The sequence below is a fragment of the Paenisporosarcina sp. TG-14 genome (genome assembly GCF_000297555.1).
In the GTDB taxonomy this organism is placed as follows: domain Bacteria; phylum Bacillota; class Bacilli; order Bacillales_A; family Planococcaceae; genus Paenisporosarcina; species Paenisporosarcina antarctica.
The window spans coordinates 1-115,343 of the sequence record NZ_AMGD01000020.1; the positions used below are offsets into that span (position 1 = coordinate 1).

General features: G+C 36.6%; 109 protein-coding genes, 2 pseudogenes, 1 riboswitch and 3 other annotated features (1 of these 115 running past the window's edge). Of the genes and pseudogenes, 15 read left to right on the top strand and 96 right to left on the bottom strand.

Annotated elements, in window-relative coordinates; genetic code table 11:
* Nucleotides 1-289: 289 nt before the first annotated feature.
* From yihA to C406_RS21330, 7 genes and pseudogenes are all read right to left on the bottom strand, one after another.
* A complete protein-coding gene (yihA, locus tag C406_RS0106715) occupies nucleotides 290-892 on the bottom strand; it encodes a ribosome biogenesis GTP-binding protein YihA/YsxC (RefSeq protein WP_017379838.1) in 603 nt (200 codons plus the stop codon).
* The gene (lon, locus tag C406_RS0106720; protein ID WP_017379839.1) at nucleotides 889-3,219 is read right to left on the bottom strand and encodes an endopeptidase La; all 2,331 of its coding nucleotides are present in this window, start codon (nucleotides 3,217-3,219) and stop codon (nucleotides 889-891) included. Before lon ends, yihA begins: the two co-directional genes overlap by 4 nt.
* 125 nt (nucleotides 3,220-3,344) lie before the next feature.
* The gene (clpX, locus tag C406_RS0106725; RefSeq protein WP_017379840.1) at nucleotides 3,345-4,613 is read right to left on the bottom strand and encodes an ATP-dependent protease ATP-binding subunit ClpX; all 1,269 of its coding nucleotides are present in this window, start codon (nucleotides 4,611-4,613) and stop codon (nucleotides 3,345-3,347) included.
* Nucleotides 4,614-4,805: 192 nt separating this feature from the next.
* Nucleotides 4,806-6,089 carry a trigger factor gene (gene tig, locus C406_RS0106730; protein WP_017379841.1) on the bottom strand — a complete coding sequence of 428 codons (1,284 nt, stop codon included), beginning with the start codon at nucleotides 6,087-6,089 and terminating at the stop codon, nucleotides 4,806-4,808.
* A gap of 102 nt (nucleotides 6,090-6,191) precedes the next feature.
* Nucleotides 6,192-7,193, bottom strand: coding sequence for a hypothetical protein (locus tag C406_RS0106735; RefSeq protein WP_017379842.1), 1,002 nt, complete (start codon nucleotides 7,191-7,193; stop codon nucleotides 6,192-6,194).
* Between the two features lie 83 nt (nucleotides 7,194-7,276).
* A complete protein-coding gene (locus tag C406_RS0106740; RefSeq protein WP_017379843.1) occupies nucleotides 7,277-8,512 on the bottom strand; it encodes an ATP-binding protein in 1,236 nt (411 codons plus the stop codon).
* Nucleotides 8,513-9,035: 523 nt separating this feature from the next.
* Nucleotides 9,036-9,502, bottom strand: a pseudogene (locus tag C406_RS21330) (group I intron-associated PD-(D/E)XK endonuclease).
* A 226-nt stretch (nucleotides 9,503-9,728) separates the two neighbouring features.
* On the opposite strand from C406_RS21330, the gene C406_RS0106750 reads away from it, so the two are divergent.
* On the top strand, nucleotides 9,729-9,950 hold the full coding sequence (locus tag C406_RS0106750; RefSeq protein ID WP_017379845.1) for a hypothetical protein: 222 nt from the start codon (nucleotides 9,729-9,731) through the stop codon (nucleotides 9,948-9,950).
* Nucleotides 9,951-10,323: 373 nt separating this feature from the next.
* On the opposite strand, the gene C406_RS19860 is transcribed toward C406_RS0106750, so the two are convergent.
* The 13 genes from C406_RS19860 to C406_RS0106815 form a co-directional block, all read right to left on the bottom strand.
* Nucleotides 10,324-10,884: a DUF3967 domain-containing protein gene (locus C406_RS19860; protein WP_017379846.1), complete on the bottom strand. Its 561-nt coding sequence runs from the start codon at nucleotides 10,882-10,884 to the stop codon at nucleotides 10,324-10,326.
* Between the two features lie 305 nt (nucleotides 10,885-11,189).
* Nucleotides 11,190-11,492: a hypothetical protein gene (locus C406_RS19380; protein ID WP_017379847.1), complete on the bottom strand. Its 303-nt coding sequence runs from the start codon at nucleotides 11,490-11,492 to the stop codon at nucleotides 11,190-11,192.
* A 554-nt stretch (nucleotides 11,493-12,046) separates the two neighbouring features.
* On the bottom strand, nucleotides 12,047-12,550 hold the full coding sequence (locus tag C406_RS0106765; RefSeq protein WP_017379848.1) for a metallophosphoesterase: 504 nt from the start codon (nucleotides 12,548-12,550) through the stop codon (nucleotides 12,047-12,049).
* 12 nt (nucleotides 12,551-12,562) lie between these two features.
* Nucleotides 12,563-13,159 carry an XTP/dITP diphosphatase gene (locus C406_RS0106770; protein WP_017379849.1) on the bottom strand — a complete coding sequence of 199 codons (597 nt, stop codon included), beginning with the start codon at nucleotides 13,157-13,159 and terminating at the stop codon, nucleotides 12,563-12,565.
* Nucleotides 13,159-13,914 carry a ribonuclease PH gene (rph, locus tag C406_RS0106775; protein ID WP_017379850.1) on the bottom strand — a complete coding sequence of 252 codons (756 nt, stop codon included), beginning with the start codon at nucleotides 13,912-13,914 and terminating at the stop codon, nucleotides 13,159-13,161. Before rph ends, C406_RS0106770 begins: the two co-directional genes overlap by 1 nt.
* Before the next feature lie 103 nt (nucleotides 13,915-14,017).
* The gene (gene racE / locus C406_RS0106780; protein ID WP_017379851.1) at nucleotides 14,018-14,815 is read right to left on the bottom strand and encodes a glutamate racemase; all 798 of its coding nucleotides are present in this window, start codon (nucleotides 14,813-14,815) and stop codon (nucleotides 14,018-14,020) included.
* Between the two features lie 10 nt (nucleotides 14,816-14,825).
* A complete protein-coding gene (locus tag C406_RS0106785; protein WP_017379852.1) occupies nucleotides 14,826-15,284 on the bottom strand; it encodes a MarR family winged helix-turn-helix transcriptional regulator in 459 nt (152 codons plus the stop codon).
* A gap of 75 nt (nucleotides 15,285-15,359) precedes the next feature.
* Nucleotides 15,360-15,587, bottom strand: a complete 228-nt coding sequence (locus C406_RS0106790; RefSeq protein ID WP_017379853.1) for a helix-turn-helix domain-containing protein — start codon at nucleotides 15,585-15,587, stop codon at nucleotides 15,360-15,362.
* Between the two features lie 59 nt (nucleotides 15,588-15,646).
* The gene (locus C406_RS0106795) at nucleotides 15,647-16,093 is read right to left on the bottom strand and encodes an acyl-CoA thioesterase (protein ID WP_017379854.1); all 447 of its coding nucleotides are present in this window, start codon (nucleotides 16,091-16,093) and stop codon (nucleotides 15,647-15,649) included.
* Nucleotides 16,094-16,228: 135 nt separating this feature from the next.
* Entirely contained in the window at nucleotides 16,229-16,426 is a 198-nt protein-coding gene (locus tag C406_RS0106800; RefSeq protein ID WP_017379855.1) for a hypothetical protein, read from the bottom strand.
* 32 nt (nucleotides 16,427-16,458) lie between these two features.
* Nucleotides 16,459-17,235, bottom strand: coding sequence for a succinate dehydrogenase iron-sulfur subunit (sdhB, locus tag C406_RS0106805; protein WP_017379856.1), 777 nt, complete (start codon nucleotides 17,233-17,235; stop codon nucleotides 16,459-16,461).
* Nucleotides 17,236-17,241: 6 nt separating this feature from the next.
* Entirely contained in the window at nucleotides 17,242-18,999 is a 1,758-nt protein-coding gene (gene sdhA, locus C406_RS0106810) for a succinate dehydrogenase flavoprotein subunit (RefSeq protein ID WP_017379857.1), read from the bottom strand.
* Nucleotides 19,000-19,055: 56 nt separating this feature from the next.
* The gene (locus C406_RS0106815) at nucleotides 19,056-19,667 is read right to left on the bottom strand and encodes a succinate dehydrogenase cytochrome b558 subunit (RefSeq protein WP_017379858.1); all 612 of its coding nucleotides are present in this window, start codon (nucleotides 19,665-19,667) and stop codon (nucleotides 19,056-19,058) included.
* A 274-nt stretch (nucleotides 19,668-19,941) separates the two neighbouring features.
* Between C406_RS0106815 and C406_RS0106820 the strand changes: the two genes are divergently transcribed.
* Nucleotides 19,942-20,355, top strand: a complete 414-nt coding sequence (locus C406_RS0106820) for a YslB family protein (RefSeq protein WP_017379859.1) — start codon at nucleotides 19,942-19,944, stop codon at nucleotides 20,353-20,355.
* Nucleotides 20,356-20,496: 141 nt separating this feature from the next.
* Here the strand turns inward: C406_RS0106820 and C406_RS0106825 are convergent, their stop codons facing one another.
* The 14 genes from C406_RS0106825 to zapA all read right to left on the bottom strand — a co-directional run bounded on the left by C406_RS0106825 (nucleotide 20,497) and on the right by zapA (nucleotide 35,993).
* Entirely contained in the window at nucleotides 20,497-20,868 is a 372-nt protein-coding gene (locus tag C406_RS0106825) for a J-domain-containing protein (protein WP_017379860.1), read from the bottom strand.
* A gap of 57 nt (nucleotides 20,869-20,925) precedes the next feature.
* Nucleotides 20,926-22,149: an aspartate kinase gene (locus C406_RS0106830; protein WP_017379861.1), complete on the bottom strand. Its 1,224-nt coding sequence runs from the start codon at nucleotides 22,147-22,149 to the stop codon at nucleotides 20,926-20,928.
* 188 nt (nucleotides 22,150-22,337) lie between these two features.
* Nucleotides 22,338-22,519: riboswitch (Lysine riboswitch) on the bottom strand.
* A 42-nt stretch (nucleotides 22,520-22,561) separates the two neighbouring features.
* Nucleotides 22,562-24,352, bottom strand: a complete 1,791-nt coding sequence (uvrC, locus tag C406_RS0106835; protein WP_017379862.1) for an excinuclease ABC subunit UvrC — start codon at nucleotides 24,350-24,352, stop codon at nucleotides 22,562-22,564.
* A 93-nt stretch (nucleotides 24,353-24,445) separates the two neighbouring features.
* Nucleotides 24,446-24,760: a thioredoxin gene (gene trxA / locus C406_RS0106840; RefSeq protein WP_017379863.1), complete on the bottom strand. Its 315-nt coding sequence runs from the start codon at nucleotides 24,758-24,760 to the stop codon at nucleotides 24,446-24,448.
* Between the two features lie 190 nt (nucleotides 24,761-24,950).
* Nucleotides 24,951-25,925 (bottom strand): electron transfer flavoprotein subunit alpha/FixB family protein, encoded by a 975-nt coding sequence (locus tag C406_RS0106845; RefSeq protein ID WP_017379864.1) that lies wholly within the window; start codon nucleotides 25,923-25,925, stop codon nucleotides 24,951-24,953.
* A 37-nt stretch (nucleotides 25,926-25,962) separates the two neighbouring features.
* On the bottom strand, nucleotides 25,963-26,736 hold the full coding sequence (locus C406_RS0106850; RefSeq protein ID WP_017379865.1) for an electron transfer flavoprotein subunit beta/FixA family protein: 774 nt from the start codon (nucleotides 26,734-26,736) through the stop codon (nucleotides 25,963-25,965).
* Between the two features lie 25 nt (nucleotides 26,737-26,761).
* Nucleotides 26,762-27,535, bottom strand: a complete 774-nt coding sequence (locus C406_RS0106855) for an enoyl-CoA hydratase (RefSeq protein WP_017379866.1) — start codon at nucleotides 27,533-27,535, stop codon at nucleotides 26,762-26,764.
* 18 nt (nucleotides 27,536-27,553) lie between these two features.
* Complete coding sequence (locus C406_RS0106860) at nucleotides 27,554-28,135, bottom strand: TetR/AcrR family transcriptional regulator (RefSeq protein ID WP_017379867.1); 582 nt, start codon at nucleotides 28,133-28,135, stop codon at nucleotides 27,554-27,556.
* Nucleotides 28,136-28,222: 87 nt separating this feature from the next.
* Nucleotides 28,223-29,926 (bottom strand): long-chain-fatty-acid--CoA ligase, encoded by a 1,704-nt coding sequence (locus C406_RS0106865; RefSeq protein WP_017379868.1) that lies wholly within the window; start codon nucleotides 29,924-29,926, stop codon nucleotides 28,223-28,225.
* Nucleotides 29,927-30,386: 460 nt separating this feature from the next.
* Nucleotides 30,387-30,800, bottom strand: coding sequence for a DUF350 domain-containing protein (locus tag C406_RS0106870; protein ID WP_017379869.1), 414 nt, complete (start codon nucleotides 30,798-30,800; stop codon nucleotides 30,387-30,389).
* Between the two features lie 99 nt (nucleotides 30,801-30,899).
* On the bottom strand, nucleotides 30,900-33,263 hold the full coding sequence (locus tag C406_RS0106875) for an endonuclease MutS2 (protein ID WP_017379870.1): 2,364 nt from the start codon (nucleotides 33,261-33,263) through the stop codon (nucleotides 30,900-30,902).
* Nucleotides 33,264-33,276: 13 nt separating this feature from the next.
* A complete protein-coding gene (gene polX, locus C406_RS0106880; RefSeq protein ID WP_017379871.1) occupies nucleotides 33,277-34,977 on the bottom strand; it encodes a DNA polymerase/3'-5' exonuclease PolX in 1,701 nt (566 codons plus the stop codon).
* Nucleotides 34,978-35,188: 211 nt separating this feature from the next.
* Nucleotides 35,189-35,728, bottom strand: a complete 540-nt coding sequence (locus C406_RS0106885) for a CvpA family protein (RefSeq protein WP_017379872.1) — start codon at nucleotides 35,726-35,728, stop codon at nucleotides 35,189-35,191.
* Nucleotides 35,729-35,732: 4 nt separating this feature from the next.
* Nucleotides 35,733-35,993: a cell division protein ZapA gene (zapA, locus tag C406_RS0106890; protein ID WP_017379873.1), complete on the bottom strand. Its 261-nt coding sequence runs from the start codon at nucleotides 35,991-35,993 to the stop codon at nucleotides 35,733-35,735.
* 89 nt (nucleotides 35,994-36,082) lie between these two features.
* On the opposite strand from zapA, the gene rnhC reads away from it, so the two are divergent.
* Nucleotides 36,083-37,018: a ribonuclease HIII gene (gene rnhC, locus C406_RS0106895; protein WP_017379874.1), complete on the top strand. Its 936-nt coding sequence runs from the start codon at nucleotides 36,083-36,085 to the stop codon at nucleotides 37,016-37,018.
* Between the two features lie 717 nt (nucleotides 37,019-37,735).
* On the opposite strand, the gene pheT is transcribed toward rnhC, so the two are convergent.
* The 3 genes from pheT to C406_RS0106910 form a co-directional block, all read right to left on the bottom strand.
* Nucleotides 37,736-40,147, bottom strand: a complete 2,412-nt coding sequence (gene pheT, locus C406_RS0106900) for a phenylalanine--tRNA ligase subunit beta (protein ID WP_017379875.1) — start codon at nucleotides 40,145-40,147, stop codon at nucleotides 37,736-37,738.
* 12 nt (nucleotides 40,148-40,159) lie between these two features.
* Nucleotides 40,160-41,197, bottom strand: coding sequence for a phenylalanine--tRNA ligase subunit alpha (gene pheS, locus C406_RS0106905; protein ID WP_017379876.1), 1,038 nt, complete (start codon nucleotides 41,195-41,197; stop codon nucleotides 40,160-40,162).
* 43 nt (nucleotides 41,198-41,240) lie between these two features.
* Nucleotides 41,241-41,476 (bottom strand) — a binding site (T-box leader).
* A gap of 43 nt (nucleotides 41,477-41,519) precedes the next feature.
* Nucleotides 41,520-42,296 carry a TrmH family RNA methyltransferase gene (locus tag C406_RS0106910; protein ID WP_017379877.1) on the bottom strand — a complete coding sequence of 259 codons (777 nt, stop codon included), beginning with the start codon at nucleotides 42,294-42,296 and terminating at the stop codon, nucleotides 41,520-41,522.
* A gap of 94 nt (nucleotides 42,297-42,390) precedes the next feature.
* Here C406_RS0106910 and sspI point away from each other — a divergent pair, with 94 nt between their 5' ends.
* Nucleotides 42,391-42,600, top strand: a complete 210-nt coding sequence (sspI, locus tag C406_RS0106915; protein ID WP_017379878.1) for a small acid-soluble spore protein SspI — start codon at nucleotides 42,391-42,393, stop codon at nucleotides 42,598-42,600.
* Nucleotides 42,601-42,636: 36 nt separating this feature from the next.
* On the opposite strand, the gene C406_RS0106920 is transcribed toward sspI, so the two are convergent.
* The 8 genes from C406_RS0106920 to C406_RS0106950 all read right to left on the bottom strand — a co-directional run bounded on the left by C406_RS0106920 (nucleotide 42,637) and on the right by C406_RS0106950 (nucleotide 47,847).
* A complete protein-coding gene (locus tag C406_RS0106920) occupies nucleotides 42,637-43,083 on the bottom strand; it encodes a small multi-drug export protein (protein WP_017379879.1) in 447 nt (148 codons plus the stop codon).
* Nucleotides 43,083-43,583 (bottom strand): hypothetical protein, encoded by a 501-nt coding sequence (locus C406_RS0106925; protein WP_017379880.1) that lies wholly within the window; start codon nucleotides 43,581-43,583, stop codon nucleotides 43,083-43,085. Before C406_RS0106925 ends, C406_RS0106920 begins: the two co-directional genes overlap by 1 nt.
* A complete protein-coding gene (locus C406_RS0106930) occupies nucleotides 43,580-43,789 on the bottom strand; it encodes a helix-turn-helix transcriptional regulator (protein ID WP_017379881.1) in 210 nt (69 codons plus the stop codon). The genes C406_RS0106925 and C406_RS0106930 overlap by 4 nt, the downstream gene beginning before the upstream one ends.
* A gap of 177 nt (nucleotides 43,790-43,966) precedes the next feature.
* Nucleotides 43,967-44,932, bottom strand: coding sequence for an ornithine carbamoyltransferase (gene argF, locus C406_RS0106935; protein ID WP_017379882.1), 966 nt, complete (start codon nucleotides 44,930-44,932; stop codon nucleotides 43,967-43,969).
* Nucleotides 44,933-45,129: 197 nt separating this feature from the next.
* On the bottom strand, nucleotides 45,130-45,303 hold the full coding sequence (locus tag C406_RS20685) for a hypothetical protein (RefSeq protein WP_192812583.1): 174 nt from the start codon (nucleotides 45,301-45,303) through the stop codon (nucleotides 45,130-45,132).
* A gap of 13 nt (nucleotides 45,304-45,316) precedes the next feature.
* Entirely contained in the window at nucleotides 45,317-45,841 is a 525-nt protein-coding gene (locus C406_RS0106940) for a hypothetical protein (protein WP_017379883.1), read from the bottom strand.
* Nucleotides 45,842-46,196: 355 nt separating this feature from the next.
* Nucleotides 46,197-47,285: a M42 family metallopeptidase gene (locus C406_RS0106945; protein WP_017379884.1), complete on the bottom strand. Its 1,089-nt coding sequence runs from the start codon at nucleotides 47,283-47,285 to the stop codon at nucleotides 46,197-46,199.
* Nucleotides 47,286-47,355: 70 nt separating this feature from the next.
* On the bottom strand, nucleotides 47,356-47,847 hold the full coding sequence (locus C406_RS0106950; protein ID WP_017379885.1) for a dUTP diphosphatase: 492 nt from the start codon (nucleotides 47,845-47,847) through the stop codon (nucleotides 47,356-47,358).
* Between the two features lie 97 nt (nucleotides 47,848-47,944).
* Between C406_RS0106950 and C406_RS0106955 the strand changes: the two genes are divergently transcribed.
* Nucleotides 47,945-48,331 (top strand): hypothetical protein, encoded by a 387-nt coding sequence (locus C406_RS0106955; protein WP_017379886.1) that lies wholly within the window; start codon nucleotides 47,945-47,947, stop codon nucleotides 48,329-48,331.
* Nucleotides 48,332-48,419: 88 nt separating this feature from the next.
* On the opposite strand, the gene C406_RS0106960 is transcribed toward C406_RS0106955, so the two are convergent.
* The 25 genes from C406_RS0106960 to citZ form a co-directional block, all read right to left on the bottom strand.
* On the bottom strand, nucleotides 48,420-48,701 hold the full coding sequence (locus C406_RS0106960) for a DUF1294 domain-containing protein (protein WP_017379887.1): 282 nt from the start codon (nucleotides 48,699-48,701) through the stop codon (nucleotides 48,420-48,422).
* Nucleotides 48,702-48,868: 167 nt separating this feature from the next.
* Nucleotides 48,869-49,228: a 50S ribosomal protein L20 gene (gene rplT, locus C406_RS0106965; RefSeq protein ID WP_017379888.1), complete on the bottom strand. Its 360-nt coding sequence runs from the start codon at nucleotides 49,226-49,228 to the stop codon at nucleotides 48,869-48,871.
* 32 nt (nucleotides 49,229-49,260) lie between these two features.
* Nucleotides 49,261-49,461 carry a 50S ribosomal protein L35 gene (gene rpmI, locus C406_RS0106970; protein WP_017379889.1) on the bottom strand — a complete coding sequence of 67 codons (201 nt, stop codon included), beginning with the start codon at nucleotides 49,459-49,461 and terminating at the stop codon, nucleotides 49,261-49,263.
* Nucleotides 49,462-49,491: 30 nt separating this feature from the next.
* Entirely contained in the window at nucleotides 49,492-49,998 is a 507-nt protein-coding gene (gene infC / locus C406_RS0106975; protein WP_017379890.1) for a translation initiation factor IF-3, read from the bottom strand.
* Nucleotides 49,999-50,101: 103 nt separating this feature from the next.
* Nucleotides 50,102-50,246, bottom strand: a sequence feature (ribosomal protein L20 leader region).
* Between the two features lie 60 nt (nucleotides 50,247-50,306).
* Entirely contained in the window at nucleotides 50,307-52,232 is a 1,926-nt protein-coding gene (gene thrS, locus C406_RS0106980; RefSeq protein ID WP_017379891.1) for a threonine--tRNA ligase, read from the bottom strand.
* Between the two features lie 122 nt (nucleotides 52,233-52,354).
* Nucleotides 52,355-52,589, bottom strand: a binding site (T-box leader).
* A gap of 58 nt (nucleotides 52,590-52,647) precedes the next feature.
* The gene (locus C406_RS0106985) at nucleotides 52,648-53,391 is read right to left on the bottom strand and encodes an ABC transporter ATP-binding protein (RefSeq protein WP_017379892.1); all 744 of its coding nucleotides are present in this window, start codon (nucleotides 53,389-53,391) and stop codon (nucleotides 52,648-52,650) included.
* A gap of 1 nt (nucleotide 53,392) precedes the next feature.
* Nucleotides 53,393-55,024 carry an ABC transporter permease gene (locus C406_RS0106990; protein ID WP_017379893.1) on the bottom strand — a complete coding sequence of 544 codons (1,632 nt, stop codon included), beginning with the start codon at nucleotides 55,022-55,024 and terminating at the stop codon, nucleotides 53,393-53,395.
* Nucleotides 55,025-55,096: 72 nt separating this feature from the next.
* Nucleotides 55,097-56,170, bottom strand: coding sequence for a Fe(3+) ABC transporter substrate-binding protein (locus tag C406_RS0106995; protein ID WP_017379894.1), 1,074 nt, complete (start codon nucleotides 56,168-56,170; stop codon nucleotides 55,097-55,099).
* A gap of 161 nt (nucleotides 56,171-56,331) precedes the next feature.
* On the bottom strand, nucleotides 56,332-57,273 hold the full coding sequence (gene dnaI, locus C406_RS0107000) for a primosomal protein DnaI (protein ID WP_017379895.1): 942 nt from the start codon (nucleotides 57,271-57,273) through the stop codon (nucleotides 56,332-56,334).
* Nucleotides 57,257-58,663 (bottom strand): replication initiation and membrane attachment family protein, encoded by a 1,407-nt coding sequence (locus C406_RS0107005; RefSeq protein ID WP_017379896.1) that lies wholly within the window; start codon nucleotides 58,661-58,663, stop codon nucleotides 57,257-57,259. Before C406_RS0107005 ends, dnaI begins: the two co-directional genes overlap by 17 nt.
* A gap of 21 nt (nucleotides 58,664-58,684) precedes the next feature.
* Nucleotides 58,685-59,155 carry a transcriptional regulator NrdR gene (gene nrdR / locus C406_RS0107010; RefSeq protein ID WP_017379897.1) on the bottom strand — a complete coding sequence of 157 codons (471 nt, stop codon included), beginning with the start codon at nucleotides 59,153-59,155 and terminating at the stop codon, nucleotides 58,685-58,687.
* 119 nt (nucleotides 59,156-59,274) lie between these two features.
* Nucleotides 59,275-59,658: an adenosylmethionine decarboxylase gene (gene speD, locus C406_RS0107015; RefSeq protein WP_026045632.1), complete on the bottom strand. Its 384-nt coding sequence runs from the start codon at nucleotides 59,656-59,658 to the stop codon at nucleotides 59,275-59,277.
* A 226-nt stretch (nucleotides 59,659-59,884) separates the two neighbouring features.
* A complete protein-coding gene (locus C406_RS0107020) occupies nucleotides 59,885-60,904 on the bottom strand; it encodes a glyceraldehyde-3-phosphate dehydrogenase (protein WP_017379899.1) in 1,020 nt (339 codons plus the stop codon).
* Nucleotides 60,905-61,029: 125 nt separating this feature from the next.
* Nucleotides 61,030-61,620, bottom strand: coding sequence for a dephospho-CoA kinase (coaE, locus tag C406_RS0107025; protein WP_017379900.1), 591 nt, complete (start codon nucleotides 61,618-61,620; stop codon nucleotides 61,030-61,032).
* A gap of 15 nt (nucleotides 61,621-61,635) precedes the next feature.
* On the bottom strand, nucleotides 61,636-62,508 hold the full coding sequence (gene mutM / locus C406_RS0107030) for a bifunctional DNA-formamidopyrimidine glycosylase/DNA-(apurinic or apyrimidinic site) lyase (RefSeq protein WP_017379901.1): 873 nt from the start codon (nucleotides 62,506-62,508) through the stop codon (nucleotides 61,636-61,638).
* A 12-nt stretch (nucleotides 62,509-62,520) separates the two neighbouring features.
* Nucleotides 62,521-65,148: a DNA polymerase I gene (gene polA / locus C406_RS0107035; RefSeq protein ID WP_017379902.1), complete on the bottom strand. Its 2,628-nt coding sequence runs from the start codon at nucleotides 65,146-65,148 to the stop codon at nucleotides 62,521-62,523.
* Nucleotides 65,149-65,261: 113 nt separating this feature from the next.
* On the bottom strand, nucleotides 65,262-65,786 hold the full coding sequence (locus tag C406_RS0107040) for a hypothetical protein (protein WP_017379903.1): 525 nt from the start codon (nucleotides 65,784-65,786) through the stop codon (nucleotides 65,262-65,264).
* Between the two features lie 149 nt (nucleotides 65,787-65,935).
* A complete protein-coding gene (gene hflC / locus C406_RS0107045) occupies nucleotides 65,936-66,919 on the bottom strand; it encodes a protease modulator HflC (protein ID WP_017379904.1) in 984 nt (327 codons plus the stop codon).
* Complete coding sequence (gene hflK, locus C406_RS0107050) at nucleotides 66,919-67,884, bottom strand: FtsH protease activity modulator HflK (protein WP_017379905.1); 966 nt, start codon at nucleotides 67,882-67,884, stop codon at nucleotides 66,919-66,921. Before hflK ends, hflC begins: the two co-directional genes overlap by 1 nt.
* A gap of 363 nt (nucleotides 67,885-68,247) precedes the next feature.
* Nucleotides 68,248-69,792 carry a two-component system histidine kinase PnpS gene (pnpS, locus tag C406_RS0107055; RefSeq protein ID WP_017379906.1) on the bottom strand — a complete coding sequence of 515 codons (1,545 nt, stop codon included), beginning with the start codon at nucleotides 69,790-69,792 and terminating at the stop codon, nucleotides 68,248-68,250.
* Complete coding sequence (locus C406_RS0107060) at nucleotides 69,789-70,502, bottom strand: response regulator transcription factor (protein WP_017379907.1); 714 nt, start codon at nucleotides 70,500-70,502, stop codon at nucleotides 69,789-69,791. The genes pnpS and C406_RS0107060 overlap by 4 nt, the downstream gene beginning before the upstream one ends.
* Before the next feature lie 53 nt (nucleotides 70,503-70,555).
* Nucleotides 70,556-71,032: a MaoC/PaaZ C-terminal domain-containing protein gene (locus C406_RS0107065; RefSeq protein WP_017379908.1), complete on the bottom strand. Its 477-nt coding sequence runs from the start codon at nucleotides 71,030-71,032 to the stop codon at nucleotides 70,556-70,558.
* 124 nt (nucleotides 71,033-71,156) lie between these two features.
* On the bottom strand, nucleotides 71,157-72,095 hold the full coding sequence (gene mdh / locus C406_RS0107070; RefSeq protein WP_026045633.1) for a malate dehydrogenase: 939 nt from the start codon (nucleotides 72,093-72,095) through the stop codon (nucleotides 71,157-71,159).
* Nucleotides 72,096-72,162: 67 nt separating this feature from the next.
* Entirely contained in the window at nucleotides 72,163-73,431 is a 1,269-nt protein-coding gene (gene icd / locus C406_RS0107075) for an NADP-dependent isocitrate dehydrogenase (RefSeq protein ID WP_017379910.1), read from the bottom strand.
* 80 nt (nucleotides 73,432-73,511) lie between these two features.
* Nucleotides 73,512-74,627 carry a citrate synthase gene (gene citZ, locus C406_RS0107080; RefSeq protein ID WP_017379911.1) on the bottom strand — a complete coding sequence of 372 codons (1,116 nt, stop codon included), beginning with the start codon at nucleotides 74,625-74,627 and terminating at the stop codon, nucleotides 73,512-73,514.
* A gap of 259 nt (nucleotides 74,628-74,886) precedes the next feature.
* On the opposite strand from citZ, the gene C406_RS0107085 reads away from it, so the two are divergent.
* Nucleotides 74,887-75,834: an AI-2E family transporter gene (locus tag C406_RS0107085; protein WP_017379912.1), complete on the top strand. Its 948-nt coding sequence runs from the start codon at nucleotides 74,887-74,889 to the stop codon at nucleotides 75,832-75,834.
* On the opposite strand, the gene C406_RS0107090 is transcribed toward C406_RS0107085, so the two are convergent.
* The 8 genes from C406_RS0107090 to C406_RS0107125 all read right to left on the bottom strand — a co-directional run bounded on the left by C406_RS0107090 (nucleotide 75,827) and on the right by C406_RS0107125 (nucleotide 85,835).
* Nucleotides 75,827-76,210: an FxsA family protein gene (locus C406_RS0107090; RefSeq protein WP_017379913.1), complete on the bottom strand. Its 384-nt coding sequence runs from the start codon at nucleotides 76,208-76,210 to the stop codon at nucleotides 75,827-75,829. The two genes, C406_RS0107085 and C406_RS0107090, sit on opposite strands and share 8 nt — an antisense overlap.
* Nucleotides 76,211-76,275: 65 nt before the next feature.
* Complete coding sequence (gene pyk / locus C406_RS0107095; RefSeq protein WP_017379914.1) at nucleotides 76,276-78,036, bottom strand: pyruvate kinase; 1,761 nt, start codon at nucleotides 78,034-78,036, stop codon at nucleotides 76,276-76,278.
* A 20-nt stretch (nucleotides 78,037-78,056) separates the two neighbouring features.
* On the bottom strand, nucleotides 78,057-79,016 hold the full coding sequence (gene pfkA / locus C406_RS0107100) for a 6-phosphofructokinase (protein ID WP_017379915.1): 960 nt from the start codon (nucleotides 79,014-79,016) through the stop codon (nucleotides 78,057-78,059).
* Between the two features lie 100 nt (nucleotides 79,017-79,116).
* Nucleotides 79,117-80,070 carry an acetyl-CoA carboxylase carboxyl transferase subunit alpha gene (accA, locus tag C406_RS0107105; protein WP_017379916.1) on the bottom strand — a complete coding sequence of 318 codons (954 nt, stop codon included), beginning with the start codon at nucleotides 80,068-80,070 and terminating at the stop codon, nucleotides 79,117-79,119.
* 1 nt (nucleotide 80,071) lies between these two features.
* Entirely contained in the window at nucleotides 80,072-80,932 is an 861-nt protein-coding gene (gene accD, locus C406_RS0107110) for an acetyl-CoA carboxylase, carboxyltransferase subunit beta (protein ID WP_017379917.1), read from the bottom strand.
* Nucleotides 80,929-81,576, bottom strand: a complete 648-nt coding sequence (locus tag C406_RS0107115) for a FadR/GntR family transcriptional regulator (RefSeq protein ID WP_017379918.1) — start codon at nucleotides 81,574-81,576, stop codon at nucleotides 80,929-80,931. Before C406_RS0107115 ends, accD begins: the two co-directional genes overlap by 4 nt.
* 212 nt (nucleotides 81,577-81,788) lie before the next feature.
* Nucleotides 81,789-84,878: a DNA polymerase III subunit alpha gene (gene dnaE / locus C406_RS0107120; protein ID WP_017379919.1), complete on the bottom strand. Its 3,090-nt coding sequence runs from the start codon at nucleotides 84,876-84,878 to the stop codon at nucleotides 81,789-81,791.
* Between the two features lie 21 nt (nucleotides 84,879-84,899).
* On the bottom strand, nucleotides 84,900-85,835 hold the full coding sequence (locus C406_RS0107125) for a DHH family phosphoesterase (RefSeq protein WP_017379920.1): 936 nt from the start codon (nucleotides 85,833-85,835) through the stop codon (nucleotides 84,900-84,902).
* Between the two features lie 94 nt (nucleotides 85,836-85,929).
* On the opposite strand from C406_RS0107125, the gene C406_RS0107130 reads away from it, so the two are divergent.
* Nucleotides 85,930-86,238: a YtpI family protein gene (locus C406_RS0107130; RefSeq protein WP_017379921.1), complete on the top strand. Its 309-nt coding sequence runs from the start codon at nucleotides 85,930-85,932 to the stop codon at nucleotides 86,236-86,238.
* 44 nt (nucleotides 86,239-86,282) lie between these two features.
* Here C406_RS0107130 and C406_RS0107135 read toward each other — a convergent pair whose 3' ends face one another.
* Both C406_RS0107135 and C406_RS0107140 read right to left on the bottom strand, forming a co-directional pair.
* Nucleotides 86,283-87,590 carry a DRTGG domain-containing protein gene (locus C406_RS0107135; protein ID WP_017379922.1) on the bottom strand — a complete coding sequence of 436 codons (1,308 nt, stop codon included), beginning with the start codon at nucleotides 87,588-87,590 and terminating at the stop codon, nucleotides 86,283-86,285.
* Nucleotides 87,591-87,697: 107 nt separating this feature from the next.
* A complete protein-coding gene (locus C406_RS0107140; RefSeq protein WP_017379923.1) occupies nucleotides 87,698-88,378 on the bottom strand; it encodes a metal-dependent hydrolase in 681 nt (226 codons plus the stop codon).
* A 106-nt stretch (nucleotides 88,379-88,484) separates the two neighbouring features.
* Between C406_RS0107140 and C406_RS0107145 the strand changes: the two genes are divergently transcribed.
* Nucleotides 88,485-89,588 (top strand): M24 family metallopeptidase, encoded by a 1,104-nt coding sequence (locus C406_RS0107145; protein WP_017379924.1) that lies wholly within the window; start codon nucleotides 88,485-88,487, stop codon nucleotides 89,586-89,588.
* Between the two features lie 230 nt (nucleotides 89,589-89,818).
* Here the strand turns inward: C406_RS0107145 and ald are convergent, their stop codons facing one another.
* Nucleotides 89,819-90,937, bottom strand: a complete 1,119-nt coding sequence (gene ald / locus C406_RS0107150) for an alanine dehydrogenase (RefSeq protein ID WP_017379925.1) — start codon at nucleotides 90,935-90,937, stop codon at nucleotides 89,819-89,821.
* 173 nt (nucleotides 90,938-91,110) lie between these two features.
* On the opposite strand from ald, the gene C406_RS0107155 reads away from it, so the two are divergent.
* Together C406_RS0107155 and C406_RS0107160 are read left to right on the top strand one after the other, a co-directional pair.
* A complete protein-coding gene (locus C406_RS0107155) occupies nucleotides 91,111-92,415 on the top strand; it encodes a purine-cytosine permease family protein (protein WP_017379926.1) in 1,305 nt (434 codons plus the stop codon).
* A gap of 92 nt (nucleotides 92,416-92,507) precedes the next feature.
* Nucleotides 92,508-92,957: a universal stress protein gene (locus C406_RS0107160; protein ID WP_017379927.1), complete on the top strand. Its 450-nt coding sequence runs from the start codon at nucleotides 92,508-92,510 to the stop codon at nucleotides 92,955-92,957.
* A 15-nt stretch (nucleotides 92,958-92,972) separates the two neighbouring features.
* Here the strand turns inward: C406_RS0107160 and C406_RS0107165 are convergent, their stop codons facing one another.
* From C406_RS0107165 to sppA, 5 genes are all read right to left on the bottom strand, one after another.
* Complete coding sequence (locus C406_RS0107165; RefSeq protein WP_017379928.1) at nucleotides 92,973-94,187, bottom strand: acetate kinase; 1,215 nt, start codon at nucleotides 94,185-94,187, stop codon at nucleotides 92,973-92,975.
* A gap of 63 nt (nucleotides 94,188-94,250) precedes the next feature.
* Entirely contained in the window at nucleotides 94,251-95,180 is a 930-nt protein-coding gene (locus C406_RS0107170; RefSeq protein ID WP_017379929.1) for a class I SAM-dependent methyltransferase, read from the bottom strand.
* 115 nt (nucleotides 95,181-95,295) lie between these two features.
* Nucleotides 95,296-95,802, bottom strand: a complete 507-nt coding sequence (gene tpx / locus C406_RS0107175) for a thiol peroxidase (protein ID WP_017379930.1) — start codon at nucleotides 95,800-95,802, stop codon at nucleotides 95,296-95,298.
* Between the two features lie 27 nt (nucleotides 95,803-95,829).
* Nucleotides 95,830-96,423: an RDD family protein gene (locus C406_RS0107180; protein ID WP_017379931.1), complete on the bottom strand. Its 594-nt coding sequence runs from the start codon at nucleotides 96,421-96,423 to the stop codon at nucleotides 95,830-95,832.
* Between the two features lie 13 nt (nucleotides 96,424-96,436).
* On the bottom strand, nucleotides 96,437-97,450 hold the full coding sequence (gene sppA / locus C406_RS0107185) for a signal peptide peptidase SppA (protein ID WP_017379932.1): 1,014 nt from the start codon (nucleotides 97,448-97,450) through the stop codon (nucleotides 96,437-96,439).
* 109 nt (nucleotides 97,451-97,559) lie between these two features.
* On the opposite strand from sppA, the gene C406_RS0107190 reads away from it, so the two are divergent.
* On the top strand, nucleotides 97,560-98,360 hold the full coding sequence (locus C406_RS0107190) for an NAD kinase (RefSeq protein WP_017379933.1): 801 nt from the start codon (nucleotides 97,560-97,562) through the stop codon (nucleotides 98,358-98,360).
* Between the two features lie 68 nt (nucleotides 98,361-98,428).
* Here the strand turns inward: C406_RS0107190 and rarD are convergent, their stop codons facing one another.
* The 5 genes from rarD to ezrA form a co-directional block, all read right to left on the bottom strand.
* Entirely contained in the window at nucleotides 98,429-99,343 is a 915-nt protein-coding gene (rarD, locus tag C406_RS0107195) for an EamA family transporter RarD (protein WP_017379934.1), read from the bottom strand.
* 249 nt (nucleotides 99,344-99,592) lie between these two features.
* Entirely contained in the window at nucleotides 99,593-99,796 is a 204-nt protein-coding gene (locus tag C406_RS0107200; RefSeq protein WP_017379935.1) for an alpha/beta-type small acid-soluble spore protein, read from the bottom strand.
* A 90-nt stretch (nucleotides 99,797-99,886) separates the two neighbouring features.
* Entirely contained in the window at nucleotides 99,887-101,089 is a 1,203-nt protein-coding gene (gene thiI / locus C406_RS0107205; RefSeq protein WP_017379936.1) for a tRNA uracil 4-sulfurtransferase ThiI, read from the bottom strand.
* Between the two features lie 7 nt (nucleotides 101,090-101,096).
* A complete protein-coding gene (locus tag C406_RS0107210; RefSeq protein WP_017379937.1) occupies nucleotides 101,097-102,230 on the bottom strand; it encodes a cysteine desulfurase family protein in 1,134 nt (377 codons plus the stop codon).
* 65 nt (nucleotides 102,231-102,295) lie between these two features.
* A complete protein-coding gene (ezrA, locus tag C406_RS0107215; RefSeq protein WP_017379938.1) occupies nucleotides 102,296-103,999 on the bottom strand; it encodes a septation ring formation regulator EzrA in 1,704 nt (567 codons plus the stop codon).
* Nucleotides 104,000-104,142: 143 nt separating this feature from the next.
* On the opposite strand from ezrA, the gene hisJ reads away from it, so the two are divergent.
* Both hisJ and C406_RS0107225 read left to right on the top strand, forming a co-directional pair.
* Entirely contained in the window at nucleotides 104,143-104,940 is a 798-nt protein-coding gene (gene hisJ / locus C406_RS0107220; protein ID WP_017379939.1) for a histidinol-phosphatase HisJ, read from the top strand.
* Nucleotides 104,941-104,967: 27 nt separating this feature from the next.
* A complete protein-coding gene (locus C406_RS0107225; RefSeq protein WP_017379940.1) occupies nucleotides 104,968-105,447 on the top strand; it encodes a GAF domain-containing protein in 480 nt (159 codons plus the stop codon).
* 42 nt (nucleotides 105,448-105,489) lie between these two features.
* On the opposite strand, the gene megL is transcribed toward C406_RS0107225, so the two are convergent.
* Nucleotides 105,490-106,704 carry a methionine gamma-lyase gene (gene megL / locus C406_RS0107230; RefSeq protein ID WP_017379941.1) on the bottom strand — a complete coding sequence of 405 codons (1,215 nt, stop codon included), beginning with the start codon at nucleotides 106,702-106,704 and terminating at the stop codon, nucleotides 105,490-105,492.
* A gap of 346 nt (nucleotides 106,705-107,050) precedes the next feature.
* Between megL and rpsD the strand changes: the two genes are divergently transcribed.
* Entirely contained in the window at nucleotides 107,051-107,653 is a 603-nt protein-coding gene (rpsD, locus tag C406_RS0107235) for a 30S ribosomal protein S4 (protein WP_017379942.1), read from the top strand.
* Between the two features lie 869 nt (nucleotides 107,654-108,522).
* Here rpsD and C406_RS19865 read toward each other — a convergent pair.
* From C406_RS19865 to C406_RS0107255, 3 genes and pseudogenes are all read right to left on the bottom strand, one after another.
* Nucleotides 108,523-110,925, bottom strand: a complete 2,403-nt coding sequence (locus C406_RS19865) for a YheC/YheD family protein (protein WP_017379943.1) — start codon at nucleotides 110,923-110,925, stop codon at nucleotides 108,523-108,525.
* A gap of 420 nt (nucleotides 110,926-111,345) precedes the next feature.
* Nucleotides 111,346-112,522, bottom strand: a pseudogene (locus C406_RS19390) (acyl-CoA dehydrogenase family protein).
* 167 nt (nucleotides 112,523-112,689) lie between these two features.
* Nucleotides 112,690-113,460, bottom strand: a complete 771-nt coding sequence (locus tag C406_RS0107255) for a sugar phosphate isomerase/epimerase family protein (RefSeq protein WP_017379944.1) — start codon at nucleotides 113,458-113,460, stop codon at nucleotides 112,690-112,692.
* A 619-nt stretch (nucleotides 113,461-114,079) separates the two neighbouring features.
* Between C406_RS0107255 and C406_RS0107260 the strand changes: the two genes are divergently transcribed.
* A complete protein-coding gene (locus tag C406_RS0107260; RefSeq protein ID WP_017379945.1) occupies nucleotides 114,080-114,895 on the top strand; it encodes a cobalamin-binding protein in 816 nt (271 codons plus the stop codon).
* A gap of 55 nt (nucleotides 114,896-114,950) precedes the next feature.
* On the opposite strand, the gene tyrS is transcribed toward C406_RS0107260, so the two are convergent.
* A protein-coding gene (tyrS, locus tag C406_RS0107265) for a tyrosine--tRNA ligase (protein ID WP_017379946.1) crosses the window boundary here: on the bottom strand, nucleotides 114,951-115,343 show its final stretch. The gene runs 873 nt beyond the window's last position; the window shows 393 of its 1,266 coding nt (coding positions 874-1,266); its start codon lies off the right edge, out of view; its stop codon occupies nucleotides 114,951-114,953.

The following is a 115,343-nucleotide window of genomic DNA, read 5'->3' on the forward strand; positions in this document are numbered from 1 at the left end:
GTCCGCCTGAAACGGAAATCACCAATATTAATGAATAAATTTTTTGTCCAAAACACCTGAAACACTTAATTTATGGAACTAAAATTATATAATTTATTGTCTTTTAAAGAACCACTTAAAAGAAAAAAACGCATTGCTTCTTCGAGAGTGTAACCGTTCTATAGAAATATCATACAGCTTTTGTATTTATTCCTTTTCACATTGTCGCGATCTCTGGATATTCCGCTAAAATTACTCAAATAAAAAAACTCACAAAAAAGCGCAATGCTTGTTCGTGAGTTTTTCCGTTCTATTCTACTTCTAATTCTAGTGTCATACGGCGTTCGATTTCTGCCCATGCAGCATCAAAACCAAGTCCTGTTTCAGAAGAAAAAACAATCAATGTATCATGTGCTTCCATGTCTAGCTCGTCGCGTACCATTTTCTTGTGCTTATCCCATTTACCTTTAGGGATTTTATCCGCTTTTGTTGCGATTACGATACACGGAATGTTGTGGAACTTTAAGAAGTCATACATCATGCAATCTTCGTTTGAAGGTGCGTGACGTAAATCAACAATTTGAATCACGGCTTTTAATAACTCGCGACTCGTAATGTATTCTTCTATCATCCTACTCCACTCTTCACGAGAGGATTTCGACACTTTTGCATAACCATAGCCAGGGACGTCAACGAAAAACAGTTGCTCTTCTATTTTATAGAAATTCAATGTTTGCGTTTTCCCAGGTTTTGAAGAGATTCGCGCCATACTCTTTCTACCTATCAACTTATTAATAAATGAAGATTTTCCAACATTAGAACGACCAGCTAAAGCAAACTCCGGAAAACCATCTTCCGGATATTGCGCTGGTCGTACTGCACTTATTACTAATTCTACGTTGTGCACTTTCATTGCACATCGCCTCCCTCTAGTGCTATTTCAAGCACTTCGTCAGCATGCGAAACCAATTTAAACGTTAAATCTTCGCGCACACTTTCTGGAATATCTTCTATATCACGTTCATTATCTTTCGGCAAAATAATCGTAGTTAATCCTGCACGGTGAGCACTTAATGTTTTTTCTTTGAGACCACCTATAGGCAATACGCGACCACGTAATGTGATTTCACCCGTCATACCCACTTCTCGACGAATTGGACGTTTTGACAAAGCGGAAACAAGAGCAGTTGCAATTGTAATACCCGCAGAAGGTCCATCTTTTGGAACAGCGCCTTCAGGCACATGGATATGAATGTCATGTGTCTCATGGAAATTTGCATCTAGACCTAATATTTCGGTTTTCGATCGAACGAAAGAAAGGGCAGTTTGTGCAGATTCTTTCATCACATCACCTAATTTACCAGTCAATATTAACTTTCCTTTACCTGGTGATAGTGATACTTCAATTTGAAGTGTGTCCCCACCAACAGTTGTATAAGCTAATCCTGTAGCGACACCAATTTGATTCTCTGTCTCGGCTTGTCCATAACGGAATTTATGTTTGCCAATAAGATCTTCTAAAGATGACGTTTTTATTACAATACGTTTTTTATCACTTGATACAATTTGTTTCGCAACTTTACGGCAAATTGAAGCAATTTGACGTTCTAAACTACGAACACCTGCTTCACGTGTGTAATAGCGAATTAAATCGAGCATCGCATCATCACGCATTTGCAATTGTGATTTTGTTAAGCCATGCTCTTTTATTTGCTTCGGCAATAAATGGTTTTTCGCAATTGCTTGCTTTTCAATTTCCGTATAACCTGGAATTGAAATGATCTCCATACGATCACGAAGAGGCCCAGGAATCGCACCTAAATCGTTAGCTGTTGCAATAAATAGCACATTTGATAAGTCATACGTTTCTTCAAGGTAATGATCTCCAAATGAATGGTTTTGTTCAGAATCCAGTACTTCAAGCATCGCTGAAGACGGATCGCCACGGAAGTCATTGGACATTTTATCAATTTCATCTAATAAGAAAACTGGATTGATTTTCCCGGCTTTTTTCATTCCTTGAATGATACGTCCAGGTAAAGCACCTACATAAGTTCTACGATGCCCACGAATTTCAGATTCATCACGCACTCCACCTAATGAAATACGAACGAACTCACGTCCAAGTGAAGTCGCAATTGAACGAGCAAGCGAGGTTTTCCCAACGCCAGGAGGTCCTGATAAACATAGAATCGGTCCACGCAATGAGTTTGTTAATTGGCGCACAGCCAAATATTCCAGCACGCGCTCTTTCACTGTTTCAAGTCCCTCGTGATCGCGGTTTAATATTGTTTCCGCGTGACTAATATCTAAACGATCTGCCGTTGCGTCTGTCCATGGCAAAGCAATTAACCAATCCAAGTAGTTGCGAATGACACCACTCTCAGCTGCTGCAGTTGGTAATTTTTCATAGCGATCCAACTCTTTTGTGGCAACTTTCAAAGTGGATTCAGGCATTCCAGATTCTTCAATTTTCTTGCGAAGATCGGTAACTTCCCCCGTCTTCCCTTCTTTATCGCCAAGTTCCAATTGAATTGCTTTAATTTGTTCACGTAAATAAAATTCTTTTTGAGTACGTTCCATCGCTTGTTTTACACGGTTCGTTATTTTCTTTTCCATATCTAGTACTTCTTGTTCATTGTGCAAGCGATTAATTAGCCATTCTAAACGGTTTTTCACCTTGAATATTTCGAGCACTTCTTGTTTACCAATCATTTTTAATGGCAAGTAAGAAGCAACCATATCTGCTAAGCGACCTGGTTCTTCAATATCTGAGACTGTGTCATACGTTTCTGTTGTGACTTTTTTTGATATTTTTGAATATTTTTCAAAATACTCAAGAAGAACTCGCATTAGTGCTTCAAGTTCTGGCGTTTTCTCCGTCTCGTCCGCAGAAGATGTGGCTGCGACTGTCGCGTAATTGTCACCTTCTGTATAACCAGACCATGTGGCACGCTCCACGCCCTCAACTAGCACGCGAATAGTTCCGTTTGGTAATTTAATCATTTGATTTACATGCGCCAATGTTCCAACATCATGTAAATCATCTTCTTCAGGTTGTTCTACGTTCATTTCCTTTTGCGTTGCTAAGAAAACAATGGAATCACTTAATAAAGCTTGCTCAAGCGCAGCCACTGAACGTTCACGCCCCACATCAATGTGTAATACCATTGTTGGGAACACTAATAAACCACGTAAAGGTAATAACGGAACAATTTTTTCTTCATTTTTCTTTGTCATGTGGAAATTCACCTCAATCCAATTTTGTCCGAATTAACCGTAAATCAAACATATGTAAGAAAAAGCTGACATCCGAGCTGCGCGTATGCATACGCACGTTCGAAGCCAGCTTATCTCAACTCAACTTATGCTGAAGTTTTTTCATCGTTTTGATTTAATACAGTACCGTCTTCTAGTAACAATTTAGGATGTGAAGAATCAGTAACTGTCTCTTTTGTAATTATGCACTCCTTAATATCTTCCCTAGAAGGCAATTCATACATTACTTCTAACATTAAACTTTCAATAATTGAACGAAGTCCACGTGCACCCGTTTTACGGATAATTGCTAGTTTAGCAATTTCAATTAATGCATCATCTTCAAATGTTAATTTCACATTATCCAATTCAATCATTTTTTGATATTGCTTCACTAATGCATTTTTAGGTTGAGTTAAAATCTGAACAAGTGCATTCTCACTTAATTGTTCTAAGCTTGCTAATACTGGCAAACGGCCAATAAACTCTGGAATCAATCCGAATTTCAACAAGTCTTCTGGAATTAAGTGTGATAGTAAAGAAGCTTCATCCGGCTCTTTAACATTAGGATTCGAACCAAAACCAATCAATTTTTGTCCTAAGCGACGTTTAATAATTTGATCGATTCCATCAAATGCACCACCAACAATGAACAAAATGTTCGTTGTATCGATTTGAATGAATTCTTGATGAGGATGCTTACGACCGCCTTGAGGAGGAACGCTAGCAACTGTGCCTTCTAATATTTTTAGAAGTGCTTGTTGAACACCTTCACCTGAAACATCACGCGTGATTGATGCATTTTCTGATTTACGAGCTACTTTATCGATTTCATCAATATAGATGATCCCTTTTTCAGCTTTTTCTACGTCGTAATCAGCAGATTGGATTAATTTAAGTAAAATATTTTCTACATCTTCTCCCACGTAACCCGCTTCAGTAAGTGATGTTGCATCTGCAATAGCAAATGGCACATCCAGAATGCGTGCAAGTGTTTGAGCAAGCAATGTTTTACCACTACCTGTTGGCCCTAAAATCACGATATTCGATTTAGATAACTCGACATCATCGATTTTACTATTAGAATTGATTCGTTTGTAGTGGTTATATACGGCAACTGCAAGCGATTTTTTTGCTCGTTCTTGACCAATTACATAATCATCTAAAATAGATAAAATTTCTTTAGGTTTCGGGACTTCTTTAAACTCAGTTTCTTCTTCTGTACCGAGTTCTTCCTCTACGATTTCTGTACATAATTCAATACATTCATCGCAAATATATACACCAGGTCCTGCGACCAGTTTACGAACTTGCTCTTGGGATTTTCCACAGAAGGAACACTTTAAGTTTCCTTTTTCATCATTAAATTTGAACAAAATATTCACCCCTATTCAAGCCACAATCTTACAAGATTCTCCTACTAGAATCAACTAATAAGATTAATGAAATCTTAAACCATTATTTTTGTATCTTTTAAATCGATTGACAATCACTACCTATGTATTACAAAGAACAAGGAACGGGTTAAACATCCGCCCCTTGTTCTAGTTAAGCGAGTATAGATTTTATTATGAAACTTTAGCGTTTTCAACTAAGAAGTCAATTGCTTTTTGTAAACGAAGATCGTTTTCTAAAGCATCAGTTCCACCAAGTGACTCGCGGATTTTTTCTGCTGGCATGCTGAATTGAACAGCCATTTTTTCTAATTCACTATTGATTTCTTCTTCAGAAGGTGTGAAACCTTCAGCTTCAGCAATCGCTTCAAGTGTTAAAGAAACTTTCACACGTTTTTGACCATCTTCAGTCATTTGTGTGCGAAGTGCTTTTTCATCTTGACCAGAGAATTGGAAGTAAAGTTCAAGATTCATACCTTGTGATTCTAAACGTTGCTTAAAGTCGTTTAACATACGTTCTACTTCCATATCAACCATTGCTTGAGGAATGTCGATAGTTGCATTGTTTGCAGCTAATTCAACTAATTCATCTTTTACTTTAGATTCAGCAGCATTTTTCTTCTCTACTACTGTTTTTTCTTTTAGCTTTGTACGAAGCTCGTCCATACTTTCAACTTCGTTATCAATTTCTTTTGCTAACTCATCATTTAATTCAGGAAGTTCTTTTCCTTTTACTTCTTTCACTGTTACTTTGAAAGTAGCTTCTTTACCAGCAAGTTCAGCTGCATGGTATTCTTCAGGGAAAGTCACAACTACTTCTTTGTTATCTCCAGCTTTTGAACCGATTAATTGCTCTTCAAATCCTGGAATGAATGAACCTGAACCAATTTCTAGTGTGTGGTCTTCACCAGCTCCACCTTCAAATGCTTCTTCTCCTAGGAATCCTTCGAAGTCGATTACTGCCGTATCACCATCAACGATTGCATCTTCTTCTTTAACTACTAACTCAGCTAAACGAGTTTGTTGTTCTTTTATTTGAGCTTCAATTTCTTCATCAGTTACGTCTGTTTCTTGTTTAGAAATTTCAAGACCTTTATAGTCTCCAAGAGTTACTTCAGGACGAACTGTAACTGTAGCTGTGAAAATCAAGTTTTCACCTTGCTCCATTTTTACGATGTCGATTTCTGGACGGTCAACAGGATCAATCGCCGCTTCTTCAACTGCTCCAGAGTATGCATCAGGAAGAATAAAGTCTAAAGCATCTTGGTATAGAGATTCAGTACCAAAACGTTGTTCGAACATTTTACGTGGCATTTTCCCTTTACGGAAACCTGGAACGTTAATTTCTTTAACAACCTTCTTGAATGCTTTGTCTAAACCATCTTTAACTATCGCAACGTCTACTTCTACTGTTAATATACCTGTGTTACCTTCTTGTTTTTCCCATTTCACTGACATATATTCAACCTCCATTATTTTAATTAACTTGTTACAATCATTCTTATCTATGAATTTGACAACCATTTTAGTATATCACATTCACCGATACTTTCAACTTATTCACTTACCGCGTAATTCGTACATCCCATCAATCTCTACCAATAAATCGTACATCTGTGCTTCGCAAGCCACTTCTTCGCCTAACATTGCTCCTACATAGTTTATGTATGCTTCTGCTACCTCTTGTTTGTCGAACGTAGACCATTCAAATGGATACATGGCAAACGCATGACGAATAATTAAGTCATGTACCATGTCTAGTTTAGTTGGATTTTGCACTAATTCTTCTCGCGTGATCGCTAGGACAGATTTCACTTTAGTGGTATTTGCAGGTTCAGGTAATCCTTTAGGTGTTACATCAACCTTAAAGCCGAATTTTTCAATTGATAGGGTTCGATCTATTCCACTAATCACCATTAATAACAAAGCAAATGATTTACTAATAGGAGGAATAAGCCCATTTTCAATAATCGTTGCTAATTCGTTTTCAATTGACGATAAATTTTCCCCTTGCAATTCTAATAGAAGTTGTTGTTGCTTATCTTGGGGAAATGCTGAAAATGTTTCAATTTGAAAAAGGCTTGAATCAATTTTATTATTATGTGGAGCATCATCTAACAAAATATCTTCGTTTTGTTTGGAAAGTCTTTCATTTAATGTAAGCAACTGTTCATACTTATCCACTTTTTCAGGAGGAACAATACCTTCTTCAAGCAATGATTCCACAATTTTAGTAACCTCATCAAACTGACGCAGCTCCATCAGAACAGTAATATTTAACTCCATTGTTTCGAAGTAAAAAGAAGGACCGAGCTTTAATAATTCTTCGCATACTTTTTGAGATTCTTCAAATTCTCGAATTTCATACAATGAATATGCATAAACACCCAGTGTTTGTTCATCAACTTCAGTATAGGTCAAGGCTTGTCTAATTGAATCCACCGCTAAATCATATTGAAAATCTTCAGCATGTTTAAGCCCTTCAGCGATCAACTTATCCACCATACCTGGAAAAACAATGAGATTCTCTTTTGTTTGTAATTTTCCATACTTTCTTCGCAATGCAGATTCCGCCTTTCTCTCGAGTATATAGTAGCACAAAATTTAAAAAAGATGCGCATATTTTCACACCTTTTCGTTACTTTTTAAACAGGAAGTGTAATCGTGAAAGTAGTGCCCTTTCCTTTTTCGCTTTCCACTTCAATTGTCCCCTTGGCTTTACTAATAGCACCATACACCATGAGCATACCAAGGCCTGTTCCTTCTTTTTTCGTCGAGTAGTAAGGCTTACCTAATTGTGAAATTTCATCTTCCGTCATACCAATACCGTTATCTTTAATTATTATTATGATGGACCGATTTTGCTCCGATACATCAATAGATAAAATACCGCCACTTTCTTTCATTGCTTCTATTCCATTTTTCAATAAATTAATTAATGATTGTTGCATCTGATTTTTATCGTATCTTTTTTTCAGTGTATTATTAAACTGAAACTCTATATCAACATGATTCATTTTGGCATATGGAAACAAAATATTTTTCACGTACTCTATCTCTTCTTTTAAATTGGAAGACACCATATTTTCTGATTGCGGTTTTGCAAAAGCAAGAAAGTTACTTACAATCCCCTCTGCCCGTTCTAATTCTTTTAATGAGAAATCAATATATACTTTTTCATCAGTTGATAAGGTCTTAGATTCTTTTAAAAGTTGTAGAAATCCATGAGTTACCGTTAGTGGATTTCTAATTTCATGCGATACACTTGCAGAAATCTCACTCATAACATGGAGTCGTTCTGTATGGAGAAAGTTTTCTCGACTTTTAATATTCGAAATAACTTTTTCGATCATTAACAAATTCAATGTAATGACCAAAACATGTGTCGACACTGAATAGAAAGCAAGCTGCCAAAATTCATTCGTTAGGTGCACAAAAAATGTGCTAAGTGACAATAAATATAGCCCCATCGTAAATAAGACTGCGAAAACTCCTGTAATTACCCGTTTTTGAGTTGAGTATTTAAGAAACTTTTTACTTATCAAGGGCACGACTAGAAAAATCACCGTTGAAAATATGAGTGAATGAATCGTACCTTCTCCCCCAATTATAAATCGATATATATTTAATAGGATATATAAAGGAAGTACCTTTTTATATCCACCATAAAGCGCAACGATAATGAATGGAATATAACGTAAATCAAAAATAAAACCAATTTGAAGATGGATCGGATACAACATGCATAAAATCATCGAGATTGAAGAAAAGGTAATGAGGAATGAATTGCTATAAACAGGTCTACGATTTTCAAAAAATATGACAAATAATAAGAGCGGAAAAATTAAGAATAAGATATTTAATAATAATGTTTCAAACACTGAGGCAACTCCTCTCTTTGCAAATCATTGGATATACGAAGGAATTAAACCTTCTAATTAACCCTACCTTATTAAAGTAAAATTAAATTCAAACCCTAACACCCTAACGATGAAATACTATCATTTCATATATAAAGATTATTCGACACCATCTTTTTATAATTCTTACTTATTTTAGATATGTGCTTAATATCATTTATAAAACAAAAGTAATGATAACACATTGTTGTCGGTGTACAGTGTTAAGTTTTCATAAGGACTGAAACTTAGTATAGTAAGAATTTGTACTTAATATGGAAAAGATGGTTTGTCGAAGCCTGTCGAAATAGTTATCACCATATTAGAATGAATATTTCTTAAGCTTTCAATTTCAAAAAAACACATACAAGCCAAGATATGAAATGAAGAAATAGGGAAATGTATTTATCCTAAAATATCATTTAAAGGGTAACTGGTATGGTTTCGTGGAAATTATTAATTTCCACATAAATAGAACACTTTAACGTAATATGCAAAGTGAAACCTAAGTTTCGTTATCTATTGAATCAAGTGAATTTCTATTTATTGTAGGAATCATTAAATAATCCTCAGCAAAATTAATTTTTTCACTTTGATTATTAAGAGTCTTGTTGATTCTAATATTTACAGTGCTTTTAAACTTTTTCGGATCAAAATAGTAACACTTATCGGTGTCTGGACAAAACACACAATATAAATCTATTTCTTTCTTATCAACGGGTTTTTCACAACAGCCTTTTGAAGTACTATATGAAGAACTAAATCTTACAAACAAAAACCCTTTGGAATTAACACTTCTATATTTAACTAATATTTAACTTGAATCCGAATAAATTCACCATTTTTATAGGCAACTATATCAAATGGGGAATGCTCTGATAAAGGCGTTAATATTAAGTAACCTTTGCTGCATAAATCCACTTGAGCCTTAAGGACACCTAAATCACCTTTGTTTTTAGTATGATGTTCCAATCTTACACCCCCTAAAACTTTCTTTTGAATACTATCTATACCCATTACTTATAATGTAAGAAAAGCTAATATCGATTTTTGTATCAAATCTTAAAGCATTCTGGCGCTAAAGTGATGGTATAATGTGCAAAGCAGATAAATTAGGAAGTCATTATCCTAAAACAAAGGAAGTTATCCGAAACTTCTTCCTGTGTTTATATTCGGAATCATTATCGGAGGTGTTAATATGAATAAAAAGTGGACTATTGAAAATATCAGTGAGTATGTTAAGAAGAATTCAGATTGTGAATTACTTTCTACTGAGTATCTTGGATTCTCGCAAAAACTACTGTTTAAATGTTCATGTGGGAATAATTTTGAAAAAACTTTAACTAAATTTAAAGCTAGTAATCAGAAAAAATGTTCAAGTTGTTTAGAACCTAGAACTCCAAGAACTTCAAAAAAATAAAACATATATATTGGTGCATTAATAATGCCTTCGAGAATATAAGATGATTGTCTATTACCAATTTATTAATAGATTTTTAAATCTATTGTTTATAAACGACACAATAAACATATCAAGACAAAAGAAAAAAACACTCAAAACCTTATATAACAAGGTTTTGAGTGTTTTTTATTGGTTAAACGTAAACCATCTGTGTTCTCTACCTTCCAGGAAGACTTGTTTAATAGCCCTGTAAAACTTAGTAAATAATGGTTTTATATAATTTTCGAGTAGCGAATGTGTAGTGTAGTTCAATTCACCACGAATTAATTGCAGTATTCAATAGTGAAGCTCTAAATATTCATTAAAATCTTTGTTAAACTTTTTTTATATACTACTTGCCGAACTTCCACCACTTCTTCTTTTCTTCTTTAGCAGCTGCAATTTCAGATTTAACTTGAGTTTTAACTTCTTCAAGCATTAACTTTTTATTTTCTTGAGATTCTCGGAGTGATTGAACAAATACTTTATCATGCTTATCTTCAATTCTCTTTAATTGTACTTTCAGCTCGTTGTTTTGATTTGCAATAGAAGTCATAACCTCATGGATCTGTTTTTCTTGAACTTTAAGCGCAGAAGATACAGCTTGTTCAACTAAAGCCATAACGTCATATCTATTTGGTTCTTCTTCGCTAATAGAGTCATGACCGTCATGACTATTCATTTCGCCAATTTTCTTAGCGACTTTTTCAATCGTCATACCGTCATACTTTATTAGCTCCATGAACTTTTCCAAAGTTTGAATATCTTCAGCAGTAAAAATTCTATGGCCTTGCTGATTTTTCTGGAATACATAGCCACCGTCTTTTTCCAAAGCAGCTATGTATTTTTTGTATAGAGATTCCTTGATGTCTAGCTGTTTCATTACGTCACTCGGTTTATAAATTATCGTCATAACGGCATACCCCCCATGCTTATTTATTCGTCATGACGTTATGATACTCCTTTATCGATCCTCAATCCTTTTTATGTATTATTATTTCTTATCTTTTATATCAATTATTGCTGTTGCACTCTTTGTAGTACCTTCTCCATACACTCTAGTCTTTGAATTAGCTGAACTTAGTTTAAACAAATCGAGAACAGATAATAGTAAATTTACATCTTCATCTGATGCCCCTATCTTTATTTCTGTATCTACTTTGATATTTACTGACCGCCAAAACCTATTAGCAAGCCACCCATTATCAAAACAACGTCCTAGAAACGCTTTAAACGAGTTAATTTAGTCGTATTAGCAACATTCATCTGCCCCAGCCACAAATATATAATGTCACTCGTTATATCTACCAAATACTCAACCTTAGTATCTCTAGTAAAGTAGTGAACAATTGTACGGTAATCGTATATTTTTCTTTCACGACAACCACCCACTTCAAGTTGCTTTAAAACCACTGTCAATGCTTGTTCAATTTGTAGGTCTTTCCGTTTCACTGGCTGTTTTTTTACTGGGAATAGCGGTTGTTCAATTTGGATATTAAATATCCCCTTCTTTTTGGACACAGAAAAAAGCACCTCCACCTACAATTCTTTAGTACAGAAACTCGACTGACCGAGTACTGTAATATTGAATCATAAGCGAAAGTGCTTATTTCTTTAAATATAACGTTATAAAACTTACGTCCCAGGAGGGATTCGAACCCCCGACCGACGCCTTAGCTTACCACCATAGCTTTCGCTACCAATGTACATTGTTTGTAGTCTGGACTATATCTTCACCATTGCAGGTGCGACACGTGTAGTCTCTACGGAACCTCACGTCGAATGAACGATTTTTAGCATTCTTACCATTACTTGCGTAATCATTCAGATTGCCTTCTCTTCACCAAAGTGAAGCGTAAGTTTCCTCGGTATTGCCATCAGCATGATCTGTTAAGGTTTCACCGATATAGTGTCGTCCACTCCACAGGTTTTTGTTTCCCTGTAAAGGCTCCTAATATCTTGAAGGGCGTTGCTCTATCCGGCTGAGCTACTGAGACATGTTACTTTCAACTCGTTTCAGAAATGAAAGACAATACTTATTATAGAAATATTCCCACCATAAGTCAAGGTTATTTTTAAACTATCGAAAATACTTGTTGTTCCAGCTGTTGATGTTCATCCGAAAAGAATGTTACCATCCACTTTAATTGTGATTTTTCAATAATCGCATAGCTCTTTTCTTTGCGGCCTCTCGGCAATTCTAAACTGCCTGGGTTTACGAAAAGTGTGTTACCTATAAGCTCTGCGCCTAACAAATGAGTATGCCCGAAGAGAACCACGTCAGCTCCTAGTTCTTGAGCTCGGGTACTTAATGGCATTAGTGTAGATTTCACTTGCCATAAGTGACCATGTGTCATAAAAACTTTTACTCCATTAACTTCGGTGAAAACTTCAGCCGAATAAGAGGAATCCCAGTCACAATTGCCTCCGACTACAAAAGCATCTTGTAGCGATTCATGTTGTGTATCGAGTTCGCTGTCTCCGCAATGAAAAACAGCATCTACAGGTCCTACTGCATGCCTGACTTGATCAATCGAATTCGTTTCTCCATGTGTGTCACTAATCACTACAATACGCATCCGCTCGCCACCTTACCTCAACAAGTTTGGTAATTCTTCTGAGATTTTCTTAATCGCATTTCCCCGATGAGAAATTGCAGCTTTCTCTTTAGGTTGTAATTCAGCCATCATTTTTCCTAACTCTGGTACAAAGAATATAGGATCGTAGCCAAAGCCATTCGTTCCTTTTCGATCATGTGCTATAAGACCTTCGCATGTCCCAAAGACAGTTTTAGTCTCCATGCCTGGACCTGCTAGAGCAATGGCACAACAAAAACGAGCCATACGCTTATTGTCATCTACATGTGCTAGTTCGGTCAACACTTTTTCCATATTGGCTTCGTCACTTTTATCTACCCCTGCATACCTTGCAGAATAGACCCCTGGTGCGCCGTTTAAAGCGTCAATTTCAAGACCGCTGTCATCAGCAATTACAAACGTTTGTAATCGCTCTGCAAGCGCCTCTGCTTTTAGAATAGCGTTTTCTTCAAACGTAGTACCTGTTTCTTCGACTTCCATATCTTCAGCAACATCATGGAAAGTCAGGACTTCAAAACCGTATGGATTAAAAATCGCTTCAAAGTCTTTTGCTTTGCCTTTATTTTTCGTTGCTATAATTACTTGTTTCATTATAAAACGCCTAACTGATAACCGATGCGGTCAGCGATTTCGCCTAACGCTTCTTTTTGAATTACTATTAGGTTTTTAATTCCTTCATCTCCTAGATCGAGCATTTCGTTTAGTTGTTGTCTCGTAAACGTAGCTTCTTCTCCAGTTCCTTGAAGTTCTACAAACTGTCCTGAACCTGTTTGAATAATATTCATATCAACATTTGCAGTGGAATCTTCCACATAGTTTAAATCTAAAATTGCGCCTAATTCTTCGTCCATCCCAACACTCGTTGCAGCTAGGAAATCGGTTACAGGGAATTCAGGCAGTTGTTTTGCATCTTGCAATTTTGCAATGGCCATTGTCATCGCAACAAATGCACCGGTAATAGAAGCTGTTCGTGTGCCTCCATCAGCTTGGATAACATCACAGTCTATCCACAATGTTCTTTCACCTAAAGCTTCTAAATTAACAACTGCTCTTAATGCTCGTCCAATGAGACGTTGAATCTCCATCGTACGTCCACCAATTTTGCCTTTTGTCGCTTCACGCTGAGTTCGAGAGCCTGTTGCTCTAGGCAGCATGGAGTATTCAGCAGTTATCCACCCTTTACCTTGACCACGTAAAAATGAAGGGATACGTTCTTCGATCGTAGCTGTGCAAATGACTTTTGTTTGCCCTACGGTAATTAAAACAGAACCTTCTGGGTGTACTAAATAGTCTGTTTCTATTGTAACTGGTCTAAGTTGGTTTGTGTCTCGTCCATCATGTCTCATATATGTGTTGCCTCCTCATAGTAGGTTCGCAAGCTTATCGTATCACATATTCTGTGAACGAATCAAAACCCGGAGATTCCTTTTTTCAAAAGAATTCCGGGTTTTATTTAAATATTATTTGTTGAATGTTTGGGTTTGAAATTTCAAGCCATTTACTAATGATGGTTTTAAACATAGGAATGGATCCTGTTGTATAGAAAAAGTGCGACTGGGTATTCACTTCTTGACGTTGTAAATGGTAATAATTGAGTATTTCCTCTACATCATCAGCAGTTTCTTCAGCAGATGATAATACAGTCACATTCGGACCAACTGCCTTTTCGATAAGCTTTTGTAATAAAGGGTAATGAGTACACCCTAATATTAACGTATCAAACGACTCTGCATGAAGTGGTTCGAGTGTTTTTTCAACTAGATAATTTGCAAAGTCCCCTTCGTATTCACCACTTTCAACAAGCGGAACGAACGCAGGACAAGCTAGAGGTACTATATGACAAGAAGAAGATAACGATTTTAGTGCTTGCTCGTAAGCCCCACTAAGAATCGTACCTGCAGTACCTAAAATACATACTTCTGATCGTTTTGTTGCTTTTATAGCTGCACGGGCTCCTGGAAAAATAACACCGACAACCGGAAACGGACATTTTTTTTGTAAAGATTCAAGTGCGACTGCTGTGGCTGTATTGCATGCGACAACGAGCATTTTGATGGAATGCCCTTTTAGTGCTTGTGCCATTTGCCACGTGAATTTCCGCACTTCTGTTGCTGAACGAGGGCCATAAGGACATCTAGCTGTATCTCCAATGTAGAGAAACTGCTCATTGGGCAATCGTCGCATAAGTTCTTTTACAACCGTTAAACCGCCAACACCTGAATCGATCACGCCGATAGGTGCATTCACGAGATTCGCCTCAATCCTCTTTCATTTTTACATGAAGTTTATGAAGCAAATTCGACAATTGTTGAACTTCTGGCGCATCAAAATCAGACAAAACTTCTTGTAGATAAGCTTGACGTTTTTGTATTACTTCTTCAATTACGCGCTCGCCTTCTTTTAATAAATGAATTCGAACTACGCGTCTATCTTGCTCGTCACGCACACGCATAACGATTTGATTCTTCTCCATACGGTCTACTAAATCTGTCGTCGTACTAAATGCCAAATACATTTTGGTAGAAAGGTCACCAATTGTCATATCTCCATGTTCAAATAACCATTGTAATGCAATAAATTGAGGTGGCGTAACCGTGTAATTGCTTAATATTTGTCGACCTTTTTGTTTTATTATTCCTGAAATATATCGAAGTTCTTTCTCTAAAAAAGCTACTTGTTCTTGATTGTGTTGTTTTCTCGAAATTTGCTCTGTCATGTTCAATATCCACTCCCTGAATACAGTTACTTTGTATCCATTGTGACGTTTTTTGTGGAAATTGGCAAGACCTACTCAGTCGAGTGATAATTCGCCTAGTCGTAAAAGTTCTAGTATAGCTTGTGATCTACCCGATACACCTAACTTTTGAATAGTGTTGGAGATGTGGTTTCTTACGGTTTTTTCACTGATCTTTAATTGAATCGAAATATCTTTCGTTGAATAATCACGAACTAATAATTGAAATATTTCTCTTTCTCGCCCAGTCAATAATGAACGATGATGTGCCCGTTCTGACAACATATGCCCCTCCTATCCCTTCTTCCTTGTAACTTATGTTGAAAGCCTAGCAGAGGTCACGGCTATCTTGGAATGAATAACGATTTTTCTTTCTCAGTCCACGCTGAACCTTTTCCCGTTGTTTTATTAATTTGAACAATAGAACCTCTTCCAGTGAAAACAGTATCCCCTTTTTTATTTGTTGCATGGTAATGAATATCAACCGATGAATTACCTATAGACTCAGCTTTCACATGAATTTGAAGCTTTTCGTCAAAAAATACTTGCTTCACGTAGTCACATTGAAGGTCTGCAACAACTGGAATAGTCGTCCCTTTCGGATTAAGCCAATCATTCATCAAACCGATGTGCTTAAAATATTCAATTCGAGCCAACTCGAAATAAGAAAAATTATATGTATTATTCAAATGACCAAACATATCCGTTTCACCAAATCGAACTTGCACAGGTACTGAAAAATCGAAACCACTTGCCCATTTTTCCGGGTCTTGAATATAAGATGCACGCATAGTTTATAACTCCCCTTTTCTAAAATGAATGGCGATTCATTATTAACGCAATTGTAACAAATTTTCTTAAGAAGTGAAAAGGTTTTAATCGAGACTTTAACATCTTTAAATTGATTGTATCGAAGCTAATGTCGTTTAAACTTTCGATACTTTTGATACTTTTGATGGAACTAGGACAACTTTTGGCTCGACTGGAGCAACTTCTGGCTCGAATGAGGAAACTTTCAACGGGACTGGGTCAACTTCTAGCTCGACTGGGACAACTTTCGGCGGGAATGGAGCAACTAACCAATTTCCTCCTAATTCTCGAATAAAAAAAGTAGCCTCTCGCAAAAATGCGAGAGGCTACTAAATTTGAATTCTTCTTAGTCAACCATGTGGTCGCTTCCGAAGAAGTTTTTGAACATTTGAACCGAAGTATCACGGTTTATAGCTGCGATAGAGGTTGTCAAAGGAATTCCTTTTGGACATGCAACTACACAGTTTTGAGAGTTACCGCAGTTAGCGATACCACCTTTACCCATTAGGGCATTAAGACGTTCGTCTTTGTTCATTGCGCCTGTTGGATGCGCGTTGAATAGGCGAACTTGTGATAAAACAGCTGGTCCCATAAAGTCTGAGTTGTCGTTTACGTTTGGACAAGCTTCCAAACATACTCCACAAGTCATACATTTTGATAATTCATATGCCCATTGACGTTTGCGTTCAGGCATACGTGGACCTTCTCCAAGATCATACGTACCATCAATTGGAACCCAAGCTTTCACTTTTTTCAATGAATCAAACATACGTGTACGGTCTACGATAAGATCGCGTACGACAGGGAATGTTTTCATTGGTTCCAAGCGAACTGGTTGTTCCAATTTGTCAATAAGTGCTGTACATGATTGACGAGGTCTCCCGTTAATCACCATTGAACAAGCACCACAGACTTCTTCTAAACAGTTCATATCCCAATTTACTGGTGTTGTCTGTTTACCATCTGAGTTGACTGGATTACGTCGTATTTCCATTAAAGCTGAAATGACATTCATATTTGGACGATAATTTAACTCGAATTTTTCCCAATATGGTGTAGATTCTGTTGTATCTTGGCGAAGGATCTCGAGAACGACTGTTTTAGTAGCTGTTGCTGCACTCATGTATAATTAATCCCCTTTCTTCGCTGAGTAATCACGTTTACGCGGCGCAATAAGAGTAACATCGATTTCTTCATAATGGAAGATTGGTGCACCAGTTGCTGGATCAAACTTAGCCATCGTAGTTTTCATGAATTCATCGTCGTTACGGTCTGGGAAGTCTGGTTTGTAGTGAGCGCCACGGCTCTCATTACGGTTAAGTGCACCCAATGTAATTACGCGAGCCAAGTATAGCATATTTTTCAACTGACGCGTAAATGTTGCGCCTTGATTTGACCATTTTTGAGTGTCGTTAATATTAATATTGTTATAACGTTCAAGAAGTTCTTGAATTTTATCATCAGTTGCTTGTAAACGATCATTGTAACGTACAACTGTTACATTGTCTGTCATCCATTCGCCAAGCTCTTTATGCAAGACATATGCATTTTCAGTGCCATCTAATGCCATTGTATCATCCCACTTCTGTTGCTCAGCAGCGATGTGTGCATCGAAAATTGTAGAAGGCATATCTTCTGAATGCTTGTCTAATGCGCTCATATAATCTACAGCGTTAGGACCTGAAACCATTCCAGCGTAAATTGCAGAAAGTAATGAGTTTGCTCCTAGACGGTTTGCACCATGTTGAGAGTAATCACATTCACCTGCAGCAAATATACCAGGAATGTTCGTCATTTGATCAAAGTCTACCCATAATCCACCCATAGAGTAATGGACTGCAGGGAAAATTTTCATCGGTACTTTACGGGGATCGTCACCCATGAATTTCTCATAAATTTCGATGATTCCACCAAGTTTAATATCCAATTCTTTCGGATCTTTATGAGAAAGATCTAAGTACACCATGTTTTCGCCGTTAATCCCTAATTTTTGATTAACACATACATCAAAAATTTCACGAGTAGCGATATCACGTGGCACTAAGTTTCCGTAAGCTGGATATTTTTCTTCAAGGAAATACCAAGGTTTTCCGTCTTTATACGTCCAAACACGTCCACCTTCACCACGAGCCGATTCAGACATTAAACGAAGCTTGTCATCCCCAGGAATCGCTGTAGGATGAATTTGAATGAATTCACCATTCGCGTAATGTCCGCCTTGTTGATAAATAATTGATGCAGCAGAACCTGTGTTGATAATAGAGTTTGTAGATTTCCCGAAAATAATCCCTGGTCCACCAGTTGCCATAATAATAGCATCACCACGGAATGCACGGATTTCCATTGTTGTTAAGCTTTGTGCCATTACACCACGACAAACTCCGTCGTCATCAAGAATAGCCCCAAGGAATTCCCAACCTTCATACTTCGTCACAAGTCCGTCAACTTCAAACTTACGTACTTGCTCGTCTAGTGCATACAATAATTGTTGGCCAGTTGTTGCACCAGCAAATGCTGTACGATGGTACATCGTTCCACCGAAACGACGGAAGTCAAGTAAGCCTTCAGGTGTACGGTTAAACATAACACCCATACGGTCTAATAAATGAATAATGCTAGGTGCTGCTTCAGTCATTGCTTGTACAGGTGGTTGGTTTGCTAAGAAATCTCCACCATATACTGTATCGTCAAAGTGTTTGGCTGTTGAATCGCCTTCACCCTTTGTATTTACAGCTCCGTTAATCCCGCCTTGCGCACAAACTGAGTGTGAGCGTTTTACAGGAACAATTGAAAATAATTCAACAGGTGTACCTTTTTCTGCCGCTTTAATTGTAGCCATTAATCCAGCTAAACCTCCGCCGACAACGATCAATTTACTTTTTGCCATGATTTTCCTCACTCCTCTTTTTAATAGTAGTCAAACGCTTTCAATTAATAAACTTTTTACACGAATGCAAGAAGTGCTTGAATGCCGACTACAGATAATGCTAAGAAGATCCCTATCGTCACATAAGTAGAAATATGTTGTGACCTAGGAGATTGAGTGATACCCCAACTTACTAGGAATGACCAAATACCATTTGCAAAGTGGAATGTTGCAGCTACAACACCTGCCACATAGAAAGCAAACATAAATGGATTCGCTAAAATATCAGCCATCATGTTAAAATTAACTTCTTTTGCACCAATTGCTGCTTGGAATCTTGTTTCAAAAATATGCCATGCGATAAACACGACAAGGAAGACTCCACTAAATCGTTGTAAAACAAACAACCAGTTACGGAAAGTACCAAAACGTTTTGGATTATTCTTTGCGGTGAATCCTATGTAGAGACCATAGAATGCATGGAACATTAATGGCAAGAAAATCACAAACCACTCTAAAAACAAGCGGAACGGAAGATTCTCCATGAAGTGTGCCGCAGTTTCAAATGACGCTGCGCCTCGTGTTGCGAAATAGTTTATTACTAAATGTTGCGTCAAGAACAAACCAATCGGAATGATCCCAAGTAGAGAATGCAAACGGCGTAAATAAAAATCACTATCTTTCGACAAATCTATTACCCCCTCGGTACTTAAAATAGTCAGACAAATTCAAGCCTTCGTATGCTACGAAAGCAATATTGACTGCATATCTCATCATGGTACAATATTATGACATGTTTATTGTACTCCCATCGATAGGGAGCGTCAAGGCAAGGGAGCGCACTAGAAACAACAAGTAAACGCAGATATATTCTCGATTTTGCATAGTTTTTCTACCTTGCCTATGTTAAATTCTTATATTCAAAAAATTTTGACGCGAATTTATTTAGAAAGTGAGATTTAAATGACAATGACAGACACAAAAACAGTACCCACTTTTGGTTATGAATTAATTCGGGATCATGTGCTTTCTACAATTCTAGGCAAGCACGAAAGCGATATTTTATACTGGTCAGGAAAAGAATTAGCTCGTAAGTTTCAGATGTTTTCAATGGAAGAAACGACTTCTTTTTTTCAAGAAGCTGGGTGGGGTGAGTTAACACTTGAACGCCTTACAAAAAATGAAGCCTTTTACAAATTAACAGGAGAACCTGATTTACTCCAAATCGAAAAACGTTGCTTTCGCATAGAGGCAGGTTTTTTAGCACAACAACAACAAAAACTAGGTGGCTTTTTGACCGAATGCTTTGAAGAAAAGGACCTGAAGAAGAACGTCATTCAATTCCACGTGAAATGGGATCTAAAAGAGAAAATTTAAACAGCATAGAATAGCACACCATGGTAGGCTACTTAGTTAGACACAGAAATTTATAATAGTTGTTCAGTTTACAAATTTAAAGCAGTTTTATCTATAAAAAAGCTGGCAGCCACTTCCATATGGAGTGACTGCCAGCTTTTTTTAATCCCATTTAAACTTATCGTCTATTTGAGATTGGTATTGTTTAAATGCACTACTATTTGTCTTAATTCCTTTTTTAGATAAAAGTTGATTCATTTTTGTGAGTTTTTGATTGTACTGTTGCTCTAGCTCAGTCTTTTCTTGTCGCGTAGCTTTTTTCATTTGATGTTGCAAATCACTTATTTCTTCTTTAATAAACTGCGCTTCTGCATCATGACCTGAGTTTTTTAATATGCGCATAACCATACGAATATTTTCTGGATAATGAGCAAATTCATCTGGTGGCAAAGGTTTCCCTGCTCCCGGCAAATGATCAAACTGTCCATCACGCTGTGCTTTTTTGATTAAATCCTCCACGATATGCCAGTTCATTAACTTTCACTGCCTCTCATGTTAATCAGAATATCATCATCATAGCATGACAAACTCTTACACTCGAACTACAGCTAATCCAAATTCATCGTGCAAAGCATTTGTTGCTTTTAACATGTCAATTTCAGGGATAACTACCGAAACTTTAATTTCTGAGGTGCTCACCATCTTAACAGCGATTTCTTCTTTACGAAGTCGATCGAACATTTGAGCAGCCACACCAGGATTTGAAACCATTCCAGAACCAACAATTGATACTTTAGCTAAGCCCTCTTCAAAATTCGCTAATTGGTAACCTAAATCATCCTTATTGCTTTTTAATATGTGAATTGTTTCGGCAAAATCTTCTTTTTTAATTGAAAATGACACACTTGGTTGTATCCCTTCCATAATACTTTGAACAATAATATCAACGTTTATATGATATCTTGCAAGCATAGTAAAAATTTTAGCGAGAGAGCCATTAAATGGCACTTCATATGCAATCGTAATACGAACAATTTCTGGTTCAAATGCGACACCGCGCACAATTAGATTTTTCTCCATTGTTGGTTCCTCCAATAATATGGTGCCTGTTTCTTCGCTTAAACTTGAACGAACACTGAGTGGCAGACAAAAGTTTTTGGCGAATTCTACAGCACGAGGATGTAATACACCCGCTCCTAAATTTGCTAGTTCTAACATCTCATCATATGACAGTTCTTGTAATTTCCTGGCACCTTCTATAAAACGAGGATCTGACGTATAAATGCCATCGACATCGGTATAAATATCGCATCGGTCCGCTAGAATTGATGCAGCTATAGCAACTGCCGTTGTATCTGAGCCTCCACGACCGAGTGTCGTGATTTCACCAAACGCATCCAACCCTTGAAATCCAGCAATAACTATCACTTTACCAGCACTCAAAGCTTGTTCTATCCGAATGGTATCGATGTGTTCAATCCGAGCATTACGATGAACGGATTCAGTTCCAATGCCCGCTTGCCAGCCGGTAAATGATACCGCATCTTGCCCCATATGTTGAAGACTCATTGTTAATAAAGCACTTGTCACTTGTTCCCCCGTTGATAACAACATATCCATTTCGCGTTTTGAGGGCTCTGCGGATAAATCCTCTGCTAAACGCAGCAATTCATCTGTTGTTTTCCCCATAGCTGAGACAACCACTACAATTTCATGACCTTTTGCAGTCTCTCCGATAACACGTTTTGCGACGTTACGAATACGTTCAGTGTTACCAACAGACGTCCCACCAAATTTCATGACAATACGACTCAATGTTAACTCTCCCTTTATTTCCAAAGAAGCTAAATTAGAAAAACAAGATTGCATCCAAAATAGTGCAAGATGATGTCTTTTCCTATACTGATACGCAAAAATAAAAGTTTATCAATATAAAAAAACAGCTTATCCACGAAAATTCGTGAAAAGCTGTCTCCATGCATGGCCGTTCGAAAGAAGCGTCCATGTGAGATAGCCCTCCAGAATCATTTAGATTCTGACAATCCTGCATTTTTTCAATGCAAAACCAGCGCGACATAAGATACAGTTTATGTCGAACTTCGGCGAATTCCCCTTTCACCTGCAGTCGTCGGATCTGTTCATCCTCTAGCAGGTTACTGATGATTTTCGCACCTCTATCACCACTTATTAAGTGATTCAATTTCAGTGTGTCAACAATAGCACATGGTTACTCTTTTGACAATGTTTCATTATGAAAATATGTTGACATTGATTCAGCAATTTTCAAAGGCAATCCTGATTCATTCAATTCAGTGACTGTTGCTTCTTTGATACGTTTTACTGATCCAAAATGTTTTAATAACATTTTTTTACGTTTTGGTCCAATACCTTCAAAGCCATCTAAAGCAGATGCGACGGTATGTTTTCCTCTTTGTTGTCGATGGAATGTAATGGCAAATCGATGCACTTCATCTTGAATACGTTGAAGTAAATAAAATCCTTCACTCGTCCGTTTTAACGGAATAATTTGAGGAGGATCCCCATATAACAATGAAGAAGTTTGGTGCTTCTCATCTTTTGCGAGTCCTGCAATCGGTATAGATAAACCAAGTTCATCTTCAATAATTTCCCGGGCAATTTCCATTTGTCCTTTCCCACCATCAATAACGATTAAATCAGGTAAAGGTAATTGGTCATTTAATACACGCGTGTATCGTCTACGTATAACTTCTCGCATCGCCCCGTAGTCATCATGACGTGCCGCTGTTTTCGTTTTATATTTACGATAGTCTTTTTTATTAGGTCTTCCATCTATAAACGATACCATCCCTGAGACCGCGTCAGCCCCGTAAATATGTGAGTTATCGAAAGCTTCAATTCTTAGAGGTGGCGAGATATTCATAGCTTTCCCGAGATCGTCAACAGCACCTATCGTTCGCTGTTCTTGCCGATCAATTAGTTGAAATTTTTCACGTACTGCAATTTCAGCATTCTTTGTCGCTAAATCAATCATTTGTTTTTTCTGCCCGCGACTTGGCGAAACCACTTTTACTTCGAGTAGTTGATTGGCTAAGTCCAAATCAACTGAAATAGGCAACAGCACTTCTTTTGGTTTTATATGATGAGGCTGATCATAAAATTGTCCCAAGAAAGTTAAAAATTCATCATCAGGATCTTGGTATAAAGGGAATATAGATACATCGCGTTCAATTAATTTGCCTTGTCGTACAAAGAAAACTTGTACACACATCCAGCCCTTATCAATTGCATAGCCAAAAATATCACGATCCGTAAAATCATTCGTCATCATTTTTTGCTTTTCCATGACTGTTTCAATATGCGTGATTTGATCGCGGTATTCTTTTGCTCGTTCAAACTCCAAATTTTCAGCAGCCACTAACATTTTCCCTGTTAATTCTTGTTTGACTTGTTTGTATCCTCCATTTAAGAATCGTGTTATTTCATCAATAATCTCACGATAGGCATCTTGCTCAATTGGTTTTACGCAAGGCGCTAAGCATTGACCTAAATGATAATACAAACAAACTCTGTCCGGTAATGTTGTGCATTTGCGTAATGGATATAATCGATCCAACAATTTTTTTGTTTCACTAGCTGCATATGCATTTGGGTAAGGACCAAAATATTTTCCTTTGTCCTTTTTAACTTGCCGGGTTGTAATTAATTTCGGGTGTTTTTCACCTGTTATTTTAATATAGGGATATGTTTTATCATCTTTTAGCATAATGTTATATTTAGGATCGTGTTTTTTAATTAAGGTCAGTTCTAAAATCAATGCTTCGATGTTTGAAGATGTAACGATGTATTCAAAGTCCTCAATTTCATTGACAAGACGTTGTGTTTTTCCGTCATGACTGCCAGTGAAATACGAACGTACTCGATTTTTTAATACTTTGGCTTTTCCAACATAAATAATCGTACTTTGCCTGTCCTTCATTAAATAAACACCAGGCTGGTCCGGTAATATCGTACATTTCTGTTGTATTAATTCATTCACTATTATCATCACCTACTGAAAAAAAACCGGGCGCCCTTGGGTACCCGATTTTCTTAATATGTCAATATACTTGTTCCTGACTAAAGGGCAATTTTATGCGTGTTTGTTAACTAAATCTACTAATGCTTCTTTCGGGTTAAATCCAACTACTTTATCAACAGGTTTCCCGTCTTTGAAAAGAACTAATGTTGGGATAGACATAATACCGAAGTTGCTAGCAGTTTCTTGGTTTTCATCCACATCTATTTTTACAATTTTAACTTTATCACTCATATCAGCGTCTAATTCCACTAAAACTGGAGCGATCATTTTACATGGACCACACCATGGTGCCCAAAAATCGACTAAAACTAAACCGTCTGAAATTTCGCTTGAAAAACTTTGATCTGTACCGTGTACAATTGCCATAATAAATATCCTCCTTCAAATACAAACTGTAAACGTAGTATAGCATGTGAGAAAAAGCGCTTCTACTATTCTGCTCAGTAAGCGAAAAATTACTTTCTAGACCTAATCCTTCTTAGGTATATTAACCTTTTAAAAATATTTTAAACAAAAAAACTCCGCAAAAAATTCATTTTGCGGAGTTTTTTTAGTATTAATTAGCTTTCATTTTTTTGAATTCTTCTGTCAACATTGGAATGACTTCGAACAAATCACCAACGATTCCATAATCAGCAACTTTGAAAATGCTCGCTTCAGAATCTTTATTGATTGCCACGATAATTTTCGAGTTAGACATACCTGCTAAATGTTGAATTGCGCCAGAAATACCTGCTGCAATGTATAGGTCAGGTGTTACCACTTTACCTGTTTGTCCAATTTGAAGAGAGTAGTCACAGTAGTCAGCGTCACATGCTCCACGAGATGCTCCAACTGCTCCACCTAATACTCTAGCTAATTCATTTAATGGTTCAAAACCAGCTTCACTCTTAACGCCACGACCACCAGCTACAATTACTTTCGCTTCTGATAAATCCACGCCTTCAGTTGATTTACGAACAACTTCTTTAATTATTGTACGAAGGTTCTTTATCTCAACTGATACTGATGATACATCCCCTGTACGGCTATCATCGTGAGCTAATGGCTCAATGTTGTTAGGACGAACCGTTATGAAATCAATACCATCTTTGATTTTCACTTTTTCAAATGCTTTACCAGAGAAGATCGGACGAACAAATACAGCATCTGAACCTTCGCCTTCGATACTTGTTACGTCTGAAATTAGGCCTGATTTTAATTTACTTGCTACTTTAGGTGATAAATCTTTTCCGAGTGCTGTGTGTCCGAAAACAACTGCATCTGGACTCTCACCTTCAACTACTGCCATAAATGCTTGGCTGTAACCGTCAGAAGTATATATTTTTAAATGTGGATGTTCAACAGTTACCACACGGTCTGCTCCATAATGAATCATTTCAGTTGCTAGAGATTGAACAGAGTCTCCTAAAAGAACAGCTACAATCTCTCCACCACCTGAAATCTTCTTCGCTGCAGCGATTGCTTCAAAAGATACATTACGTAAAGCACCTTCACGTGCTTCACCTAATACGATTACTTTTTTTGACATGATGTGTTTCCCTCCAATTACAAATCTTTAGATTCGATTAAACGACTTTTGCTTCTTTACGAAGTAATTCTACTAATTCTTGTACTTGGTTTGAAAGATCGCCTTGCAATACACGACCTGCTTCTTTTTTAGGAGGTAAGTAAATTTCAATTGTCTCCGTTTTCGCTTCAACATCATCTTCATCAATATCTAAATCATCTAATTCAACTTCTTCAAGAGGTTTCTTTTTCGCTTTCATAATCCCAGGTAAAGAAGGATAACGAGGCTCATTTAACCCTTGTTGAGCTGTAACTAAAAGTGGTAATGATGTTTCAATCATTTCAGAATCGCCTTCTACATCACGAACGATACTAACTTGTGTTCCGTTAATTTCTAATTTCGTGATAGTTGTTACATAGTTGATATCTAATAAGTCAGCTACTCGTGGTCCAACTTGTCCAGATCCACCATCAATCGCAACGTTTCCAGCTAAAATTAAGTCTGGGTTTTTATCTTTCAAGTAATCCGCTAAAATTTGAGCAGCTGTAAATTGGTCCATTTCATCTAAGTCATCTTCTACGTTAATAAGAACAGCTTTGTCAGCTCCCATTGCAAGTGCTGTACGAAGTTGCTTTTGTGCATCTTCTCCACCCATTGTCAATACAGTCACTTCGCCACCGTGTGCTTCACGAACTTGGATAGCTTCTTCAATCGCATACTCATCGTAAGGATTAATGATAAATTCAGCGCCGTCTTCTTGAATCTGGCCACCTGAAATGACAATTTTTTCTTCTGTATCAAATGTACGTTTTACCAACACATAAATATTCATGTTGCAGACCTCCCAATACTTGTCATTATTTTCCTTTGAATGATGGTTCGCGTTTTTCAATGAAAGCTGAAATTCCTTCTTGAGCATCTTCAGATACGAAAACGGTTCCAAAAGATTGTGCTTCAGCTTTCACACCTTCATCATAAGCGTATGATTTTGCGTATTGTAGCATCTCAATTGCAGCTTTCATCGCAACTGGACTCTTCTTCGCAATTTTAGTAGCCAATTCCATTGATTTAGCAAGCACTTCTTCTTCTGCATACGCACGGTTTGCTAAACCCCATTGAACGGCTTCTTCACCACTAATTGTGTCACTTGTTAGCAACATCTCTGCTGCCTTAGGCATACCTACTAATCTTGGTAAACGTTGAGTACCTGCAAAACCAGGAATCAAACCTAGCTGTAATTCAGGTAATCCTAGTTTAGCATTGTTAGATACAATTCGCATGTGACAACTCATAGCAAGTTCAAGTCCTCCGCCAAGAGCAGCTCCGTGAATAGAGGCGATGACAGGTTTCGAGAATCGTTCAAGACGTTCAAATATTTCTTGTCCGCTTGCAGATAAAGCTGAGAATTCTTCTCCTGTATTAATTAGAGTGAATTCTTTAATATCTGCTCCTGCTGAGAAGAAACGACCTTCCCCGTGTAAGACGATGACACGAACGCTGTCATCATGTTCAACTGCATTCATTAATTCGTTTACTTCGACAATAAGGGCGCGTGATAATGCATTTGCTGGTGGTCGATTGATCGTTACTTTCGCAACATAATTTTCTACAGTCCAACTCAAAAATTCCATACATATCCATCCTCTCACTTATGCTTTCATACCTCTTAGTAAAAGTTGATGAACTTTTGGTGCTAAACTCATCAAATCATACTTTTGTTCATTCATAACCCAAGTAGTAAGAGTCTCATCAATTGTACCAAAGACCATGTGTCTAGCAAGGCGAATATCTAAATCTTCTTGAAATTCACCATTTTCTTTTCCTTCAATTAAAATATCGTCGAGTAACATTAAGTACTCCTTTAATACTTCATTGATTTTTAAGCGAATTTCTATATTAGATTGACGCAGTTCTAACTGAGTAACAATTGCTAAATGGTGATCTGTACCTAATACATTAAAATGATTTTCTATCATTTTCAGTAGTTTATCTGATGATGTTGTGCCATCATTAATAATGCCTTTTAAGTTTTCAACAAATAAACCCATTTTTTCTTGGAACACAGATATTAAAATATCTTCTTTATTTTTAAAATACAAATAGATGGTTCCATCGGCGACGCCAGCTTGTTTAGCGATTTTAGAAACTTGGGCTTGGTGATACCCATTTTCCGCAATCACAACAACTGCTGCATCGATTATTTGTTTGAACTTTGGTTTGTCTCGTTTCATAGATATCACCGCCAAAAAATAAAATTGTGAATGAATATTCATTCACAATTTTATCTTAGACTGATGAATCACTGTTGTCAAGAGATGTTACGTTGTAGTAGCAGCACTGGCATTTATGATTTTTTCTTTTTCTTCTTCAACTAATGTACGTCGTAAAATTTTACCTACTGCTGTTTTTGGTAACTCTTTTCTAAATTCATAGATTCGCGGAACTTTAAATGCTGCTAAATGCTCCCTGCAAAATGCGTTCAGCTCTTCTTCTGATACATGTTGATTTTCTTTTAGGACAATGAAAGCTTTAACAGTTTCTCCGCGGTAAGGATCAGGTACTCCGGCCGCTACACATTCTTGAATTGCAGGATGTTCATACAGCACTTCTTCAATTTCACGAGGATACACATTAAAACCACCTGCAATAATCATATCTTTCTTTCGATCGACTATATAAAAGAAACCTTTTTCGTCCATATATCCTAAGTCGCCTGTTAATAACCAACCATCCCGCATCGTATGTTCGGTTTCTTCCGGACGATTCCAATAGCCTTTCATAATTTGCGGACCACGGACACATATCTCCCCGATTTGACCTGGAGGCATTGGCTCCGTTGAATCCATTTGGAAAATTCCAGCATCAGTATCAGGCCAAGGGACCCCAACCGAGCCTTTAATACGCTCATTATCCCAAACAAAATTAGCATGTGTCACTGGAGAAGACTCCGTAAGACCATATCCTTCTACTAACTTACCACCTGTCACTTTTTCAAACTTATCTTGGATTTCTACCGGTAAAGGTGCAGAACCGCTTAAACAAGCTTCGATTGAAGATAAATCATATTTTCCAATGTCTGGATGATTTAATAATCCAATATATATCGTTGGAGCACCAGGGAATAATGTAGGTTTTTGTTTGTGAATTGTTTTCAGCGCTGATTCTACGTCAAACTTCGGTAATAGAACCATTCGATTTCCAAGCATTACAGATAAGATTAATACGGTTGTCATACCGTATACATGGAAAAATGGTAGGATTCCTAAAATTGTTCCTTTCCCTTTTTCACTACGATAAAGCCAAGCATCACACATGGTAGCATTTGAAATTAGGTTTTTATGAGTTAACATAACACCCTTCGGGAATCCGGTTGTTCCGCCCGTATATTGTAAAATTGCAATATCTTCTTCAAAATCAAAAGGAACTTCAATTTTTTCTGCCTTCCCTACTTTCATGACTTCAGGGAACAAGTGATTCATGCCTCGATGTTCCACTTTTACAGTAAAACCATACTGTTTCTTTTGTATAAATGGGTAAACTAAATTTTTCGGGAATGGTAAGTAATCTTTAATACCCGTAATAATAATATTTTCTAAATTCGTTTCTTTAATCACCTTTGAAATACGTGGGAATAAAATATCAAGTGAAAGAATCGCTTTTGCCCCAGAGTCTTTCATTTGATAGGCAATTTCACGCTCAGTATAAAGAGGGTTTGTTTGAACTACAATTGCCCCTGCATACAAGATCCCATAATAGCCAATGACATTTTGAGGACAGTTTGGCAACATAATAGCAACACGGTCGCCTTTTTCAATTCCAATTGACCTTAAATAATTAGCAAACTTTAAAGAAGATTCATAGAGTTCTTGATACGTGACGTCTTTCCCGAGAAAATGTATAGCTACTTTTTCCGGATAACTTTGATAAGCACGTGTCAAATATTCCTGAACTGGAATAGGTTCGTATGTTAACGTGTGTGGGATTTCTGGTGGATATTGAGCTAACCACGGTTTTGCCGTCATATTTTTTCCTCCTTTTTTTAAATCGTTTGAATATTCCTATTCTTCATTATAGAGAAATATGAATCCGCTTACAATAAAATAACAAAAAAACATGGGATAATTTACATGTCCCATGCAATATTAATAAAAATGGTAAGAATGATTACGCTTTTTTACCTATTTAATTGACTAAGATTTTCGAATTGCATTGGACAGCAAACCCACTGCATTATAACCTTGAGAATGAAAGAGAAGTGAGAGGTGACAAAAGTCACCTCTCACTTCTCTTTTTTCTACAGTCAACCTTGCTGTGTTTTTGTATCCGCTGCTCACTTGAACTCCTACGGTTACTTCGACGCTAAGGAAATCTTGCAACTTTTACGTTTTCTTATTGTACGTATAAATACAGGATGCCTACTAGAATAAATCCGATACATACAACGAGTAATACTTTTGCTAGTTTTTCCAATATAATCCGCTCCTATGAAATACTTGCACCAATGACAAATGATAAACCGACAGAAATCGATAAAGAAATAAACCCGACAGATCGATTGTCATTTTTAATCTCTTGATCAATATTAAACTTTGGCGTCAAAAATTCAAATAAAAAATAAGCGACTATGAGTAAAAAGAACCCATATAAGCCCCACCCTATCATTTCAGGTAGTGAATTATGATTGTCGATTGCATAGCGAAAAATATTCGCCACCCCAAAAATTTTCCCACCTGTTGCCATAGCTACTGCCATATTTCCTTTTTGAATCTCTTCCCAGTTTTTATATTTCGTTACGAGTTCAAATAAAACCATCGTCACAATTAAACACAACACAACCACACTAAAATACCCGGCTGTTTCCACTAATGGGTGTTCCCAAAAATTCATAGCTACCATAATGTTTACTCCTTAAATCGTTTCTAGCTTTTACGAATGAAATGCTCATAAGTTTCAATTAAATGAGTTTTTTCAATATTAATGATGGAAAAGTCTAGTTTATTTCAACTCCACTATCGTCACACCATGTCCACCTTCGCTTGATTCACCAAATCGATAGCTTTTCACGCGAGAATGTTTCTTCAAAAACTGTTGAATTCCTTGTCTTAATGCTCCTGTACCTTTTCCATGAATAATTGATACTTGGTTGTAGTTAGACAACACTGCATCATCTATATATTTCTCAGCTCTTAAAACCGCATCATCATATCGTTCCCCACGCAAATCTAATTCTAGTTTCACGTATGTATCTCGACCCTTCACATGAGTCATTGCGAAAGTTTGCTTTTGTTTCTCTGGTTTGATGTATTGTAAATCAGATTCATCTAATTTCATTTTCAAAATACCAATTTGAACTGTCCAATGCGTGCTTGAAACTTTATCCAACAAGATACCTTTTTGACCATAACTTAAGACTTTGACTTCATCACCTTGTGTTAGGGTTTTTTCACGCTCTTTAATTTGTTGTTGTTTTTTTAATACAGTGTTTTCAGGTGCTGCTTTTTCCAAACGTTTCCGTACATCGATTAATTCATGATCTTTAACTACATATTGTGCATTTTTTTGCATACTACGAAGTTCAGCAATAATGCCTTCAGCTTGTCTTTTTGCTTCCTCGACAATTTTCCGTGCTTTATCTTTTGCCTTTTGTTCGAGTTTGTCTTTTTGCTCTTCATGTTGTTGTAATTGATTTGTCAAATCTTCTCGAATCTTTTCTGATTCGATGCGTAATTCAGCGGATTGCTCAGCATCTTTTTCAGATTTTTTTCGACTTGTTTCAAGCGAAGCAATCATCGATTCAACTTCGTGACGATCTGTGCCGGTAAATGACTGTGCATGTTTAATAATATGTGCCGGTAACCCTAGTCGTTTTGAAATTTCGAATGCATTACTTCGACCAGGAACGCCAATTAACAACTTATATGTTGGACTTAATGATTCAACATCAAATTCAACACTTGCATTCGCAACCCCTGGTCGATTAAAGCCATAAGCTTTTAACTCTGGGTAATGAGTCGTTGCCATGACACGAGCACCTCTGCCATGAACTTCATCTAAAATAGAAATAGCAAGGGCAGCACCTTCTTGTGGATCAGTCCCTGCTCCAAGTTCATCAAATAATACCAAGCTTTGCTCATCAAACTTAGATAATATATCAACGATGTTCACCATATGAGAAGAAAATGTACTTAAACTTTGTTCAATGGATTGTTCGTCTCCAATATCAGCGAAAATTTGATCAAATACAGCAATTTCAGAACCATCTAATACAGGAATCGGAACACCTGCTTGAGCCATTAATGTACACAGTCCTATTGTTTTAAGTGTAACGGTCTTACCACCTGTATTTGGTCCTGTAATAACAATAGCAGTAATGTCATCGCCAAACTCAATCGTATTAGCAACTGCCTCCTCTATATTTAACAAAGGATGACGGGCTTTCACTAACCGAATCATTCCTTTTTCGTTGACTACTGGCTTTGTGCAATTATTTGCTTGACCATATTTCGCTTTCGCTAAAATAACGTCAATTTCCCCTAGAATTTGAACTACACCAAATAAATCATGAGCTACAGTTTGAACCTCAAGTGATAACATCAACAAAATACGTTCTATTTCTTCGTTTTCATTCATTTTCAATTGACGTATTTCATTATTCGCTTGTACTATTGCAGCCGGTTCAATAAATAAGGTTTGCCCAGATGAAGATTGATCATGAACAATTCCACCATAGTTTCCACGGTATTCTTGTTTTACTGGGATTACAAAACGATCATTTCGTATAGTTATAATCGTATCCGATAACATTTTCGAAGCATTTTTCCCGCGTATATAGCCATCTAACTTTTCACGTACACGGTTTTCTTGTGAGCGTAATTGTTGTCGAATCGTGCGTAGTTGGATACTCGCACTATCTAAAACTGCCCCATTATCATCAATGCACGCAATGATTTCGTGTTCGAGTGCAGTTAAGATTGGTATTGCTTGTTTGCGTTCTATGAAATATGGAATATTAATGTCTTCAGTTTCTTCTACCGCTTCAAAAAATTGACGCAATACTCGACTGGCACGAATGGTACTCGCTATTTCCATTAGTTCAATCGGACTTAGCATCCCACCAATTTGTGCACGTTTTGCATGTCCACGCACATCAAATATGCCACCCATCGGTACATTTCCACGTACGCGTAGCAGTGATAACCCTTCATCCATTTCATCTAATAATCTCACGACCTCATCGAAAATGATGGAAGGTTCTAATACATCTAACTGTGCACTTCCTAGCGAGGATGTACAAAAATTGGCTACTTGAGCTCTCACTTTATCAAATTCAAGTGTTTTCAATGCGCGTTTTGTTATCATTCAAAACACTCCTTTATTTCAAGAAATTTTTCAACTTTTCATAAGACCATGTATTAACAATTAGGTCTTGCTTTAACCATGCTTTTTGAGCATATTTTACACCAATATTCATAAATCTTAATTGATCAATAGCATGTGCATCTGTATTTATGGCAATGGGTACTTGTAAGTTTTGTGCTTCTATTAAATAATCTGTAGCTAGATCAAGGCGATGCGGATTTGCATTCAATTCAAGGATTTTGCCGTATTCTGCAGCCCATTTAATTAATTGTGACACATCTGGATTATAGCCTGGACGTACTCCAATAATACGTCCTGTGGGATGCGCTATCATATCGACATGGGGATTTTTCATTGCCGTTAATAATCGCTCCATAATTTTTTCTTGTGGTTGACTAAAGCTTGAATGAATTGATGCGATGACAAAATCGAGCTCTGCTAGGAGGTCATCATCAAAATCAAGCGAACCATCCGGTAATATGTCCATTTCAGTCCCCGCCATTATTTGAATCTCTGGATACTCTTGTTGAATTTGTCGAATCTCTTTAATTTGTTCACGTACGCGTTCTGCAGATAAGCCATTTGCTATGCGTAAATAATGTGAGTGATCCGTAATGGCCATATGTGTGTAGCCTTTTTCCACACATGCTTCAATCATTTCGCGCAATGTATGAGCCCCGTCTGACTGTGTGGTATGCATGTGCAAATCCGATATTATTGATTCCACCTGTATGAGTTCTTTCAAATCCTCTTGACGGTCAAATTCTTTAGAATCCTCACGTACAGCGGGCGGAAAATAAGGAAGTCCGAAATGAGCGAAGAAGTCTTGTTCTGAGTCAAATGTTTGATTTGAACCATCTTCTTGCTCCACTCCATATTCACTGATTTTCTTTCCTTGAGATTTAGCTATTTGACGAAGCTTGATATTATGATCTTTTGATCCCGTAAAATGATGAAGCGCAGTTATGTAAGCTACAGGTTCCACTAAACGGAAATCGACATCAATTAATTCTTCATAATCAATCGTTACTGAAACTTTTGTGTCTCCAGCTGCAATAATTTCAGTTACGGGTAACTCTTTTAATAAAGCTTCTCTCACTGCCACAATATCTGTAGTTGCGATAATAAAATCGAGATCTTTACTCGTTTCCTTTACACGACGAAAGCTACCAGCCACTGAGAATTTATCAATCTGTGTGATTTTACTCATAATATCTTCAATCACTAACACAGCCGTTTCTAAACGCCAAATGGGTAAACGATCTGGTCTTGATTCAAATTGGTCCAATTCTTTCATGATTTTTTCTTGTGTTTTTGCACCAAAACCTGCTAATGCTTGAACTTTTCCATCCACACAAGCCAATTTTAAAGACTCGGCTGAATCGACACCAAGTTCTTGATATAACTTCGCTATTTTCTTTCCACCTAGACCAGGAAGTTTTAATAGAGGTAATAAACCACTTGGCACAGACTCTTCTAACTCTTGCAATACGGATGACTTACCTGTTTCAATTAATTCATCAATTACTGCGGCAGTTCCTTTTCCAATGCCTTTTAATTTCGTCACATCGTCCATTTCACTAAGGCTTCTTGCATCAAGCTCAAGTGCTTGAGCCGCCTTTCGGAAAGCAGACACTTTAAATGGGTTTTCACCTTTTAATTCCATATATAAAGCAATTTTCTCTAAGGTTCGGATAATAATTTTTTTATTCATAACGATTCCTCCAGTCATTTAAATCCCTGTTCAAAAAGGAGCATTAAAAGAGCCGAGTAGGTCGAGGCGGCGTAGTCTTCGAGCACCGCAGCGTATGGTTTTGATACGTGAGGAGCGGAGAAGCAAGCCAACGAAGTGATACGACAGCTATTTTAAGCGGACTTTTTGAACATCCTCTTAAAAAAAACTCCTCTCAGGAAGAGAGAAGTCACTACTCAGTATAGATGTACCACCAATTTTTAACCGCATCAGAAAAATATGGTGTGTTTTCTAGCATGAAAATCGCTAAATTGGAGTTTTCAATTAAACTTTGGAAAGGTTCTATTGGTAATAAAGCAAATACATAAATTAAAATAAACAACAGTATGTAAAATTCAATAAATCCTAAAATTGCTCCTGCAATCTTACTAATAAATCCTAATACAGGTAAGTACGAAAGAAAGTCAAACATGGAAGCAACAAGTTGTAAAGCAAATTTGATTACAAAAAAGATGAGTGCAAATGCAATCAATTGATAAAACGTTTGATCTAAATCAAGTTTCTCAATTGCAAATGTAAGCCTTGAACTTGAGTCAACTGCAGGATATGGAATCCACAACACAAATTTCTCAGCAAGTGGTTTATAATAAGTATAGGCCACGATGAGTGCAATAATAAATCCCGTCATATGTAACAATTGGACGATTAGACCTCGTCTAGCACCCACAATTAATCCTATTAATAATAGTAGTAAAATCACAAAATCTAACATTTATTCAGCCCTTTAACATTTTTATTTCTTCTTCTAATCGTTCTATTTGATCTTTTATTTTAACATATTCATGCATTGCGTTAAGTGCTGTTAGAACAGCTAATTTAGAACTATCTAATGATAGATTATGAGTGTTTATTTCTCTCATTTTATCGTCAACCATAGATGCAACTAGACGCATATGCCCGCTCGTTTCCGAACCCATCATCATATATGTTTGTCCATAAATATCTACTGAAACGCGTATTTTATGTTGCTCTGACAAAGGTTTCCCTCCTCATCAAAATCCTAATATGTATCATACCATGAAATGGATACAGTTGTGAATAATGAACCATAGAAAGGAAAGTGTTCATGTCAAACGAAGTTCTTTTATTATCTACTAATCAACTAAAAACCGTCATGTCCTATTATTTAAAAAACAAAATTCAAAGAAACGCACCGGGTGTGGTTTTTGCTGCGAAACTATCAGACACATCTATTACTGTTTACAAGTCTGGGAAAGTATTGTTTCAAGGTGGAGGTGCAAGTCGAGAAGCAATGCGTTGGGGAACAGTACAAGAAAAAGCAGGTAAAAAAGTCAGCTCGACAAAAGGTGATACTTTACCTGAAGGGTTTGCCTTGAAATCAGTCCTTGGTTCCGATGAAACTGGAACTGGTGATTTTTTTGGTCCTATGACAGTTGCTGCTTGTTACGTGCCTGCGGATAAAATCGAACTCATTCAATTCTTAGGTGTCAAAGACTCAAAAATGCTGACGGATGACCTTATGCGCAAAATGGCGCCTGATTTAAAAACATCACTGACTTACAACATCCTGGTCCTTGGGAATGAAAAATACAACACCGTGCAAGCTTCAGGCTGGTCACAAGGAAAAATAAAAGCACTGTTACACAATCAAGCCTTGAAACATGTACTCACTAAAATTGCCCCTGATAAACCTGAGTTTATATTAATTGATCAGTTTGCAGAACGAGGCATTTACTACAATCATATAAAAGCTGAAAAAGAAATCATTCGTGAAAATGTATTGTTCTCAACTAAAGCTGAACAACTTCATGTATCAGTGGCAGCTGCATCCATTTTAGCACGCGTTGCCTTTTTAGAAGAGATGGATAAGCTCAGTCAAAAAGCTGGAGTCACTATACCAAAAGGTGCTGGTTTTAAAGTAGATGAAGTCGCAGCACAAATTTTATTATCTAAAGGTGAAGACTATTTAACGTCAATTACGAAAAAACATTTTGCGAATACAGGGAAAGCCATGGCAATTGCTAAGAAAAAAAGAATCTAACATCTTTATTTGCAAGAAAAACGGGACAAAAATTGAACTGACCCAGTAATTTGAGTGACAGCTGGAAAAGGATTTAGCGACTTGGATTTTCTGATCGCTGTTGACGGCAAACCTACTTCACTAAAGAAGAAGACTAGAGATGTGACAACGTCACATCTCTAGTCTTCTTTTCTGGTAGGCCTTAGCTCTCCTACAACCATCACGTGAACAGGTCTGAATTTCTCTAACTAGCGTGACGTTACCAAGATGTCGACAACAATTTCCGTGTCACTTTAGATTGCTTCTTTGGGTCCACTAATTTGGCCATACCCTTTTTCTAACTTAATTTCCACATGTCACAACTACTCACTTGTTTACCAGATTCCCCATTGAATATCCACCAATTGTTACCTTTTAATCACTTAATTTATTCCCAAAACTTTACTATTACAACGTGAAGGTTTAATTTTACAACGTCACCTTCCATAATTACAACGTCACCGCCAATAATTACAACTGAGCTATTGCTAGCCCTAAGAACTTTAGAATTTTAACGATGCCGAGACACTTTATAGTATGGAAATACTTTTTTATGGACTTACAGATACTTCATAACACTCAAATAGTGACCAGATTCACACCTCTCTCAAGATTGCTTGTTGGAATAAAGAAAGTATTTTTCACTTTCTTATAACATAAAAAAAGAAGAGGTTTAGTTCTCCCTCTTCTTCCTGTGGTTTATCCTCGAAGTTGTGCGTTACCTTCTACTTCAAGAGCTTTTAATACTTTCGAATGAGCCTTTACGACTTCTTCATCTGTTAATGTACGTTCTGGATCCTCGTAAGTTAGAGAGAATGCTACAGATTTTTGACCTGGCTCCATTTTCTCGCCTTCGTATAAATCAAAAACTCGGATATCTTTCAATAGCTTACCACCCGCTCCACGAATAATTTGTTCTAATTCGCCAGCCGCTTTAGCTCTTTCAACGACTAACGCAATATCGCGTGAGATAGATGGGAAACGTGGTACTGGTGTGTACAATAATGGTTCTAGAGAGAAAGCTAATAGTTTAGCCATGTTCAGTTCCATTACATATGTTTCTTTTAAATCGCGTTTCTTTTGTTCAGTTGGATGTACTTGTCCAACAACACCGATTGACTGGTCCGCTAGTTTAATTGTCGCCGTTCTACCAGGGTGTAGACCGTCTACTTGCGCCTGTTCAAATGACAGATGTTTGTCTAATCCTAGTTTTGCAAACAAGCCTTCAATAATTCCTTTTAACACAAAGAAATCTACTGTTTTGCGTTCACCTTGCCAGCTATGGTCAAGCCATTTACCTGTCAAAACTGCCGCTACATGTTCTTCTTCGTGAGGAAGACCTTCAGCTGTTTCACCTAAGAATACAGAACTTGTTTCAAATAATGTCACTGCATCTGCTTTACGTGCTACGTTATAAGTGGCAGCTTCGAGTAAATGTGGAATTAATGATTGTCGAAGGGTACTTCGTTCTTCGCTCATAGGCATTAATAATTCAGTCACAGGTGCTGTTTCTAACGCAAAGCTTTGCGCAAGCTCTTTAGATGTTAATGAATAGGTGATTGCTTGATGCAAGCCTGCACCTTCCATGAAGTTGCGAACGATTCGGCGCTGTGCTTGATAAGGAGTTAACCCACCAGGCGTTATTTCACCATCAGGAAGTGTTAATGGGATTTCATCATAGCCATAAATACGAGCAATTTCCTCCACGATGTCTTCTTCAATCTGGATATCTTGACGACGTGTGGGTGCTTGAATATAAAGCTGTCCATTTGCTGCTTCGAAATCAAATTTTAGACGACTTAGAATAGCTGTCATTTCTTCTAAAGAAATTTTCATACCTAAACGATTATTAATGAAGTCTGGCGAAACCACTACTTCTTTTTGTGATTTATCCAGTTCGTCAACTTTAACGCTGCCTTGTAGGACTTCTCCTCCAGCAAGTTCAGCAATCAGTTGTGCTGCACGCTCTGCAGCTGCTTCAACACGATTCGGATCAACGCTTTTTTCAAAACGAGAGCTTGCATCACTGCGTAGGTTATGGTCTTTTGATGTTTGACGAACAGAAGCGGGTTTGAAGTATGCTGACTCAATAACTACGGTTGTCGTGCCTTCATGTACTTCTGAATTAGCGCCACCCATAACTCCTGCAATCGCTACAGGTTCTTGACCGTTTGTTATAACCAAATGATGGGCTTGTAATTCGCGTTGTTGATTGTCCAATGTGGTGATTTTTTCACCTTGACGTGCTGCGCGTACTACGATTTCACCTGTTTTTAGACTATCGTAATCAAATGCATGAAGTGGTTGACCATATTCCATTAACACATAGTTGGTCACGTCAACAACATTATTATGTGGTCGCACTCCTGCAGCCATCAAACGTTGTTGTAACCATAATGGAGATTCACCGATTTTTACATTTTTCACTACTTTTGCAACGTACATTGGGTTTGCATCCAAGTCTTCCACACGAAGTTTTAAGACATTTTCAGCTACTTCATTTGATGAAGTATAGTTAATTTCAGGATACTTCATATCTTCAGAAAGAATCGCTCCAACTTCGTATGCCACACCTAACATGCTCATAGCATCTGCACGGTTTGGCGTTAAACCTAGTTCTAGTACCGTATCATGTAACCCAAGAACTTCAAGTGCATCTGCACCCGTTTGTGTATCAGCTGGCAATACATAAATTCCTTCAGCATACGCTTTGGGTACAAGCTTCCCTTCAATTGCAAGCTCTTGAAGTGAACAAATCATACCGTTTGATTCTTCGCCACGAAGTTTCGCTTTTTTAATTTTCATGCCTCCGGCTAATATCGCTCCTGGGCGTGCCACGATAACTTTTTGACCAGTAGCTATGTTTGGTGCTCCACAAATAATTTGTGTCATTTCTTCCCCAACATCAACTTGGCATATGGATAATTTATCTGCTTCTGGATGCTTTCCACATTCCACTACATGACCAACAACGACGTTAGTCATTCCATGTGAGCGATCGATAACAGCATCAACTTCTATGCCTGATCGCGTAATCATCTCTGCAAGCTCTGCTGGAGCTAATCCTTTTGTATCGATATAATCTGCTAACCATTTTGTAGAAACTAGCATGTGATCTCCTCCTTACACTTCAGTTCGGTGGAATTGAGAAACGAATCGCACATCATTTGTATAGAAATGACGAATGTCTTCCACTCCATATTTCAACATAGCAATGCGCTCTGGTCCCATACCAAATGCAAATCCTGACAGACGTTTTGAATCGTAACCTGCCATTTCTAATACATTTGGATGCACCATACCGGCACCTAAAATTTCGATCCAACCTGTTTTTTTACAGACGTTACAGCCACTTCCACCACATTTAAAACAAGATATATCCATCTCAACAGATGGCTCAGTAAATGGGAAGAAACTTGGACGTAAGCGAATTTCACGATCGTCACCAAACATTTTCTTAGCAAACACAGATAATGTACCTTTTAAATCACTCATGCGAATGTTCTCACCGATGACAAGACCTTCGATTTGAGTGAATTGGTGTGAATGTGTCGCGTCATCGTTATCACGTCTGTACACTTTTCCAGGGCAAATAATTCTAATTGGTTCCCCGCCTTTAGCTTCCATCGTTCGTGCTTGCACTGGTGAGGTATGTGTTCGAAGTAATATATCTTCTGAAATGTAGAATGAATCTTGCATATCACGAGCTGGATGCCCTTTTGGCAAATTCAATGCTTCGAAGTTGTAGTAATCTTTTTCCACTTCAGGACCTTCAGCAATTTCATATCCCATACTAATAAATAAGTCTTCAATTTCTTCTACAACACGTGTTAAAGGATGATGATTTCCTGTTTTTACAGGACGACCTGGTAATGTCACATCAATTGATTCATTTTTTAGTTGTTGTTGAATTGCAAAGTCTTCTAATACAACAAGACGCTCATCAAGAACTGAAGTTACCTCTTCACGAATGACGTTTACAAGTGCACCCATTTTAGGACGATCTTCAGCCGGTAGTTTCCCCATGCCTTTTAATAAATCCGTAATCGGTCCTTTTTTCCCTAAATATGCTACACGTACGTCTTGAAGTTCTTTTACAGTTGAAGCGGATTGTATTTTGCTAATCGCTTCTTGTTTTAATTGTTGTAATTGTTGTTGCATTTGTACATCCTCCCTCTAAAAAAATAAAAAACCCCGCCCCTGAAAAAGGGACGAGGAACTATTTTCGCGGTACCACCCTGATTACTACGCTGAGTTTCCAGACGTAATCACTTCATTGAATTAACGGCTCTTCACCGGCACACCTTTACAGCAACTGCTGGTCCTGGCGGCAACTAACGGGGTGAACTTCGATGAAACTTTTATATTTGCACTTTCAGTCTTGGTGCAAACTTCCTTAATAAAAGGACTTCACTTACTCTTCCCGGTCAAAGCTTTTAGCATATCAAATTACTTTCTATTATAAACTTAATTCAGTTTTTCATCAAGATTCAACTTGATTAGGTATTAATGTGTATAAAAGAATCCCTGTAGCAACTGCTACGTTTAATGATTCGGCTTGTCCTACTAATGGGATTTTTAAATTCATATCCGTTTGTTGGAGCAGTTGTTGTGACAATCCACTACCTTCATTACCCATAATTAATGCGAATTGTGGTTGTGGTTCGATATGGTTGTAGACAACTGAATCATCTAAAGAAGTTCCATATACAGGAATATCTTTATACTTGCATGCTTGTACCCAATCAGATAAATCGCCTTTTACAATCGGAATATGGAAATGTGAACCTTGACCAGATCGGACGGTTTTCGGGTTAAAAGCATCCGCTGATCCTTTTCCTAAAATAACTGCATCTAGTCCTGCAGCGTCCGCTGTACGAATCATTGTACCAACATTGCCTGGATCTTGAACAGCATCAATAAAGAGAAGCTTTTTCCAAGATTGTTGTTGTTCTTTGGTCGTTGTTGATTGGCTACAATGTGCATAAATTCCTTGAGAGTGTTCAGTTTCAGCCATTTCTTTAGCTATGTCCATTGTTACTTCAATAATTTCAATTTCTTCAACATTCCAGTTTTTTGGAATGGTCATTCCTTCTCTTACAATAAGTGCTAAAACGGACTCTTGTTTTCTCAACGCTTCTTCAACTAAATGGAATCCCTCAACTAAGAATTCTCCTGATTTGTCTCGCTCTTTACGGACGGTAATAAGTCTTTTCCAATGCTTTACTTGTGCATTTTGCGATGATTCTATGCGTTTCATTTCTAGTTGTACCACCTTTTTCTTTTAAGTGTATCAAATTCATGTATAAGTGGCGAGAGCGGGGCACAAAATGAAAACGTGAGGAGGAGAAATTATGGACTTTCAAATTAGAGATGCTATTACAGCCAACATGATTGGTAACGATGCTTCACAAATTCGTGACGTCGTTGAAGATGCCATTAAACGTGGCGAAGAACACTTGCTTCCAGGGCTTGGTGTGTTTTTTGAAAAATGGTGGCAGACCGCTCCTGAACCAGAAAAAGAAACCGTATTGAAGCATTTGGAACAAACGTTTAAATCATAAGAAAAGTCTCCGTTTAACGCGGAGACTTTTCTTATTTTAATTCTCTTTAACAAAGAAATCAAAACCAAGTGCGGTTAAAATACCAAATGTTAATGTCCATAGAGCGATACTAATGGTTAACCATAGGGTTGTCCATTTTTTATCTGCACCAAGCTTCATGCCAATAAATGCAGCAATATGAGTACCAATTAAGATAGGGCCAAGCAGTGCAAGTCCTGGCAAACCATATTTACTCCAAATTTCCTTCGCACGTTCAGAACGCTTAGATGACGATTTGCCTTTTGCTTCTTGTCGTTTCATCCACCAAACTTGAATTTTATCAAAGCCAATGATGACAATAATTACGGTTAATAAATTTCCTGTAAATGCAAGAACCATCACCCAAAACGGCGATAATCCAGCTACAATTCCTACAGGTATGACTAACGCTATTTCGAGCCAAGGAATAGCTGCCCCTAAAAAAACTAAAAAATATTCCCACATTAATCCTCGACCTCCTGCAAATGTTTACGAACTTCTAAGTAGTAGATTATATATTGCATAAGAGCTAAAATTAATATGCCAATAATCATCCAAAATCTGGACAATTCAAATAGTAAGTAAATGGACGCCAGTGCTGGAAGAGCCCACACGAAGAATGTGTAAACTTTTTGTGCTGCTTTTCTCGTAATATGTGTCATCCCTTCATCTTGCTCTAGGAATTCTAAGGGACGAATTTGCCACATCGTTAGTTTTTGAGTTGGGTGTTGTTTGTTATGTTTAGCTATTTTAGATGCAAATATTGCTCCCAAGACAAGCGTTAAGGAAATGGATCCAAACATTAACAAAGATTCGAGGGTAGCTAATTCAAATGAATAACTAAATTCGTCAGTACTATTAATTAATTCTGTAGTAGCACTAGTTACACTAAAAACAAAAAAACCAAACAGTACAATAAATGCCATTTGCCATAGTGGGTACTGTACACGAAAGTCTTTTTTCATAATTTCTTCTCTCCTTCCAACCAAAACAATTCATCAACTTTTATTTCAAACTCTCTTGCCATTTTTAAAGCCAAAGTAATTGATGGAGAAAAATCGCCTTTTTCTATAAAACCAATTGTTTGTCTGGTGACCCCTACTCTCTCTCCTAAGTCCCCTTGCGTAAATCCAAAACGCGCACGTAGTTCTTTAACTTTGTTATGGAGCATCCAGGTCACTCCTTTCTTTCATGTTAAGTATACTACACTAAATGTAATGTATACTTAACTTTTTGTCAATAATCAGTAACATTTTTATTAATATGAATTTTTCACTGCAGAAACTTAGCCTCCTCACTTTTGCACACAAAAAAAGTTCCTGACAGATTTCTCAGGAACTTTCTTTGTTTATGAAAAGACGGATGCAAGAATGGCCTTTTGTGCATGTAAACGATTCTCTGCTTGGTCAAATACATTTGAATGTGGACCATCGATAATCGATGTTGCCACTTCTTCCTCACGATGAGCAGGTAAACAATGTAGAAATAAATAGTCTGACTTTGCATGTTTGACGAGTTCATCATTTATTTGATAGCCCTCAAAAGCTAGTAGTCGCGCTGCTGTTTCTTCTTCTTGCCCCATACTAGTCCAGACATCTGTGTAAATGACATCAGCATTTTTTACAGCTTCGATTGGGTTAGTGGTCGTTGTTATTGTCGATCCATTTGAAACTGCCAGTTGTTGAGCTTTTGCTAATATACTACTGTCTACTTCGAACCCGACTGGCGAGGCAATTGATACATCAACTCCAAGATGAGCACAGGCAATAATGAGTGAATGTGCCACATTGTTGCCATCCCCTACATAAGCTAACTTTTGACCTGGCAAGTAACCTTTGACTTCGTGAACCGTTAATAAATCGGCTAATGCTTGGCATGGATGATAAAGATCTGTTAATCCATTGATAACAGGAATGGTTGCGGCATGAGCCAACTCTTCAACCATTTTGTGTGAATTGGCACGAATCATAATACCATCTAAATATCCTGATAATACTTTTCCTGTATCTGAAATGGGCTCACCACGTCCTATTTGCAAATCTCTAGCATGCATATAAATTGCTCTTCCGCCTAAGTGATTTATTCCCACTTCAAATGAAATACGTGTTCGGGTTGAATGCTTTTCAAAAATGAGCCCGACTGTCTTTCCTTCAAGCAAAGGAGGATGTACATCGCTTTTTGCTAAACTCTTTAGATGCACCGCCAACTCTAACAATTCCTTTACTTCTTTAGACGAATAATCAAACCAAGTTAATAAGTCTTTTCCTTTTATACTCTTAACCACTTCAAGATTAACGTATTCTAATAATTTCATTAACAATCACCCCTAAATATAAATATGTATTACCTATTATAACTATGCATATTTATAAATGCAAGCGTATTTTTATTAATTTAAACACAAAAAAAGCGTCTTTAATTGGATAAGACGCTTTCCCAATTTTACAGCAATTACTAATGTCTTGCTAATTCCTACAGCTGTTAACGTATTTGACCTACTAAGATTACTGGCTAATCAATTGGATATAATAATATAAATCCAACTGTATAAGATACATGACAAATTTCAATCACTACTACTTCAAAAATAAGCACATGACACTTAAGAAAAATCATATAGATGATTTTTCTTTGTCTATTTCTACTATTTGCATGTAATTTGTGTTGTACTTTTGTCACAGTCATTTTTGTATCTATTTTAAAAACAGTATTCTTTCCACCATTTCTTTTGAGGACAGTAATCTTTACACTTGTTATCGAAACATTCGTCTTTAATCGCTACTTTATGACACTTGAAACAATTACATTCTTTCTTATCCCATTTCTTTTCGTGATAGCCATCTTTACATTCGATTTTGATCTCGACTTCATGACAATTGCATTCAATTTTGATTACTACTTCACGACAATTGAAACAATGACATTCTTGTTTCATATCCCATTTCTTTTCGTGGCAGTCATCTTTACATTCAATTTTAATCTCTACTTCACGACACTTCGAACAATTACAACCTTGTTCCTTATCCCATTTCTTTTCGTGGCAGTCGTCTTTACATTCAATTTTAATCTCTACTTCACGACACTTCGAACAATTACAACCTTGTTTCTTTTCCCATTTTTTTTCGTTAAAATCATCTTTACATTGTAATTTCACTACTGCTTTACGACACTTTAAACAGTCACATCTATCTAACTTCCCTAATTCCATCTGGTATGATTTCATAATTAATTACACCTCCTTTCTCTCGGATTGTTAGTAGACTCCACATGGGTATCCAATTAAATCCGTAATTTGTCTTACTTCTATAACATATTAAATGATAGTAAAATTTTTTAGGCTGACGGGCTTAATTAATAGACTTATCCCATTTTTTGTTTTCAATTGATATAACAAAAAGATAGTATAAAATCGCACAATAAAAGCGTAGTCAGAAGACTACGCTTAAACTATAAATATTTAAAGGCATTTAATTAAGAGAGGTAACAATGGTTAATGCTACTAGCTTTCAATAAGCTATTCCTTTTCATCAAAAAATAGTATATCCATCACCATTAGTAATACTTTTAAGGAACTTATGTTAATCAAATATAATTTTGTTTACTGTGTCACGATCTAGTTTCTTGATAACTGCAACAATTAATTTTACTGCATTTTCATAATCATCTCGGTGTAATATACCTGCATGCGAATGAATATAGCGAGTTGCAACACCAATTGCTAACGAAGGCACTCCATTGGCAGTTAAGTGAATGGCTCCAGCAGCTGTTCCGCCACCAGGAATTGATTCGAACTGATAAGGAATATTGTTTTCTTCAGCCGTATTTACCACTAAATCTCGAAGACCTTTATGAGAAACCATAGATGCATCAAACAATACTAATTGAGGACCATCACCCATTTTGCTTGTTGATTCTTTTGAAGTAATTCCTGGTGTATCCCCAGCAATCCCAACGTCAACTGCGAAGCCGATATCGGGTTTAATTTTTGTAGCAGCAGTACGTGCACCACGTAATCCTACTTCTTCTTGAACTGCCCCAACACCATAAACAATATTCGGATGGTCCTCCCCTTTCAAAGCCTTTAATACTTCAATTGCAATCGCACAACCTATGCGATTGTCCCATGCTTTTGCTAGAAGTAATTTATCGTTGTTCATTACAGTAAATTCAAAATATGGAGTTACCATATCTCCAGGTAATACGCCCCACTCCATAGCTTCTTTTTTAGAAGATGCACCGATATCAATAAACATATCTTTTATATCCACTGGTTTTTTACGCGCTTCAGGAGTTAATATATGTGGTGGTTTCGAACCGATGACACCTGTAATCGATTGTCCTTTACGCGTAACGATTGTTACTCGTTGAGCTAGCATTACTTGTGACCACCAGCCTCCAACCGTTTGAAACTTCAAGAAACCTTTGTCATCAATCTGTGAAACCATAAAGCCGACTTCATCTAAATGTCCAGCAACCATAATTTTGGGCCCATTAGCATCGCCAACTTTTTCAGCGATTAAGCTACCTAAGTTGTCCGTATCCATACGGTCAGCAAAAGGCTCTATGTATTTTCTCATTACATCGCGAGCTTCACGTTCATTACCCGGAATTGCTCTAGCATCTGTTAATTCTTTTAGCATTGTAAGTGTTGCGTCTAGCTTTGTCATTATTTCGCCCTCCTAAATATATCTACAGATATCATTATAATGTAAACGTGTACAATTTTCAAAATATTCGTTAATAACCTGACCGTTGGCGCTCATAATTTTTTTCATTTTTATCAAAATATGCTTGTATGATTTCTTCATGCGAAAATCCAAGTTTTGATGCAACTGCCCCATACCACGACCATACATTCTCATAATTGTCTATCGTAGAAATCTGTAAAAATTGATTAATGGAGTCTTGTGTATGTATAAATAACATGGTTAATGACTCATCCTTATGTTGTTGATGAACTGGCCAGTTTTCTAAGTCATTTAAATTCTTTTCTATTCCAAGAGATAATAAAAAGTGAATTGAATCTACATATTCTTCTAAAATGACATGTTTTTCGGAAGGTCCTTTTTCGCTCCAAAATTTAAAGCATCTTGTTTCATTAGCTAACTCAGCAAGTTCAACTAGCAATGCTAGTCCTTTTTCCAAAAATACATCATTTGTAATATTTTTTTCAGATTGAATATATGTGTCGAGAGATTTTTGCATTTTAAAAAGTTGTTGTAAGTGCATGTCAAATGCCTCCAAATAATTAATTTGATGAATCTTGAAACCAATGGATTTGTTCATCCGTATACATAGTAACACGTCTGCCCAAAGGGGGTTATTTATGATTATTGTATTGATTCGATTTTTAATTATCTCTCTTATTATTTATTTATTTTATCGTGGAATTGTTTACTTAATGGATCCTAAGCGAAAACTGGATGAGTCTTATGAGAAAGGTTCGTATTATTTTTATGATGATGTTAAAAATGTACGGAAGAATTTCTTTATTTCCTTTAAGGGAGCATTATTTGAAGGAGAAAAATATCTAGGTACGACAGATAATGCATTTGAAGTGGTCTCTATTTTTGTTTGGGCCAAAGATACGATGAAATTACAAGGCTTTACTCGTGATGATTTCTTGTTTTTGGAAAAAGAAATTTTAATGAACTACCCAGATGCTGATATTAGCTGGAAAAATCCCATTGAAGATTTAATGAAACCTGAATGATCAGCAAACCCGACTTAGAAGTAACTATGTCGGGTTTTTTCTGTTGCGGTATTTGGTTGTTCTATTAGAAATCAAACTGCAATGTACTTTATAGTTCTTTTAACAATGGAGTTGCCCAAATCATCAAGGCTACTTGAGCGATGGCAAGTAAAGTAAAGCCAATGCGAAAAGACGTATGTTTCGTTTTATGGCGAAAGATAATCATTCCTAAGTATGCACCCAAACCTCCGCCAAATATAGCGAGTTTCCACAAAGTGCGTTCTGGCACACGTCGTTTACTAGCTCTTGCTGCTGATTTGTCATGACCCATGGTGAAAAAAGCAATAATTGACATGATAATTATAGAGCCAATGAAAATGATATGTATCATAAAATTCCTCCTGCAAAAATAATGAGTGAAAAGAAAAGTTTAAGGCGCCATTACATAGAGCTATACATAGCTACTCCAAGTGAGAAGGGATTACTCGCAAAAACTTATAGTTGTTTATCTAAAAAAAAGACTGATGGAAAATCCATCAGTCTTTTAAGTATTAGAATTTACTTGTTCATTGCTTTTTTTGCAGCGTCTGTTAATTGCGTGAATGAAGCCGCATCTGTAACAGCTAATTCTGCTAGCATTTTACGGTTAACTTCGATTCCAGCTAATTTCAAACCGTGCATTAAACGGCTGTAAGAAAGACCGTTCAAACGAGCCGCGGCATTGATACGTGTAATCCATAATCTACGGAAGTCACGTTTGTTTTGACGACGGTCACGGTATGCATACATACCTGATTTCATAACTGCTTGGTTTGCTACTTTATATAATAAACTTTTAGCACCATAATAACCTTTTGCTAATTTTATAACTTTTTTACGACGCTGGCGCGTCACTGTTCCGCCTTTTACGCGTGGCATAACATTACCTCCTGCTGATTAAATTTCATGTATTATTTCATGTAAGCGATAAGTGATTTGATACGTTTGTAATCTCCTGAAGAAACAAATCCGCCTTTACGCAACTTACGTTTAGCTTTAGTAGACTTGTTTGCAAATAAGTGACTGCGGTAAGCACTTGCACGTTTTAATTTTCCAGAACCAGTCTTTTTAAAACGCTTAGCAGCGCCACGGTGAGTTTTCATTTTCGGCATGTGGAATTCCTCCTAAACTGTTCGTCGATCTTATTTTTTTTCGTTCTTAGGTTGAAGAACCAAGAACATGCTACGGCCATCCATCTTCGGTCTCTGCTCAACCGTCGATACTTCAGCACAAGCTTCTGCAAAACGATCTAATACTCGTTGGCCAATCTCTTTGTGCGTAATCGCACGACCTTTAAAGCGAATAGAAGCTTTGACTTTGTCACCTTTTTCAAGGAATTTAACTGCATTTCGTAATTTCGTTTGGAAATCATGCTCATCAATTGTTGGGCTCAAACGAACCTCTTTCAATATGATAATCTTTTGATTTTTACGAGTTTCACGATCTTTCTTTTGATTCTCAAACTTGAATTTACCATAGTCCATAATACGAGCGACTGGTGGCTTGGCTTGAGGGGCCACAAGGACAAGATCCAAATTAACGTTAGCGGCAATTTCAAGCGCTTCGTTGCGCGTTTTTACTCCTAATTGATCTCCGTTTTGGTCGATAATTCGAAGTTCACGTGCGCGAATGCCATCGTTTACATACATGTCTTTGCTAATAGTAATCCACCTCCAGGTAGTGTCGCGAATACATGGTTTGGGCATATCTCTCAGTTAGGTAAATCCCTGAGTTAGTTACGCCGTTCCGGACCAATAAAAAAACGGGCGGACATGTAAGATGTCCGCCCGCCGATATATGCAAGTACAACACTGTACGTTACGTTTAATCGTGTGCCGACCTGTCAACAACTACTAGTGTCAATCAGGTGAGAAGCGGGCAGCCTCTTCTTATACCACAAACTTTTGTATTCAATAACCTTTATAAGATTACCATTCCAAATTAAAACTGTCAACCACTAATTGCTAATTTCTTTTTGAATACGTGAAAGGAACTCATCAAAAGAGATACTTTCTGAATTTTGCTGTCCGTATTTACGAACATTTACATAACCACTTTCCATCTCTTTGTCTCCAAGTACCAGCATGTAAGGAATTTTTTGCATTTGTGCTTCACGAATTTTATACCCTAACTTTTCTTCACGATCGTCCATGTCGATGCGTAGCCCTGCTGCTTGTAATTTTTCAATGACGCCTTTTGCATAGTCAAAGTGTGCTTCGTTTGATACAGGAATTACTTGTACTTGAACAGGTGCCAACCAAGTTGGGAATGCGCCTTTGTATTCTTCAATTAAGAAGGCTACAAAACGTTCCATTGTTGAAACGACTCCTCGGTGGATAACAACTGGACGATGTTGTTTTCCATCTTCACCAATGTACGACAGATCAAATCGCTCTGGCAATAGGAAGTCTAGTTGAACAGTTGATAAAGTTTCTTCCTTGCCTAATGCCGTTTTCACCATTACGTCTAATTTAGGACCGTAAAAAGCAGCTTCCCCATCAGCCTCGAAATAATCTAAGCCTAGTTCATCCATCGCTTCTTTTAGCATTGACTGAGCTTTGTGCCACATATCATCGTCATCATAGTACTTTTCTTTATCTTCGGGATCACGATATGACACTCGGAATGAATAATCATTTAAGTCAAAATCTTTATATACATCAATGATTAATTGAACTACTCGTTTAAATTCGTCTTTGATTTGGTCTGGACGAACAAAAATATGTGCATCGTTTAACGTCATACCACGAACACGTTGAAGTCCAGTGAGGGCTCCTGACATTTCATAACGGTGCATTGTACCAAGCTCAGCAATACGCATTGGAAGGTTTCGATACGAATGAATTCCGTTTTTGAAAATCATCATATGATGTGGACAGTTCATTGGACGAAGTACTAATTCTTCATTATCCATCTTCATCACAGGAAACATGTTTTCTTGATAGTGATCCCAGTGTCCACTTGTTTTGTATAATTCCACGCTTCCCATTACAGGTGTATACACGTGATCGTAACCAAGCTTCACTTCTTTATCGACGATGTACCTTTCGATAATACGACGAATTGTTGCACCTTTTGGTAACCACATTGGCAAACCTTGGCCAACTTTTTGTGAATTCATGAACAAATTTAATTCTTTTCCGATTTTACGATGATCGCGCTCTTTCGCTTCTTCAAGCATAACTAAATGTGCTGATAGCTCTTCTTTTGTAAAGAAAGCAGTTCCATATATACGTTGCAACATTTTATTGTCGCTGTTTCCACGCCAGTATGCACCAGCTACACTCAATAATTTAAATTCTTTTAACTTACCAGTTGAAGGTACATGTACACCTCGACAAAGGTCGAAGAAATCGCCTTGTTCATAGATTGATACTTGATCATCTTCAGCAATAGCTTCTAATAATTCAACTTTATATTCATCATCTTTAAACTTATCAAATGCTTCAGAACGAGACACATTATGACGTACAATTTCAATGTTTTCTTTGATGATTTTCTTCATTTCTTTTTCGATTATTATTAATTCTTCTTTTGTAATCGGTTCTGGACAATCAATATCATAGTAAAATCCATTTTCAATAACAGGGCCTACACCTAATTTCACATCTTTGTAAATACGTTTTACAGCTTGAGCTAGTAAATGAGCCGTGCTGTGACGTAACACTTCTAATGCTTCGTCTGATCCAGGAGTTACAATTGCAATCTCTCCGTCATTCTCAAGTGGTGCTTTTAAGTCCACTAGTTGATTATCTAATTTACCTGCTAATGCTTTTTTACGTAATCCAGGACTGATTGACGCTGCCACGTCTTCTGTTGTTGTGCCTTTTGGGAAAGCCTTTACAGCACCATCTGGAAACTTCAGTTTAATTGTTTCTGACATGTTGAACACTCCTTTTTAGATGTAGTTCAAAAAAGACCGATAAAATTACGATTTTATGCTCTATTTTGAATTCTCAATACAATTATTTCTTAAAAAATTGAACAGAAAAAACCCCGCCCTATGAAAGGGACGAGGTTTGAGTTCGTGGTTCCACCCTTCTTCCTTCTCGATAGTCACAAGACTAAAAAGATGAAGCTTTGAGCCGGCTAACGGGCCGTAACCGTCAACAGTTACTAAGATTGTTCACTGTTGCTGCTCCGAGGTGGTAAATGTCTATCGTACTTAAGAAGCTTTCAGCCATGGCTTCTCTCTCTAAAAAGTCGTACAGATCATTGTTGTCCTCTTCTAGGCATTTCATTATTCATATGTTGATATCTTACTCTTGCAGTAATTTAAATGCAACACTAATTACTAATTAATTGGTTACTAATTCTCGTTTTTCACTTATGGGATCCAAATCTAGAGTGGGGTAAGGAGTGGTCCCAAGTATGTCACATGGACTACCAATTAAATCAATGCATCCGTTTTTCAATTTTACAATACGGTCTGCAAGTGCATGTGCATCGTTTTCATCATGTGTCACAAAGATAGAAGTGATGTTTGCTTTTTTCAAAATCTCACGTAAATCTTTTCGAATTTTCACCTGTAGTTCTGCATCTAAATTACTAAATGGTTCATCTAGCAAAATCAAGTGTGGATTCGGCGCGATTGCTCTTGCAATCGCAACACGTTGTTGTTGACCACCACTCAATTGATGTGGATAGCGTTTTTCGTAATCTTCAAGTTCAACTAATTCTAAAACTTCTTTAAGTCGCTTTTTCTTTTGTGCTTTTTTCAATTGGAATAAACCAAATAGAATATTTTCACCTACGGTCATATGAGGAAACAATGCATAGTCTTGAAAAACCATGCCAATTCCGCGTTTTTCTGGTTGTAAAAATGTATTGTCATCAAAAACTATTTCATCTTGTATTGTTAAAGATCCTTTTGTTGGCTTTTCAAGTCCAGCAAGGATACGCAAAATAGTGCTTTTTCCACTACCACTTCTACCTAATATTGAAATCACTTCACCTTTTTCAATAGTCATTGAAAACTGATCAAGCGCTACAGATTCTGTATTTGGATACGAGAAACAAACATTTTTAATGGAAATAAACATATCAATCACGCTCCTTTTCTAGAAACTTATAGAAAATATAAATAGCCAGGGCACTTATTCCAACAATTAATAACGAAGCTTGCGAAGCTTCCATGATTTTTTCATCACTTGCATATTGAAATGCTTTCGTAGAGAGCGTATCGAAATTAAATGGACGTAAAATTAACGTTAACGGAATTTCTTTCAAGATATCAATAAAAATTAATAGAAACCCGCTAATAATGGCTCCTTTTAACATAGGTAAATCAACTTTGAAAAATGTTTTTGTCAGACCGACACCGAGAAGTCTAGAGGCGTCTCTAAAATCTGTTCCAATTTTATCATATCCAGATTCGATGGAATTATAACCAATTGCGAAAAATCGAATAATATAAGCAGAAATTAACATAATTAAACTTACGCTTAGTACAAGTGTTGTACTAATACCCATCAGTTGATACAAAGGTGCTAAAAAACGATCAAGTCCGATAAATGCTGTGACAACAGCAACAGCAATGACCGCTCCTGGTATAGAATAACCGAGAATCGATAATTTAGGCAACAAATTCGCTACTTTCCCATGTACTAAGCGACTGAAATTCCCAACAATTAATGCAAAAATAATAATAACTGTTGCGGTTATTCCAGCAACTAAAACTGAATTTTTCACATAGGACATGAATTCACTTATTGGAATTGTACCAAACGTTAAGATTGTCCAATCAATAAGCTGAGCTATTGGAATAAAGAAGCCTAAGCTTAAAATAATTAATCCATAACTAGTAGCTAAAAGTGCTTTCAAACCTTTCAACTGAATGAGTTGTAAGGGTCGCACTTTGGTCGTTGAGTAACTGTATTGACGTCTACCTCGTAATAGTTTTTCGATCATTAAGATTATAATTACAAACCCCATAAGTGATGCAGCAAGTTTAATTGACGTTTCAATATCGCCTAAACCAAACCAGGATTGAAAAATCGCCGTTGTAAACGTCTGAATGCCAAAGTATTTTACAACACCATAGTCATTTAACACTTCCAGAACAACTAAACTTGCTCCACCAATGACAGAAACTCTGGAAATCGGTACTACAACTTGAAAGAAAGTACGCCAAGAACCTTTCCCTAACATTCGAGCACTTTCTATTAGAGAAGCAGATTGCTGAGATAAGAAAATTCGTGTAATCGTATACACATACGGATATAAAAACATCGTATAAATAAAAATTGCACCAGGCAAATTCATAATATCAAAGTATGATTGATTCAGATTCATGCCAAATTGGTCACGTAGTGTTGTTTGAACAACACCTGTGTAGTTGACAATCCCATGATACGTGTATGCACCAATAAAAGGAGGAATTGATAGTGGCAATATAAGCGTCCACTTTAAAAATCGTCGCAAAGGAAAATCATATTGTACAATGATCCAAGCTAAGCTTAAGCCGATAATAATAGTCAAAATAGCTGTTGCACTAATAAGGATAAAAGACGTTTTTATAAAAGATCCCATAACAAATTCTTTCATATGTGCCCAGTTTTCATTGGAAGGTGTAAAAATTCCCTTTACAATCGTTAAGTTTGGCAAAAATAATAGAATCATAATGATTGCTGCTGATACCGTCCACATATTTACATTCGCTAGTTTTCTTTGCACGTCTCAACACCTCTTATCCAATCGCAAGAAATCCCTTGTTACGAATAGTCGTAACAAGGGCATTTTATTTGATTATTTCCAACCAACTTCGTTAAAAATTAAAATTGATTTTGCATTGTTATCGCCAAGAACAGATAATGAAATATCTTGTTCTTTAAATTCGCCCCATGATTTAAGCAATTCAGAAGGTTCTACTGATTCGTTAACTGGGTATTCATAGTTTGCTTCTGCAAACGTACTTTGGGCTTCAGGAGCTGATAAGAACTCAAGAAGTTTAATTGCATTGTCTTTGTTTTTAGATGTTTTCACGACTCCAGCTCCACTTACATTTACATGTGTACCTGTTGTCTCTTGGTTAGGGAAGAATAAGCCTAACCCTTCTGCTACTTTAACTTCTTCTGGTTCCAAAGAATTCAACATTTGACCAAAGTAGTAAGAATTCATAATAGCTACATCACCAATACCAGCTGCTATTGCTTTTGCTTGGTCGCGGTCGCCACCTTGAGGTGTTTGCGCAAAGTTTGCTACAAGTCCTCTAGCCCATTCTTTCGTTTTTTCTTCACCGTTAATTCCAATAAACGATGCTACCAAAGACTGATTATAGATGTTTTCAGAGCTACGAATCAAGACACGGCTTTTCCACTGCTCTTCTGTCAATGCTTCATATGTTGATAATTCTTCAGGTTTTACAGTTTCTTTGTTATATATCAAAACACGAGCACGCTTAGTTAAACCATACCACATTTGGTCTTTGTCTTGGTAGTTAGCAGGAATTTGCTGATCTAATAAATCACTTGAAACTGCTTGTAATAGACCATCCTCTTTTGCACGATATAAACGTCCAGCATCAGCAGTTAAGAATAAATCTGCTGGTGTTGCGTCTCCTTCACGTTTAATTCGTTCAAGTAATTCGTCAGCATCACCTTTAATAAGGTTAACTTTAATCCCTGTCTCTTCTTCAAATTTTGCATAAAGCTGATCGTCTACTTCATAATGACGCGCTGTATATAGATTTACTTCTTTGCTTTCAGTGGTTTCTTTTGTATCTTTTGTATCGTTCGTCGTGCTTTTAGATGTTGAATCGTTGCCACAAGCTGATAATACTAGCAATGCTAACGTCAAAAATAAGTATAGTACTTTTTTCATTGAATGTCTCTCCCTAAAAATTATGATGAATCCTTATTGAAAACGATTCTCAATCTCAATTATAAATGTGATATAGAGATTGTCAATAACATATCCCCAAATTTAATATTTTCTAATTATTCAAAAAAGTAAAAAGAGTGGATTTCTCCACTCTTTTTACTTTATCCGTCTCTTCTATTTTTCCCGCTTAACTTTATTGGGATGGTGGTCGTACGAATTCTCTCCATAATTCTTGCAGCTTTTACAAGCTCAAGTTCCCCTTTTCCCGTTAGGGTTAAGTGGTCTTCTAACCCTTCGTAACTGAAGTTAGAAGTGATAAAGGTCGGCAAATTTTCAGCCATTCTGTAATGTAAAACCGTTCCTAGAATCTCATCTCGTGTCCAAGTCGATAAAGATTCCGCACCTAGATCATCTAGCATGAGAACAGGCGCTTTTTTCACATAGTCAACTTTTTCTTGAAGAGATTGATCTTGAATTGCATGTTTCATCTCGCGCAGAAACTCCGGAACATAAACGAGAACTGTTTTGATTCTTTGTTCTGCGAGTTCATTCGCCATAGCGCCTAATACATAGGATTTCCCAACGCCAAACTCTCCGTAAATATAAAAACCTTTTGAAGGTACTTTCCCAGTAGCTTTTACTTCTTCCATAAAAGCACTAGCGTGATTCCCTAAATTTACACGTGTGTTGTGATCATAAATAACCGTTGAAAGTCTTGCTTCCATAACGTCTTTTGGCATATGCATACTCGAAATCATCGCAGACACTTCACGACGTTCATCTTCAATGGTCTTTTGCAGACATCTAGAATAATCCAATTCAATCAATCCACGATTAATCGTTAGTTTTGGCACATAACCTTTCATCATGTTATGACAGTTTGCCACGTTTTCACAGTTATTGCAGTCATGATTTTGAGAAGTATACTCATAAAGTTTTCCAAGCCCACGATCAACCATGCTTTTATTTACGACTTCTGGATTTGCTGCTAGAAATTCTTGTACTCCTCTGTTTTCAAGAATTTCTATTTTCATTTTTTCATATCGCTCCGAAAATGCTGGTGCATTTACAACACGTTTTAATGTCTCACTTATTGGTTCCATTAGTTTTGGCCTGCCCCTCTGTTACGCCGAGTTTTTTAAGCAACTGTTGTTTTTTTTCTTCCCAATCTTCAGTTACCTCATTCTCAACCGTTTGTCTTGATGAGCGTGTTTCCTTTGCTTTATAAAACCAATCAGGTACTTTCTCATCTCGTTGTGTATTTTTGCGTTTATAAGATGGAGTCTTTGCAGTTTTTTCTGTATTTTGCCAATCAACATATTGATCATGTTCTTTTCTTGATATTTCTATGGCTTGCTCGGCAGTTTGAATATTTTCGCGCTGCCAATGGGCTGCAATTTTGTGCACATAATTCTTATTTAATTTCATTTTCGCGCGGATCAAAACAAATTGTAATAATACATTTATTACAGCTGGCGGAAAACCATATATAAAGATGAGTTCATTCGCTAATTCGACTTCCACCGGCAGTGGTTCCTTACCTTTTGAGATTTCTCTCAAAACTTCTAATGGTGGAGTTTCTTCTAAATACTTAATCAAAGATTGATCTTTAGAAAGTTTTATTTCTGTAGTATCCACTTCATTCTGTTGTTTTAATTTTTGTGTAAGTCGAGGTGGTTTAGAAGAAATAGATAGTTTGTAATAATCAGCAGCTGTTTTTTTTAAGCGTTCTTCTGTAATACGATTTTGATCATCAATGGCCATCATTAGAACCTTTTGCATATCAATTGCATTTAGCGAATATAAAAAAGCCATTTTCGCAATCATTTCTTTTACAGGTAATGTTAGAACATTAGAAGGGATCATAACTTCAGATAAACCCGATTTTAATAAATCAAAATCAAAATCCATTGAATAAAAAGGGAATTTTTCTGGTCGGCTTGCTTGATCCAGTTGAACAGGATCAAAGATATGCCCGAGTTTAGTGTAGTCATGGTTACTCTTAAATACGTCTTGTAAGTCTCTTGAGACGTTTTCGTAACCCCCTTGCAAAGCTTGCTTTTTCATAAATCGTTCTCTTACCCGAAGATATGCTTTTTCATGGATGACACTGTATAATGACGTGGCTAAAATCGGTTCACTAAAGAACGAGGCAGCATCGAGTGGGGCCACTACTTCATAAATAAACATGCGCTTATCTAAATCATCTTTTTTCCACGTTTTCATCAAGCCAATGGCTTCCAGAGCAACGCGTGCATCAAATATTTTCTTTAGGGACATATTTAAAACATCCATTAAATAATAATGTGATAATTGTTCAGTTATTTGACTGTCTGATTCTGCCCATAAAGTGCAGTATAGGCTCATAGCATCGGAGCCTATAATTGGTTTATACAACATGGTCACAAGTTGGCGATCTGTGTCAGCAAGTGGATGAGGCATTTGGATGATGAAGCTATCTACTGGTTGAAGTTCTTTAAATAAAAGTTGCATGCAACATCGCCCTCCTGTTCCTTACTGTTTGTCTTGTGGATTTTTCTTTAATAATTCTTTTAATTCATCAATAAACACGTTAATATCTTTAAACTGACGATACACCGAAGCGAAACGTACATACGCGACTTCATCAATCATTGCTAATCGGTCCATAACCATTTCACCAACATCTTCAGATTTCACTTCTGAATTCCCTATACGACGTAAATCTTTTTCAATTGAAAATACGACTTCTTCAAGAGCATCGAGTGAAACAGGACGTTTTTCACATGCCCGAATAAGACCTCTCAATACTTTTTCACGGCTAAACTCTTCGCGTGAACCATCTTTTTTTACAACAATCAATGGCATTTCTTCTACTTTTTCAAATGTAGTAAAGCGAAACCCGCATTCTTCACATTCTCTTCTTCTTCGTATTGCTTTACTATCGTCAACCGGTCTTGAATCCACGACGCGCGTTCCGTTATATTGACAAGCTGGACATCTCATATTTTTATCTCCTGAATTTAGTCATTCGTTTTATATTCCTAGTATATCAAAAAAACTTCATAAAAATCGAAAAAGCAGAGGAATTTCTTCCTCTGCTTACTCATTTTAGAGTCTAGTTATTATGCAAGTGCTGTTACGCGAGCTTTACCCACTGTAACAGGACCCATACCGCGTGGAATTTCAGTCATTTCACTAGTTTGTGATCCAAGTGCATCAGCAATATATTTAGCAGCAATTGTCGGATCTAAATCGCCACATGTATATACATCAATACTTGCATAACCGTGTTCTGGAAAGCTATGAATTGTTAAATGTGATTCTGAAATAATCACTACTCCACTTACACCTTGTGGTGCAAATTTGTGAAATACTACTTCACGTACTTCTGCTCCTGCTTTAAGTGCTGCTTCTACAAATGTCCGTTCAATAAAATTAACATCGTTTAGTTTGTCAAATTCGCATTCCCAAAGTTCTGCAATAACATGACGTCCCATTGTTTCCATCGTTTGCATGGTTCGTTTCCCCCTTATATAGAATTTAAGAAATTTGAAGAATTCTTAAAGTCGACTACCACGGGGGAAAGTTAGTCCAAAGAGGTCCTAACCCTTTAAGTAGTCAGTGTGTACAATTAAAGTACACGATTTACATTATATGATGTATTTATCGACAATGCAAGTAATTAAAAAAAATTCCTTTCTGCTCCAAACAAGGAGCAGGAAGGAATTTTTTTTACGTTTGATAAACTTTTAAAGCAAGTCCAACTTTTTTGGCTAAATCGACTACACGAGCTGAATAACCCCATTCATTATCATACCAAGCAAGAACTTTTACTTTGCGTTTCCCCATTACCATTGTCGATAATCCGTCAATAATTGCTGAGTGTGGATTTGAATTGAAATCAATCGAAACAAGTGGTTCTATTGTGAAACCAAGGACGCCCTTCATGGCACCTTCAGAAGCTTCAATAAATGTAGCATTTAATTCTTCGACTGTTACGTCAGTTTGTAAGTCCACTACAAGATCAATTAATGAAACATTAGGTGTTGGTACACGCAGTGACAACCCGTGAAGCTTTCCTTTTAATTCAGGTAACACTAATGCTATTGCTTTGGCTGCTCCTGTGGTCGTAGGAACGATTGACTGTGCACAAGCTCTTCCACGGCGTAAATCTTTATGTGGATTGTCAAGGTTATTTTGATCACTGGTATATGCATGAACAGTCGTCAATAAACCATTATCAATACCAAATTTATCATTTAATAATTTAGCTACTGGTGCTAAACAATTCGTTGTACAACTTGCATTGGAAATAATATCATGTTCATTAATATTTAATTTGTCATCATTTACACCCATAACAATCGTTATGTCTTCATTTTTACCAGGTGCTGTTAAAATAACTTTTTTGGCACCAGCTTTTAAATGTAATGCCGCTCTTTCACGCTCATTAAATTTACCAGTTGCTTCAATGACAATATCGATGCCCATTTCTTTCCAAGGTAAATTTAATGGGTCACGATCATTCAATAATTGAACACGTTTCCCATTTATGATTAAAGCATGTTCTTCGATCACAATTTCACCAGAAAACGTCCCGTGATTTGTGTCATACTTAATCAAATGTGCTAATGTTTCTGCTGGATAACTAGCATTAATTGCTACCACGTTTAAATCATCTTGAACAATTGCTTGACGAAAAACCATACGACCTATACGTCCAAATCCATTAATTGCTATAGAAGCTTGCATGAAAATCCTCCTACAAATATGTTATACTGTTCATCTTTATCCACGAAATAGTATAACATAATTTACATTAAGTAATACAGTAAATTCGCTATGTAGAAATGTTCTATTTTTCAGAAATTGGGACATTAAATGTCCCACTCAGCTAATATACGCTCTAATTGAACTTTAGACTGGTCAATTGATCCATTATTATAAATGACTGCATCAGCACCTTTTTCTTTTTCGGAAATTGGTAATTGTGACTGTATTCGTGTTTCTGCTTCTTCTTTTGATAAAGAATTCCTATTCATTAAACGATGCAATTGCATCTCTTCAGTAACTGAAACCACGAGTATTTTATCAACAAAATGTTGAAGGCGACTTTCAAATAAAAGAGGAATATCCATAATTATAGTTTTTTGACCCTGCTCAAACAGCTCATCTCGCATGCGTAACATTTCATTACGTATCGCTGGGTGCATCAAATCGTTCAATTGTTTCCTTTTTGCAGGATCATGAAAAATAAGTTGACCAAGAGAATCCCTATTTAATGTGCCGTCCTCATTCATCACCACATGTCCAAATACACGTTCAATTTCTTGTAAGTTAGCTGTTCCCGGTTCTACAACTTGTCGTGCAACTAAGTCTGCATCGATGATTGGAAATCCTTTTTCTTTTAACATAGCTGAAATTGTACTTTTCCCACTCGCAATACTTCCCGTTAATCCAATAATCATCCATTGATCATCCTTTTACCTTTGACATGAAGGACAATACCAAGAGTTCCGTCCTCCAAGTACAAGTTGTTTTGTAGCGTTTATGCAATTTGGGCATTGTTTCTTGCCGTACATTTGCAAACGGTCTTGCATGCCTCCCGCTTCTCCATTGATGTTTCGATAATCTGAAATAGAACTGCCACCAGCTAAAATACTTTCATTTAACACTGCGACAATCGTGTGAAAAAGTGCAATCAGTCTTTTTTGACTAATACGATTTACTTTTCTCGCTGGGTGAATATGCATGCTATATAATGCTTCAGTTGCGTATATATTGCCACAACCAGAAATGACTTGGCCATCCATAATCGTTTCTTTTATGGACTTATGTTGATATTTAGGAAGCTTGGACATTTCAAGAAAATAACTTAATGCCGAGTCATCAAAAGGTTCAGGCGCCATTCGTAATAATGGCGGAAATTGGGCTTCTGATTCAAGTAACCGCATTTCGCCAAACCTTCGAATATCCGTATACACCAACAACATATCGTCGTCTAAGTGGAAGATTACGTGTATGTGTTTTCTGAATTTCTCTTCTGAGATCTCATGCGTTTCGTGAACATAGAACCACGCACCTGTCATACCTAAATGAGTCACTAATAATATACTTTGTTGGTTTTTCTCTAAATGAAAATAAATATACTTTGATCTTCTTACTATCCGAATGATTTTTGCATCTGCTAGTCTTTGTTGGAAATCAGCAAGCTCGGTTCCTTTGATGATAGCTTGCTTCCCTGCCTTGCGGGACACTTCTAAGACCGGTGAAATAGTTACTCTTTCAATAGTCTTTCCAGTAGCCACAGGTTTAAGGGAGTTTACGACTCCCTCTACCTCAGGTAATTCAGGCATTTTTTTGCCCCCTTACTTCGTATCATACCAAGTTGAACCATACGCATAGTCCACTTTAAGAGGCACTTTCAGTTCAATCGCATGTTCCATCACTTCAGGTACAATTTTTTCTAATATCGAGATTTCTTCTGGCGGAGCTTCAAAAATTAATTCATCATGAACTTGAAGAAGCATTTTTGCTTGTAACTTATCTTTCTTTAAGCGAGCAGCCATATCAATCATTGCCTTTTTAATAATATCTGCTGCACTTCCTTGAATCGGGGTATTCATCGCAGTTCGTTCTGCAAACCCACGCAAGTTGAAGTTTGAACTAGTAATATCCGGCAAATATCTTCGTCTGTTTAAAATAGTTGTGACAAAGCCTTTTAGTTTTGCATCTTGAACGATATCATCCATGTATTCTTTAACACCTGGGAAACTTTTTAAATATCGATCAATAAATTCAGCCGCTTCCTTGCGTGTAATTGATAGGTTTTGAGACAGCCCGTAATCACTAATACCGTATACAATTCCGAAGTTTACTGCTTTAGCTGCACGACGCATATCTGACGTTACAGCTTCTGCTTCCACATGGAAGACGTCCATCGCCGTTTTTGTATGAATATCTAAGTCATTTTGAAAAGCCTCTATTAACTCTTCATCATCGGACATATGTGCTAAGACACGCAATTCAATTTGAGAATAATCCGCTGCGAATAAAATCCAGCCCGGCTGTGATGGGACAAATGCTTTACGAATTTTTCGTCCTTCTTCTAATCTCACCGGTATGTTTTGTAAATTTGGATTCGTAGAACTCAAACGTCCTGTTTGTGTGAGAGCCTGTTGGTATCTTGTATGAATCTTCCCATCATCTTTATGAATTTCTTTTAATAGACCTTCAATATACGTAGACTGTAGTTTTCCTAATTGACGGTACAACAGAATATGCGAGATTATTTCATGTTTACCCTCTAGTTTTTCTAACACATCAGCGGCTGTTGAATAACCCGTTTTCGTTTTTTTCAGAGCAGGAAGACCAAGTTTATCAAATAAAATCACACCTAATTGTTTTGGTGAATTAATGTTAAAGTTCTCACCAGCAGCATGATAGATTATTTGTTCAATTTCCGTTAATTTTCCAGCTAAATCTTCTCCGATATCAACGAGGGTTTGACGATCCACTTTAACTCCATCTGATTCCATTTTCCCTAGAATGGTAGCTAAAGGTAATTCTAAATTTTGATAAAGTTCATATTGTTCATTTTCTTTCAGCTTCTTATCCATCACTTCACGTAGCTTCCAGATAGCCATTGCCTTCCGTACAACATGTTCACCAAGTTCTGCATCTTCAGGGACCGATTTCTTTGCACCTTTGCCATACACTTGTTCATTCGTTAATACGTCCCCATAACCGAATTGGCGAGAAAGTTCTGCTACATCGTCAGACGTAATTCCTGGATTGATGATATAGGCAGCCAACACAAAATCGGATTCAACACCATCGAGCAAGACATCATTTCGATGAAATGCAGCAAGAGCTGCCTTGGAGTCAACTAGTCTTTTTTTCTTGGTATCGTCAGCTAACCATTCACGGAATGATTCACATGCAAAGGCATCTTCGACTTTCACAAAATACGCATGAGTGTCATCAACTAAGGCAACACCTAGCATGTCAGCTGTATGGTATTGTTCATCATATAATTCTAAATGTACAGCCATTTCATCGGATAGATGTTCATCTGTTATTTCAGACAACTGTGTGAATGTAATTTCAGATTTCATTTCTTCAACTTGAGCATATGTCGTTTTTTCCAACAATGATTTGAAAGCTAACTCTTGCCAAATTTTAATAACCTCATCCATGTTAGGCCCTTTGTAAGTCAAATCTTCAAGACTAATGGTAATTGGTGCCTCAGTCTCAATCGTAGCTAATACTTTGCTCATCTTCGCTTGCTCTTCGTTAGCGACAAGTTTTTCTTTTAGTTTCACACCTTTGACTGTATCAAGCCCTTTATAAACACCATCAACTGAATGATACTCAAGTAGTAATTTGATTGCTGTCTTTTCTCCGACACCTGGAACTCCTGGAATATTATCTGAAGCGTCACCCATCAATCCTTTCATATCAATGATTTGATTAGGTGTCAATCCATACTTCTCTTGGATATGTTCAGGTGTATATTTCTCCATATCTGTAATACCTTTTCTAGTAATGTAAACTGTAGTAGTTTCTGAAGAAAGTTGAGTAAGATCCTTATCACCTGAGACAATAATCACTTCTTCGCCCTTTGCTTCAGCCTGTTTACTAAGAGTTCCGATGATGTCATCCGCCTCATACATAGCCAGCTCGTATTGAGGAATCTGATAAGCAGTAAGGAGCTTACGTAAATAAGGAAACTGTTCGGAAAGCTCTGGAGGCGTTTTCTGACGTCCTCCCTTATACTCGCCAAATGTCGAGTGCCGGAATGTCGTTTTCCCAGCATCAAATGCAACAAGCATATGTGATGGTTTCTCTTCGTCTAATATTTTTTGTAACATCATTGTAAAACCGTAAACAGAATTTGTATGTATCCCATGTTCATTTGTAAGTAATGGGAGCGCGAAAAATGCTCGATACGCTAAGCTATTCCCATCTAGTAATAAAACTTTGTTTTTGCTCAAAACTTTTCCACTCCTCTACGCAATAAAAAAACGTCATCTCCCTTCATATTACCATGTAGGTAGTTGAAAAGAAAAAGACATCCTTCTTTATTCATATTTGATCAGTACATTTTCTAGTTAATGTATGTTGAGTTATACGTAACTCTTATAAAACGTACTTGTTTTCCTTCAAGAGTAGCCCAAATTTCGCTTACTGCATCGCTAATTGATGAGTATCTTAACATCACGGAATTCTCAATCATCGTTTTCATATGGTCGCTAGGGATAACTCCTGCCAATGCTATAACATCTTTATTACTATCAATAATAAATTCATTACCATCATTTTCTAAAGTAAGAATATTCATTTTTACAACGGCATTATCAATAATGATTAACTCAAGTGGATAGGATTCAACTTCATAGTTGTATGAAGTTGCCAAATATTTCTCCCCTTTAGAATTGTAGTAAACCCATTCATCTTTTCTAAGAGGTTGTCCTAACTTTTCTATTAATTCAACTGGATTAATACCACTATATTGCGAAACATCCATTATTGATTTCACTTTAATTTCTGGCTCGATTTCTACTTTATTGCACCCTATTAACAAAGTGAGCATGCATAAGAAACTGAACAGTATAATGAATCGTCTTTTCAAAACAATCACTCCTAAACACTTTTACTTACATACTTTCTATATTAAGAGTCAGATATACAACACCATTAAAATCATTACTACAGTGAGTCATTAAATTACATTTTATACATAAAAAAAGCACCTCATGAGAGATGCTTTAATCAATTCTACTATTCTAAATATCCTGTAAGAATTTTCGCATACGGTGAGTCAGAAGGTAAAATAATCATGGTGTCTTTGCCTATTGTTTTCTTGTAAGATTCCAGTGTTCGATATAGAGCATAAAACTCTGGATCTTTCGAGAACGATTCATTATAAATTTTTGCAGCTTCTGATTCTGCTTCAGCAGTAATAATGGATGCTTCTTTTTTAGCAATCGCTACCATTTCTTGTACTTTACGATCTGTAGCAGCCTCTATCGTACGTTTATCTGCGTCACCCTCAGATAAATACTTTTGTGCAATGGATTCACGTTCGGAAATCATACGTGTATATACTGATTGTTCATTTTCCGGAGGAAGATCTGTACGTTTCATTCGAACATCAATCACTTCAACACCGTAGTTGTCACTTTTTAATAACTCATTCACTCTTTCTGTAACACGATCATTTAAACTACCTCTAGATGTATTTTCATCATTGATGATTTCATCATAGGCTAATTGACCAAGCTCCGTTCGAACGACTGAATAAATGAATTCTTCCATACGTGCTTCTGCATTTAATAATGTTCCTGCATTGGTAATCATTTCTTTTGGATTCGTGATACGCCACACTGCATAGTTATCAATGATAATTCGCTTTTTATCCTTCGTGTTGATCTCAGCTTCTGACACGTTGTAAGTCATTTGGTAACGAGGCAGTGATGTGACATTTTGCAAGAATGGAACTTTCATATAAATACCGGGTTCAAATCGAATTTCTACCACTTCACCAAATTGACGAACCACTCGGTATTCATTTTCTTTCACAACATAAACATTTGCAATCAATATTACGAAGACAGCAAATATGATTGTAAAGGTAATTATTTTTTTAATGTGCTTTTTAAAATTTACTGGTTCACTCGTTTTTGGAATTTTTTTGTTTTTCTTAAAGTGATTGTTGATTCGTTGTTCTATATTTTCAAATGGGTTTTGGTTGTTTTTATCCATCAGTTATCGTCTCCTTGCTCAGTTGTCACAGGTGGTACTACTGCAGCAGCAGGTTGTTGTAACGGCAAGTATTTCACCGTTTCACCTGAATCATTCATGATATAAAGTTGAGCATTCGGCAATACTGATTCAAGTGTTTCAATGACTAGTCGTTGTCTCGTGATTTCTTTATTGTCTTGGTACTCTGCATAAAGCTTATTAAACACGGCCACATCACCTGTTGCTTGTTGGATACGTGCTGTACGTTGACCCTCAGCATTTGAAGCAATTGCTGCAATTTCCCCAATTGCTTCACTTTCACGTTGATTTTGATATTTTTTTGCTTCATTCGTTTTCGTATTTTTTGTTTCACGAGCATCAGTTACTGCAGTAAAAGCAGATCGAACTTCTGCGTTTGGTAATTCCACGTCTTGAAGTTTTACTCCTAAAATAGAAATACCAATATCATATTTTTCAATAAGCGTAGCAAGTAATTCTCTTGTTTGAGCTTCTATATCTGCTTTTCCAGACGTTAAAGCTTCATCAATTAATGAACTCCCAATAACCGAGCGTATGGATGCAGAGGTTGCATCTAACAATATTTCTCTAGGAGCTTCTGCATTAAATAAATATTTTGCTGGATCGGTAATTTTCCATTGTACAACTAAATCTGTTAAGACAATGTTTTCATCACCTGTAATCATTTTTGTTTCGTTATCAAACGACTCAATCTCACCGTCTGCGGTTTGTTTATAGCCAAACTGTAAACTAAATGTTTCTTTAGACAAAATCTCTACTTTTTGCATTGGCCACGGTAACTTAAAATGTAAGCCCGATTCTAAAATTGGTTCTCCTGCTTTACCAAATGTGATGACAACTGATTGCTCAGATTCATCAACTGTAAACCAAGTAGTAAATAATGAAATAATTACAATGACACCAACTAAAGATAAAGTTGTCGTCAATAATAAGCGTTTCACACTCATAAATGAATCCCCCTTTTCTATTCTCTAGTTGTTTTTACGTATGTATCTTCATAAAGTTTCAAAAACTTGTTTTTCATAAATTATTTACCTCTATCAGATAATTCATTACCTACTATAAGCGAGTTACAACAAATATTTCTATATTTTCTCTATTTCGAATTGAAGCGTCATTTTCCAACTTGACGTCTAAAAATTTCATTGTAATGCCTACTAAACATCAACATAGCTAGGCTTTCTTATTCCATGAAAAAAGAGTCCTCATAAGAGAACTCTTTTTTCTGCCAAATGCGGTTGTAAGGGGGGGTTCTTAAATATCTTATCAAAGCACTATGAACTTACCATGAAGGAAATGTAAAGAATATGTTAAGTTGCCTGATTTTTAGGGATTAGTATTTTAAATTGGGTACCTTTCCCAGGTTCACTCTCAACAAAAATTCGTCCATTATGAGCTTCAATTAAATGTTTGACAATTGCAAGTCCTAATCCAGTCCCCCCAGAATTACGACTTCTTGCTCGGTCGATACGATAAAAGCGTTCAAAAATACGAGGAATCTCTTTTTTATCCATACCAATTCCTTCATCACGAATAATTATGATTCCATGTGTTTCACTTTCATGTAGTGATAAATAAACAGAAGTCTTTTCTGCTGAATATGTGATCGCATTTGCTAATAAATTCATTACCACTTGTATTAAACGATTCATGTCTCCATTAACAACCACATCGCTCTTCATATTCGTTACAAAGGTCATGTCCTTTTCATCTATACGAGGACTCATCATTTCGGCTGCACGCATCATCACTTCTTGCAAATTAGTTTTAACAAGATCTACAGAAAAACCATGTTGTTCTATCTTCGAAAGTTCGAGTAAATCTTGAATTAACATTTGCAATCGATTGCTTTCTTTATAGATAATTTCTAAAAAGGTTAACAATGTCTTCTCATCTTTCATTGCTCCATCAAGCAATGTTTCAGAGAATCCTTTAATCGATGTAATTGGAGTGCGAAGCTCATGGGATACATTTGCTACAAAGTCTTTTCTAATTTGTTCAAGCCTAACTAAATCAGAAATATCATGCATGACGATTACAACACCTAACCAACGTCCATGTTCACCGATAACTGGTGCACCGTATACTTCCATATGTTTTATGTCCTGTTGAATGACGAGCGTCATTTGCTTACGGGAAGATGCTTCCATTAAAAAGACATAATCAATAAACTTCTCCAACTCTTCTGGTAGACCAACACTTTTAAATAATTCATCTTGAACGTCATGTGCACTAAAATCAAATTGATCGACAAATGGTTTGTTTACAATGCTAATCTGACCATCCCGGTCAATCATCATTAATGCACTCCCCATATTTTCAATAAGTGTATTTAATCGTTCCTTTTCCATTTCACGAACTTTAAATAATTCTTGTAAATTTCGTGCAAGTATATTTATTGAAGTACTAAGTTGTGCAGTACTTAATAAATCGTCTTCATACGCTCTCGCTCGATAATTACCTTTAGCAAGTTCTATAGCTACTTCTGTAACATTATCAATAGGTTGTGCATGACGTTTTGTCAGACGATAGGAAAGCATAATGGTTATGATAAATGCACCAAGTAAAACAATTAACAATACCTGCCATAGTTTTTTTCGAATATCATAAAAATCGCTACCATTAGGGTCACTAGAAAGTACCAAAGTAATCTCTTCTTTTAGAGCATCATTTACTGTAATATTTGATTGTTCTACTATGAACGAAATTTCTCCTGCTTTTTCAATGGCATTTGATTTCACCGATTGCTCCACATAAACAGGAAAAAGCTGACTTAAAACGATGCCTAAGCCAGCAAAAATCGAACCCATTAATAATGTGAAAGCTAAGATTAATTTCCCTTGAAGAGATTTCATACCATTTTAGGCTCCTCAAATTTATATCCAAGACCTCGAATTGTTTTTATAAATATTGGTTTACGGCTATTATCTTCAATTTTGTCTCTGAGATGACTAATATGAACATCAACAATTCGAGTATCGCCAGCAAAATCATAGTTCCAAACAGCACTTAACAATTGGTCGCGTGTCATCACGCGATTTTTATTTTCCATTAGGTATACAAGAAGTTCAAATTCTTTCGGGGTGAATTCTAATGTTTCATCATGTAAAAACACTTCAAATCGTTCTGGATACACACGTAATGAACCAAATTCAAAAGCTTTATCCTTCACTTTTTCTATTGTTTCTTCATTGGATACTTTCGACCTTCTTAAAACCGCTTTGACTCGTGCAGTCACTTCTCTTGGACTGAATGGCTTTGTCATATAGTCATCTGCACCCAACTCAAGTCCTAATACTTTGTCAAATTCATCATCTTTTGCCGTTAGCATAATAATTGGTGTATTAATTTTTTGTAGACGCAAAGCTTTGCACACTTCCATGCCATCCATTTTTGGAAGCATTAAATCAAGGACAATCAGATCAGGTTTTCTTTCCAAAACAGCATTGTATCCTTCTAGACCATCGCTCGCAGTTTCAACGTGGAAACCTGCTAACTCTAAATTGTATTGAAGTAAAGTTACAATTGAACTTTCATCATCTACTACAAGAATTTTCTTCATCATCTTTTGGCCTCCACAATCGATTTAAAACCCCCATCTTAAACCGAAAAGACTATTTAAAAATTGTCCATTGATTGAGATGTTAATTGATTTTCTAAACGTGGAGGTGTTGAAGTGATTTTCCCTTCAATCACTGTTTCTCCATCTTCATTTAAAGCAGTTACTTCAATTTCCACCAAGTTCTTCTCTACATCCACAGATATAACTTGTAATAAAAAATCAATGGTAGTGTAATGATACACAGGTTTCGTAAATTTTATATGTTGTTCTACAATGTGTGAACCCGGACCTGGTAAGTATTTAGAAATTGCAGAAGTTACTATTCCAGTTAACATAATTGCTGGAACGATTGGTTTACCATAGGATGTTTGAGAAGCAAAATCATGTTGAATATACAATGGATTTCCGTCATTTGTTAAACCTAAATACAAAAGTAAATCTTTGTCTTCAATTTTCTCTGTCAGTTTGAGCTTTTCTCCTACAGACATTTCTTCGACTTTTCTTCCGAGTTTGCGTTTTTTCCCAAGTATCATAAAATGGCCCCCTTAGTTCATGTCTACCTTCATAGTATCAATAAGTAAAAAAAAAATCGAGCAGGGATTTCCTGCTCGATTTTTCTGCTTCAAGCACTAAAGTGAAGTTTTCAACTTTTGAGACTTAAGCTAATATTTTCATTACTTTCTTTACAGACTCTACCGATTTATTTAACTCAGCTTTTTCAGCTTCAGTTAAGTCAAGTTCGATAATTTTTTCAATTCCACCAGCTCCAAGAATTGTAGGTACACCAAGGTAGATTCCGTGTAAACCATATTCGCCTTCAAGGAAAGCGATTGACGGTAAAACACGACGTTGGTCTTTTAGAATCGCTTCAGCCATTTCAACTAAAGAAGCAGCTGGTGCATAGTAAGCTGAACCGTTACCAAGAAGGTTCACGATTTCTGCTCCACCTTTACGTGTGCGATCTACAATTTCAGCTAAACGTTCTTTTGGTATCAATGTTTCCAAAGGAATTCCACCTGCGTGTGAATAGCGTACTAAAGGAACCATATCGTCACCGTGGCCGCCAAGAACAAAACCAGTGATGTCTTTAACAGACATGTTTAATTCTTGTGCTACAAATGTACGAAAACGTGCTGAATCAAGTACACCTGATTGACCGATTACGCGCTCTTTCGGGAATCCTGATTCTTTATATACTGTGTAAGTCATTGCATCTACTGGGTTTGTCAACACAATAATTATTGTGTTTGGAGAGTATTTAGCTACTTCAGCAGTAACCATTTTCATTATTTTTTGGTTTGTTTGAACCAAATCGTCACGACTCATACCTGGTTTACGAGCAATACCTGCTGTAATAATAACGATATCTGAGTCTTTCGTATCTTCATAGTTAGAAGTACCAGTAATATTTGCATCAAACCCTTGAACTGGAGCTGCTTCTAACATATCAAGCGCTTTTCCTTTTGTTGGGCTTTCCATTTGTGGAATATCAACTAGAACAACGTCTCCTAATTCTTTTTGAGCTAGAAAGAATGCTGTTGTAGCTCCTGTAAAACCAGAACCGATAACTGAAATCTTTTTACGTTTCATTGTTATAAGAACCCCCCACTTTGTTCATATGTAAAGAGGGTCGAAACCCTCCTTACGCTTACTTAATCTTTTCTTATAGGTTTTTAATTAATTCGTTTGCGAACTCTGAACATTTCACTTCAGTAGCACCATCCATTAAACGGGCAAAGTCATAAGTTACAACTTTAGAAGAAATTGTTTTTTCCATAGAATCCATTACTAATTTAGCAGCTTCTGTCCAACCAAGATGCTCAAGCATTAGTACACCCGAAAGAATTAAAGATGAAGGGTTAACTTTATCTAAACCTGCATACTTAGGAGCAGTACCATGAGTAGCTTCAAAAATAGCATGTCCAGTTAAGTAGTTAATGTTTGCTCCTGGGGCAATACCAATTCCACCTACTTGTGCAGCAAGTGCATCAGAAATGTAATCACCATTTAAGTTCATTGTTGCTACTACGTCAAATTCTTTTGGACGAGTTAAAATCTGTTGTAAGAAGATATCAGCAATTGAATCTTTTACAAGAATTTTACCTGAAGCTAATGCTTCAGTTTGCGCTTTGTCTGCAGCTTGTGCACCTTGTTCAGCTTTAATTTGATCATATTGGTTCCAAGTGAACGTTTGATCACCAAATTCTTGTTCAGCAACTTCGTAAGCCCAAGTTTTGAAAGCTCCTTCAGTAAACTTCATGATATTTCCTTTATGCACAATTGTTAAAGACTGACGGCCTTCTTTAAAGATGTAAGTAAGAGCAGCACGCACTAAACGCTTTGTTCCTTCTTCAGATATCGGCTTAATACCGATTCCAGAAGTTTCTGGGAATCGAATATTTTTAGTACCCATCTCGTTTTGTAGAAAATCAATTATCTTTTTAGCTTCATCAGATCCTTGTGCGAACTCAATACCAGCGTAAATATCTTCTGTGTTTTCACGGAAAATTACCATGTCTGTATCTTCAGGACGTTTTACCGGAGAAGGAACACCATCAAAATAACGAACTGGACGTACACAAGCATATAAATCTAACTCTTGACGCAAAGCAACGTTTAAAGAACGGAAACCTCCACCAATTGGTGTTGTTAAAGGTCCTTTAATTGCGATTAAATACTCACGTATTACATCTAAAGTTTCATTAGGTAACCATTCACCCGTTTGGTTAAATGCTTTTTCACCAGCTAATACTTCTTTCCATACGATTGATTTCTCACCGTTGTATGCTTTTTTAACTGAAGCTTCTAATACGTTTGCAGATGCAACCCAGATATCTGCACCAATTCCGTCTCCTTCAATATAAGGAATGATTGGATTGTTTGGTACATTGAGTACACCGTTTTCAACTGTAATTTTTCCACCGTTTGTCATTAATAATTTCCTCCTATAAGCATAATCGTAGGGCTTGTACTTTTAAAAAAGTAAAGCCCTACTTGGTTTTTTAAAAAAATCTAGCGCTTTTCAACTGGTACATATTTTTGCATACCAGGTCCGATGTATTCAGCACGCGGACGGATTAGGCGGTTATTAGAATATTGTTCTAATATATGTGCTAACCAACCAGAAACACGAGATACAGCAAAGACCGGTGTAAATAAGTCGTGGTCAATATTTAAAGAATGATAGACTGACGCTGAATAGAAATCAACATTTGGTGGTAGATCTTTTTGGCCTGTTACGATTTCATCAATTTTAATAGACATCTCGTACCATTTTTCTTCTCCACGAATTTTTGTTAATTTCTGAGACATTTCACGTAAGTGTTTTGCACGTGGATCCCCTTTTTCGTAAACACGGTGACCAAAGCCCATGATTTTCTCTTTGTTATTTAATTTTTTAGTTATATAAGGTTCAACGTTTTCAACTGAACCAATTTCCATTAACATCTTCATCACTTGCTCGTTTGCTCCACCGTGAAGAGGACCTTTAAGAGCACCAAGTGCTGCAACGACACCAGAATAAACATCTGATAGTGTAGCCACACAAACGCGTGCTGTAAATGTTGAGGCATTTAATTCATGGTCTGCATGCAATACTAATGCTTTATTGAAAGCTTCTTCTTCAATAGCTTCAGGAACTGTACCATTAAGCATGTATAAGAAGTTTGCTGCATAACTTAAATCACTTTTTGGAGCGATTGGATCTTGTCCTTTACGAACACGAGCAAAAGCTGTAATTAAAGTCGACATTTTTGCTTGAAGTTGAATGGCCTTCAAGTAGTTCGCTTCAACAGACATATCTTCTGCATTTTCATCATACAATCCAAGCATAGATACTGATGTGCGAAGAGCTGTCATTGGGTGTACTTTATCAATTGGATATGTTTTAAAATGGTTAAGAACCTCTTGAGGAACTGCCATATTATCCGCTAATTGTTGTTTAAGTTCAAGCAATTCATCTGCTTTAGGTAAGCGTTTGTGCCATAGCAAGTAAATTACTTCTTCAAAACTTGCATGTTCAGCTAAATCGTCAATATCATAGCCTACGTATGTAAGTGTGTCATCAATGATAGAACTGATAGCTGATTGAGTTGCTACCACTCCTTCAAGACCTTTTGTTGATGTCATAAGTATCTCTCCCTCTACTGTTTAATTTCATCATCCACAAAAAAAATGCAGTATGATGGCTCATCTGCTCATAGTGAACCTTTTTTATTAATCGCCTACATAGTTATTATAATCATTTTTGACTACTTTGTGAATGAAAACGCTCTTTTTTCGAAAATTTTCACTGAATTCATGAAATTTTGTCACGAAGTAGAAAAATTGGGTCTAAACGAGGCAACTGGGACTAATTCTTAAAAATACAATTTTTGGAGGTAGAAAAGTGTATGAAAACATTGAAAGTTTTTTAAAGAAATGGCTTCCAATTGTTGTAATTGTCATTCTTGCTTGGCTTATCTACCCCGTAACTGTAGCTATATTAATTGCTTATTTTTCACACCCAATAGTTAATTGGTTTCAAAAAGTCAGTCGGTTACCGAGATGGATAACCGCTCTTTTTTTTGAATTCGCGTTGTTGGCATTTATCATACTTGTAACAACTTTAGTAGTTAAAGAACTCTTTGAAATAGTTTATCCATTTAGGTTTCATCTAGAAGAGCTATTACTTTATGCAAATAAAGCGAATTGGCAATCAGTCATTGAGGGTTTATCAATGGTAAGTGAGAGCTTACTTAAAAAAATAACATTATTCATCCAACATCTACCAGAACAATTTGTGGAAACCTTCGTATTTTTAGTTGCTCTCTTCTTCGCTTTGCAAGAGTCATTGAAATCTCGTACCTGGTTCTTTATTTACATTCCGTCTAGAACAAGAAAGACCTTAAAACCATTATTTCTAAGTGCAACGGATCTTTTTGAGAAATTTACTAAAGTAGAGATCAAATTGTTTTTATTAACTTTCTTGCAACTTACTATCGGGTTTTACGCGATGCAATTTTCCTCACCAATTGGACTTGCATTTCTAATTTCTTTTGCTGATTTCATGCCTTTTGTAGGGACAGGCGTATTTTTAATCCCGATGGCTGTTTACTTCATTTTAACAAAGCAAACAACTCTAGGAGTCATCATACTTTTACTTTATGCATTTATCTTGCTAAGTCGACAGTTATTTGAGTCGTTTCTATGGGCAAATACTATGCACATACGAGCGGTACATGTTTTTTTCATTAGTGCATGTTCCCTCTTGCTGTTCGGAGTTCCAGGGATATTACTAAGTCCATTCTTATTACTTGCTGCAGTACACTTCAGGCAACATAAATGGTTTACATAACTATCAATTGCCCTTTTTTCATTTTTGAACGTATCCACTTGTAAACAATGGGCTTAAATAACTGTCTTGTTGGTGAAAATAAAAACAGGAAACCAAATATATCAGTCACAAACCCTGGTGATAATAACATAATACCACCTGCGAATACAAACAAAGCATTGACCATAGCATCACCAGGAGCTTGGAAGTTTTTCATCTGCATTTGTACATCTCTAATGGCTTTTAACCCTTGCATTTTGGCTAAGAAAGCACCTAGAATACCAGTTCCAAGAATTATTAAAATCGTTGGCAGAACACCTAATATATTTCCTGCCCATAATAATATTCCAATCTCGATCACAGGCACGACGATTAAGATTAACACTAACCATTTCATTTTCGTCATCTCCTAAAAAAAGGCCTCAACACTTCTGCGTTGAGGCTTTTTCTTTTTATTAATAATTATAAAACACTCGCAAGACCCGAATAAATAACACCAGATTCAGCGTCCATCGTTACATCCTGACCATTTTCAATCAATTTTGTTGCATTTTTCACACCAACAATTACTGGAATGCCAAGGCTTAACCCCACAACAGCAGCATGGCTAGTTAGCCCACCTTCTTCTGTAATGAGTCCAGCACATTTGTGTATAGCAGGCATCATATCACGGTCAGAACCTATAGTAACTAAAATAGCATCGGTTGTATCAACATCTAATGCTTCTTGTGCATTATTTGCCACAACAGTACGTCCGAATGCAACCATTTTTCCGATACCTTGTCCTTTTGCTACAATATCGCCAATTAAATGAACTTTCATCAAGTTCGTAGTACCAGCTTCTCCTACAGGCACACCTGCAGTAATAATGACTAGATCACCATGTTTAACGTAATTATGTTTTAAACTTTCTTCAACTGAAAGCTCTAAAATTTCATCAGTGGAACCAACTTTTTGAGCAACAATTGGGTAAACGCCCCAAACAAGTGTCAATTTACGAGATGGTCTTTCAGTAGAAGTAACAGCAATGATTGGAGCACCTTGACGGTATTTAGAAATCATTTTCGCTGTATGGCCACTTTCAGTAGGAGCAATAATAGCTTTAGCTTTTAAATTAATAGACGTATGTGCTACAGCTTGACCAATCGCATCTGTCATACTAACTTTATTGGATTTACTTTTCGCTGAAACAATCGCACGATAATCGAGTGCATCCTCTGTACGAATTGCAATTTTGTCCATTGTTCTTACAGATTCTACTGGGTAAAGGCCTGCTGCAGTCTCACCTGATAACATAATGGCATCTGTACCATCAAAGATAGCGTTTGCTACATCGCTAGCTTCTGCTCGTGTAGGACGCGGATTACGTTGCATAGAATCTAACATTTGTGTCGCAGTAATTACTGGTTTTCCTGCTTGATTACATTTACTAATTAAGCTTTTTTGCACTAAAGGTACTTCTTCAGCTGGTATTTCTACCCCTAAATCTCCACGCGCAACCATTAAACCATCCGATACTAATATGATGGCGTCAATATTATCGACACCTTCTTGGTTCTCGATTTTCGGAATAATTTGAATGTATCCACCGTCATTTCTTTCAAGCAATTCACGGATTTCCATAACATCTTTTGCACGACGAACGAATGAAGCAGCAACAAAATCAACACCTTGTTCAATACCGAATAATATATCTTGCTTATCTTTATCCGTAATTCCAGGAAGTTGTACAGAAACACCTGGTACGTTAACGCCTTTTTTATTTTTAAGAGTACCAGAATTGTTTACTACGGTATGAATCAACCCTGAGGCTAAATCTACACTAGACACTCTAAGTTCAATTAACCCATCATCTAATAAAATGATTGAGTTTTTACTAACATCTTCAATTAATTGGTTATATGTGATTGAGAACAATTCAGTTGTTCCCAAAACTTCAGTCATTGAAATAGCTATAGATTGGCCTGATACTAATTCTATTGCATCGTTTTCCATTTGATGCGTGCGAATTTCTGGACCTTTTGTATCTAATAAGATGCCCACAATTTTCCCGGTTTTCTTAGAAGCCTCGCGAATACGCGTAATACGTATCCCATGTTCTTCATGATTTCCATGAGAAAAGTTTAAACGAGCAACATTCATTCCCGCTTCAATCAATTGTTCAAGTATTTCTGGAGTTTCACTAGCTGGACCGATTGTACATACAATTTTTGTTTTTCGCATTGTTGTATCCTCTCTTTACACTAAATGGATAATTCTTTAGATAATTTATACATTGATAAATCCGCTTTACGCTTCCCTTGGAAAGCTTCTGTCATTGAGTATTCTACCACTTGATGATTACGCATGCCAATGGCAAGACCTCCGCGACCTTCCATTAACATTTCAACTGCTCGAGCTCCAAAAAGGCTAGCTAGCACACGATCACGAGCTGTTGGTGTTCCACCTCGTTGTATATGTCCCAGTACAGAAACTCTAATTTCAATGTCGATATGTTCTTTTAATATTTTTGAAAATTCATTGGCATTCATGACACCTTCAGAGACGATAATAATACTATGTTTTTTGCCACGTTCATGTCCACTGCGTAGTCGTAGTAATATATCTTCTAGATTAAACTGTACTTCAGGAATTACAATTGTTTCTGCCCCACCTGCTAAACCTGCCCATAAAGCCAAATCACCTGCATCTCGACCCATTACTTCAATAATAAATGTTCGTTCATGTGAAGTTGCAGTGTCTCGAATCTTATCGATAGCTTCGATAACAGTATTGAGAGCTGTATCAAAACCAATTGTATAATCTGTACCAGGAATATCATTGTCAATCGTCCCAGGTACCCCTATGCTCGGTAATCCTTTAGACGTTAGAGCCATTGCTCCCCGATAAGATCCATCTCCGCCAATAACCACTAAACCTTCAATACCATGCTTCTTCATTTGAGCTATGGCTTTTTGTTGTCCTTCTTCAGTCATAAACTCTGGACATCTGGCTGAATATAATTTTGTGCCTCCTCGTTGAATAATATCTCCAACAGAACCTAAATCAAGCTGCACCATTTTTCCTTCTATTAAACCTTGGTAGCCATTGTAGACTCCCATAACTTCTATATCGTGATATATAGCTTTTCTGACTACTGCACGCACGGCTGCATTCATGCCTGGTGCATCCCCACCACTTGTTAAAACACCGATTCTTTTCATTTAAGTGTCCTCCTTTACATTTACCCATTCCTATACTCACATTACCACGTTTGAATTATGTTTGTCAGTAACAAAAAAAGAGGGTGCGACAACCGCATCCTCATTCTGTGAATTCACCAATTGATTTAAATTTAGTATAACGGTTATCGACTAATTCTTCTTCGCTTAATTGACTTAATGTTTCAATTGAACGTTCCAATGCTTCTTTTAAAAAGATCGCTTGTTGTTTTGAATCACGGTGTGCTCCGCCTATTGATTCTTGTATGATTTCATCTACTATACCCATTTTTTTTAAATCAGGCGCTGTTATTTTCATTGCTTCTGCAGCTTGTTTTGCAAGTGCAGAGTTTTTCCATAATATTGTAGCTGCCCCTTCAGGTGAAATAACGGAGTACGTAGAATTTTCTAACATATGAATGTGGTTCGCTACGCCTAGTGCTAATGCTCCACCACTTCCACCTTCGCCAATGACGACACTAATAACGGGAACTTTTAGACCGGCCATCTCAAATAAGTTGCGAGCAATAGCCTCACTTTGCCCCCGCTCTTCTGCTGCTTTCCCTGGGTAAGCACCTTTTGTATCAATTAAGCATATAATTGGACGCCCAAATTTTTCAGCTTGTTTCATTAAACGTAGTGCTTTTCGGTAACCTTCAGGATGTGGCATACCAAAGTTACGACGAATATTATCTTTCGTATCTTTTCCACGTTGATGACCTATGATGGTAATCGGTAAGCCATTAAATGCAGCAATGCCGCCAACGATAGCTTCGTCATCTCCGTAACTACGATCTCCATGAAGCTCTATAAAATCCGTAAATATTTCACGAATGTAGTCAAGCGTAGTAGGTCTTTCTGGATGTCGGGCGACTTGGACTCTGTCCCAAGGTTGCATATTGACATAAATATCCGTTTCTAATTTTTGAAGCCGATCCTCTAAATGTTGAATTTCAGTCGTCATATCGACCTCTGCACTTGAAGTGAAATCTTTTAACTCACTGATCTTATCACGAAGTTGAATGACAGGTTCTTCAAAAGGAAGTGTTTTAACCATGTTATTTGTCTCCTTTCGAATGAAGCTTCACAAGTGTGGATACTGTTTCTTTCATTGAAGAACGATGAACCACTGCATCAAGTTGACCATGTGCTAATAAGAATTCAGCAGTTTGAAAATTCTCCGGAAGTTTTTCGCGAACAGTCTGTTCAATCACACGTCGACCAGCAAAACCAATTAATGCTTTTGGTTCCGCTAAATTTATGTCTCCGATGGACGCAAAACTTGCAGAAACACCACCAGTAGTAGGATGTGTCAAAATAGATATAAATAAATGCCCTTTTTCACTATGACGCTTAAGTGCAACACTCGTTTTAGCCATTTGCATTAACGAAAGGACGCCTTCTTGCATTCTTGCTCCTCCGCTAGCAGTGAAAATAATAAATGGTATTCTTTGCTTTGTTGCATCTTCAATAGCTCGAGTAATTTTTTCCCCAACAACAGAACCCATTGACCCCATACGGAAATGGGCGTCCATAATTGCTACCACGACTTTGCGTCCATCGAGCAAACCATTACCAGTTAATACAGCTTCATTTAATCCTGTTTTTTCACTATCCGACTTAATCTTATCTGTATAACCCGGAAAATTAAGAGGATTAACTGTTCCCAAATTGTCGTCCATCGAAACAAAAGTTCCTTCATCCAAGATAATATCCACACGTTCATAAGCCGTCATTTTATAATGATGTTCGCATGTCGGACACACTTTTTTGTTTTTTAGTAAATCTTTCGTTAAGCCAATATGTTTACATTCTGGACATTTAGTCATTATACCTTCTGGTACATCCGATTTTGATGAATCATTTGGAATTGTTGCATATTTTTTTTTGCGGTTTCTTGAAAATATATCACGAATCATGAAGTCTCTCTCCCTTGTGATAACCAAATTGTCCAAGCTGTATATGAAGTGATAGCTCGTTCAATCTCACCATCTAAAATAGCCATTAGTAAGTCTTGAATATAATCATTTTCTTCTATTTCTGTATTCCCTTGGTATGGCTCTTCACTGTATTGCTTTAATAAAAACCACATTTTCAGTGACAACCGATTATTGCTGGAAATGAGAATTTCACGAATCAAATCCTCTCGTACTATAGTTCCATGTTCTTGCAATTGTTTTAGTAAACTCGTCCATACAGGTAGTTGATTGAGTTTTGTTGACCCCGCAACAATACGAATTGCTTCTTTTTCATGTAACTCGCGTGTTATATGAACATCTTGTAACGCTTTGGGATCTTGCATAATAAATGTTGATAAAACATCAACTAGTTTATGTTTACGAAAATCTGTTAGAAAAGTCCCTTCTCCACGTCTGGTTTCAATTAAACCTAAGAGTTCTAGACTGCGTAGAGCTTCTCGAACGGTCGATCTCCCGACTTGCAGTCGTTCCGCTAATTCTCGTTCAGAGGGAAGTTTCTCCCCTTGTCGGATGTTTTCATTTTGAATGAGAAGGCGAAGTTCACGAACGATTTGTAAAAACATTTTTTTTGATTGATTGGTCATATCAATTCCCCGAACTTCCATTTATTTCAAAGTGGTCAGACCACTCATTTACTTTATCATACAAAAAAATTGCTTGCGATGCAAATAAAAATTCAGAAAGACACACTGGATTACCTATGGTGTAAGGCTGTGGCTTTTTTTAGAGTGATATACAAAAATCAATAGATCCTTATTTTAATACAAGAAAACCCTACAAAAAATCTGCAGGGTTTTCAATTCGACAATGCTCGCATATTTTTGACAATGATTTGAGGATTACCTTGTCTCCATTCAACAGTACCTTCTATTTTAATTACATTTTGTTCTTTAATAAGAAGATTGTGTTGGCTATAATCTTTTGGAAATAAGGTACATGAAATATCCGAAGTTTCATCTTGAACCGTAACGAATGCCATCGCTTCACCTTTTTTTGTGCGAATTCTACGTATATCTTCAATCATTCCGATTATGGATACTGCACGACCTTTGCCTTCATATTTAATTTCTTGAATAGACATAACTTGAAGTTGCAATTCCTTTTTCAAGCGCTCCACAGGGTGATTGGACATATACAATCCTAATGTTTCACGTTCAAATTGAAGTTTTATCATTTCAGGTATTTCTGCGTTTCTCACATACTTCGGCTTACCAAAAGAAATAACATCTCCATCAAATAAATCCTGTTCGATATTTGGCCTGACGAGTTCTGCATATTTAACAGCTGCATCAAGGGTCGACAGTAAAGTTGCGCGATTTTGTCCAAAGTCGTCGAGGGCACCAGCTTTTATTAGAGGTTCAACCTGCTTTCTAGTAAATTGTTCTGCAGATAAACTTGCTGCTAACTCAAAAATATCTTGCCATGGTGGCTGTTGCTGTTTGCGATTTTCAATTAACCCTCTTAAAAAGACGGTAGAAACCCCTTTTACAGCTGATAAACCAAACCGAACCGCCCCGTTTTCTACTCGAAATGTTAAGCCGCTTTTATGTATTGAAGGAGGTAAGAGCTTAATATTGTATTTTTTCACTTCTTGAATCAAACGCATAATTTTTTCTTGGTTACCCATTGCAGCAGTCAATAACGAAGCATAGAAGTAAGCAGGATACTTTACCTTCAAGTAAGCCATTTGATAGGAAATTAAGCTATATGCAACTGCATGACTTTTAGGGAATCCGTAATCCGCAAAACGAACGATTAAATCGTATACTTCAGTTGCTTCCTGCTTTGTGAAATGATTGCGTTGTGCACTTTCCACAAAGTATTGTCGTTGTTCATCTAACACTTGTCTATTCTTCTTACTTACAGCTCTTCTTAAAATATCCGATTCACCGAAAGAAAAACCAGCCATTTTCGATGAGATTTGCATAATTTGTTCTTGATAGACAATAACGCCGAATGTTTCTTTTAATATGGGTTCAAGCATGGGATGTACGTATAGCGTTTTTTCTTCATTATGTTTTCGGCGTTTATAGGTCGGGATATTATCCATCGGACCTGGCCTATACAAGGCATTAACTGCCACAATATCAAGGAAATGCGTTGGTTTAATATCACGCAACGCTTGTCTCATACCGTCTGATTCTAATTGGAATACCCCTGTTGTGTCTCCTTGTTGAAAAAGTCTAAATGTCTCATCATGATTGAGTGGGATTTTCTCGAAGTCTACCCATTTTTTCTGATCGAACCAAATCATGGTACGAATTCTTTCGAGAATCGTTAAGTTACGTAATCCTAGAAAGTCCATTTTCAGTAAGCCGCTTTGTTCAACCTCTTTCATCGGCCACTGTGTTAAATAAATGCCATCTTGTCCATCTTCAATCGGTAAAAGTTCGACTAATGGAACTGGTGATAAGACAACACCTGCTGCATGTGTTGACGAATTTCTCGGCAAGCCCTCAAGCTCTTTAACAATGTCATACCATTTTTGATGTGTAGGATCTACTTCAATCCATTTCTTCAAATTCTCAGAGCTATTTACAGCTTCTTCAAAGGAAATGCCAGGTTTATTAGACAATTGTTTTGAAATCATTTCAAGTACAGTACTATCAAATCCGAAAACGCGTGCCACATCTCTCGCTGCTGCTTTTGCAGACAATGTACCGAAAGTGACAATCTGGGCAACATGGGTGTTACCGTATTTCTTGGCCACGTATTGAATGACCTCTTGGCGGCGATGATCGGCAAAATCGATATCTATATCAGGCATAGAAATTCGTTGTGGATTTAAGAAACGTTCGAATAATAATCCATATTCGAGTGGGTCTACATGTGTAATATATAAGGAATATGCGACGAGAGAACTTGCTGAAGAACCACGACCTGGTCCAGTTAATATTTGATTATTTTTAGCATATTCCATAAAGTCTGCCACAATCAAAAAATAATCTACGTAACCCATTTGATTAATTACTTTAAGTTCCATTTCAAGTCTATCCTTGTAAAGCTCATTAAAATCTTCTAATCTCTCTTCAAGACCAGAGTTGCATTTTTCACGTAATACATCTTTAGTTTGAACATTTTCTGGAACAGGAAATGTTGGCATATGTAGTTGGTTTGTAACAAGTTCAACATGGCAACTCTGCAAAATGAACTCAGTGGTTTGAAGCCATTCGGGATTGTCTGAGAACCATTCACTCCATTGTTGACCTGTCGGCAAATAAAAATGTTCGTGGTTAGGTTTCTGGCGATGTGCATCATTAAGTTTAGTACCACTAGCAATTGCTTGAGCCACTTCATATGCAAATGCATCTTTAGAAGATATGTAATTGGATTGATGAGTTGCCATTAGTTGAATTTGTTTTTTCTCACACAGTTCAATCAATTCATTTTCATTACTAGCAATAGCTCCACCAGGTCTTTCAATTCCACCTAAAAGATGAGAAGAACTCAAACATGTCTTTAATTCAGCTAATATTGTTTCCACTGCATCCAATTCCAATAACTCAAGTTTTGACATTGTGACGACGACAAAGCAATCTTTTTTATATGCTTGTAACCATTTAATAGGCAGAGCCGTAAGCGCTTTCGTTTCTAGTGCACTACTGATTTTCAATAGGTTTTGATAGCCAAAATTTGATTTTGCATAAATTTGAACTTCTACTATTGTTTCATCAGTTAATTCTATACTGCACGATAATCCAATCACTGGATGAAGTCCGGCCTTTTTTACAGCAAGGTAAAATGGCAAAATACCATATAAACGCTTATTTGTAATGGCTACTGATGTCGCTTGTTGTTGTTGAAGGAATGGAATCAATTTTTCCAGACGAATCGTACTATTAAGTAAATCAGCTGATGTACCTACTTGTGGATAAACCGGTAACATTGTTCCTCCTCCCCCTTCAACTCACTTGCATATTTTTATTAACTTAGCTATAACTTCATCCACTTCATTCCACGAATAGACGGAAGCTCCTGAAGCCAGTGCGTGTCCACCCCCACCATACTGCTTAGCCAATTCATTAATTACGGGACCTTTAGAGCGAAGTCGAACGCGTATTTGATCCTCTTCTTCAATAAACATAATCCAAGCTTTTATTCCTTTCACATTGCCAAGGGAGCCTACTAAGAGAGATGTTTCACTTGCTGTTACTCCAAAGTCTTTCAATGTTTCGACTGGCAATTTAATATAAGCTGCTCCATTTTCATCCATTATGAAATGTTGATAGATATGTCCTTGTAAATGTAATAAATTACGGTCCACTTCATACATGCCATTAAACAATTCCGTCCGATCGAAGTTATATTTAATCAAATCTCCTGCCGTATCAAATGTTTTTTGACTAGTACTTTGGAACATAAATCTACCAGTATCTCCTACAATTCCTGCGAATAAGAGACGCGCAGCTGCATCACACATTTGCCAGTTTGCTATTCCTTTTCCTTCTTCGTATAGTTCATAAATCATTTCACTCACAGAACTAGCCTGAGTATTCACCCAAAATAAATCTCCATAAGCATCATCATTGGGATGATGATCAATCTTTATTAAGAAAGCACCAGATGTATAACGCTGATCATCTATACGCTCAGTATTAGCTGTATCCGTGACGATAATAAGCGCACCTTCAAATTGGTCATCTCGCAAGATGTCGGGTTTAGTTAGAAACGTTAACGTTTCCTCATGCTCCCCCACTACATATATTTTTTTTTCGGGATAAGTTTTCTTCAAAATTTCTTTTAAGCCAAATGAAGACCCGTATGCATCAGGATCTGGGCGAACATGTCGATGAATAATAATTGTTTCGTATGCAGATATTGTGTCAATGATTTGACGCTTCATGACTTTTCCTCCTACCTTTCGTGAATACCATTCGCATTTAAGTAATAATGTCGATACAATAATAACAGTTTCATTTATTAACAGGAGGTTTACGATGATAAATGTAGTACTTGTCTCTTTAATTATCATTTCATTTGTGTTTTATTTTTATTTTAAAACAAAACAATTTCGTAATAACCTACCCATCGCTAAGAAATGGTATGCGAATCGTAGCTTAGTTGCTCTCGGTAGTTTGTTATTTTTCTTCGGTCTAAATCAACTATCTTTGTTCCCCACGACATTAACTTATGTCATTTCGGGCTTGTTTATTATTATTGGCTTTTTAACCATGGTTTATTATTACCGTGTGGCAAAGCATTATGGCCAATTTGTAGAAGAAGAATTTCATCTGAACAAAAAGTGATGCTAAATAGCATCACTTTTTTTATAATGTCTGCTCTTCTTTTCTTATCGTTCTAACAATTGGAACATCATCATTGCTTTCCCAACTAAAGTGTTTCCAACAAACACATCAAATTCCATTTTCACGAACTTTCGGCTCATGTCTAGAATATTTGGTCGCACTGTCAAAACACTATCCATCTGAACAGGTTTAATAAAGTAGATGGTCATGTTTTCAGCCACACTATCTCCGCGTTTTCGAATTTTCAACACGTAATTGCCAACTTCAGCCAAAAGTGTGGTAAATGCTCCATATGAAATTGCACCAAATTGATTGGTCATTTGAGGGGTAACTGTGAATTCTACCGCAACATCATCTTCTTGCAAAACTTTCATCTGACTTTTAACAATATCATCAATCGTTTCACCTTGTTGAGGTTGCCTTTGTGCTAATTGTAATGCTTTTAGTACATCTTGACGGCTAATTACACCTTCTAAAATACCGTAATCATTGATTACTGGCATTAAATCGATTCCTTCCCAAATCATCCGGTGTCCTGCAGTTGCTACACTCGTTTTCATCGTGACTGTAATTGGATTTTTTGTCATGACTTTTTCAATAGACTCCCTATAGTCTTTTCCAATGACATCTCTTGCCGTCACAATTCCCACGATTTTTTGGTGCGCATCTATAACAGGAAATCCAGCATGTTTCGTCTGTACGTTCTTTTCGTGATACGCTTTTACTTCATCATTTACACGTAAAAAATCGGTTTCTTGATATGGTACATAAATATCCTCGATGAACAAGATTTCTTTCTTAATTAACTGATCATAAATCGCACGGTTAATCATAGTTGCAACCGTGAATGTGTCATAACTTGTCGAAATTATTGGAAGATCCAATTCATCTGCCACTTTTTTCGAAGATTCTGACGCTTCAAATCCACCAGTTATCAATACGGCTGCTCCAGCTTTAAGTGCTGTAAAATGAGCTTTCGTTCGATTTCCAACGATTAATAAACTACCTGCATCAGTATAACGCATCATATCTTCTAATTGCATTGCTCCAATTACAAATTTAGTTAATGTTTTATGTAAACCGCTTTTCCCACCCAAAACTTGACCATCCACAATATTTACAACTTCTGCAAAGGTTAAACGATCGATATTTTCTTTCTTTTTCTTTTCAATTCGAATGGTTCCAACACGCTCAATTGTGCTTACATAACGCTGATTTTCTGCCTCTTTAATTGCTCGGTATGCTGTTCCTTCACTTACTTCAAGCTCTTTTGCTATTCGTCTTACAGATATTTTATCTCCAACTGGTAAGGACTCAATATATTGTAATATTATCTCGTGTTTTGTAGCCACTTAATCACCTATTTCTCAACAATCGTTCTATTCTTAGTGTATCACAAACCGCATTTTTTATTACTCTAAAATGCACGGAAAGTCAGTGACTTTCCGTGCATTAGTATTTATACTTCTACTCCTTCACCTGCGCTTAGAACGTGAACTTTCACTCCTTGAACTAGATTCTTAAAATTCAAAGGGTTTTGTTTAATTGGTGGAAACGTATCATAGTGAATCGGTACAACTGCTTTAGGATTTAATAACTCCACTGCGTAAGCTGCGTCTTCAATTCCCATCGTAAAGTTATCTCCAATTGGGAGAAATGCTAAATCGATTGGATGACGTTCACCGATTAACTTCATATCTCCAAACAATGATGTATCACCAGCATGGTAAATAGTTTTACCTTCTGCAGTAAATAGTATACCTGCTGGCATTCCAGTATAGATAATTTCATTGTCTTCTGTTACAAAAGAAGAACCGTGAAACGCTTGTGTTAATTTCACTTTTCCAAACTCAAATTCTCTAGCTCCACCTATATGCATCGCATGTGTTTTCACACCTTGCCAAGCTAAGTAGGTTGCAAGTTCAGTTGGCGCTACAACGAGTGCACCACTTGCTTTTGCAATTGGTACCGTATCCCCTACATGATCATTATGACCGTGTGTTAATAAAATAACATCTGGCTTCTCTTCGTTAGCAACTAAATCTGTTAAGTCGTTTCCTGTAATGAATGGGTCGATTAATATGGTATAATCACCAGTTTTTATTTTGACAATCGAATGTCCGTGAAAAGAGACATACATTTTCTTGAACCTCCTTTACTTGCTACTAGTTTTAATTCTATATGAATGTTTAAACTCCTGTTTTTTGATATGCTAAAGTGGAGAAAGTTAGAAAAGGAGTGCTTTTATGAACAAAATCAAACAAATTTCATCATATTTAACACAACACAATTTAGACGCTGCATTTATTACAAATCCCGATAACGTCTTTTATGTATCTGGATTTCGTAGCAATCCTCATGAACGTTTACTGGGTGTTGTTGTGTTTCAAGACGCAGAGCCCCTAATGATTTGCCCTAACATGGAAGTACCTGATGCAAAGGCAGCTGGATGGGCATTTGATGTCGTAGGTCACCAAGACACCGATCATCCTTGGAAATTATTAAAAGACGCGATAATTGGAAAAGGCATTGTCATATCTAATCTTGCATTAGAAAAATCACATATGACAGTTGAACGCTTAGAAGCTCTGCAGGAATTGTTCCCACATGCTTCATTTGCACGATTAGACGATCATTTAAACTCAATGCGTGTGATAAAAGATGAAAATGAGTTAGAGATTCTTCGTCAGGCAGCAAAATATGCAGACTATGCAATTAAAGTTGGAGTAAATGAAATTGCTGAAGGAAAGACCGAACTCGAAATTTTAACAGCTATTGAGCTTGCTCTAAAGAAAAAAGGAATTTCTCATATGTCTTTTGATACGATGGTTCTGAGTGGTCCAAAAACAGCATCACCTCATGGCAAACCAGGTGACCGCAAAATCCAAAAAGGCGATTTCGTATTATTTGATTTAGGGGTTATTTATAAAGGATATTGTTCTGATATTACGCGTACTGTATCTTTTGGAGAACCGACTGATTCTCAAAGAGAAGTGTATGAAACGGTAAGAAAAGCAGAACAAGATGCAGTGAATGCCGTAAAACCGGGTGTACGCGCGATGGATTTAGATAAAATTGCACGTGACGTTATTACAAAAGCTGGATACGGTGAATTCTTTACGCATCGCTTAGGTCATGGTCTTGGTATTTCTGTTCATGAGTTCCCTTCAATAACAGGTATTAATGATATGGAATTAACTGAAGGCATGGTGTTCACGATTGAACCTGGAATTTATGATCCAAGTATTACCGGTGTTCGTATTGAAGACGACCTTGTTGTAACAAAAGATGGCGTTGAAATATTAACTAAGTATCCAAAAGAGTTAGTTATCATTCCAACTGGAAAATAGTTTCTTTATATAAAAAAGTGCCAGGCACCCATAGGTTCAGCAGGACATAAGATGTCTCACTGGAAAATAGTGTCTGGCACTTTTTATCTATGCAGAATAGAGTTATCTTAAGCAACATTTAATCGATTAAACTAGAAGAATCGTCACTTTGATTTTGTACATAAATTCCGTAAAAAAAAGCATCCACTCACCATATTGTAAATGATGTGAAGATGCTTAGAGTGATTTTATTATTGAACTAAAAGTTCTTCAGCAGCAACGTACGGAAGACCTTGCGCATCTGATACTGCTTGATACGTAACATGACCATCTAGTGTGTTAAGTCCTTTTAAAAGGGCTCCGTTATCTAAACAAGCTTGTGCATATCCCTTGTTTGCAATTTGCACTGCATAAGGAACTGTTACATTTGTTAATGCCATTGTTGATGTACGTGGAACTGCACCAGGCATGTTTGCTACTGCGTAATGAACAACACCGAATTTTTCGTAAGTTGGATTATCATGAGTAGTAATTCGATCTGAACTTTCGAAAATTCCTCCTTGGTCAATTGCAATATCGACAATAACTGATCCAGGTCTCATCGATTTGATCATTTCTTCTGTAACAATTTTAGGTGCTTTTGCTCCTGGAATTAATACAGCGCCAATAACAAGATCAGAGTTTTTAACTGATTCTGAAATGTTAAATGGATTTGAAATTAATGTTTGCACATCGCGACCAAATAATTCTTCTAGTTGACGAAGACGATCTGGACTTAAATCAATGATAGTAACTTCTGCTCCCATGCCTACTGCAACACGTGCAGCGTTTGTACCAGCGATACCACCGCCAATAATTGTTACTTTACCACGAGAAACTCCAGGTACACCACCTAGTAAAATTCCCATTCCTCCGTGGATTTTTTCTAAGAATTGTGCACCAATTTGAGTAGACATACGTCCAGCTACTTCACTCATAGGAGTTAACAATGGCAATGAATTATTTGGAAGTTGGACGGTTTCATATGCAATTCCAACGACTTTGTTATCCACTAATGCTTTTGTTAATTCTGGTTCTGGAGCTAAATGTAGATATGTAAACAAAATTAGACCTTCATGAAAATAACCATATTCAGATGCAATTGGTTCTTTTACTTTCATAACCATATCCTGCGCCCATGCTTCTGTAGCTGTTGCAACAATTTTTGCACCTGCAGTTTTGTATGCTTTATCCGTGAAGCCTGAACCAAGTCCTGCTCCAGTTTCAATAAATACTTCATGTCCGAAAACTGATAAGTTGACGACACCCGCTGGCGTCATTGCTACGCGGTTTTCATTGTTTTTTATTTCTGTTGGGACTCCAATTTTCATTAATAAATCCTCCTCTGTGTATAGTTAAATTGTAAATAAGCCATGCATCGACATTTTCACAATTATTGAAAGCAAATCCAGTCTATCAGATATAACTGAAAATGGCTAAAAAAATATTGTAAAACTTTAATAATAGATCATTTTGATGATTAAAAGGTAGGTGTACCAGAAAAATGACACGACTCAGTAAGAGGAATTTCGAACAATATGGACTTGAGCCAGTCCCTTCATCCCTTAAAATGTCAACATGGAAAGAGTATGCAATTATTGCATTTGCTTTTTCTGTAAATGCCGGAAACTTTTTAGTTCCAGCATTAGCTGTTACACAAGGAAATCTTCCCTGGCTAGCTGCTTTTTCAGCTGTTTGGATTGGCGCTATTTTGGCATTTTTATGTGTATCTGCTTTATCTATACCAGGTGCACTTTACGGTCTCCCTGGTCAATATATCCTTCGTGCTTTTGTCGGATCTTGGCTAGCAACAAAAGTCGCATCACCCATTCGTGTTTTAACTTCATTATATTGGTTCAGTGTACAAACAATTGGCGGTACATATATTCTCCAATCAGTTATTTCAAATTATTTTAATATCCGAGTCCCTTTTGCACTGTTAGCTATTTTAACTGCCAGTTTAATGGCTTACTTAGCACTCGTTGGATATGATGCTGTAAAAAAAGTGACTCGCGTATTTTTGCCGATATTAATTATTGGCCAAGGTCTTATGCTCTTTATTATCGTCTCGGAACTTAAAGTAACCACAAGTTCATCTTCTGAAACATCGATACACTGGGGGATATTTTTCTTTTATATGAGTTTAGCCTTTGTGCAATTTATCTCGGGCGTTAGTGCTTCAAGTGATATGACTCGTTACGCAAAATCTGCACGTCAAGGATTTGCGGGTATGTTCCTTGGAAATTCTGCAGGCTATTTCATGACTGCCCTTATTGGAACTCTAGTGGCAGCTTATTATCAATCAACAAATCCATTTGTTGTTCTTAGCGAACAAGCAATGAGTCCATTCGTTGGTCTTTTCATTACGTTAAGTGGGTTACTTGCCATGATTTCTATTAATATAGGCAATGCTTATACTGGTAGTTTTAGTTTACTTAATACTTGGCCCACTCTTGGAAGAATTAAAAGTGCACTATTATTTGGACTTGTCGGGGTGGTATTAAGTTGTTTCCCTAGCCTAGCTAAAGAAGCTGCATCAATTATTTCGTTTTTAGGGGCGGGAATTATTCCTTTATCAGCAATTATTGTAGTGGATTATTTATGGGTTAAAAAAGGTTTAATTTCAGATGAACAGCTCGTCAAAGTCGTCAGTGGATCTTATAAACTTAACATTCCGGCCGTCCTTACTTTTACAATCATGAGCATTTCCTACTTGCTCATCCCTAAAGAGTTTTCACCAGGCATGTTGATCTTTATTTCCAGTTCGATTACTTACCTTCTATTAAAAAAGATGATAGTCACAAATTAGACGAATATTATTAAAAATTTTTAGATATTTGCAGGAATAACAGCACATTTATAGAAGTATATATACTAGAAACATCTTAAGGAGGAAATATTATGACATTATCATACAATCATATTTTAGTAGCTGTTGACGGTTCTAAAGAAGCAGAATGGGCTTTCAAAAAATCAATTGATATTGCACGACGTAATAATGCCACTTTAAATCTTGCAAACGTAATTGATACACGGTCATTTGCAGCGATTGAAGCATATGATCGCTCTATTGCAGATCGCGCACTTTCTTTTGCTGAAGAATTACTCGGCGACTATAAGAAACAAGCCGAAGCTGCTGGGGTAAGTAAAGTAAATGTAATCGTTGATTACGGTTCTCCTAAAACAATGATTGCTAGAGACGTTGCAAAAAAAGTAGAAGCAGATCTTATCATTTGTGGTGCTACTGGTTTAAGTACTGTTGAACGCTTCCTTATTGGTAGTGTATCTGGACATATCGTTCGCGCTGCAAAATGTGACGTGCTAGTTGTTCGTACAGACGAAATTAACTAAAAAATCCCAAAGGCTTCACAAAGCCTTTGGGATTTTTTTATTTATAATAGCTAATCGCACCGTATCTCTTGCTATCATCACTTCTTCATTCGTTGGAATGACCAACACTTTTACTGGCGAGTAAGGAAAGCTGATAAACGCTTCTTTACCACGAATTTTATTTAAGTCTGGATCCATGTAGATACCCATAAACTGAAGACCAGCTAGTACCTTTGAACGAATCACATCGCTGTTCTCTCCTATACCAGCCGTGAAAATAATGGCATCGACTCCGTTCATGCGTGCTGCGTAAGACCCGATATACTTGTGAATTCGATTAGCAAAAACATCGAGGGCAAGTTGCGCTCTTGAATTTCCTTTTAATGCTTCCACTTCAATATCTCGCAAATCACTTGAAAATCCAGAAACACCTAACATGCCGGATTTTTTATTCAAAATATCTAATACTTCTTCTGCACTTTTATCGGTCTTTTCCATTAAAAATGGAATCAGCGCCGGATCTAAGTTACCGGAACGTGTACCCATCGTGACGCCAGCTAAAGGGGTGAACCCCATCGATGTATCAATTGATCGGCCCCCATCAATAGCGGCTATGCTAGCACCATTTCCAAGGTGACACGAGATTAATCGAATCGATTCTAATGGCCGATTCAACATTTGCGCAGCACGTTCAGATACATACTTGTGAGAAGTGCCGTGAAAGCCGTATTTTCTAATACCATATTTTTTGTAGTAATCATAGGGAATTGAGTACAAATAGGAACTTTCAGGCATTGTCTGATGAAATGCCGTATCAAAGACAGCTACCGCAGGCACTGTTGGTAATACTTTATTAAATTCCTTAATTCCAGTGATGTTTGCAGGATTATGAAGTGGTGCTAAATCTGATAGTTGTTCAAACACTTTAATTGCCTCGTCATCAATTAACACAGAATCGCTATATTGTTCACCTCCGTGAACTAGCCGATGACCTATGCCATCTATTTCATTTAGAGAGTTTACTGCTCTTTGATCAACCAGATAGTGAAGAAGTAATTGCACAGCTTCTTGGTGATTCGGTATTTTTTCAATTAGTTTTAATTTTCTCCCGTTTGTTGTCATAGAAAAGATGGGTTCTTTTAACCCAATACGTTCGATTAATCCTTTTGCAACAACATGCTCTTCGGGCATTCGCAACAATTGAAATTTCAGCGAAGAACTCCCTGCATTGACTGCCAATATATTGACCATAAAAAAACGCCCTTTCTCCATCTATACAGTTATTGTACAGGTGAAAAAAGAGGCGAACAACTTTTAAATCATATTTTCTTGACGCCATATATTTACTTTTTCAAAGAATAAAGACATGGCTTCCTTGTTTGACATATTCGGGACTTTTGCCAGTAACACTTGTTTGGGTTGTTTAAGTTCAATTGATTTCTTTTGAAGTATCAATATACTTTTCGCATGTGCTTCATTTTTAAACAAGTTCACAGGCAATTGAATGACAGCTTGAATCCATGCATGATTAGAAAAGTAGGCATGTAATTCTTTTGCTTGCTGAGATTCAAAGATTCCTTGTGGGACTATGAATACTAAATATCCACCGTCAACCGTGTGACGTATCGATTGCTCAATCATTAAATGGTGAGAGAACGACATGCCTTCTTTCGCTTTCAGCTCATAATCAGAAGCTGTTTTATCATCCGGATAATGGCCAACTGGCAAATCGCTAATGACAATATCAACAGGATCTATTAGTAATGGTTGTAATGCATCTTGTCTATAAAGAGTCACCGGCTGTTGTAATAAATCACCGGTAGATGCGGCCAGTCGTATGAGCATATCATCAATTTCGACAGCTGAAGACGTTGCTTTACCCTCTAGAAAGTTTAGTACAGTGAACAATAAGTTACCTGTCCCTACGGCAGGATCTAGTATAGACAGATGTTGTTTGTCTTTCGTTAATTGGTCAACGAAATATCCCACTAGTAAACCCAGTGAATCAGGTGTCATTTGATGATGTGCTTGGACATGTTGTTTCATACCTTTTAAAATGGTAAGTTGAATTGCTTTTCGAATATCCTCTTTTAATACATTTTGGATGTCCGGTTCAATTTCGCCATCCAACCACATTTCAGTCGTTTCCAATACACCTTCGATATACGTTATATCTTCTGCAGTTTGCAATTTTTTTGCATGCTCATCTATAAATGTGAAAAGTTGTTCCATTGAACTGTTCATATAGTTCCCCTTTAAAAAGACATAACTTATATAAATAACGGTGAAAGTTTTCTTTACTTTTAGATCTGTGCAAATGGGAAACCCACTCAAAAATTCGAGTGGGTTTCTGTAACACTTATTTCTGTGCTGCTTTTACAGCTTCAATTGCTTTTTCATAGTCTGGGTGCTCTGTTGCTTCAGAAACATACTCAACATATGTAACCTTGTCATTACTATCAACTACAAAAACGGCACGAGCAAGCAATCGCAATTCTTTAATTGCTACTCCATATGCTTCACCAAATGATAAATCTCGGTGATCCGATAATGTTTGTACTGCATCTATTCCTGCAGCTGCACACCAACGTTTTTGTGCGAAAGGTAAATCATTTGAAACTGTTAAGATGACAACATCATCCCCAAGTTCAGCAGCACTTTCATTGAATTTACGCGTTTGAGCGTCACAAGTACCAGTGTCTAACGAAGGAACTACACTAAATAATCTCGTTTTCCCTTTTGAATCTTGTAATGTAACCGGACTAAGATCGTTAGCTAATACTGTGAAATTTGGAGCTGAGTCACCTACTTTTACTTCTTTACCTATTAATGTAATCGGATTTTGCTTAAATTTTACTTGTACCAAGATAACGCCTCCCTTTTCTCTATTCTACTAAAATGCTTTCGGCTGATGCAACTGACTTGCTTCAGAAGCAGGTTGATATGTTGTTTCGACCTTTTTTTCATAAGCTTGTTCATGGATAACCATCGTATCCGCTATAAAGTCATGTAGTCCTTGTTTTTTAGGAGTAAATCCGACAATCCAATATAATGGTAAAATCGTTGCAGAGAAAAACCGACCAATCCACTCACGAAATAATATAGAGATAAATGATAGTGAGTCGCCTTTTAGGGGAACTACACGTAACCCAAAAATCATTTTACCAACGGTTTGGTAAAAGTACTTTGTCATACCTACAAAATACGCATAAAAAATAATTCCTGTTAAAAAGCCAATTGGTGCATACCATGTCGTCCCTTGTACATCCCATCCAAAAATACGAAATAATGGGTAAATCACGATGGAAGAAATGGATGAAATGACAAGTAAATCAATTAAATACGCCCAGAAACGAACCCAAAATCCTGCTGGCTTGTGTATAAACTGTTCTTTCCTTTCAACAGTATAAGCTGGGTTTTGAGATACAGTTTGATTATCTTTTTCTACAGATGTTTCGAGTTCAAAAGGCTTATGTTGATCAGTCATCTACGGTTCCTCCTCACTTTTCACCGTATAAGTACATCATACGCGGTGCATTATAATCCGAAAGTAAACGTCCAATCAATTGAGATTCTACGTCTCCTCCAAATAATGATTGTGTTTTCATTGAAAATAGACTCGAGAGGTTTTGAGTGTAATCATATTCCATAACTTCTGCATCTGCTAAATCAAAATCTTCTCGAACAGCAGTAATAACATCTTCTAGATATCCATATTCGTCAGCAAGTCCTGCTTCAATCGCTTGACGTCCATTCATAATACGACCATCTGCCACTGCTTTTACCTCAGACTCCGTCATGCCACGACCTTCTTCAATAATATCCACGAATGATTCATAAGATTCATCAATCATTTCTTGTAACATCGCACGTTCATCTTTAGTCATATCACGAGTTGGGCTCATAATATCTTTATATGGGCCTGTTTTTATGGTAACGAAATCCACGCCATACTTTTCAGCAAGTTTGCCATAGTTAACGCTCTCCATAATAACGCCAATTGAACCTGTTAGTGTTTCTTTATTCAGGAAGATTTTTTCTGCAGGAGCCGCAATATAATATCCACCAGAAGCAGCCATACTACCCATTGATACATAAAAAGGAACACCGACTTCTTCTTGAACTTCTTTAATTTTATTATAAATTTGTGCTGATTCTACAACACCACCACCAGGTGAATTGACTTGCAATACCACTGCTTTTATTGAATCATCGACTTTAATCATTTCTAATTGATCCATAAAGAACTGGTGATTGTACCCTACTGCTCCAAATAATGAAGTAGCTCCGTCAGTATTTTGAATCACTCCATCGACTGCTAAAACAGCAATGCGTTGTGACGAATCTCCCGCTTCTAATACCGTTTCTGCATAGCCGCTTTCTGGTAAAGATAACATCTTTTCAAAATTTGATGTCCAATCATTGCTAAACGCAAAAGATGCAATATTGATGATGATAGACATACCGAATAATAGTGTTGCTGCCCCTAAAGCAATCCAACGTTTTGCATTCATTCAAATGTTCCTCCTTTTTTCTACTCTCAACGTAATACGAAATCAATGCCGAAATGTTTCAAAGCATGGTAAAATAACGACAAGTATTCATGGAAAGGACGTGACGGTATTGTCCGAACGTACACATATTTATATTTATACGAAACATGATGAAAAATCTTTGCAAAAAAAAATGATTCTAACAGAAATGTTCTCGAAATATGGATTTACTGCTGTTGACGATGCCCAAAATTCAAACATTATTATTAGTCTTGGCGGAGACGGGGCATTCCTTCAAGCAGTTCGAAAAACCGGTTTTCGTCAAGACTGTTTATATGCAGGTATTTCTACCACAGGCACGCTAAGTATGTATTGTGATTTCCATTTCCATGAGATGGAAACGATGATTCAAGCAGTTCTTCGTTCGGAAATTGAAATACGTCGCTACCCTATTTTACAAGTTATTGTTGATAACAATCCACCTTTTTATTGTTTAAATGAATTTAGTATTCGTTCAAATATCATTAAAACATTTGTCCTCGATGTAGTAATTGATAATTTGCATTTTGAAACCTTCCGTGGCGATGGCATGATTATTTCTACACCTACTGGAAGTACGGCTTACAATAAATCTGTCAATGGGGCGGTTGTTGATCCACTACTTCCTTGTTTTCAAGTATCTGAACTCGCATCAGTTAACAGCAACAAGTATCGATCACTTGGGTCGTCTTTCATCTTAAGTGGTCAACGTCAATTAACCTTACGCTTAAAGCAAGATGGAAATGATTTTCCAACAATGGCGATGGACAATGAATCGTTAAGCATTAAGCATGTAGAGTCCGTTAATATAACATTAAGTGACCGACTTGTAAAAACAGTCAAACTAAAAAATAATTCATTTTGGGAAAAAGTAAAACGAACTTATTTATGACACGAAAAGCGGATAAGCCCAGTCTAGCTAGACTCTAAGTTGAAAACTCATATTAGCACTTGTATTTTTTATAGTTTCGCTAATTCGAGTTTTCTTAATCTAGCTTCCATTACTTTAGAAACTGTGAATAAAATTAGAGCAAGCCAAATTAATGAAAATGATAAAAAATCAATCATTGTAAAAGTTTCCCCATAAATGATGACACCTAAAAATAACATAGATGTTGGTGCAATATATTGTAAAAATCCAATCATATATAACGGAATTCGTTGTGCTCCTTTTGCAAAAAGGACTAGTGGAACTGCAGTTGCTACTCCTGTTAAAGCTAATAAAAAATCTGTTTGGATCGTATCATGAAAAAATACTGCGCGGTCTGATATAAATAAATACATATAGTACATTAACGCAAATGGTACTATAAATAGTGTTTCAATCGTTAATCCACGAAGAGCATCTAACGGAATTATTTTTTTCATTAAACCGTATAAAGCAAAGCTAATTGCAAGTGCAAATGAAAGCCACGGGAAGCTACCATACGAAATAGTTAAAATGATAACTCCAATTGTAGCTATCACAAATGCTACTTTTTGTGCTGTTGTAAGACGTTCCTTTAAGAATATTATGCCAAGCAATACGGAAATCAATGGATTAATGTAATATCCTAAACTCGTACTAACCATATGATTATTATTCACAGCCCAAATAAATAAGAACCAGTTGACAGATATTAATGTGGAAGCAAGAAACATACTCCAAAAAGCTTTCTTATTTTGCCATAATGTTTGAATATCTACTACTAAAAGTTTTGTTTTTTTCATTAATACTACAATGAGCAATGTGAATATAAAAGCCCATAGGACACGACTTGTTAATATCTCATCACTTTGAACATGGCCAATAGATTTCCAATAAATTGGTAATATACCCCAAGCTAAATAGGCACCCACAGCCCAAATGACACCTTGACGTTCCTTTTCTAACACGTTTTCACCTCATTAGTTTGACTCTCGAAATACAATTCATTATAGAGCCCTTTAGAGGGAAAGTAAATGACAAAAACTATTCTTAAAAACCTTTTTACACAGACGATAATAATTAACTTCTCTTTTTCAATACTCAATATTTACATGTTTCCAAAAAGCATAAGTCCCTCTTTACATGGTTAAACTTAGTTTTAAGGCAAATAATAAAACCGGCAGCTTTCGCTACCGGTTCATTGAAGATTAAATTAATTAGCTTTTGTACCCGCCGTTTAATTGTTGCTCTGCCATTTGTACTAAACGCTTAGTAATTTCTCCGCCAACGGATCCGTTAGCACGCGCTGTAGCATCTGGTCCAAGCTGTACACCGAACTCTTGTGCAATTTCGTATTTCATTTGATCTAGAGCTTGTTTTACACCTGGAACAGCTAGTTGATTAGAATTTTGATTTGCCATGTCTGTGTCACCTCCTTGTTGAATATAGAATGTGCCGGCTCGGCAAATTCATGCATGAACAAGAAGTAGTAATTGATGGAAATACTTTAGTTATAAAAAATCCGAGAATTTATCTTCTTTCTTTTTAGGGAACATCATTATTTCACGGTCGCTCACTGCTTGTGTAACCATATCATCGAAAGATTTAAAGCTTTCATAAAACTCCACTTTTTCAAGCTTCGGTTTTGTTTTTGGACTTGCCGGCGTGAAAATTGTACAGCAATCTTCATATGGTCGAATGGATACATCGTACGTATCGATTTCCTCAGCAATTGTAATAATGTCTTGTTTATCAAATGCAATAAGTGGTCGCAACACTGGCGTAGTCGTTACTGCATTAATTGCCGTTAAGCTCTCTAATGTTTGACTTGCTACTTGTCCCAAACTTTCACCCGTAATAATAGCCAACGCTTTTGTTTCTTCCCTAACTAAATCCGCTATTTTTAACATCATTCTCCGAGTTGTAGTCATTGATACATTATCAGGAATTTGTTTTTGAATCTCTTGTTGAATTGCAGTAAAAGGAATGATGTGCAGTTTAACGGATGCACCAAATCGACTTAATTTTTCTGCTAAATCCATTACTTTTTCCTTTGAAAGTTCACTAGTAAATGGAGGACTGTAAAAATGAATGGCATCTAACCGAACTCCACGCTTTAACATTTGATACCCAGCAACAGGACTATCGATTCCTCCTGATAACATTAGAATGGATTTCCCATTCGACCCAATTGGTAATCCTCCTGCGCCTGGAATGATTTCAGCCGACATATATACGCCTTCTTTTCTCACTTCTACACGTAAATCGATATCAGGTTTCTTCATTTGAACTTTAATTTCCGGGAATGAACGTAGCACATGAGAACCAACATATTGTTGAAGTTCATTTGTCTCCATTTCAAATGGCTTGTATGAGCGCTTAACGCTAACTTTAAATGTTTTATCAGTTCGGTCAAGAGAGTCCATAACTTTTGTAGCTGTCTGTTTAATATCCTCTAGATCTAAACTACAAGATGCAACTGGACTAAAAGACTGAATGCCAAAAATACGAGGCAGTCGTTCAATTATTTTATCCATAGTTTCTTTTTCATGTGGTCGAATAAACATGCGATCTCGCTCCGTAATAATTTTAAATTTCGGCAAATCAGCAAATGCGTAGCGGATATTGTCACGTAGTCGACCTGTAAATGCATTTCTATTTCTTCCTTTTGTAGATAATTCACCATATCGTATTAATATCTCTTTCCATTCCATGTTTGATTTATTCTCCTTTTAGTTGTTTCATAATTATAGAAAATTGTTCAATAAAATGTTCAATTTGTTGATTTGTATTACTTGTACCTAGACTAATTCGAATTACGCCTTTAGTAAAGTCATCTGATAAACCAATTGCTTTTATTACATGACTAATTTTCGTTTGTTTAGAGGAACAAGCACTCGAAGTCGATACAATAATTCCCCTGGCTTGTAGTGCGTTGACAAGTACTTCACCCTTTATATGGCGAACACTAATAGTTAAAATATGTGATGCCGCATCGTCTGGAGATAAAATACGAACATCTTTAAAGTTATCCATAGAGCTTCGTAATTTCTGATTCCATTGAACGTATTTGGTGAGCATCACATCTTGATTTTCAAAAGCTAATCTCATGGCTTTTGAAAACGCCACAGCTTGCGCAACAGGTACCGTTCCACTTCTCAAGCCAAACTCTTGTCCTCCTCCAACAATTACCGGTTCAAATAGTACATTATCTTTCCAAGCAACAATCCCTGACCCTTTCAAGCCATTAAATTTATGACTAGATAATGTCAATACATCGGCACCGAGCATAGGAAAAGTAACTGGATATTTTCCATAACTTTGAATGGCATCTACATGAAATACAGCACGGCTATTGTCATGAATTACAGTGGCTAATTTTTCAATAGGTTGCATGCTGCCTAGCTCATTATTTATGTGCATAATACTGACTAGAATCGTATCTTTTCGCAACCTTACTTTTACTTCCTCAACTGAAATCAACCCTTTATTATTCACAGGTAAAATTTCCACCTCAAAACCTTGATGCTCCAGTTGAATCATTGATTCTAATACGGATGGGTGTTCAACGTTTGATGTGATAATATGTTTGCCACGTCCTTGCAAATTTTTAGCAAGCCCATGTATAGCAAAGTGATTGGATTCTGTTCCACCTGATGTGAAAATAACTTTTGTTGCATCTGTTTTGAGCATATCTGCAATTTGTTTTCTTGCACGTGATAAAAGTGTTTGTGCATCTACACCTAATTCATGTAACGATGCAGGATTTGCATAAAACTCTTGGTTCACTTTTACGAAAGTGTCCATAACTTCTTTATATGGTTTTGTTGTAGCACTATGATCAAAATAATTCACGGGCTGTACTCCTTTTCGCTAGAAAACCACCAACACGTGTTGTGCGGTGGTTTCAATTGATTTTATTATGAACGCCAAGCGTCATCTTTGACAAGTACTTCGATTCGTTTCATTGCTCCAGGTTCTACTTCTTCCACAGCGGTTGCTGCATCTTCAAGAGCCTTCGTATATCGGAGTTGTCGGAATGCCTCTTCAGCTTCTAACAAACGCTGATTCATGTGTGGATTACTCGCACGATAACGGTTTCCATATTGAATGATTCGTTCAATCAACAATACGTTTTCAAGCATTTCTTTCGCCTTCGCATGAACTTCATGAATACATTTATCCGCTTTGGCTAAATATGTATCCACCAATTTCATATTAAGTGGTACTTCTTGCAGGCTTTGCATAACTAAGTAAATGTGTTCTTCTGCTTCTTCTAAGCGAACGTCCATCTCTTCAGGAATGCCTGGCATATTCGCTTTATGTACCATACGATCAGTTTCATGCAATAAACGTTTTAATTCATCTAAGTTTGTTCGAGCACGATTTTCATCAATCCGTAAGCTTTTTAAGCTATTTGAAAAATGATCTTGCTCTGTGTATAAATCCTCTAAATCAGATGATATGAGCGTCAATTCATCTTGTAAACTTGAATAAGCTAATTGGTCCTCACTTGCACGTTGTGCGACTAAATCATAGCGCTTTTGCAATGTTTCAATTTGTTTCAAACAAACTAGAGGAATTCCCGCTTGTTTTTCGGGTAAGTGATAGCTTTGTTGAACATACGCAGCTTCATCACTAGTTTGACGAGTAATAGTCGTTACCTCAGCTAATCGGAGCTCTGTCGGTTGGCGATATTGGTCTACATATCGTTTAGCCATTACTTCTTTTTCCAACATGTCATAGAAAGCTTCAATTTCATCTTTCATCTGTTCAATTCGCGTTGACACCTCATCAATTTCAAGTTCAATGATTGAATTCTTCATTAGAACTAATTCCTCATCTAACATATCTAATTGGTCTGTCATTTCAAGATGTTCTAAATAATACGATTGTTCTTCCATTTCACGTTGACCATTACGTAACTCGTGAATACTTGCAGGTATTTTATATTGAACATCGCTTAACAAGGAAGGTATCTCCTGTAATAAGGCAAGCAATAATTGAGAGTCTTCATTCAGTTTAATTACGATTTCGCGAGCTTGTAAGTAGTTTCCACTTTCAGTTAATTGATCATATTCGTCAAATTTAGGACCGAATTGTTCCATTTTTTTCTCGAGTGGGATAGCTGCTGAGCCAAATGAATGCTGGTGAGCAAGCAATGTCTTGCGAGCTATACGATATTGTTCTCTAATATAATCCATTTCAATACGATTTTTTTCTTCACTGCCAATTAATTGTTCAAGCTCTTTTAAAATTAGTGACATTTGCTCATCACTTTGTTGAATGCGTTCTTCAATTTCTTTTTCAATGGCTGTCGCACGTTTAAAGCGTAACCTATCTAAGCTTTCTTCAGCATCAAATAGTAATGAATCAATTTTAGGCATATGAGTATCCATTACTTCTGTCCATTTGTTGCGCCAGTTCTCAAACATTTCTTCTGTTTGTCCATTCATGTTAAGCTGTTTGACTTTCGTCATTTCTTCTAATATTGGTTTGTTTTGAATTTGTTGTTTTGCATGTTCTAGTCTTTCAATTTCTTTGTTATGTTTACGACGGATCATAAATCCGAATACGAGTAATGCAATTAGTACGATGATTGCAATGATGATATACTTAGTCATCGTAAGCCCCCTGTTCCAACACGGTCTATGCCATTTTATACTTTTAATCTTACCATGAAATAAATGTTTATGTTGACGAAAATTGAAGAATTTTGCAGGAATTATGTAAAATGTCTGATTTTCACTTTGGAGGTGTCCATTATATGAAACAAGATGCTCATATTCACAGTCCTTTTTGCCCCCATGGAACAAAAGATGCGTTTGAATTATACATAGAAAAAGCCATACAACATGGGTTTACAGATATTTCATTCACAGAACATGCCCCTGCACCTCATGGCTTTATTGATTCAGTTCCAACTCGAGATAGCTTTTTAAAATATAACTTTATTGAGCCTTATATTTTTGAATTACAACAATTAAAAAAACAGTATGCTCATGATATTTCAATAAAAATTGGTTTAGAAGTCGATTTTATTGAAGGATTTGAAAAAGAGACCACTCAATTGTTAAATGATATCGGTTCTTCTTTAGATGATTCGATATTATCGGTTCATTTCCTGCTTTATGAAAAAAATTATACATGCATTGATTACTCATCTCAATCATTTATTAATTTTTCTGAGCAACTAGGCTCTTTTGAAAGCGTCTATTCCCTTTATTACAAAACGGTTCAAAAATCTATATCAGCCGATCTCGGGAAATACAAACCTAAGAGAATAGGCCACCCAACATTAATTCACAAATTTCAACATGCACACGATGCACTAGTGGATGACCACGAAATGATTGAAAATACATTAAAATTAATGAAAGATAGACATTATGAACTCGATGTAAATAGTGCTGGATTAGCGAAACAATACTGCTTGGAACCCTATCCACCACAACGCTATATTTTAATGGCAAAAGAAATGGGTATCCCTCTTGTTTTTGGATCCGATGCACACAGAGCTGAAGACTTGCATCAATATTATGACAAAGTATATAATGACAAATAAGTTTTTACTAATTTAAGAGGTGACGTGATGTTTGCAAAGACAGCTTATGCTGGAGATAGACAACAACAATATGAAATGTTATCCAAGCAATTGGACGCTTTATTAACGGGTGAACCAAATGTAATGGCTAACTTAAGCAACGCTTCGGCCTTGTTGAATCAGTTTTTTGATCGGATCAATTGGGTTGGTTTTTATATGATGGAAGGTAATGAACTAGTGTTAGGTCCTTTCCAAGGGTTGCCAGCTTGCATCAGAATACCAGTAGGACGAGGCGTTTGCGGATCCACTGTGACAAAAAAGGAAACTATTATTGTCCCTGATGTCCACGCTTTCCCTGGACATATTGCTTGTGACGCTGCTTCTCAATCAGAAATTGTCGTCCCTCTAATCAAAAATGGTGAAGTGTTCGGTGTGCTTGATATCGACAGCCCCGAAAAAAATCGTTTTCAAAAAGAAGATCAACAAGGTCTTGAACATTTTGTTTCTATCTTAATGAAACATATTTAAAAGGACGAGGTGGTTTAACATTCACCTCGTCCTTTTTAAGTTTTATATAGAAGTTTTTGCAAAGTGCGTTTCTACTTTTGTAAATGCTTGTTTTATATCTGCCATTAAATCCTCCACATGTTCAAGTCCCACCGAAAGACGAAGCAGGGAATGTGTAATCCCCATCTTTTCACGTTCTAATTCAGGAATGACAGAGTGTGTCATTGTTGCCGGATGTTGAATTAGTGTTTCCGCATCTCCTAAACTGACGGCAATTTTAATTAATTCCAGTTCATTCATAAAATATTGGGCAACTTCCTTACCGCCTTGTATATTAAATGAAATGAGTCCACCCCCTGCTTTCATTTGTTTTTTAGCAATTTCATATTGCGGATGTGATGGATCAAAAGGATATGAAATCTCTTTTACGAGTGGTTGGGATTTTAAGAATGTCACAAGTTTTTCTGCATTTTCTGAATGACGATCCATGCGAACATGAAGTGTTTTCATACCTCTAATAAGTAACCAAGCATCGAATGGAGAAATAATGCCACCAAAGTCTTTTTGAACCGTCATGCGGAGATTCATCATATCTTCAATATCTTTACCTATTAACAACCCCGCAATTACATCACCGTGACCATTAATATATTTTGTTGCGCTGTGCAACACATAGTCAGCTCCAAAGTCAATCGGATTTTGGAGAAACGGAGAAGAAAAAGTATTATCTACAATTAATTTCAATCCATGCTTTTGAGCAATTTTACCAACAAGTTCTAAATCAACGATTTCCATTGTCGGATTAATTGGTGTTTCAACATATATACAGACAGTTTCTGGTCTAATTGATGCTTCTATATCTTGCTCAGTCGACATGGCGTTGAAACTATGCGAGATGTTGTATTTTTCCTGCATAATTTCTAGTAAACCAAATGTACAACCATAAATCCCTCTCGAACAAAGGATATGATCGCCTGTTTTAGTCACATGAATAAGAGCTGCACTAACTGCGGCCATCCCCGAACCAAATGCTAACGCACTTTGGCCATTTTCAAGTTCAGCCACACGCTCTTCTACTACTCGAACGGTTGGATTTCCTAACCGAGAATATATATTACCAGTTTCTTCTCCAGCAAAGCGTCTCTCTCCCTGTTCGGCCGATGAAAAGGCAAATGTAGATGTTTGGTATAACGGGATAGATAAACTATCGTGATGCTGTGATGAATCGTATCCTTTATGAACAACTGCAGTCTCTTTTTTTATGAATTTATTTCCCATATAAAAATCCCCTTTATATAAAATGTAAACGCTATCATCCCAATCACTCACATTTTACTCGATTTCTTGTTTTTTGAAAAGGTTAATCCATTGATGCTTAATTAAGTTGTCAAGTGTTCATCTTGACACTTGGTTACTATATCGATACAATAGAAGATGTGTAAAATAAAAGCAGCAGTTGTATGGTCTTATTTGTTTCATTTTATTCCTCCACTATTTTTGGATGGGGTATCGTGTAACCCTTGGGCTGCGAGGGCGAGGATACATGAAAATAAAATGGCTGTTTGATTGATACATCTGGTCTTATTTTACAACAAAATAAAACCACTAAAAGGAGGACATTCACATGTCTCGTTATACAGGTCCTGCATGGAAACTGTCTCGTCGCCTTGGTCTATCACTAAGCGGCACAGGAAAAGAATTAGAAAAACGTCCTTATGCTCCAGGACAACACGGTCCTAACCAACGTAAAAAAATCTCGGAATACGGTTTACAATTACAAGAGAAGCAAAAGCTTCGTCACATGTATGGTGTAAATGAACGTCAATTCCGTACACTTTTCGATAAAGCTGCTAAAATGCCTGGTAAATCTGGTGAGAACTTCATGATTCTTCTTGATACTCGCCTTGACAACATCGTTTACCGTTTAGGTCTTTCACGCACTCGTCGTGGAGCTCGTCAATTAGTAAACCACGGTCACGTTATGGTCGATGGTAAACGCGTTGACATCCCTTCTTACCGTCTTAAAGCTGGTCAAGAGATTTCACTTCGTGAAAAATCTCAAAACCTTGATATCGTTAATGAGTCTATGGAAGTAAGCAACTTTGTTCCTGAATACTTATCTTTCGATGCTGAGAAAAAAGTTGGTACATTTGTACGTCTTCCTGAACGTGGCGAATTAGCTGCAGAAATCAATGAATCATTAATCGTTGAGTACTACTCACGTTAATAGCAGTACTTTGCATAACGTAGTATTAGAAGCCCTAGAATCCTTGTTAAATCAAGGTTTTAGGGCTTTTTCTTTTTATTTGATAATGCAAGATAAATCATGAAAAAGCAGGTTATTGGGGTTAGTGGGGGCTAATGAAAAATAAAAATGGCGGCGTATGTATATGAATGTGTAAGTAATTTAATGGAACTCAAGTGTTTTCTATTTTTCTCTTGGTATTAAATAGCCGGTACGAATACCCCTTACCTTGACAGGGTGGAGGGTCGCAGGTTCGAGCCAGTCGGGTTCATTCGATCCAAACCCGTAGAACTATTTAGAATCAAAATTTTCTGCAAAAAAAACAATCTCTTCGTTGGTAGAGTTTTTCATCATTTACAAATACATTTTCTTTTCAACATCCGCTTTATTAAATTTGTTCTCTCTTATTTTAATTAATACCGCAAGCCATTGTAAATTCACTACCGAACACCCTCACCTTGTCAGATTTCGATTTTTTAATTTCTTGATTTGTGACGGCTATTTCGTGAGAAGTTGCCAATCCTTATCTTTACTTTAATCACGAATATTAATTAAATTCCATGATTTGCTTGTCCTAAAAGAAATCATTTTGCGGCTGGCTGTTCTTTAGCTTGGTGTTTATTTGGTAATTCGATTCAATCTCCCTATCTATGCAGTTAGTCTGCCTCTTCTAAATTAGTTAACCATTCCTCTTAATTCTTGACGGTATCAAACATACTGACATTTCCTATTGCAACTCTCAGTCATCCCGTCTGAATCGAATTTCAAGTAAACAAAAAGAACACCTGGGTAGGCGTTCTTTGATATTACTTTTTAATTTTCTTTTAAATTCTCTAGTATCCCCTAATTTGTTAAAAGCCTGCAAGTGCTTTTGCGTATGCAAAAGGTGTCGATAGTATAAAGGGAAGAACTCTCTGTTCATCTTCTTCTCTAAAAGCCTTAATCTCTGCAGCATAATCTATCTGTACTTCAAGTAAATACAAATTAGCAGATTTATCCAATATGAAATCCACTGCTGCATCTCCAAGAAGGTATCCTTGTTTTTCCATTCTTTTTAAGACTTGTATGCATACATTTGTAATTTCAATAATTTTATTTTCTGTTTCCACTTTACTGAGATTATAATATTTACTAATTGCTAATTCTCCTGGTTCTATTCTTGCTCTATATTTTGAGTTTGAGACAACACTGCCTGATTTTGCAATCTTGGTTTCAATTCCTGAAAGTTTCCATTTCATGCTGTAATCTTTTTGTATATAAATTCTAAAATCTATTTTCTCACCTGTATTTGTAAAAGATTCTATCTCTTGTTGCATAATATACGTTCGGCTTAATAAATGCTCTTTAAGTATCGTTTTTAATTCTTGGACTGATTTCATATGAAAACAGTCACCATTATAATCGGTTAACAAGAAGCCGTCATCCTGTTTTTTTACTTGGATAATGCCATTTCCACCTGCCATTGATACCGGCTTTAAATAAACAGAATCATACTTTTTGAATATAGATAACAGACTTTTCACTCCAGTGAATGCCTTTGTTATTGGAAGGTACTTTTTTAGTTTAGGTACGTTTTTCATTTTATCCCAAAAAGTTAATTTATCGATATTTCGATACGGATAATTAAATATATTGTCTCCTACACGCTTTTTCAACTGTTTATATCTTTTTTCACGAAGAGGAATTCTGTTAAAAACAACTGTAGGATAAGGAAATGTACCTTGTTTAAACTCATTTGAAGTAGGATCATAATACAATCCAGTTAGAGTGTTTTTCTCGCTATCGATTTCGGTAGGCCTGAACATAAAAATGAGACCTTTAATCATGTCATAATCTTTTAAACGTAATAATTGTTGCTTTGAATCCTCAATATAGCGTGAGTAAACTAGAAAACCAATAACTGGTCCAAATTGGATATGATTATCTGTCACTACATATTCATATGGTAAATCAATAATAGATAGATCATTTGATAAATGTCTGGGAAGTTGAATTTCTCCATCACTTACTTTGTCATCAAGTAGAATATTAAGTGTCTTTGAAAAAGAACCATATTGAAGGATAATCGTGGATTGTTCGATTTTCATCAAAGCGAATGTAGCAGGGTTAAGTAAGACCTCATCTTTGAGATCTTCGTTAATTATCATGGTGTAAAGAAAATTATTCCGCAAGTACTCAGCCGTTTTATTCATATTCATTAAACTAGACCCTTTGACTAAAAAAATACTATTGTGCTCCATAGTGCTTTTTAATTTATGATGCAATTCATTACGATCACTAAAGTGTTTAATCTTTTCTTTCGGAAAACCATGTTCAATAGCTCCTTTGTGTATATCAATCGATAAATCCCCGAAGGTATAAATTACATCAATCTTTTTGTCAGCAGCATACTTTCCTATCTCACGATGAGCTTCACTTGTATAATCGCCTAATTCTAACATGCTTCCTAGAACTAGGATTTTCTTTCTATCCTTTCCTATGTTCATAAGCACATCAATGGCGGCCTTAACGGACTGAGGATTAGAATTTACAGTATCATCAATAAGAATTGATTCATCTTTTAAGTTGTAAACATTTAATCGCTTTATAGGAACTTGATAATTTTTTAATCCCTCTCTTATTATCTGAATTGGAAAACCTAATTTGTCAGCAATTGAAATAGCATATAACGCGTTAAATACATTGTGTTCTCCAAATGTAGGAATAAAGAATTCTTCATTATGTCCTTTCATTTCAACATAAAATCTCATACCATTACTAAGATACACGATATTGGATGCTTTATAATTAGCGTTTGAATTTATTCCAATTGTTATGAGTTTTCCTTTAAAAGTTGATGTATCCAAAAGTTGTGAGTTTTTATCATCTTTATTTAAAAGTAATATACCATCTGCTTTCATGCATTTAATCAATACTGATTTATATTGAGCTGTAGTTTCAATACTATTTCCTAAATTTCCGTAATGAGCTGTGCCTATATTTGTAATAACAGATATATTAGGCTGAAAATGATTACAGTGTTGTTCTCCTGCACCTTGTTTTCCCATCCCTAGTTCTAAAAGGATGGCTTCATGTTTAGAAGGATCAAATTGCGCCATCATTTGTTGGGTGCTATTAGGTAAATTCTTGTTCCCAACTGTTTTTAATACATTCCATCGAGTTTCTAATACAGAAGCAATGAACTCACGTGTTGATGTCTTTCCATTACTACCTGTTATTGCGATTGTTGGAATTTCTTCATTAGTGAAATACAACAAAATTCTCTCCTTTACTTTGGTTATTATGGGCGAATTTAAGAGAAAGACGTGGTTGTCACTTCTTTATGTTTTTTAAAGAAAGTTACCTAACTCTATTTTGTTAGTCAGTTTGACTGAATTTTATATATCGTAATAGTAAAACGTGACAAACCTCCTTTCAATTTTATTAGAGAAGAAAGGTAAATCAAGATCCCTTAAAAAAAACACAAACTCTTGCTGACGCACACAAAGTTCTTTCCCATATTGTAAGATACGATATTTTTCTAATAATAGTAGAGACAAACGTATACTATTTAAAAATAAAATATAGTTTCTTATCTTTTCATGTAAATACAAAAAGCACACTCCATTGAGCGTGCTTCCAAATGATATTTCACACTAGTCAATTGCTACGTTTCATTTAATAAGTATTTCCCCTTATTTATCTTTATTATTTTTGTTTTTATCTTTTTCTAATGCAGTTAGTGCCAGTTTTTTTATCGTCATATCATCCATTGGAGGGTTATGTAGTCCTGCTCGAACGTCACGATAGTAACGTTGTAATGGATTGGTTCTTTGTAGACTTTTGGCTCCAACTAATCGCATCGCTTTATCAACAATTGTTATAGCAGAGTTCGTTACAATATGTTTTGCAACACTTACTTCATTTGTCAGTATATGTTTCGTATCTTTGTTATCGTAACAAGAAGCCGCTCCATAGATGACGAATCGTGCTTTCTTAAGTTCTAAATCAATTTCTCCAATTAGCTGTTGAACATTTGGTAATTGTGCAATTGGTCCATTCAAACTGTTTGGAGAATGCGTATTGGCAAATTGAACTGCGTAATCGCGTGCAGCTTGTGCTACTCCAAGATAAGTAGCTGGAATATGGAGTAACCAACCATTTATTTTCCCGCCACTTACAAACTCCGGCAGTTCGACTAAATCAGATTCTTGGACACCTACATTATTTAATATTAAATCGTTGCTACTCGTTCCGCGCATGGATACTACATCCCACGTTTCTTCGATTGATACCCCATCTAAATCTCTGTTGATAAGGAAGAACCCTACTTTTTCTTTTTCTTCAATCCAAGCAGAGGTAGAAAATATGAAAGTATTGGAGAAGCCGTTGTGAAAATTTTTCGACCATTTATTACCCACGTATCACCTTTTTTTAAAGCTGTTGTACCAGGACGGCCCCCGCGCGTAGGACTTCCTGTTTGTGCTTCACTAACAGAACGGTTTACTAGCGCCCCATTTAGAACTTCATTTGCGAAAAAGTCTAGTTTTTCATCTGTCCAAAGTTTATTTTCGAATATCTCACCAACTACACCTAAACTCCAGCCGATGGATAATGCAGTATTAGCATCATAGCTTGCAAGCGTTTCTTGCATTAGGACCATGTCATAAACAGAGAATCCTTCTCCACCAAATTCACTTGGTAATGTTAGGCTTGCATATCCTAGACCGACTAAATCCTTCATATTCTCTATTGGAAAAACGGAAAGCTCATCTATTTCCGCAGACCTACTTTTAAATTTTTCTTCAAATTGTTGCAATTTAACTAGCCATTTTTTTGTTTTTCTGTTTTAATAAATAAATTACTCAACAATGTTCGTCTCCTTTACTATATGTAACCTATTATTCATATTGATTAAGTGCCACAATTGCATGTTATCAATTTCCATTTTGCCACACGGATCTTCTTCGCTTCTAAATCAACAAGGTAATTGAAATTGATTCAACGGATTAAGTCTACTTTGAATATTCATTCTCCTTCTATTTCTTCGATAAATGGGGAAGTTTTGTTTTCAAATAATTTATGCTCATTTCAATGCTCTCAAATGGATTCCGACGAGTGAAGTCCTGCTCAACGACCCACCACTGAACGCCCGCTTCTTCTCCGATATTCAATACTGCGTCAATATCAACTCCGCCTGTTCCAAGCTCCGCGAAAAATTGTTCCTCATCAGTCGTCATGTCCTTCAAATGGATAATCGGTGTTCTATTTTTATATTTATTAATCCACTCAACAGGATTTTCTCCAGCCTTTTTCAGCCAATACACATCAAACTCTACTTTCACATTGTCTTCGTTTGTATCTTCTAAAATGGATTCAAGTGCCATTCTGCCATCTGAGAGCAGCTCTAGTTCAAAATCATGGTGATGATAAAGTAGTGTGATGCCTTCAAGACGGCACTTTTCCCCTGCTTGATCCAATATAGAAATAAGTTTATGATAATGTTCTTCTGAACGGCGGTCAGGCAATAAATAAGGACAAACTACATAATTACTTCCTAACGTTTTCTGGTCTTCAATAACCCCGAGCAAGTTGTTTTCCAATTCTTCTAAAAGCACATGACTGGACGCTGCCTGAAGACCAAATTCATTCAATAGCTTTTTCACTTCTTTAGCAGTCATTCCACCATATCCTGCAAATTCCACTCCATCGAAGCCAAGCTCTGCAATTTTTTTTAAGGTACCGGAAAAATCTTTCTCGCTTTCCTCTCGCAATGTATACATTTGTACTGCTACCGGAATTTTCTTCATCTCTTATTGCCTCATTTCGATTAGTTTAAGAACATCACTTCACCCATGCTCTTCGGTTTTTCAAGTAAATACATTTGTGTTCAACTTAATGAGTTTTTTTCTTAAATAAAAGTGTTCAATAGTTTAATCAGTATTTACTGAAACAGAAACTGCTACTAGATTTCTATAAATTATTTATAAGTAGGGTTCGGTTTATTCAGTATCTACCTCAATAACTATTATTTTGCGTTATCCTATCTGCCCCATCAGTTGCAACTGATCCCTTATCTGGAACTTCAAATTCTAGCTGTTCAACAAATTGATTATTTCCTTGTATCGATCAAACTTCTTTACTATTGTAAACCAAAGTCCACAGACTACCATGACTCCCTCTTATAAATATTTCAAATATTTAAATTAAAGGATTAAACAACAATACACAATAGAAATTCCTTTTCTTGTGAAAAATGACAGGAAGAAGTGATTTTCGATTGTGCTTCTTTAATACAAAACTCAATTCTACTTGTCCATCTGCAGTATCTTTCACATTTAATTCAATCGGTACATTACCGAGTGTCCCTTTTGGGGCTCTTTTTTGATTTATGATACACTAATGTAAAACATGATAAGGAGTTTTTCTATGAGACTCATTTCTATATGTCCAAGCAATACAGAATTACTTGCCTATTTAGGCTTGACTGATCATCTAGTTGGGCTCGATGACTTTTCAGATTGGCCCTTGTCTGTTCAACATTTACCCAAGCTTGGCCCAGACTTGTCGATAGATATCGATGCACTAGAAGCATTAAAACCTGATTTAGTTCTTGCCTCACTTAGTGTTCCTGGAATGGAGAAAAATGTGAATGAATTAGTTGCGCGTGGCATTCCCCATCTAGTATTGGATCCTCAAAGTTTGAATGATATTGCAGAAGATTTATTGACCGTTGGAAATGCTTGTGGCATAGGAGCTAAAGCTGAAGATATTGTGACTATGTATAAATCATTTGTTTCTGATATGAAAAAAAAGGCATCAACAGTGAAAAAAACTCCCGAACTTTACTGGGAATGGTGGCCTAAACCGATATTTACACCTGGTCGAATTAATTGGTTAACAGAAGTCAGTGAAATTTCTGGCGGACTCAATGTCTTTAGGGACGTGGAACTTGCGAGTATTCAAACTGATTGGGATGACGTATTACGACGCAATCCAGATTATATATTTTTAGCTTGGGTCGGTGTCAGAATTGCAAAAGTAAATACAAAAGTTGTTGAAAAACGCCCTGGATTCGATGGGTTAACAGATGAACAAAAAAGCCATTTATATATAATGGAAGAAGAATTGTATTGTCGGCCATCTCCTCGTTTACTAGACGGTGCTTTAAAACTTGCAAACATATTGCATCCAGATATTTATGGAGATCTAAAGTTGCCTCAATGGGTTACGACAAACGAATGAGAAATAAAAAAAGCTGCTTTGACGACTTAATAGGTCGTCAAAGCAGCTTTAATTATTATACGAACTTTACCATATGGTATTTCTTCTTACCACGACGAATGATAGCGAACGAATTGTCTAATCTGTCCATTTCACTTACTATGTGATCGACTGTTGTTAATTTTTCACCATTAATAGAGATAGCCCCATTCGTTACATCTTCGCGTGCTTGACGTTTAGATGGTGAAACACCTGCTTCTACTAATAAGTCCACAATATTTTTATCTTCTTTCTTCATTTCAATAGAAGGAACATCCTTGAATACTTCTTTCATTTCATTTGCGGAAAGTCCTTTTAAATCTCCACTGAACAGAGCTTGCGTGATACGCAATGCATTGTCTAACGCTTCTTGACCATGAATCATACGTGTCATTTCTTCAGCCAGGGCTTTTTGAGCTTTACGTAAATG

Excerpts from the sequence above, each read along its gene's own strand:
- ezrA (WP_017379938.1), bottom strand. The coding sequence starts at position 103,999 with ATGACTAAGTATATCATCATTGCAATCATCGTACTAATTGCATTACTC.
- C406_RS0107165 (WP_017379928.1), bottom strand. The coding sequence starts at position 94,187 with ATGGTCAATATATTGGCAGTCAATGCAGGGAGTTCTTCGCTGAAATTT.
- C406_RS0107145 (WP_017379924.1), top strand. The coding sequence starts at position 88,485 with ATGAACAAAATCAAACAAATTTCATCATATTTAACACAACACAATTTA.
- C406_RS0107125 (WP_017379920.1), bottom strand. The coding sequence starts at position 85,835 with ATGAAGCGTCAAATCATTGACACAATATCTGCATACGAAACAATTATT.
- C406_RS0106960 (WP_017379887.1), bottom strand. The coding sequence starts at position 48,701 with ATGATACATATCATTTTCATTGGCTCTATAATTATCATGTCAATTATT.
- C406_RS0107200 (WP_017379935.1), bottom strand. The coding sequence starts at position 99,796 with ATGGCAAATCAAAATTCTAATCAACTAGCTGTTCCAGGTGTAAAACAA.
- accA (WP_017379916.1), bottom strand. The coding sequence starts at position 80,070 with ATGGTTAAAACACTTCCTTTTGAAGAACCTGTCATTCAACTTCGTGAT.
- C406_RS0106845 (WP_017379864.1), bottom strand. The coding sequence starts at position 25,925 with ATGTCAAAAAAAGTAATCGTATTAGGTGAAGCACGTGAAGGTGCTTTA.
- C406_RS0107180 (WP_017379931.1), bottom strand. The coding sequence starts at position 96,423 with ATGACTGATCAACATAAGCCTTTTGAACTCGAAACATCTGTAGAAAAA.
- C406_RS0106985 (WP_017379892.1), bottom strand. The coding sequence starts at position 53,391 with ATGTTTATTTCCATTAAAAATGTTTGTTTCTCGTATCCAAATACAGAA.
- accD (WP_017379917.1), bottom strand. The coding sequence starts at position 80,932 with ATGATTCGTGATATATTTTCAAGAAACCGCAAAAAAAAATATGCAACA.
- pnpS (WP_017379906.1), bottom strand. The coding sequence starts at position 69,792 with ATGAAATCTCTTCAAGGGAAATTAATCTTAGCTTTCACATTATTAATG.
- C406_RS0106795 (WP_017379854.1), bottom strand. The coding sequence starts at position 16,093 with ATGCGTGCATCTTATATTCAAGACCCGGAAAAATGGGCAAGTGGTTTC.
- C406_RS19860 (WP_017379846.1), bottom strand. The coding sequence starts at position 10,884 with ATGACGATAATTTATAAACCGAGTGACGTAATGAAACAGCTAGACATC.
- C406_RS20685 (WP_192812583.1), bottom strand. The coding sequence starts at position 45,303 with ATGACTGTGACAAAAGTACAACACAAATTACATGCAAATAGTAGAAAT.
- C406_RS0106765 (WP_017379848.1), bottom strand. The coding sequence starts at position 12,550 with ATGCGTATTGTAGTGATTAGTGACACACATGGAGAAACGAATTCGATT.
- C406_RS0107005 (WP_017379896.1), bottom strand. The coding sequence starts at position 58,663 with ATGCAACTTTTATTTAAAGAACTTCAACCAGTAGATAGCTTCATCATC.
- sppA (WP_017379932.1), bottom strand. The coding sequence starts at position 97,450 with ATGAATGCAAAACGTTGGATTGCTTTAGGGGCAGCAACACTATTATTC.
- C406_RS0107065 (WP_017379908.1), bottom strand. The coding sequence starts at position 71,032 with ATGATACTTGGGAAAAAACGCAAACTCGGAAGAAAAGTCGAAGAAATG.
- C406_RS0107260 (WP_017379945.1), top strand. The coding sequence starts at position 114,080 with ATGAGACTCATTTCTATATGTCCAAGCAATACAGAATTACTTGCCTAT.
- citZ (WP_017379911.1), bottom strand. The coding sequence starts at position 74,627 with ATGACATCAACAAAAGGTCTTGAAGGAGTGGTAGCAACTCAATCAGCT.
- C406_RS0106750 (WP_017379845.1), top strand. The coding sequence starts at position 9,729 with ATGAATAAAAAGTGGACTATTGAAAATATCAGTGAGTATGTTAAGAAG.
- ald (WP_017379925.1), bottom strand. The coding sequence starts at position 90,937 with ATGAAAATTGGAGTCCCAACAGAAATAAAAAACAATGAAAACCGCGTA.
- thiI (WP_017379936.1), bottom strand. The coding sequence starts at position 101,089 with ATGGAATGGAAAGAGATATTAATACGATATGGTGAATTATCTACAAAA.
- C406_RS0107225 (WP_017379940.1), top strand. The coding sequence starts at position 104,968 with ATGTTTGCAAAGACAGCTTATGCTGGAGATAGACAACAACAATATGAA.
- C406_RS0106995 (WP_017379894.1), bottom strand. The coding sequence starts at position 56,170 with ATGAAAAAAGTACTATACTTATTTTTGACGTTAGCATTGCTAGTATTA.
- icd (WP_017379910.1), bottom strand. The coding sequence starts at position 73,431 with ATGACAAACGGTGGAAAAATTACAGTTGAAAACGGTGTACTCAATGTA.
- C406_RS0106820 (WP_017379859.1), top strand. The coding sequence starts at position 19,942 with ATGACAATGACAGACACAAAAACAGTACCCACTTTTGGTTATGAATTA.
- C406_RS0106785 (WP_017379852.1), bottom strand. The coding sequence starts at position 15,284 with ATGACAGAGCAAATTTCGAGAAAACAACACAATCAAGAACAAGTAGCT.
- C406_RS0106865 (WP_017379868.1), bottom strand. The coding sequence starts at position 29,926 with ATGACGGCAAAACCGTGGTTAGCTCAATATCCACCAGAAATCCCACAC.
- pyk (WP_017379914.1), bottom strand. The coding sequence starts at position 78,036 with ATGCGAAAAACAAAAATTGTATGTACAATCGGTCCAGCTAGTGAAACT.
- trxA (WP_017379863.1), bottom strand. The coding sequence starts at position 24,760 with ATGGCAATTGTACACGGTACAGATCAAAGTTTTTCAAGCGAAATTTCA.
- C406_RS0106825 (WP_017379860.1), bottom strand. The coding sequence starts at position 20,868 with ATGAACTGGCATATCGTGGAGGATTTAATCAAAAAAGCACAGCGTGAT.
- dnaE (WP_017379919.1), bottom strand. The coding sequence starts at position 84,878 with ATGTTACCGGTTTATCCACAAGTAGGTACATCAGCTGATTTACTTAAT.
- rnhC (WP_017379874.1), top strand. The coding sequence starts at position 36,083 with ATGTCAAACGAAGTTCTTTTATTATCTACTAATCAACTAAAAACCGTC.
- pfkA (WP_017379915.1), bottom strand. The coding sequence starts at position 79,016 with ATGAAAAGAATCGGTGTTTTAACAAGTGGTGGGGATGCACCAGGCATG.
- pheT (WP_017379875.1), bottom strand. The coding sequence starts at position 40,147 with ATGCTAGTTTCTACAAAATGGTTAGCAGATTATATCGATACAAAAGGA.
- dnaI (WP_017379895.1), bottom strand. The coding sequence starts at position 57,273 with ATGGAACCAATAAGTGAGACATTAAAACGTGTTGTAAATGCACCAGCA.
- yihA (WP_017379838.1), bottom strand. The coding sequence starts at position 892 with ATGAAAGTGCACAACGTAGAATTAGTAATAAGTGCAGTACGACCAGCG.
- C406_RS0106870 (WP_017379869.1), bottom strand. The coding sequence starts at position 30,800 with ATGGTAGCTATGAATTTTTGGGAACACCCATTAGTGGAAACAGCCGGG.
- coaE (WP_017379900.1), bottom strand. The coding sequence starts at position 61,620 with ATGATTATTGGATTAACGGGAAGTATTGCGAGTGGGAAAAGTACAATT.
- C406_RS0107140 (WP_017379923.1), bottom strand. The coding sequence starts at position 88,378 with ATGTATGTCTCTTTTCACGGACATTCGATTGTCAAAATAAAAACTGGT.
- sdhA (WP_017379857.1), bottom strand. The coding sequence starts at position 18,999 with ATGGCAAAAAGTAAATTGATCGTTGTCGGCGGAGGTTTAGCTGGATTA.
- tig (WP_017379841.1), bottom strand. The coding sequence starts at position 6,089 with ATGTCAGTGAAATGGGAAAAACAAGAAGGTAACACAGGTATATTAACA.
- pheS (WP_017379876.1), bottom strand. The coding sequence starts at position 41,197 with ATGCAACAACAATTACAACAATTAAAACAAGAAGCGATTAGCAAAATA.
- C406_RS0106910 (WP_017379877.1), bottom strand. The coding sequence starts at position 42,296 with ATGAAACGCATAGAATCATCGCAAAATGCACAAGTAAAGCATTGGAAA.
- C406_RS0106925 (WP_017379880.1), bottom strand. The coding sequence starts at position 43,583 with ATGAAAAAAGACTTTCGTGTACAGTACCCACTATGGCAAATGGCATTT.
- C406_RS0107255 (WP_017379944.1), bottom strand. The coding sequence starts at position 113,460 with ATGAAGAAAATTCCGGTAGCAGTACAAATGTATACATTGCGAGAGGAA.
- nrdR (WP_017379897.1), bottom strand. The coding sequence starts at position 59,155 with ATGAGATGTCCAGCTTGTCAATATAACGGAACGCGCGTCGTGGATTCA.
- C406_RS0107170 (WP_017379929.1), bottom strand. The coding sequence starts at position 95,180 with ATGAACAGTTCAATGGAACAACTTTTCACATTTATAGATGAGCATGCA.
- sspI (WP_017379878.1), top strand. The coding sequence starts at position 42,391 with ATGGACTTTCAAATTAGAGATGCTATTACAGCCAACATGATTGGTAAC.
- speD (WP_026045632.1), bottom strand. The coding sequence starts at position 59,658 with ATGGAAACAATGGGACGTCATGTTATTGCAGAACTTTGGGAATGCGAA.
- C406_RS0106790 (WP_017379853.1), bottom strand. The coding sequence starts at position 15,587 with ATGTTGTCAGAACGGGCACATCATCGTTCATTATTGACTGGGCGAGAA.
- thrS (WP_017379891.1), bottom strand. The coding sequence starts at position 52,232 with ATGTCAGAAACAATTAAACTGAAGTTTCCAGATGGTGCTGTAAAGGCT.
- C406_RS0107020 (WP_017379899.1), bottom strand. The coding sequence starts at position 60,904 with ATGCAAGCTTCTATAGCAATTAATGGATTTGGACGTATAGGTCGTATG.
- C406_RS0106875 (WP_017379870.1), bottom strand. The coding sequence starts at position 33,263 with ATGATAACAAAACGCGCATTGAAAACACTTGAATTTGATAAAGTGAGA.
- argF (WP_017379882.1), bottom strand. The coding sequence starts at position 44,932 with ATGAAATTATTAGAATACGTTAATCTTGAAGTGGTTAAGAGTATAAAA.
- megL (WP_017379941.1), bottom strand. The coding sequence starts at position 106,704 with ATGGGAAATAAATTCATAAAAAAAGAGACTGCAGTTGTTCATAAAGGA.
- C406_RS0107160 (WP_017379927.1), top strand. The coding sequence starts at position 92,508 with ATGACATTATCATACAATCATATTTTAGTAGCTGTTGACGGTTCTAAA.
- C406_RS0107090 (WP_017379913.1), bottom strand. The coding sequence starts at position 76,210 with ATGAAATGGTTAGTGTTAATCTTAATCGTCGTGCCTGTGATCGAGATT.
- rpmI (WP_017379889.1), bottom strand. The coding sequence starts at position 49,461 with ATGCCGAAAATGAAAACTCACCGTGGCGCTGCTAAGCGTTTTAAAAAG.
- rph (WP_017379850.1), bottom strand. The coding sequence starts at position 13,914 with ATGAGACATGATGGACGAGACACAAACCAACTTAGACCAGTTACAATA.
- hisJ (WP_017379939.1), top strand. The coding sequence starts at position 104,143 with ATGAAACAAGATGCTCATATTCACAGTCCTTTTTGCCCCCATGGAACA.
- C406_RS0106950 (WP_017379885.1), bottom strand. The coding sequence starts at position 47,847 with ATGCACTTACAACAACTTTTTAAAATGCAAAAATCTCTCGACACATAT.
- C406_RS0106955 (WP_017379886.1), top strand. The coding sequence starts at position 47,945 with ATGATTATTGTATTGATTCGATTTTTAATTATCTCTCTTATTATTTAT.
- C406_RS0107130 (WP_017379921.1), top strand. The coding sequence starts at position 85,930 with ATGATAAATGTAGTACTTGTCTCTTTAATTATCATTTCATTTGTGTTT.
- C406_RS0106920 (WP_017379879.1), bottom strand. The coding sequence starts at position 43,083 with ATGTGGGAATATTTTTTAGTTTTTTTAGGGGCAGCTATTCCTTGGCTC.
- infC (WP_017379890.1), bottom strand. The coding sequence starts at position 49,998 with ATGTATGTAAACGATGGCATTCGCGCACGTGAACTTCGAATTATCGAC.
- rpsD (WP_017379942.1), top strand. The coding sequence starts at position 107,051 with ATGTCTCGTTATACAGGTCCTGCATGGAAACTGTCTCGTCGCCTTGGT.
- sdhB (WP_017379856.1), bottom strand. The coding sequence starts at position 17,235 with ATGAGTGCAGCAACAGCTACTAAAACAGTCGTTCTCGAGATCCTTCGC.
- C406_RS0106850 (WP_017379865.1), bottom strand. The coding sequence starts at position 26,736 with ATGAATATTTATGTGTTGGTAAAACGTACATTTGATACAGAAGAAAAA.
- C406_RS0106860 (WP_017379867.1), bottom strand. The coding sequence starts at position 28,135 with ATGAAACGAGACAAACCAAAGTTCAAACAAATAATCGATGCAGCAGTT.
- lon (WP_017379839.1), bottom strand. The coding sequence starts at position 3,219 with ATGACAAAGAAAAATGAAGAAAAAATTGTTCCGTTATTACCTTTACGT.
- C406_RS0106855 (WP_017379866.1), bottom strand. The coding sequence starts at position 27,535 with ATGGAATTTTTGAGTTGGACTGTAGAAAATTATGTTGCGAAAGTAACG.
- mutM (WP_017379901.1), bottom strand. The coding sequence starts at position 62,508 with ATGCCTGAATTACCTGAGGTAGAGGGAGTCGTAAACTCCCTTAAACCT.
- rplT (WP_017379888.1), bottom strand. The coding sequence starts at position 49,228 with ATGCCACGCGTAAAAGGCGGAACAGTGACGCGCCAGCGTCGTAAAAAA.
- C406_RS0107115 (WP_017379918.1), bottom strand. The coding sequence starts at position 81,576 with ATGACCAATCAATCAAAAAAAATGTTTTTACAAATCGTTCGTGAACTT.
- C406_RS0106885 (WP_017379872.1), bottom strand. The coding sequence starts at position 35,728 with ATGTTAGATTTTGTGATTTTACTACTATTATTAATAGGATTAATTGTG.
- hflC (WP_017379904.1), bottom strand. The coding sequence starts at position 66,919 with ATGGATAAAAACAACCAAAACCCATTTGAAAATATAGAACAACGAATC.
- C406_RS0106930 (WP_017379881.1), bottom strand. The coding sequence starts at position 43,789 with ATGCTCCATAACAAAGTTAAAGAACTACGTGCGCGTTTTGGATTTACG.
- hflK (WP_017379905.1), bottom strand. The coding sequence starts at position 67,884 with ATGAGTGTGAAACGCTTATTATTGACGACAACTTTATCTTTAGTTGGT.
- polX (WP_017379871.1), bottom strand. The coding sequence starts at position 34,977 with ATGAATAAAAAAATTATTATCCGAACCTTAGAGAAAATTGCTTTATAT.
- C406_RS0106945 (WP_017379884.1), bottom strand. The coding sequence starts at position 47,285 with ATGACAAAGCTAGACGCAACACTTACAATGCTAAAAGAATTAACAGAT.
- C406_RS0107060 (WP_017379907.1), bottom strand. The coding sequence starts at position 70,502 with ATGATGAAGAAAATTCTTGTAGTAGATGATGAAAGTTCAATTGTAACT.
- C406_RS0107155 (WP_017379926.1), top strand. The coding sequence starts at position 91,111 with ATGACACGACTCAGTAAGAGGAATTTCGAACAATATGGACTTGAGCCA.
- C406_RS0106770 (WP_017379849.1), bottom strand. The coding sequence starts at position 13,159 with ATGAAACAAGTAATTATAGCAACGAAAAATAAAGGCAAAGCAAAAGAC.
- C406_RS0106940 (WP_017379883.1), bottom strand. The coding sequence starts at position 45,841 with ATGAAATCATACCAGATGGAATTAGGGAAGTTAGATAGATGTGACTGT.